This window comes from Falsiruegeria mediterranea M17, from assembly GCF_900302455.1.
GTDB classification, from domain to species: Bacteria; Pseudomonadota; Alphaproteobacteria; order Rhodobacterales; family Rhodobacteraceae; genus Falsiruegeria; species Falsiruegeria mediterranea.
Map to the genome: position 1 here is coordinate 110,422 of NZ_ONZG01000008.1, position 114,556 is coordinate 224,977.

A 114,556-nucleotide genomic window follows, 5' to 3' on the forward strand; every position below is an offset into this window, starting at 1 on the left:
TGCTGGAACTGGATGACGAAGCCATGCGTCAGCGTCGCCGCGACGTGCAGCTGATCTTTCAGGATCCCTATTCCTCGCTCAATCCGAGGGCGCGAGTGGTGGACATCGTGCGCGAACCGATGGACCTGATGGAGATCGGCACGCCCGAAGAACGTCATGCCAAGGTCGAAGAGCTGTTTGCCCTGGTGGGGTTGCGGCCCGACCAGCTGAACCTCTTTCCGCATCAGTTCTCGGGCGGGCAGCGGCAACGTATCTCGATTGCACGGGCGCTGACCACCAATCCCAAACTGCTGGTCTGTGACGAGCCGGTGAGTGCGCTGGACGTCGCCATTCAGGCGCAGATCCTGAACCTGTTGGCCGAGCTGAAAGAGAAGCTTGGGCTAAGCTACCTGTTCATCAGCCACGACCTGGGCGTGGTGCGCCATGTCTGCGATGAGGTGGCGGTGATGTATCTGGGCAAGATTGTGGAAAGCGGGCCGACCTCGGCTCTGTTCGAGGCGCCCCAGCATCCCTACACGCAGGCGCTTTTGTCGGCCGCACCGTCGCTGGCGCGGCGCAAATCCAAGGGCTACGTGCGCCCGCTCAAGGTTTCGGGCGATCCACCCAGTCCGATCAACCCGCCGCCGGGCTGCGCCTTTGCTGAACGCTGCCCCCGTGCACAGGACGTTTGCCGGAAAACCCCGCCAGACCTTGTGCCAGGCGCCGGAACGGCAGTTGCATGCCACTATCCCGGGCCTGCTGACACGATATAGGCAAACGATACATAAACGGTCCCTTAGGGGGCCGTTTTGCGTACGAATCCCCCTTGTCTAACTTCCGACCTATTTGAGTTTGATTCGAGTGATTTCGTGGCGAATTGTTCGCCGTTTTGCAAAAATCAGCCTATGATCCGGGGAATTGGTTCCACTATTAAGGTTAACTTGGGCAAAAAGATGGCACAGTTGGGCGCTTGTCCTGTGGGTTGTGCCTGTCACCTGACTGTTTTCGTTAAGGAAACAAAAAACGGGCAATCGCGCCTGTGCGTTCGGTTCAACGCTGTTTGGCCCCCTCAGGTGGTCTGTTTGGCAAAATTGGGTTGGCTCATCGGAAACAATCATCAACCCAGGGTAGAAATTCAGCCAGCGTTACGTATGGTTAACGATGGTTCTGCCCAGGAAACCTGCTGTTTCTAAAATTTTTTTCACTTTGACCGCTTTCTGGCGTCCGGTATTCATGAGTTAGCCCAACTGGGGGGCGATGTCTGTAGGTCACGGGGGCGACCGCACTAATATTGCATCTGACCGGATGCGAGGGGATGTGTGTTCGCGCAGCGGCTGCCACGCTGTATGTGACGGTAACGCACCGTGATTGCCTGTAAGGGCGGTCGCGTGCCTGTCTGTTCAAAGACAGGGGTCTCTCTCTCTATTTGGTCATGGTGCTGTTGGTGCAGTCGCCTGTGAACGCTTCGGTCATCGGCCTTTGGTTCACTTGGAGGTTTCCGCAGGTAAGCGGTTTGGTGTCGTGAGCACCGCAAAGGAGAATGTGATGGCAACGAATTTTGACAATCCGTATCTGGCCAACGTAATCGGTCTGTGGGACTTTCGCCCGACTGCTGAAACCAACGACACCGGCTTGGGGGACGGTATCGCACAGGACGGCACACCGGTCGGGGATCCGGACTTCACAGCCGGTTGGATGTTCACCAACGACTCCGACACTCAGCGGTTTGATGTAGATGATGGCGACGATGCTCCGTTCGATTTGAACAAGGGTACAATCATCACCGAATTCCGCAGCTTTGACACCACCGATGCCGGATCGGAAACCGTGGTCAGCCGCGGCGTCGAAGATTCAAACGAAGAGAGCGACGGAGGCGAAGGCACACAGACCGACAGCGGTTTCTTTGAAGTGCGCGTCACGGAAGACGGGGCTGTCGAGGTCTATCATCGCTCCGGGGGCACTGAATCCCTGTTGAGCTCCTCGGACGGTTTTGTTGGCGGCGGCGATGTCATCAAAGTGTCCTACTCCTGGTCGGAAGACGGCGTGGCGGTTCAGGTCGAAAACCTTACTCAAGGCACATCCGAGACGATCACCGGCGACACCCCGGGTCTGACGCTCGATGTGACCACTGGTGAGGAACAGTCCTTTACCATCGGTGCGCGCGAGACTGTCGAGGACAGCTTTGATCAGCATTTCTACGGCGGCATCGACTATGTGGCGGTTCTGGATGAACCGGTCATTGGCGGTGTTGACGGCAACGGCATTGTCGAAGGCACCAATGGTGACGACATCATCGACGCCGACTATAACGGTGACCCGGATGGCGATGTTGTGGACGGCGGCGATGCGCCGGCCCCCTTTGACAACCCGAACGAAGACGTCATCAACGGCGGTCCGGGCAATGATAGTATCGACGCGGGCGAAGGCGATGACACCGTCTATGCCGGTGCAGGCGATGATACGGTCAACGGTGAAGAAGGCGACGACCTGCTGATCGGTGATGGCGATGCGCCCGGTCTGACAGGACCGGCGACACGCGAAACATTCGAATGGCACCTGGCACCCGACCCGGATGACGGCGGCCAGGTCGATGACGGCGACGATTTGAGCGGTGGTTTCACCCAGAACACCGGCTCTGTCGATGTCACGTTCTCGGTCACACAGTCATCCACCGGCGTCGACACCGAGTTCCAGACCCAGGAACAGTTTGTCGGCAATATCGACACCAACGGTCCTGATGCCTCTGATACCAGCGCGATGGAATCCGAGCTGAATGGTCAAGCCAACACGGCGAGCTACGAGCTCGATTTCTCGGAAGACGTTCAAAACGTCTCGTTCCGGATCAACGACATCGACGGTGACGGCCAGGTGCAGGTCATGGCCTATGGCCCTGACGGCAGCCAGATCCCGGTCGTTGTTTCGGGTGGCCTGGGTGTGGCTATCACGGACGAGGACAGCGTCGCGGGCGGTGACACGGCAACCGGCGACGGTGGCTATGCCAACCCCGACAATTCGAACTACTCGGTTCTGGTGACCATTCCGGGTCCGGTTTCGCGATTGACAGTCAGCCACAGCCAGGACGGCCCGAATCCCTCTGAGATCGACGTGACGGATGTCTATTTTGACGTTCCGCTCGATGATGGCTCGGGTGGCGGCGGCGGTCCTGTGGACGACGGCGACGACAGCCTGACCGGCGGCGAAGGTGACGACACTCTGATCGGACAAGGCGGCGACGACACTCTGACTGGTGGTGACGGCAACGACAGCGTTGACGGCGGTGACGGCGATGACGAGATCGACACAGGTGGCGGCGATGCCGCTAACCTGCCAGATCGCGGTTTCCCATCCTATCAGGGTCTTCCTGAAGTTCCGGCAGATCCTGACGTCTTCAACGACCGTGACACCGTCGATGGCGGTGACGGCAACGATGACATCTCGACCGGTGACGACAACGACCTCATCATGGGTGGTGCCGGATCTGATACGATCGACGGTGGCCTTGACGACGACACCATCTCGGGTGGTGCGGACGATGACCTGATCATTGGTAGCGAAGGCTCGGATGAAATCACCGGCGACGGTGGCAACGACACAATCTATGGCGGTCTGGATCCGGTCTTCCCTGATTTGCTGAACATCACGGACGACGGCTCTGACGGACGTGACCCGGATCCCGAAGTCACCAACGGCATGGACACGCTGTCGGGTGGCGAAGGCAATGACTTGATCATGGGTCAGGACGACGACGACGTCCTGATGGGAGACGAAGGCGACGATACGCTGGATGGCGGCATCGACGAAGACAGCATCATGGGTGGCGTCGGCAACGACGAGATCATTGGTGGTCACGGCGATGACACGCTGAGCGGCGGCGATGACCGCGACACTTTCCTGGGTGGCGAAGGTTTTGACCAGATCGACGGTGGTTCGGGTGGCGATGACTTTGACACACTCGACCTGCGCGGTCTGGGACCGGTCGGCATTGTCTACAGCTCCGAAGACCGTGAGGACGGTGTGGCCGTCGTTGGCGCGACAGGTGACGTGCTGGTCTTTGAAGAGATCGAAAACATCCTGATTGATGAGCCTCTGAACCCCGATGGGATCGTCGAAGGCACGTTTGGCGACGATGCCATCGACGTCAACTACGATGGCGATCCCAATGGTGATTTTGTCGACAACGACGACGCACTGCTGCCCGGTCAGGTCGGTGATCAGGACATCATTGTCGGCAAGACCGGTGATGACACCATCGATGCAGGTGCAGACAGCGACTATGTCTTTGCAGGTGACGGTGCCGACGCAGTCAGCGGCGACGGTGGCAACGACACCATCCTTGGTCAGGACGGCGACGACCTGCTCGAAGGCGACGCCGGCGATGACGTGGTCCAAGGCGGACGTGGCAACGACACGCTGGATGCGGGCCGTGGTAACGACACGATGCGTGGCGGCGAAGGCGACGACAACCTGACCGGCAATCCGGGCGACGATCTGCTTTATGGCGACGAAGGTGACGACACCGTCATCGGCAACGATGGCACGGACACCCTGTATGGTGGTTCGGGCAATGACACGATCTCGACCGGTCCGGGCAACGACGAGGCCTTTGGTGGCGATGACCGCGACACCATCATTGTGGTGGGACAGGACAACCAGTTCGTCGACGGCAACGAAGGTGGCGACGACTTTGATACGCTGCGTGTCTTTGGCCGCGCCGAGGTCGAATATGACCCGGACAATGGGGAAAATGGGGTTGTCTACTATCTGGACGCTTCAAATGCCCGCACCGGTGTGACCACGACCTTTGTCAACATCGAGAATGTTGAGATCGTTGACCCGCAGCTTGACGGTGTTGTCGAAGGCGGCAGCGGCGACGATTTGATCGACGCGAGTTATCTGGGCGACCCCGAGGGCGACCGGATCGACAATTTCGACAGCTTCGAGAACTTCCTGGACGAACCCATTGCCAGCCTGACCCCTTCGGACTTCTTCGAAGATCTGGGGGGCACGCCGCGCGGCGACCAGCGTGACGCGGTCGATGCGGGCGCAGGCAACGACACCGTCTACTCGGGTGCTGGCGATGACATCGTCAAAGGCCGTGAAGGTGACGACCTGATTTTTGCAGGCATCGGTTTCGATGATGTCGAAGGCGGCGAAGGCAACGATACGATTGATGGCGGTGCCGGCAGCGACAAGCTCTATGGCAGCGAAGGTGACGACTCGCTAATCGGTGGTTTGGGTGGTGACACCCTGGTCGGTGGCGATGGCAGCGACACGCTGGATGGGGGCCTGGGTAACAACTTTGTCGAAGCGGGTGCCGGGGATGACCTTGTAATCGGCGCAGACGGCGATGACATTCTGAATGGCGGCGACGGTGCCGATACCATCCTTGCTGGTGGCGGGGACGACGTTGTTGTTGCTTATGATCCGGCCTTTACCGGTCTTGCTTCGATCGGCCGTTCACCGGACTCGATTGATGGTGGCGCGGGCAATGACCAGCTCGCTGGTGGTTCCGGTAACGACACCATTTTGGGCGGCACGGGTGACGATACGCTCTTTGGCGGCATCGGCTCGGACCAGCTCGAAGGTCAGGAAGGCAACGACGTCGTTTATGGCGACAGCGACATCAGCATGGTCAAACCATCAGATTTCGCTGCAGCTTTGGCCATCGAACCGGGCAATGACACCATTCTTGGCGGTGCAGGTGAAGACACCCTGTATGGCGAAGAAGGCAATGATGTCATCCTAGGTGGCGAAGATGCCGACGTTGTCTTTGGTGGCGACGATCGCGACGTCATCGGCGCGGGCATCGGCGACACGATCGAAGGTGGCGAAGGCGGCGACGACTTTGACGTCCTGCTGGCACGCGGCCTGGCCGTTGTCGACTATGACGAAACTGACCCAACCGGCGAATCCGGTACCGTCACCTACTACAACGAGGATCTGACGGTCGCAGGTACTGCCGAGTTCTCGGAAATCGAAAACGTCTATGTCATCGGTGCGCCGACAACGACATCGGCAACATCCGGCGATGGTCCGGTGGTGACAGGTGTCGACGGTGTTGTCGAAGGCACAGCAGGCGATGATATCATCGACCTGGCCTATACCGGCGATCCCGAAGGCGACCGTGTGGATGGTGACGATGCTGTTCCGCCCCTGGTGGGTGAGGAGGATGTGATCCTCGCTGGCGGCGGCAACGACAGCGTTCGCGGCGAAGAAGACACCGACGTCATCTTTGGCGGAACTGGCGACGATACCGTCTTTGGCAACGGCGGCGGCGATGCCATCGACGGTGGCGAAGGCAACGACGTGCTGGATGGCGGCGAAGGTCGTGACATCGTTGTCGGCGGCGACGGAGACGACACTCTGTCCGGCAGCAACGACGTTGCAGGCGACGGTGGCGACATTCTGTCGGGTCAGTTTGGTAACGACAGCTTTGTCAACGTTGGTCAGGGCGAAGTCATCATCGGTGGCGAAGACGCTGACGGTCTGGACAACGACATCCTGGATCTGACGGGGGCGGCTGAGGCCGTGAACCCAGGCGGGTCGCTGACGGTCGAGTTCGACCCGACGGATGGCGAGGCCGGTACAGTTCGGTTCTTCGACGCAGCTGGCGATGAGACGGGCACGACCGAGTTCCGCGAGATCGAACAGGTTATCGTACCCTGCTTCACACCGGGCACCTTGATCGCCACGCCGAAAGGCGAGCGTCGAGTCGAAGATCTGAAGATCGGTGATCGTGTCATCACGCGCGACAACGGCATCCAGGAAATCAAGTGGCTGGGCACCAAAACCATGACCGGTCAGGAATTGGTCCGTGCCGAGCACCTGAACCCGATCCTGATCCGCGAAGGCGCATTGGGGGGGGATCTGCCCGAGCGGGACATGATGGTCAGCCCGAACCACCGCGTTCTGGTCGCCAATGACAAGACGGCGCTCTACTTCGAGGACCGCGAGGTTCTGGTGGCGGCCAAGTATCTGACCGGCCTGGAAGGGGTTGAAGTGGTCGAGGTTTCTTCGGTGACCTACATCCACTTCATGTTCGACCAGCACGAAGTTGTTCTGTCGGACGGCACTTGGACCGAAAGCTTCCAGCCTGGCGACCACACTTTGGCCGGTTTGGGCAATGCGCAGCGCAACGAAATCTTTGAGCTCTTCCCCGAGCTGAAAGAGCGCGAAGGTCTCGAAGGCTATGCGGCGGCACGTCGCTCGCTGAAGAAGCATGAGGCGCATCTGCTGACGCACTGACGCCGAAAATGGGGGCGCGTCCCGGCCGATCCGGGACGGCAGCCGCTCGCGTAGGTAGGGGGACGCGAGTGAGAGGACAGGGCGCTTTGCGCCCTGTCTTTGTCTGTTCAGGTTTGTTTTATTGCGCGCCAGTCGGCCCAAGCCTCGGGCGTGTCCAGATCCAGTCGGGCGCGGTCTCCTTCGAGCGGGATTAGTCTGACCGTGTCGTTGTGGCGTCTGACGATGACTTGCGCGCCTTCATCGCCACTTAGGCCGCGCAGTTCTTCGAACAAACTGCGATCAAAGGCGACCGGATGGCCAGGTTTTCCATCTTGTGTGGCGCCGCGATGAATCTTGAAGTCTTTTTTGTTTTCAACGGAATGCACGATTTTCTTGATGTCATCCGCCGTCAGTTCCGGCAGATCGGCAAGCAACACGATCACCGCAGGAGCGTCCTGTGGCAGGTTTTGCAGGGCCGTGCGCAGGCTGGTGTTCATCCCTTCTGCGGCGTCTGGCACTGGGACCATTTGAACATCCAAACCGTCCAACGCGGTATATCGTTCGTGCGGCTCGGGTGGCAGCGCCACAATCACTGGTCCGGCACCAAGCGCAATCTGGGCGGCACGCCGCAACAGGGGCATGCCGTCTACCTGTTGCAACAGCTTGTCGGTGCCGCGCATCCGGCGGGACTGGCCCGCGGCCAAAAGGATGATGGGTATGGTGCTCATCCCGCCACAATGGCGCGGGATGAGCGGCTTGTCATCCGCGCATCCGCGCGCCGTCCGCGTCAAAAAGCGGTTCGGTGATCACGCGCGCCTTGCGCATATGGCCCAAGATTTCGATCTCGACCTCCAGCCCGTCGGCCACCCGTTTCGAGGGGAGGAAGCCTTGCGCGATCGACTTTTGCGCGTGGTGCGAATAGCCGCCGGACGTGCAGAAGCCGACAACCGCACCGTCCAGCCAGATTGGTTCGTATGCGTTGACGTCCGCGTCGTCGGCATCGACCTCAAACGCCACCAGTTTGCGCTCGGTGCCACCCGCGCGATCCGCCTCAGCGGCAGCACGACCGATGAAGTCCACGTTTTTCTTGAAGCTGATGAAGCGGTCCAGCCCGGTCTCGGCGGCGGTGTAGTCGGGCGAGAACTCGGACATCCACGAGCCAAAGAACTTGTCCAGCCGCAAGGACATCATCGCGCGCATGCCAAAGGGCGTCATGCCATGGGGCTGACCGGCCTCCCATAGGGTCCACCACAGTTGCCGCTGGGACAGAAGATCACAGTAGATCTCATACCCCAGATCGCCGGTGTAGCTGACGCGCTGCACGATGCAATCGGTCATCCCGATGGTGAACTTGCGCACATCCATGAACCTCATAGAGGCAACGTCATCTCGGGTGCAGGTCTGCAGAACCTCCAACGCCTTGGGGCCTGCGACCTGAAAGCCGTTTCGTTTATCGCTTATATTTTCAATGGTTACCGCGTGTTCCTTATGTTGTAGGAACCACCGCATGTGGAACGCTTGGCTACCGTAGGATGCAGTGAGCTGAAATTCTTCCTCGCTCAGGCACGAGACGGTGAAATCTCCGATCAACTTGCCCTTGGGCGACAGCATCGGTGTAAGGGACAGACGGCCAGGCAGCGGAATGCGACCGGCCATGATCTTGTCGAGCCAGCCGCGCGCATTCTTGCCTTTGATCAGGTATTTGCCAAAGTTGTGCACCTCGTTGATACCGACGCCTTGGCGCACGGCACGCACCTCGCGCCCGGTTGCCTCAAACGCGTCCGAGCGGCGGAAGGACGGAGTTTCGTAGCCAGGTTCGTCCCCTTGAGCAAAGTAGTTCGGCACCTCAAGCCCGAATTGCTGGCCCCAGACCGCGCCCAGATCGGTGAAGATGTCATACATCGGCGTGGTGCGGTTCGGTCTTGCGGCAGGCAGTTCCTCGTTGGGGTAGGCGACAGAGAAACGTTTTTGATAATTCTCGATTACCTTGGGGCGGGTGTAGCCAGGGCTGATCCAATCGCCAAAGCGGGCCACGTCCATGGCAAAGACATCGCGTTCCGGTTCGCCCTCGATCATCCACTGCGCCAGCGTCAGGCCAACACCGCCACCCTGGCTGAAGCCCGCCATGACACCGCAGGCGGACCAATAGTTCTGCACACCGGGCACCGGGCCGACCAACGGGTTGCCATCCGGGGCAAAGGTGAACGGGCCGTGAATGACCGATTTCACACCGGCCTGGGCCAACACGGGGAAGCGTTGATAAGCAAACTCGATGCTGTCGGTGATCTTGTCAAAGTCATCGGGCAACAACTCGTGGCCAAAGTTCCAAGGCGTGCCGTCTACAGCCCAGGGTTTGCAGGGTTGTTCATAAAAGCCAATGCAAAGCCCGCGCCCCTCTTGTCGAAGATAGCTTTCGCCGGCGGGGTCCATCACATGGGGATGCTCGCCACCAGCGTCGATGATCGCCTCAATCTCGGGGATGTTGTCGGTCACCAGATACTGGTGTTCCATCGGGTGCAGCGGGAAATAGATGCCCGCCATCGCGCCCACTTCACGCGCCCACAGGCCGCCGGCGTTGACGATGTGTTCGGCGTGGATGGTGCCCTTGTCGGTAACCACGTCCCAGGTGCCGTCAGCGCGCTGGTTGGTTTCCTTGACCATGCAATGCGTTTCGATCGTGGCGCCACCCATGCGCGCGGCCTTGGCATAGGCATGCGTTGTGCCGGAGGGGTCCAGGTGACCGTCTAGCGGGTCATACAATGCGCCGATGATGCCATCCGTATTGGTGACGGGGGCGATCTTCTTGATCTCGTCAGGACCGACAATCTCGGTCTCCAGACCCATGAACCGGTGCTTTGCGCGTTCAGCCAGCAGCATGTCGAACCGGTCCTGATTGTCCGCCAACGTCACGCCACCGACGTGATGCAACCCGCAGGACATGCCCGTGATCTCTTCCAGCTCTTTGTAAAGGCGAATGGTATAGCCTTGCAGCGCCGCCATGTTGGTATCGCCGTTCAGAGTGTGAAAGCCACCCGCCGCGTGCCAGGTGGAGCCCGAGGTCAGCTCTGAGCGCTCCAGCAGCATCACATCGGACCAGCCCAGCTTGGTCAGGTGATAAAGCACGGAACAGCCGACAACGCCGCCCCCGATGACGGCCACACGGGTGGTGGTTTTCATGAAAATCCTCCTTGATCTCGCGACCAGCCTTTCCTGAAATGGAGGGAGTCTCAAATCCAAATCCGACAAGATGTGTCGCTAAAGGTCTTTGTAAGGTCGTGGGCTGATCCAGTTTGAAAACAAACAGGCCCCGGGGGCAAATCGTGGTGCGCCCGGGGCCGTCTTCCCATCCAGTAGGAGGTGGGTGGGAATTCTTCGGTCAGAGTCCCATTGAAGAGGGGGACAAGAACACACTAAGTACCAAGTCTGACCGCCCCAGAGGGCTGATTGTCTAATGCTACGAAAACAAACTGCTCTGAGGTGATCCAATTCCACCTTGAGAGCCGAGATGAAGAAAGACGAGAATCGCGAATACCGAGTTTTGCTCACGAATGGGAAGGTTGTGTATTTCACGTTCCGTGAACTGCGAGCCTTTGTTCTAAGCCCAAACGTCCTTTGTTTGTGCGCCATCTTACTCGTGGTCATGACATCAGGGCATCCCTACTTGTTTCCGACACTGCCTGACGTCACCTCGCGTCTGTTTTATTGGATATTGGGTATCTTCTTGTATCTGCTGTTGATTTTGCCCTGGGGCGAACGGGTGCTGAAGATGTGGCAGAGCCGTTTTGCAGCGCCCATGCCCTTGGTGATCGCGTCCGCGCCGCTCATCGGCATGCTCAGTGTGCTGATGGACCTTATGCCAGATGTCTTTGGGTCGGTTGTACCTGCGCGCGGCGAGTCGTTGAATGTGTTGGGAATGGTCAGAAACATCGTCGTCGCACATGTGTGCGAGATGATTGCATTCCTCTGGCTGTTGCCTTTGTCCCGAAATGCAGAGCCAGTTGCTGATGTGCCCAACGTCGCAGATGACGCAGCCCAGTTTATTCGCATCGCGGGGCGGAGCCTGCCACTGGACAGCGTGCGTTGCGTGCGAAACGAAGAGCATTACCTGGTGGTCAAGACGACCATGGGAACTTTGCGCTTGCGGGCGCGGATGAACGATCTGCTGATGCAGGTGTCGGACGATGACGGCATTCAGGCACATCGCTCGTTCTGGGTTTCGACCGAAGAGGCGCTGGAGCTGCGTGGCACAACAATCATGACACGCTCGGGCTGCGTCATTCCGGTGTCACGTTACCGGATGAAAGCCGTGCGCGCCTGGTGCGAGCGGCACGGCAAACCACATTAAAGCGGGCGGATCTTCAGCCCTGTGAGCCGGTTGCCTTCGCGCGCTGTCACCTCGAACCGGAAGCCGTGGAACGAAAACACCTGGCCCACGGTTGGTATCATCTGCGCCTCGTGGATCACCAGACCAGCCACGGTGTTGGCTTCGTCATCGGGCAGGCTCCAGTCCGTCGCTCGGTTCAGATCACGGATCGTCATGGCGCCTTCGACCAGATACTGGCCGTCCGAGGTGGTTTCAATCTGCTCTTCTTCGGCAATGTCGAATTCGTCGGCAATCTCGCCCACGATCTCTTCCAGAATATCTTCGAGCGTGATCAGACCCTGAAGTGAGCCGTATTCGTCCACCACCAGGGCAAAGTGGCCGCGCATGCGCAGGAACTCTCGCATCTGATCATCAAGCGTGGTGGTTTCCGGCACGAAATAGGGCGGGTTGGCAACAGCTGCGATGTCGAAATCCCTGAGCCGGCTGGCGGCCCCTTCGGCACCGCCCACTTGTGCGTACATGGACCGGAACAGGTCTTTGGCATGCACAAGGCCGATGATGTTTTCGGGCTCATTGCGGTAAACGGGCAGGCGGGTGTGCGGGCTTTCCAGACATTGCTGCAAGATGTCTTCGGGCGCGGCATCTGCATCGATCATTTCGATCTTGGAACGGTGCAACATGATCTCTTCGACCGTGCGGTCGCTCAGGTCCAGTGCGCCAAGGATGCGATCGCGATCCTCTTTTTCAACCACCCCTTCAGAATGGCCCAATTGCAAAGCCCCCGCGATCTCTTCTCGTACGGCCAGCATATGACTGTCCGGATCGACCTTGACCCCAAAAAGTGCAAGCACACCACGCACCAGCACGCGCACAATGCCCACGATGGGCGAAAACAGGGTGACAAGAACGCTGATAACCGGCGCCACGGCGGCAGCGGCTTTTTCGGCATTGATGATGGCATAGGTCTTGGGCAGCACCTCGGCAAAGACCAGAACCAGCAGGGTCATGACCAACGTCGCCAGGGCCACACCGCTTTCCCCGAAGAGACGGGTAAAGAGTGCCGTGGCGAGCGAGGCGGCGAGGATGTTGACCAAGTTGTTGCCCAGCAGGACCGAGCCGATAAGGCGTTCGTTATCCTCGGTAATGTCCAGGGCCTTTTGCGCCCCGCGCGAGCCCTTGTCGGCCTGCGCACGCAGCTTCCCACGGGATGAGGCTGTTAGAGCCGTTTCCGAGCCAGAGAAAAAGCCTGACAAGACAAGCAGTAAGAGGATCGAGCCTGCGCTGATCCAGAATGCGCTGTCGATCACGATAGGGGTCGGGTCCATTGGTCCTTTGGGTATCCTTGATGCTCATCCCGTTATGGGGATGGTAGGATGCGCAATCAAGGGGTTAGTCCAGCTTCTTCTTGTCGCTGTCGGTCGCCAGCGGATGGTGTTCCAGCACCAGTTCGGCCAGCCTCTCGTCCAATACATGAGTGTAGATTTCGGTTGTGGCCACGTCTGCGTGGCCCAGCAGCGTCTGGATCGAGCGCAGATCGGCGCCATTGGCGAGCAGATGCGTAGCAAAGGCGTGGCGCAGGGTGTGGGGAGTGACCTTGTCGGGTGAAACACCACCGTGAACTGCAAATTCCTTGATCAGCAAATAGAACCGGTGCCGGGTCAAATGCCCCAGCTTGCCGCGTGACGGAAACAGGAACCGTGACCGTTTGGCGCCCTTGGCGACGGCCTTGTCCTCTGCCTCGTCCCGCGCCGCAAGCCACAGGGTCAGTGCGTTTCGGGCCGGGGGCGACAGCGGCACCATCCGCTCCTTGCCGCCCTTGCCCAGAATGAGCAGCATCCGAGGATCGCCGCGCGCCGATGAGACGGGCAGGGACACCAATTCGGTCACGCGCATGCCGGTGGCATAGAGCAACTCCATCAGGCAGACGTTGCGCAAACGGTCGTGCAAGGTGCGACCCGAGTTACGCGCGGCGTCCAACAGGCGGTCAACCTCGACCACTTCGAGCGTTTTGGGCAATCGTTTCTCGCGTCCCGGTCCCTTGATCTGGATCGCAGGATTGTCGGCGCGCCAGCCTTCTTCAAAGGCAAAGCGATAGATCTGCTTGATCGCCGACAGGCGCCGCGCGCGAGTCGATTTGGCCAGGCCTTGCGCGTCGCAGTCGATCAGATAGGCCTCGACCAGGTCCCGGTCGGCTGATGAAAAGTCGTGTTTACGGTGCGCGATCCAGCCTGCAAAATCCTTGAGATCGCGGCCATAGGCCAGTTGTGTGTTGGTTGCAGCGCCCAGTTCGGCGGCCTGCGCTTCAAGAAAACTGGAAATCCATTGATCGGATGTGGCGGGGGCGGGCATGGCTCAACCCCGTCCCAATAGCATTAGCTGCAACGCCGCGCGGCGCGCCGTGTCTTCGAGGCCCACAGAGCGGAACGTTGCCAGGGCCGCAGTCAGATCCGCCGGATTGCCACGCGCGCCGCGTGTGAACAGGTCCATCGCCATCAGGATCGCCTCGCCCAATTTGCCGTCGTCGACGGTGTGCTTCACGTCCATCGGCAGCTCGGGGTCGTTGGCGAACCCGTCTGATATCGCCTGCGCCTGGGTGTTGGGCGCAAAGGCGCGTCCCGGATCGCCCTGAGCCAAGGCGGCCAGGAAGGTGTGCATCTGCGAGTTGCTGGGCGGCTTGCGCGCAGCATCCTCATAGGTTCCGGCCAGCAGGCGGACGCGCCACGCTAGGCTGGCAGCGTCAGGATCGCTTAGCTTTTGGATGGCCAATTGGTCGGCAAACAGCTCGGCAAAGGCAACCTCGAGCTGGACGTCCTTCATTGCTTTCCAGACCGTGCTGAGCGCCTTGCCGACGGCGGCCTCGTTGCCGGTGCTCAGTGCGGTTTCAAAACGCTGCACCGCGCGGACCCGGTCCCAGACCCCGCCTGAGGCGGCGGCTTGCCTGTCGGTGTAAAGCCCCAGCAGGTGGTTGGGCGTCAGGGCCCCGATGCGTGTCAGACGCTCGGCGGCTTCAAGCTGTGCTTTCCAGCCTGCCACATCGCGCAGATCAGCGGTGGCAAAGGCCCGCGGCAAAGAGGCTGTCGGCAGACGCTCGCCAATTGTTTCGAACAGGCGGAACGTCAATGGATCGGGCCGCTGCGGTTGCGGCAGGGGCGGTGCGCCCTCAAAAATATCAGGGCTCAGGAACCGGTCGAGCAGCGCCAGTTGCTCGGGCGGTAGCAGTTCCAAAGCGTGGGCGGTTTCCAGCGTCAGGGCTGCCGATTGCCAATCGCCCAGACGGGCCTTGCAAAAGATCTGATCGCCGTAATCGCCGGACAGGTAGGGTGCCGCAATCAATGCCCCGCAGGCCCGATCTTCATCCCCGGTCAACAAGGTGGCATCGAACCAGCGCTGAAACCTATCCTTGGTGTCGGTGGGACCGGCCAGTTGCACCAGCGCCTGCGTCGGGTCGACAGCGCCCAGTTGCATCAATCGGTCCAGACGGGCCAGCAACATGGCCTCGCCAGCCTCGGCCTCTTGCGGCGTTCGGGTCTCGGACAGCAATAGTGTGAACAATAGTGTTTGCATCGCCGGGCTGCCGCGCACATTGATGCGGTCGATCATCTCGGCCAGCCGCTCTGGGTCGCTGCCCGTCCACAGGTCAACCGGCAGGCCGGTGACGTTCGAGGCGACAAGCCCCAAAGGTGGCGTCAGAGCCTCGAGTGGTGTGGATACGATCTCGGGGCCCAGGCCGGTCTTGGACACGGGCGGCTCAAGCAACACAGTGCCAGGCAGATTCACGGCGGGCGTCTGGTTCAGCCAGTCGATCGCAGAAAGCGGTTGTTGGGCCAAACCGACGGCCGGAACGCAAAAAAGAAAAAGAAAAACGCTAGTCCGCATTCAGTATCACCGGTTGCGTAACCTCGGATTGAGGCGCAGAAAAGTCGACGCCAAAGAACGGGCCGACATACGCATATCCCACCAATCCGATCACACACAGACACAGGACATACACCAGAAATTTGATCAAGCGACCCATCACGCCTCACAGCCTCAATTTGCTCTTTTGACCAAGTTATAACTGGCCTTTTTCCCAAGATCACGTCATTCACTGAAGAATGAGTGAAATTGAGCATAACACGGCCCATACCCGCGTAGGCAGCGACCTGAAAGTCAGGAAAACCATAGTCATGGTAGGCATGATGGGGGCGGGAAAGACCGCCGTGGGGCGTGCTTTGGCCGCGCGGTTGGGGGTTCCGTTCCTCGACAGCGATGCCGAGATCGAATCAGCGGCCAACATGTCCATCCCCGAGATTTTCGAACGCGATGGCGAGCCGTTCTTTCGCGCCAAGGAAAGCCAGGTGATCGGGCGGCTGTTGGACGAGGAGCGCTGTGTTCTGTCGACCGGGGGCGGGGCGTTTCTGTCGCCGGACAACCGCGCGATGATTTCGGAACGTGGCGCGTCGGTCTGGCTCAAGGCGGATCTGGACGTGCTTTGGAATCGCGTACGGCACAAGGACACGCGCCCGCTTCTGCGCACACCTGACCCTCGTGCGACGTTGCGCGCCTTGTACGAGGCCCGCGTGCCGCTTTATGCGCAGGCTGACCTGACCGCCGTCTCGGATGGCGAGGCGTCGATCGAGGAAATGGTGGATCGGGTGATCACGGTTCTGAAAACCCGTCCCGATGTTGTCGAGCAAGGATAAGGGCAAATGCAGCAAGTGGTTCATGTCGATCTGGGTGAACGGTCCTATGATGTGCAGATCGGGCCGGGCCTGATTGATCAAGCGGGCGATTGGATCGCGCCGCTTTTGGCGCGCCCGCGTGTTGCTGTTCTGACGGACGAAACGGTGGCCGAACTGCACCTGGATGCCTTGCGCGCAGGTCTGGCCAAGGCCGGGATCGACATGGTGTCTCTGGCCTTACCTGCGGGCGAAAGCACCAAAGGGTGGCCACAGTTCACCCGCGCGGTTGAATGGCTGTTGGAACAGAAGGTCGAGCGCAATGACATCGTTGTGGCGTTTGGCGGTGGTGTCATTGGCGATTTGGCGGGCTTTGCCGCCGCTGTTCTGCGGCGCGGGGTGCGGTTCGTGCAGATCCCGACTTCGCTGCTGGCGCAGGTCGACAGTTCGGTGGGCGGCAAGACCGGCATCAATTCCCCTGTGGGCAAGAACTTGATCGGCGCGTTTCACCAGCCGTCGCTGGTTTTGGCCGATACGGCAGTGCTTGGCACCCTGACAGCGCGCGATTTCCTGGCCGGATATGGCGAGGTCGTGAAATACGGGCTGCTTGGCGATGCCAACTTCTTTGACTGGTTGGAACAGAAAGGCCCGGTCTTGGCTGGGGGCTATATGGCGGCACGGGTCGAGGCGGTCACGCGCTCGGTCCAGATGAAGGCCGACATCGTCTCGCGTGACGAAACAGAGCAGGGCGACCGCGCATTGCTGAACCTCGGGCACACGTTCTGTCACGCGCTTGAGGCGGCGACAGGCTATTCTGATCGGCTGCTGCACGGCGAAGGCGTTGCCATCGGCTGTGCCCTGGCGTTTGAGCTGTCGTCTCGCCTTGGGCTTTGCTCGCAAGAGGATCCGAGCCGTGTGCGTGCGCATCTGAAGGCGATGGGAATGAAGACCGATCTGGCTGACATCCCCGGAGAGTTGCCTGGCGCGCAGGCGCTGGTTGATCTGATGGGGCAGGACAAGAAAGTTGTCGACGGACAACTGCGCTTTATCCTGGCGCGCGGCATAGGTGAGGCGTTTGTGACAGGTGATGTGCCCCCCTCGACCGTGGTCGAGGTGCTTGAGGATGCGCTGGCAACCGTTTGATTTATAAAAGGGTCAACGACCTTTGATGATCATCAGTTCACCGACGTTTTCGCGGGTGATGTAACCGATCAGCTGCCCCTCAGCCGTGCAAACGGCCACGGCTGCGGCGCCTTTGTGCAGCGAATCCAGTACGGCCTCCAGCCCGGTGGTCAAGGGCACGCGCGGGATGTTGGTGTCGATGATCTCGCGTACGGACGTGCTGCGCGGGGTATCTTCGGCAAGTACTTGAAACAGCCTCTCGCGGGTGACAAACCCCAACAGATAGCCCTGGGTATCGACAACCGGAAACTCGTGCTGCGTTGTTCGGATCACTGCTTCTGCGGTGGTGGTCAGCGTGTCGTCCGGGCTCAGCCGTTCAAAGCTGGTGATCATGGCGTCCCGTGCGAGCAAGCGGCGCGAGACGGACCGCATGGTAACATCCTGATTTTCGGCATTAGCCGCGACAAAGACAAAGACCGCGATCAGTACCAGCACCGGATTGCCGGTCATCAGCCCGCCAAACCCAAGCAGTACGGCCACCACCTGACCCGCGATCGAGGCGATGCGCGTGGCGCGCACCCGGTCCATTGTCAGGCACAAGGCAGCGCGAAACACCCGGCCGCCGTCCATCGGAAAGGCGGGGATCATGTTGAAGATTGCCAGAAACAGGTTCACGAGCGCCAGCCGCGTCATGAAATCCGCAACCGGCGTGTCGATGGTGTCCAGCGTGTCGAAATTCGGCCAGGCACCCAGCAGAACCAGAACGCCCCAGATCACCACATTCACCGCCGGGCCTGCGAGGGCGACAGCAATCTCTTGTGCGGGTTTTTCGGGCATCCGTTCGAGCCGGGCCAGCCCGCCGATGGGCAGCAGCGTGATGTCTGGGGTCTTGATCCCATAGCGTCGCGCCATCAGGGCATGGCCGAATTCATGCGCCAGAACACATGCAAAAAGGGCCAGCACAAAAGCGATGTTTTCAATCGCCCCTGGCCAGCCCTGATCTGAATAGGCCCTCAGGCCAACCCATGCGAGCAAAAGGAAGAAGGTGACATGGATCCTGAGGTCCGAACCGAGCAGGCGGCCGACGGAAAAGGACCATGTCATGGTGTTCCTCCTAGAAGTTCATCAGAACGGGATCTCGTCGTCGTCGATGCCACCCGATGCCGGTCCGCGACCGCCGCCGCCATCTTGGGAGCCGCCGCCGCCGTAGGGATCACCGCCGCCCGCGGGGCCGCTGTCATAGCCGCCACCATAGCCGCCGCCCTGGCCACCACCGCCGCCATAGCCGCCGCCACCGCTGCCGCCGCCATCGCGACCGTCCAGCATGGTCAGGGTCGAGCCGAAGCCCTGCAGCACCACCTCGGTCGAATAGCGATCTTGGCCGGATTGGTCCTGCCATTTGCGGGTTTGCAGCTGCCCTTCGACATAAACCTTGGAGCCTTTGCGCAAATACTGCTCGGCGACGCGCACCAGACCTTCGTTGAAGATCGCGACCGAGTGCCACTCGGTCCGTTCACGGCGTTCGCCGGTGTTGCGGTCTTTCCAGGTTTCCGAGGTCGCGATGCGCAGGTTGCACACCTTGCCGCCGTTCTGGAACGACCGCACCTCGGGGTCGCGGCCCAGGTTGCCGATGAGAATGACTTTGTTGACTGAGCCAGCCATGGTTTTCCCCGTGTTGTTTTTGTCTGGGTGAATCGAATCTGTATCCGATTGGTCAACTGACCCTATACGCCCTGCATCGTGGTTAAAACATCAGATCACCCGGCAAAAGCCGTGCAGAATCCCGCCAACGGATCACGACCCTAAAGGCAGTACTTTCAATCGCGTTAAAACAAAGTATATTCCCGGTCGAGGTTGAACGATCAGGACAACACAAAGATGCGCAGGCTTGGCCTTGGGATAGTGATTGCTTCGATGGGACTGACTTCGGTTCCGGTCCATGCGGATATGTTCTCGAACAAGAACCGGCGCGATATATTTCGCAACCAAGCCAAGCTTTTGGATACCCGCGGCGCCTCGCAATACGAAAACTCCACCCGGCTGAAACCGCCAAGCGCTTATGGCACCTTCGACAAGCGCTATACCGGCAAGTATCGCGGTGAATACATGGACATGGCACGCAAGGCGGCGCGCCGTCACAATGTCCCCGAAGAGCTGTTCCTGCGTCTGGTGCAGCAGGAAAGCAACTGGAACCCCCACGCCAAATCGCACAAAGGCGCCTTGGGTCTGGCCCAGCTGATGCCCGCCACGGCGCGCTCGCTTGGGGTGAACCCCAAGGATCCTTATGAGAACTTGGACGGTGGGGCGCGGTATCTGTCGCGCCAGTATCGCAAGTTCAAATCCTGGCGTCTGGCCTTGGCTGCCTATAACGCAGGCCCCGAGGCGGTCCAACGCTATGGTGGTGTGCCACCCTATAAAGAAACCAAGAACTACGTGAAAAAGATCTGGGGCAGCTGAGGCGGCACGGGTATTTCCTGACAAAAACACATGGGAATTGCGCTGGATCAAATTCCGGCGTAGTGGCTTTGGGCTAACTGACTTGGCCTGACCCTTCGGAGCCCTTTGCATGTTCTTGACCCGTTTCCGTTTTGCCACTGTTCTTACTGTGGCTGTCCTGCCATTGCAGGTGTCTGCCGCACCCCTCGATAGTGTCGAGACCTTGGGCGAGGCGCTGTTCTTCGACACCAACCTGTCGGCCAACCGCACCCTGTCTTGCGCCAGTTGTCACAACGCCGAAGCCGGGTTCGCCGATCCGCGCGAAACGGAAGCGGGCGGGGCGGTGTCGCTAGGCGATGACGGTGTGTCCTTAGGTGACCGCAACGCCCCGACGGCGAGTTACGCGGCGCTGACGCCTGCGTTCCATCTGAACGATGAGGGCGAATGGGTCGGGGGCATGTTCTGGGACGGGCGTGAACCCGATCTGGCCGGGCAGGCGGGTGGCCCGCCGCTCAACCCGATTGAGATGGGGATGGCGGACAAGCCAGCCGTTGTAGCGCGTCTGGCCGAGGACGCGGGGTATGTCACCGCTTTCCAAACGCTGTTTGATGTGGATGTCACTACCCAACCCGATCAGGCCTACATCGCCATGACCCAAGCCATTGCCGCCTTTGAAGCAACCGAACAATTTGCGCCCTTCGATAGCAAATACGACAGGTACCTGCGCGGCGAGGTGGAACTGACGCGGGATGAAGAGCTGGGCCGTGTTCTGTACTTCTCCGAGCAATTCACCAACTGCAACCAATGTCACCAGTTGAAGACCAGCCCGCTTGACCCGACCGAGACGTTCACCGATTACACCTATCACAACATCGGCGTGCCCCCGAACCTGAAAGCGCGGGCTGTAAACGGCGTTGCGGCGGACACGCAGGACCTGGGGCTGCTCGCAAACCCATTGGTGGATGATCCCGCTCAAGGCGGCAAATTCAAGGTGCCCACGTTGCGCAACGTGGCAGTCACCAGCCCTTACATGCACAATGGGGTGTTCAACGACCTGCGCACGGTGGTCCTGTTCTACAACAAGTACAACACCAAGGCCAAAGCGCGTCAGATCAACCCCGAGACCGGCGAAGCCTGGCGCTGGCCCGAAGTGCCACAGAACCTGGCGGTCAAGGAACTGACCCATGGACCCGCGTTGGACGACCAGCGGATTGACGCGCTGGTGGCGTTTTTGAAAACGCTGACGGATGAGAGATACGAACTGCTGCTGGAAGACGAATAGGCCATGCCGCAGAGCGGCGTAAGCCGCGCTTGATTGCTGCGTTTGCGCGGTCCTAGGCTGTTGGGGAAAGAAAACCCAACGCCCGCAGGTCCGCCAATGTCCCATGATGTGCCCCATATCCCGCCCGAGACACTTAAGAACTGGCAGCGTCTGGTCGACCTGGTGGCCCGTCTGGCGGATGTCCCCGCCAGCCTGATCATGAAGACGGACGACCCCGAACACTCGGTCCTGGTCACCAGCGAACACCCCGACAATCCCTATCCGGTGGGGATGGAGTTTCGGCTCAATCCCAAGCTCTATTGCCAGGGGGTGTTCGAAAACGATGGCGAGCTGGTGGTCGAGGATGCCACGTGTGATCCCCGCTGGCAGGACAACGAGGATCTGGAGCACGGCATGTCGTTCTACATCGGCTTGCCCTTGAAATGGCCTGATGGGGCGATTTTCGGCACCATCTGTGTGCTGGACCGCGACCGCAACCGCCGGGCGTTGCTTTTTCGCGAGGGACTGGCCCAGTTCGCACGGTTGGTCGAGCAGGATTTGGCTTTGCTGCAAGAGGTTTACCTGCGCCGCGCGCTGGAGGTGAAGCTGACCGAGACGATGGAACATCTGGAGCAACGCGTCGACGATCGCACCCGTGCCTTGCAAGAGGCAAACACAGCCTTGCGCGTTCTGCTGAGCAGTGTTGAGGACGAGCGCCGCGCGCGGGACGAGGAAATCCTGTCCCAGGTACGGTCGATGGTCTGGCCTTATTTCGAACGGCTGCGCGACCGGATCGGGCAGGCAGAGCCGCAGCGGTCATATCTGGATCTGGCAGAACAAAACCTGGCGCAGATCACCTCGGCCATGACCGATCAACTGTCCGAGGCATTTGCAATAATGACTCCGACCGAGATCGAAGTGGCGCAGATGGTGATGGCAGGAAAGACAACCAAAGACATCGCCAAGACGCTGTCGCGTGAGACGTCGACCATTGATTTTCACCGCAACAACATCCGCCGGAAACTGGGGTTGGAGGGGCGAGGGTCGAACCTGCGCAGCCATCTCCTCGCGATTTCGTGATCACCGAATAAGGGGATCGCCCCCACATTCCCCCGTGATTTTTCTAATCTGATCCTGTGTCTTCAGAGGGACTAGCCTGTTCTCAGCATCCCGCTTTGGGATGGTTGAGAACAGGGAGACAAGACTATGGATCGCAAGGATCTGAAACCCACCATCCTGAACGGCCAGAAAGATGAGATGGCCCCGGGCCTGTCTCGGCGCTCGTTCTTCATGGCCGCAGGGGCGGCGGGCGTGGGCGCCTCAGCCGGGCTGATTGGGGCCAAACCGGCGCAGGCGCAATCGCTGGCCTGGCAACAACCCGGCAACAACAACCACGTGGTTGATCTGCAGGGCTCGACCGGTCAGGCCTCAACCGGAGTTGTGGGCATCGATTACTACGGGCACTGCGCGATCAAGATCACCTCACCCAATGGGGCGACAGTGCTGTTCGATCCCTGGCGTGACGATCCGTCGGGGGCTTGGGGGCTGTGGTTCAAGAACGAGTTTCCGCAGATCCCGGTCGACATCACCATGTCCACGCACGCGCATTTCGACCACGATGCCATCGAACGCCCGGTATCGACCATGGTGCTGGACCGGATGGCGGGACAGTTCGAGTTTGCCGACCTGAAGATCACCGGATTTGCCGACAAACACGCCTGCGTTGCGCCGGGCTGGTACAACTGGACCAATGCCTTGGCCGAGTTCGGGGTCGAGGCCTGTCCACCCAACAACGTGGGCCACATGGATATGGTGGTCTATCTGGTTGAGACGGGTGGCATCCGCACGCTGATCTGGGGCGACAATCGCCACAACCCACCGCAGGAATTCTGGGACGCCATCGGCCAGGTCGATGTGCTGACTTTGCCAGTGGACGGATCACAGCACATCCTGAGCTACGGTCAGGGCGACGATATCGTGTCCAAGCTGAAACCCAAGGTGATCATTCCAACCCATTACCTGAGCGAGACCACATCCTACACGCTCACAACCCTGCAAGACGCGGATGAATGGGTGAAGGCACAAAAGAGCTACAAGATGCTCGACAGCGCCTCACTGAAGCTGGAGGCGGGAGAGGTCGCAGGCATGAACGCGGAATTCATGTACTTTGGCAATCACGCGCTGACGGTCTAACCACGAGAAAAACGCGCCCTTTATGCAAGGGCGTGCTTTCCTAAGCTTCCAACGGACCTGTCTACTATGCCAGTCAGTGGAAGGGGCGCTCCCGCCCGTCGTCGACTTTTCTGACGAAAAACCTCCTCCCGTTGGGCCGGGCCTCGCTTCGCTCGGCAGTCGGCGCTTGCGGCGAACCAGGTGCCGCAAGCGGGACCGCGCCGAGCGGCGAGCGAGGCGCTCGGCCCAAGGCCGCCAGCGATGCCGACGAAGTCGGGATCGTGCGGGCGCGGGAGCCCCCGTTCTATGTCGAGATTTCTTTTGGCCAACGGTGCGACAAAAAACGGCCCGTCTGGAACAGACGGGCCGCATGTTATTGGGATGTCACGAGGGCGTCACTCGGCCGCGATCTTGATCACCGGTTGCATCTTCTCGAGCGTTTCGTCGCTAAGGTGGCATTTGACCTGATGCCCTTCGGCCAGTGTCCGTACCGGTGGCACCTCTTTCTCGCACAGGCCACTGCCCACTTCGGACTTCCAGCGGCAGCGCGTCTGGAACGGGCAACCCGGCGGCGGGTTCATGGCCGATGGGATATCGCCTTCGAGAACGATGTGTTCCTTTTCGACGGATGTATCGGCGATCGGAACCGCGGAAAGCAGCGCCTCGGTATAGGGGTGATAGGGCGGGCTGAACACCTGATCGGTGGTGCCCAGCTCGACCACATGGCCCAGGTACATCACCATGACCCTGTCCGACAGGTAGCGGACGATCGACAGGTCATGAGAGATAAACAGCAGCGTCGTTTTCTGCTCGCGCTGGATCTCCATCAACAGGTCGGTCACCGCGGCCTGCACGGACACATCCAGCGCCGAGACGGGTTCATCCGCCACAACGATGCGCGCGTCACCTGCAAAGGCACGGGCGATACCAACGCGCTGTTTCTGACCACCTGACAGCTGCCGCGGCATCCGCTCTGCAAAGGCGCGCGGCAGTTTCACGAGATCCAGCAGTTCCAGCATCCGCTTCCTGCGCTCGGCCTCGGAATTGCCGATGCCAAAGATTTCCAGCGCACGAATGATCTGCCGCCCCACAGTCATCGACGGGTTCAGCGTGTCAAACGGGTTCTGGAACACCATCTGAACCTCACCCACCGTCTTGGCGTCACGTTCTTCGATGGGCAGGTCTTCAATGTTGCGATTGTCCAGCAGGATTTGGCCATCGGTGGCCGTCTCTAGCCCCATCAGAACCTTGGCAAAGGTCGACTTGCCGCAACCGGATTCGCCCACGATGGCCAACGTCTCGGATTCGCGCGCCTCGAAGGACAAGGTCTCGTTGGCCTTGACCACCTTCTTCTCGCCGCCCCCAAAGAGCGCGTTGGCCGCGACCTCATAGTATTTCTTGAGGTTGTCCATCTTCAGGACGACCTTGCCGATCTCGCCCTTTTCTTTCTGATCGGCCAGCTCAAGCGGCGCGTTCCAATCGATCTCCTTGAACTTCAGACAGCGCGTGTGGTGTCGGTCGTTGCCGGGCACCGGCTCCATCAGGATGTCCGTTGCGTCACAGCGACCTTCTTCGAAGTAATCGCAGCGTGGGCCAAAGTTACAGCCGGGCGGGCGCTCGTGGGGCAGGGGGAAGTTGCCCGGAATAGCGATCAGCGGGCGCGCGTTCTTGTCAGCCCCGGGCAGCGGGATCGAGCGGAACAGGGCCTGTGTATAAGGATGCTGCATCTCGTCAAAGACATCCTTGATCGAGCCGCGCTCGACCGCTTCGCCCGAATACATCACGCACAGCCGGTCACAGGTCTCCAGAACCAGACCAAGGTTGTGCGAAATGAACAGCATCGAGGTGCCGTATTTCTTGCCCAGATCCTTGACCAGCTCGACCACGGCGGCTTCAACCGTCACGTCGAGCGCGGTTGTGGGTTCGTCCAGGATCAACAACGCTGGTTTAGACATCAGCGCCATGGCGATGACGATCCGCTGCTGTTGGCCACCCGACAGCTGGTGTGGAAAGGAATTCAGCATCCGCTCGGGATCAGGAAGACGCACATCCGTGACCACTTCCAAGGCGCGGGCATAGGCTTCTTCCTTGCTTACGCCCTCGTGGATCATCGGCACTTCCATCAGCTGTCTGCCGATCTTCATCGCCGGGTTCAGCGAGGCCATCGGCTCCTGATAGATCATTGCGATCTCGTTGCCGCGAATGTCGCGCAGCTCTTCAGCGCTCATCTCGGCCAGATCACGACCCTTGAACTTGATCGAGCCACCAACGACACGACCATTCTTGCCAAGGTCCTGCATGACACCCAGGGCCACGGTGGATTTGCCGCAACCGGATTCGCCCACAAGACCAACGGCCTCGCCGGGTTGCACCGCGACCGAGAAATCCATCACGGCGGGGATCTCCCGCAGGCGGGTAAAGAATGAAATGGACAGCTTGTCGATCTCAAGGATCGGGCCGTCATAGTCCGCCATTTTGTTCATTTTGCTTCTCCCAGACAAAGGTGGACCAACCCATCTTCGTCTTTTCGAAAATATTCCGGGGGTCCGGGGGCAGTGCCCCCGGCCTCGATCACATCAGTCCTTCAGACTTTCTTCGCGCAGACCATCGGCCAGCAGGTTCAGACCCAGCACCAGGCTGAGCAGCGCCAATGCAGGCGGCAGAGCGGGGTGCAGATAGATCGACAAGAGCTTGCGGCCCTCGTTGATGGTCGATCCCCAGTCCGGGCTTTCCGGCGGCAGGCCGAGGCCAAAGAAGCCCAAGGTCCCCAGAAGGATGGTGGTATAGCCGATACGCAGGCAGAAATCGACGATCAACGGGCCACGTGCGTTGGGCAGGATCTCCCACAACATGATGTACCACGGACCTTCGCCCCGGGTTTGGGCTGCCGCTACGTAGTCGCGGGTTTTGATGTCCAGCGCCAGGCCGCGCACGATGCGGAACACCGTGGGCGAGTTCACGAAGACCACCGACACGAACACCACCAGGATGCCACCCGGAATGTCGAACGGGTCGAGCACCGAAGGCAGGCCCGGTATCGCCACGTCGCCATTGTTGACCACGTAACCGCTGGTCGAGATCAGCGCCAGGTACAGCCAGATCGCAACACCCAGCACACCGATCAGCAACGGTGTGCGGAAGTTGGGGCGGGTGTAGTAGCGCGAGTTCAGCAGGACGCCGATGAACACGATCGGGAAGATGAACAAGACGGCGGCCATATAGTTCGGCACACCGGTTGCCACGATCTCGGGCGTGACCAGCAGGTAGAACAGCAAGATCACCGGGAAGGCCAGGATCAGGTTCGCCAGGAACGACAAGAAGGTGTCCAGACGCCCACCGTAATACCCCGCAGGTAGGCCCAAGGTGATCCCAACCATGAAGGCAAAGAGCGTCGCCAGCGGTGCAATCTGCACCACGATCCAGGCCCCACTGACCATGCGGCTGAACACATCGCGCGCCAGGTTGTCACCACCCAGCAGATACCAGGCATATTCGCCTTCTTCAGCGCCGCGAACCGGGGTGCCGGGTACTTTGTTCTTCATGCCCGAGACCTGGCTGAGCGGGTCATGGGTCACGATCAGATCCATCGCGCCAAAGATGCCGACAAAGACCCAGAACATGACAAGACCAAAGCCGATCATGCCGATGGGGCTGTCAAACAGTTTGCCATAAAGACCCAGTCGACGCTTGAACGCGACGGACAAGGAGAAGAGCAGGATCAGTGCGACCCATACGGACGAGAACTGATACAGTACGCGCCCGATGATTTCCCAAGTTGTAAGGGGTTCCATAATTCTTATCCTCCCTTACGAAATGCGGATGCGCGGGTTGAGGTAGACATAGCCGATGTCCGAGATGAGCTGTGTGAACAGCACCACAAAGACCGACACGACCGAAATCGCCAGCAACAGCTGGATGTCGTTGTTGCCCGCGGCCTGAACCAGAGCCCAGCCGAAGCCCTTGTAGTTGAACAGGGTCTCGACGATCACCACGCCGTTCAGCAGCCATGGGAACTGCAGCATGATGACGGTAAAGGGCGCGATCAGCGCGTTGCGCAGGGCGTGTTTCATCACGATGTTGGGGAAGGAAACACCCTTGAGCCGCGCGGTCCGGATGTATTGCGCCGTCATGACCTCGGTCATCGACGCGCGCGTCATCCGGGCGATGTAGCCCATGCCATAAAGCGAGATGGTCAGCACCGGCAGGAAGAAGTTTTCAAACGTTGGATTGTCCATCGCCGAAGTCGCCGTGCCCTTGAACCATTTCAGGCCCACGGTGGACGAGGTGAAGATTGCAATGAAGATAACGCCTGACACATATTCCGGCGTTGCCGTTGTGATGATCGAGAAGGTCGACAGCGACCTGTCCAGGAATGAGCCTTCTTTCATCCCGGCCAAGACGCCAACAATCAGCGCCGAAGGGATCATCAGCACCAGAACCCAGAACATCAGGTAGCCAGTGTTGCCCAAACGTTTCGAAACAATGGCGCCCACATCGTCCTTGAAGACAGTGGATTGGCCCCATTCGCCTTGTAACACACCACAGAAGGTTGGGATGTTTTCGGGATCGACCCCGGGGCGGATACAGCTACCGACCACTTGGCCGTCACTCAACGTGTTGGTAAATCCAGGTGCAACACCCAGCCACTGGCCATATTTTACCAGCAAGGGCTGCGAATAGCCGCGATTTTCCAGCCAGTTGGCGACTTGCTCGTCGCTCATGCGCTGGTTGCCCTGGGTTTTGGCGAGTTTTTCTAGGTTTGGGTAGAGGTTGGTCAAAAAGAAGACCACGAAAGTAAGGCAAAGCGCTGTTAACAGCATAACGCCAAACCGTCGGAGAATGAACAGTCCCATGATGGCCCCTGTCGGTCAGGTCTATCCGCAGCACATTTTTGGACCATTGTCTGGCCTCTGACACCGGCGCTTAGCGCTCGGCTGTCTGCGGCTGGATAGGGGGGCCGAAACCGGCCCCCCAATTGGGGGATTTTTCAGGCGGTCAGCTTAGGCTGCCCATCCATATTTATAGAGGTGCATCTCGAACGAGACGTGCATTTCGGTGTTCACCAGACCCTCTTTCATGTGACGATAGAGCGAACGCCAGTACGGCTGAACGGTCACGCCCTCTTCCTGGATCAGCGCCTCGCCGCGCGCGGCAACTTCGCGGCGCTTGTCCGCGTCGGCAATGGCCAGAGCTTCGGTCAGGATGCCGTCGAACTCTTCGTTGGCCCAGCCAAACTCGTTCCAGGCTTCGCCAGACTTATAGGCCAGCGCCCAGATCTGCACGCCAAGCGGACGGTGGTTCCAGTTGGTCGAGCTGTAGGGGTATTTGGCCCAGTCGTTCCAGAAGGTGTTGCCCGGCAGAACGGTCCGCTTGACCTTGATGCCTGCATCCCGCAGCTGTGCGGCGACGGCGTCGGTGGTGTTGCGGCGCCAGTCGTCGTCGATCGACAGCAGCTCGTGCTCGAAATCGGCCATTCCGGCCTCTTCCATCAGCTTGCGTGCGCCTTCGGGGTCGACCTTTTGCGGCGGCAGTTCTGCGTATTCGGGGTGAATCGGACCGACGTGGTGGTTTTCGGCGGGTTCGCCACGTCCACCAAAGCCCAGCTCCAGACAGATCGCGTTGTCGACGGCCATCTGCAGCGCCTGGCGAACGCGCTTGTCCGCATAAGGCTTCATACCGTCCACTTCGGCCAGCTGGTTCGGGCGGATCACGATCGAGTTCATGGTGACAACTTCGGACTTCACATAGCCAAGGCCGTCCATCACGTCGACAAATTCACCGACCGATTCGTACAGCATGTCCACTTCGTCGGATTCCAGCGCCGCCAGCCATGCCGACGGGTCGGTGCCGTAGTCGATGAATTCGATCCGGTCGAGCGGGGGCGTGCCAAAGACATCGTTGCCCCACCAGGTGTGGCCTTCGTTGCGCACGAGAATCGACTTCACGCCAACTTCGAGCGATTCCATCGTGTAGGGGCCGGTGCCCACATTGTTCAGCAGATCGTTTTCGCTGAAGCTTTTGTGAACGATGGCAGCGGGATAGTCGGCCATGCCTGGGATCAACGAGATGTCGGATGCGGGCAGGTTCAGCTTGACGGTGTGGCTGTCGACAACTTCGATGCCGCCTTCGATGGCCTGACCAGTCTCGGTGTCGACCAGGGTGGCGAAACGGCCCGCCATCGAGTTGGTTTCCGAACTCTTGTCACACCAGCGGGCCACGTTGAAGGCCACGTCTTCGGCGGTAAAGTCGTCGCCGTTGTTCCACTTGACGCCTTTGCGGATGTTCAGAGTGTAGACGGTGGCGTCTTCGTTGACTTCCCAGCTTTCCAGCAGCATGCCGTTGAACGTACCGTCCGAGTTGTACTGGACGAGATATTCCAGCGAACCACGGCTGAAGTTGGCGATCTGCGACCAGTCATAGGTGCGCGGATCCTTGAGCGCGCGCACTTCCATCTGGATGCGCATGGTGCCGCCCTGCTTGGCCTCTGCCGCTGCAACCGGTGTTGACAGGCCGATCATGCCATAGGCAGCGGCGGCGGTCACACCGAGGCCGGTTGCACGGGTGAGAAACTCACGACGGTTCAGTTTGCCGTCGCGGAACTCCTGCGCGTGCATTTCGGCGGCCCAATGTACGGGTGCACCTGTGAGTGTTTTATGTGTCATCTAATTCTCCCTGTGACGCATTTTTGTTATTGGAAGTTCACGCGACGCGGACCGGCAGACGGCGCTGTTCTGCGTCGCGGATGTATCTGTTGTGGAAGTGACAATTCCCCATGCGCATCATTCCGCACCAGATTTTGGAATACGTCAATGTTCTCTTTCGTCATTCCAGAATAAAAAAACGACATTTCGCCGGTAAAAAAACGACTTGTATCGCGTTGCGATTCTTCAACCGGACGCCGGGTCAATTTGGATCGTACGTCGCAGTGCAGTGGGGGACTGTCCCGTGTGCTGTTGGACAAAGCGGGTGAAATAGGCCGCACTGCCAAATCCCAGATGACGCGCAATGTCCTGTATAGGAACCTCTGTCGCTCCCAATAGCTGATGTGCCGCGTGCAGAATGCGCCCCGTCAGCAGAGATGCGGCGGTTTCACCTGTTTCCAACTTGCAGACGCGGGTCAGATGGGTGGGGGTCACACCCAAGGCAGCCGCGTGATCGGCCATGGTGCCGCCGTTACCGAAGGTCTTTGTGAGCTGTGCGAAATACGCCCGCGTCAACCGCCGCGATGCAGGCTCGCGGCGGGGTGGTGGCGTGGTTTCGATGTTGCGGCGCAGCCAGATGCCAACCAGATCGCAAAACGCCTGCAACGCACTTTGCGACAAAGGCCTTTGCGATGTTTGCTCGCGTGAAATCGCCTCGAACAGGCCGGTCAGCTCTGCTTGAGCCGCACCGTCGCGGACCCGTAGAAGCAGTGGTGTTTCCGGCAGTGTGAGCGAGGTGCCGGGCGGGATCAGCAGGACGTGGCCAAGCGCCTGACGTCCAGTTGTGACAGCCATCAGATTGCGCGATGGAACAAACAGAGCATTGTGCGCGCCCAGGCCAACCTTGGCCCCATCCAAGACCGCGGTGCCCTGGCCACGGGTGATCCAGACAAGCGTGTTTTCGGACCGGTCGTGCGGCAGCTCAAGCTGCCAACGCCCGGCTTGGGTCATCTGCGCCAAAGACCGCAAACGGATCAAAGGCGACTCGATCGGATCAAATGTTTTCACTCGGGATGTTCTAAAATTCTGCCCCACTCATTAACCATGAACTACATCACGGAAAATGTGGGGAATCAATGATTTCCGGCCATTGATTGACAGGATCACAACCGCGTGATCTTGGGGCCGGACCCTAAGGCGAAATGCGAATCCAATCCCTCATCCGTGCCCGAAACCAGGTGCGCTGACGTTTGGCGAACTGCCGCGTGGCGATGGTTGCACGCTCGCGGGCTTCGTCCAGCGTCATGTCTCCTGTCAGATAGGCCATCAATTCTGGGACGCCGATCGCCTTGCAGGATGGCAGCGTCGGATCATATCGGTCGCGCATCGCCTCGACCTCGTCCAGTGCGCCCATGTCCAGCATCAGATCAAAGCGTCGGGCAATGCGTTCATTCAGCCACGCCTTGTCGACGTCAAACACGACCGGAACGGTCTGTTCCAGCGGCAACAGGGGTGGTGGCGTTTCGTCCTGCCACGCAGCGAGCGAGCGCCCGGTCGCAGTCAGCACCTCCCATGCGCGCTGAACCCGCGCCCTGTTAAGCGTGTCGATGCGCGTGGTCGTTTCCGGGTCAAGTTCGGCCAAGAGCGCCTCGCGGGTCATTTGGTCTGCACGTTGGCGCACCTCAGGCGGGGTCGCCGGGATCTGAGCCATGCCCTGGATCAGTGTGTTGAAGTAAAGACCGGTGCCGCCCACGATGATCGGCCGCTCGGGACCGGTAAGATAGGGTGTGACCTCGCGCAGCCAATGTCCGGCTGAATAGCGTGCATCGTAAGGGATGTGGCGATACAGGCGGTGGGGCGCCTGCGCTTCTTCCTCGGCCGAGGGACAGGCGGTGATAATGCGCCAGCAATCATAGATTTGACTGGCATCGGCGTTGATGATGACGCCGCCGTGTCGCACGGCGATCTCCAACGCCAGTGCCGACTTGCCGGACGCGGTTGGACCCGCAATCAGGATGGGCCGATTGTCCGGGATCGGGGGCAGTTGACCTAGCAGCGACATGTGTTTTTCCGATGACCCATGAATTTCCTGCTCCGTCCTGTGTCATGCCGCATTGAACCTGACGGCCTTTTCCTTCATTTTGCGCGGGAAATTAACCCCGTGTGAGCCCGGAGCGCAACATGACCTCATCCTCCTCTTCCGAGATCGAGCAGACCGAAACAACTTATAATCGCGTTATGCTGAAAATATCGGGGGAGGCATTGATGGGAGACCAGGGCTTTGGCCTGCACCCGCCCACCGTTCAACGCATCGCCGAAGAGGTCAAGACTGTTCACGAGCTGGGGGTCGAGATCTGCATGGTCATCGGTGGCGGCAACATTTTCCGTGGCCTCAGCGGCTCGGCTCAGGGGATGGAACGAACGACCGCTGACTACATGGGCATGCTTGCCACGGTGATGAACGCGCTGGCGATGCAGTCCGCGCTTGAAGGCTTGGGCGTCTTTACCCGTGTCATAAGCGCGATCCGAATGGATGAGGTGGCCGAGCCCTACATCCGCCGCCGCGCAGTGCGGCACCTTGAAAAGAAGCGGGTCTGTATCTTTGCCGCCGGTACCGGCAACCCGTATTTCACCACAGACACGGCAGCGACCCTGCGTGCCAATGAAATGGCCTGCGAGGCAATCTTCATGGGCAAGAACGGTGTCGACGGTGTTTATGACAAGGACCCGGCGACCAATGACGACGCAGTGCGCTATGATGCAGTGAGCTATGATGACGTTCTGGCCAAGCGCCTCAAGGTCATGGATGCCTCGGCGATTGCCCTGGCGCGGGACAACAATCTGCCCCTTATCGTCTTTGGGCTGGACGAACCGGGTGGGTTCCGTGGCATTCTGGCGGGCAAGGGCACCTATACAAAGGTATCCGGCTAGGGCTATAGGCTTTGGCAACCGATAATCCTGTTAAGGGGAGTGGGCAGCATGTCTGACGAATTTATGCTTGATACAGACGACCTTGAGCGCCGCATGGAAGGCGCGATGGCCAATCTGAGAACCGAATTTGCATCACTGCGGACGGGCCGCGCGTCCGGCTCGATGCTGGAACCGGTGATGGTTGACGCCTATGGCTCGATGACGCCGATCAACCAGGTGGGCACCGTGAACGTGCCCGAGCCGCGCATGGTGACCATCAACGTCTGGGACAAGTCGCTGGTGGGCAAGGTGGAAAAGGCCATCCGCGAAAGCGGGTTGGGCATCAACCCGCAGCTCAATGGCACCATTATCATGCTGCCCATCCCCGAGCTGAACGAAGAGCGCCGTCGCGAGCTGACCAAGGTGGCCGGGCATTACGCCGAGCACGCGCGCGTCTCGATCCGCAACGTGCGCCGCGACGGCATGGATCAGATCAAGAAGGCCAAATCCGACGGTGACGTGTCCGAGGACGACCAGAAGTTCTGGGAGGCCGAGGTTCAAGAGCTGACCGACAAGATGATCAAGGTCGTCGACGAGGCACTGGAAAACAAACAATCCGAAATCATGCAGGTCTGAGCGGACAGTCGATGCCGAAAGACCCACATTCCGACCTTCCCGCAGGTCCGCGTCACGTTGCCATCATCATGGACGGCAACGGACGTTGGGCGCAGGCGCGGGGGCGTCCGCGTCTGTTCGGCCACCACGCCGGTGCCAAACGCGTTCGCGAAGTGGTCGAGGCATGCCCCGACTACGGCGTGAAATATTTGACCATTTTTGCCTTTTCGACAGAAAATTGGAAACGAACACAGGTCGAAGTTGCAGGTCTCATGAGCCTGTTTCGCCGCTACATTTCGAAAGAGGCGCGGGCGTTGGACGAAGAGGGCGTGCGCGTCCGTTTCATTGGTGATCGAGTGCGTTTGGACCCGAAGCTGATCAAATTGATGGACAACCTGGAAGAGTTGACCAAGACCAACGAAAAGGTTCACCTGACAATCGCGTTGAATTATGGCGGCCGGGACGAGGTTGCCCGCGCCACCAAGCGGCTGGCGCAGGATGTGGCTGACGGCAAATTGCGACCCGAAGACGTGGACGAAGAAACGCTGCCCAAATACCTGGACACACAGGTGCTGCCTGACCCTGATCTGGTTATTCGTACCAGCGGCGAAGCCCGCATTTCCAACTTTCTTCTCTGGCAATCGGCATATTCCGAGTACGAATTCATCGATACATTGTGGCCGGATTTCACCGCCGAGGAATTGGGCCGCCTGTGCCAGGGATTTGGCAATCGCGACCGCAGGTTCGGAGCCGTGAAGATATGAAAGACGGAAGGTGGGCCGACCTTACGGCACGTGTTGGATCGGCCATCGTGCTGGTCGCCATTGGCGCAATCGAGGTCTGGCTGGGCGGTTTGTGGTTCGAAGCCTTCATCGCCGTGGCCTGCGGAATCATGATCTGGGAACTGACCCGGATGGTTGATCCTGACAAACCGCAGGTGGCCATTCAACTGGCGATTCTGACAGCGGCGGCCGTGGTGCTCAGCTTCCACATTCCGCCACTCTTTGTGTTGCCGGTGTTGTTGGCGCCCGCTCTGGTCGGTGTCGGGCAAGTCGGGGCGCGCAAGGGGCTTTTCGCCCTTTTTGCCATCTGGATCACCTGTGCCGGCCTTGGCTTCATCTCTATCCGCGAGAACATGGGCTTTGAATGGATGCTCTGGCTGATCGTGGTGGTCGTGGCTACAGACGTGGCCGGGTATTTTGTTGGCAAAGCAATCGGTGGCCCCAAGTTCTGGCCTGCGATTAGCCCGAAAAAGACCTGGTCAGGCACTGCAGGCGGCTGGATTGCCGCTGCTTTGGTCGGCGTGGCCTTTGCGCTTTATGGCGGCTACGGCATCCGCCTTGTGATCATCTCGGTCTTGGCATCGATGTTTTCGCAAGCTGGCGATATTGCCGAAAGCGCGCTGAAGCGCCGGGTGGGGATCAAGGACAGCTCGAACCTGATCCCTGGGCATGGTGGTTTCCTGGATCGCTTTGACGGCATGATGGGGGCCGCCTTGTTTGTCCTGCTGGCCGGTCTAGTTTACGCACCCGGAGATTTGTGATGCGGAAAGTCTCGATTTTCGGGGCGACCGGATCTGTCGGACAAAACACCGTCGATCTGATCGCCCGCGATCCAGACAGCTATGACGTCGTGGCGCTTACGGGTGGGGCCAACATCGCGCTGCTGGCGCAGGACGCCAAGCGTATGAACGCCGACATTGCGATCACTGCCTATGATTCTCGACTTGAAGAGCTGCGCGCCGCTTTGGCCGGAACCGGGATCGAGGCTGCCGCGGGGCAGGCGGCCCTGGTCGAGGCAGGTGCCCGGCCTGTCAATTGGGTCATGTCGGCGATTGTGGGTGCGGCGGGGCTGGCCCCGGGGCTGGAAGCGTTGAAACAAGGTGCAACTCTGGCACTTGCCAACAAGGAAACATTGGTCTGTGCGGGCAAACTGGTGCTGGACACCGCCCGTCAGCACAACGCGCGGCTGCTCCCGGTGGACAGCGAGCATTCGGCAATCTTTCAGGCGCTCGTGGGCGAGGATATGGCGGCTGTCGAACGGATCATCATCACCGCCAGCGGCGGTGCGTTCCGCGACTGGCCGTTGGATGCGCTGGAACATGCAAGCCTGGCCGAGGCCTCGAGCCACCCCAACTGGGATATGGGGCAGCGGATCACCATCGACAGTGCGTCCATGTTCAACAAGGCGCTCGAAGTCATTGAAACGCGAGAGTTCTTTGGCGTCGACCCGTCACAGATCGAGGTCATCATTCACCCCGAATCCATGGTGCATTCGCTGGTGGGTTTCCGGGATGGTGCTCTGATGGCCCACCTGGGCGCGCCCGACATGCGCCATGCAATCGGCTATGCACTGCATTGGCCCGACCGGCGCGATCTGCCGGTTGCGCGGTTGGATCTGGCGCAGCTGGGGCAGCTCAATTTCAAGGCGCCAGAGGATGCCCGGTACCCGGCGCTGCGTCTGGCGTATGACGTGATGGACCGTGGAGGGCTGTCGGGTGCGGTTTTCAACGCGGCCAAGGAACGTGCGCTGGACGCTTTCATCGCGGAGCGTATCGGATTTCTGGACATGGCGCGGGTGGTTGAGCAGGTATTGGACCGATTTGAGGCCAATCCGGGTCTTATTGATGCCCAAATGACCCTTGATAACGTGACCCAAACAGACCATCTGGCTCGTCAATGGGCCGACGAGGCAATGGCACAGCGAGCAGGTAGGTAACGTGGATATTCTTGGTTTGATTCCCCAATTCGGCGGCGCAGTTTATACCGTTGCGGCCTTCGTGCTGGCGCTGTCGGTCATCGTTTTTGTGCACGAATACGGGCATTATATCGTAGGCCGCTGGTCGGGAATTCACCCCGAGGTCTTCTCGCTTGGCTTTGGGCCGGTGATCTGGAGCCGCGTGGACAAGCGTGGCACCCGCTGGCAGGTGGCACTGCTGCCGCTTGGCGGCTACGTCAAGTTCATGGGCGACGCCAACGCCGCGTCCGGCAAGGATGCCGACGCGATGGAGGCAATCGAAGACCCCGAAACCCTGCGCCGTACCATGCACGGCGCACCCCTGTGGGCCCGCTCGGCCACTGTGGCTGCGGGACCGGTATTCAACTTCATCATGTCGATCCTAGTCTTTGCCGCGATTTTCATGTTCCGGGGTGAGGCGACGGATCCGCTGACCGTTGGTGAGCTCAAGTCGCTGCCCAATACGGTGCAGGAACTGCGCATTGGGGATGAGATCACGTCGATCAATGGGGTGAACACACCCAGTTTTGACGCGCCCGACGAATGGGATGCTTTTGTTGACGCACTCGAGCCACAGCCGCAGTTGAGCTATGGGATCGTGCGCGATGGTCAGGCAATGACCGTGACCGGGCCTTGGTTGTTTCCCCCCTACATTCAGCAGGTGGCGCCGCGCAGTGCGGCCTATGACATCGAGCTGAAGTCCGGCGATGTAATCACCGCGGTGGAAGGCGAGCCGATTTACGCCTTCTCACAGCTGAAGGATCATGTGGAAACCTCTGACGGCCGTGTGCTGCTGCTGGATGTATGGCGTGATGGTGCGATGTTGGAGTTCGCCCTGGCCCCGCGTCGCACGGACGAACCACAGGCCGCAGGCGGATTCAAAACCCATTGGCGCATCGGCATCGTGGGCGGCATGGCTCTGGAGCCCGCCACCCAGGCCGCCGGTCCCATCGACGCCCTGACAGGTGGAGTCTCACAGACCCTGCGGATCATCGAAGGGTCGCTTTCGGGCGTCTGGCACATGATCACGGGCGCGATCAGCACTTGCAACATTTCGGGACCCATCGGAATTGCCGAAACTTCGGGCGCATTGGCCAGCCAAGGCGCACAAAGCTTTATCTGGTTCATTGCCGTGCTGTCGACTGCGGTGGGGTTGATCAACCTCTTCCCGGTGCCGGTGCTGGATGGTGGCCATCTGGTGTTCTATGCCTACGAAGCCGTATCGGGAAAACCCCCAAGCGATCGGGCGTTGCGTATCCTGATGACCATCGGAATCACGCTGGTGCTGTCCTTGATGGTGTTTTCGGTGGGCAACGACCTGTTTTGCTGATGCAGGCGCAGGCACAGTTCTGCCCCGCAGCTGCCCAAGTCTCGACACATTTGCGGGGTAACCTCATGGTTAAGATGAACACCAGAGGATCGGGACCATGCAAACCCTGCAGCATTCGTATCGCGGATTGAGCCTATTGTTCGAATTGAACTGGGACAGGTTGCTCTATCTCGGCACAATCGGATTCGCCCTCATGCTCGGGGCGTATCTCGGAAGCCTTTGATTCTCAAAATTTTGGTATGACAACGACACGCGGTCCTCTGGGCCGCGTGTCTTTTTGTGCTTTTGACATCGTGCTTCAATCCGGCTAGTGAACTTGCCAAGTCTGCTAAAAAATTCGGGTTGATAATAAGATGAATAACGGGAGAGACGTAGGAACATCCTGCGGTTGTCAGATTACAGGCTCCTACATGTTGTATCGAGCACTGTTTGCATTTTTCTTTGTTTTTGCAGCGGCCTTCACGGTTTTTCCGTCTCAGGCATTGGCCCAGAATTACACCTTCAATTCGGTTCAGGTTGAGGGCAATCAACGCATCGAAACCTCGACGATTGTCACACGTGCGGGAATCGCTCGGGGGCAAACGGTCTCGGCTGGTCAATTGAACGACGCCTACAAGCGCATTCTTGACAGTGGCGTTTTTGAGACAGTCGAGATCATCCCGCGCGGCAGCACACTTGTGATCAAGGTTGTCGAATATCCGACGATCAACAAAATCAACTTTGAAGGCAATCGCCGGATCAAGGATGAAAACCTGGCTGACGCCGTCACCTCGGAATCGCGGCGCGTGTTCACGCCCGAGCAGGCCGAGCGGGATGCGCAGCTGATTGCCGAGATCTACTCGTCCCAAGGCCGCGTTGCCGCGACAGTCGTGCCGCGCATCATCCGGCGCGATGGCAACCGCGTCGATCTGGTGTTCGAAATCAGTGAAGGTGACACCATCGAGATCGAGCGGGTCAGCTTTGTTGGCAACCGTGCATACTCCGACCGCCGTCTGCGCCGGGTTCTGGAAACCAAGCAGGCAGGCTTCTTGCGCGCGTTCATTCGCTCGGACACGTTCATCGCGGACCGGATCGAATTTGACAAACAGGTGCTGCGCGATTTCTACCTGTCTCGCGGGTATGTTGATTTCCGCGTCAACAGTGCAAACGTCGAATTCACCCGTGAGCGCGACGCCTTCTTCCTGGTCATGGACCTGCAGGAAGGACAGCAGTTCTCGTTTGGCAACATTACGACAGTCAGCGAGATCCCTGGCGTTGATGCCGCCGAGTATCAAGGTGCGCTGAAGGTCAAACCCGGTGTGATCTATTCGCCTTCGTTGGTGGAAAACTCCATTGCCCGCCAAGAGCGTCTGGGTTTGCGAAACGGCGTTGATTTCCTGCGGGTGGAACCGCGCATCACGCGCAACAATCGCGATTTGACGCTGGATGTGGAATTCGCCCTGGTCAAAGGCCCTCGCATTTTTGTTGAACGTATCGACATCGAAGGCAACACGACGACATTGGACCGCGTGATCCGTCAGCAGTTCCGCTCGGTCGAGGGCGATCCGTTCAACCCGCGTGAAATCCGCGAAAGCGCGGAACGCATCCGCGCTTTGGGGTTCTTTGCGGAATCAAACGTAGAGACCCGCGAGGGAACGTCGCCAGATCGCGTGTTTGTCGACGTTGATGTCGAAGAACAACCCACCGGCTCGCTGAGCTTGGGTGGTAGCTACTCGGTCAACGACGGTTTTGGTGTCGCCATTGGACTGAGCGAAAGCAATTTTCTGGGACGTGGCCAGACATTGGGGATTACGCTTTCAACAGCGCAGGACGCGGAACAGTATGTCCTTGGATTCTCCGAGCCACATCTACTGGGTCGCGATCTGAGGTTTGACCTAGATCTTGGGATCTCCGAGAGAAACTCAAGCTTCGCCAACTACGATACATCTCGCAAGTTCTTCAATCCTGGGCTGACGTTCAGAACCGGCGAGTTGTCGACCCTTCAGTTGCGTTACCGCTGGGAGGCCAGCGAGATGCTTGCCAGAACAAATGCGGCGACGGGTGCTGTAATCACCTCGGAAATTGCACAGGGTGAACGTTCGTCCAGTCTTCTGGGGGTTTCCTATGTCTATGACAGCCGGTTGGGGGGGCTTAATCCCAATGCCGGCGTTCGTTTCGAAGTTGGCCTGGACGCTGCAGGTTTGGGTGGCGACAACGAGTACTTCAAGACCACGGCCAAAACCATCGCTCAAACGCGGGTTTGGCACGAAGAGGTTACGCTGCGCGCGACCCTCGAAGCTGGCGCGTTCAGCTGGCGCGGGGCAGGCTCAAGCCGGACCATTGATCGCTTTATCTTTGGACCGGATGTGTTCCGTGGTTTCGAACCAGCGGGCATCGGTCCGCGCGACTTGTCGGGTGGGCAGGATGATGCCTTGGGCGGCAACTACTACGCTGTAGCGCGGTTTGAGGCGGAGTTCCCGCTGGGTCTGCCCGAGGAATTGGGCATTCGGGGCGGTTTGTTCTATGACGTTGGCAACCTTTGGGATCTGTCGAATGTGAACACCGCGGGTGGCACGATTGTTGGCGCAGGTGGTTCGTTCCGTCACGTTGTCGGCTTCTCCGTGCTCTGGACCACCGCTTTTGGTCCGTTGCGGTTCAACTTTACCAAAGCGTTGAAGAAGGAAACTTTCGACAAGGAACAGAGCTTTGATCTGACCATTCAGGCCCGGTTCTGAACTCAGGATGCTATCGAAATCCAACTTTTCAAAAACACGGGGCCAACTGTTGGCCCTGTGTTTTCTTTTTTCTGCTTCATTGATGATTCCGGCAGCGCAAGCTCAGCAATTGGGCGTCACGCAAAGTCAGATTCTGACCATCTCGATCGAGCGCCTGTTTGCGGAATCTGAGTTTGGTCAGCGCATCGCAAACGAGATCGACGCGGAAAGCGCCGTCCTCGCTGCAGAAAACCGTCGGATCGAGGGGGAACTGGAGCAGGAAGAACGCGATCTGACCGAGCGGCGCAAGTCGCTTGATGCCAATGCGTTTCGGGTTTTGGCCGATGCCTTTGATCAAAAGGTTCAGTCGCACCGCACAACACAGAAGAGCAAGTACGAAGCGCTCAATCAAAAGGGTGATATTGCGCGCGCAGAGTTTCTGCAGGTCATCGTGCCCATTCTCGAAGACTTGAGACGCGAGGCAGGAGCCGCCGTGCTGATCGAAAAGTCGACTGTCATATTGGCAGATCCAACGTTTGACATCACGGCCATCGCGATCTCGCGCGTCAACGTGGCATTGGGCGACGGGGCGCGGATCACAACCGACCCGCAGCAATAGCAAAGCTTGCTCTGGCTGGCCGGGGTTGTTAGTCAAACATCAACAAAAAAGCCAAGACAGGACACCTGCGTCATGACCACAGAAACTCAGAGCGCCGACATCCAACTGATCCAGCGCATTCTTCCGCACCGCTATCCGTTTCTGCTGGTTGACCGGGTCGAGGACATCGACGGCATTACCTCGGCGCGCGGCATCAAGAATGTGACAATGAACGAGCCGCATTTTCAAGGTCACTTCCCGGGAACCCCGATCATGCCGGGGGTCACCATCGTCGAGGCTATGGCGCAGACCGCTGGCGTGATGTTGGGTGTGGGCATGGATATGATCGACACTGAGTTGCTGATCTATTTCATGAACATCGACAAGTGCAAATTCCGCCGCAAGGTGGTGCCCGGTGACGTGCTGGAAATGCATGTGACAAAGGTTCGCGGCAAGCCCGGTGGCAAGATCTTCAAGTTTCATGGCAAAGCGGTTGTGGGGGACGAGGTTGCGGCCGAGGCCGAGTTTACCGCAATGGTCGACCGGCAAGAGGGCTGAGGCATGGCCCAAATTCACCCAACCGCGCTGATCGAAGAGGGCGCTCAGCTGGGGGCCGACTGCGTCATTGGTCCGTTCTGTGTAATTGGTCCCAACGTGCGTCTTGGCGACCGGGTCGAGCTTAAATCGCATGTCGTGGTCACCGGAGACACCGAGATCGGCGACGAAACGGTGATTTTTTCTTTTGCAGTTATCGGTGAGATCCCGCAGGACCTGAAATTCAAGGGTGAGAAATGCGCGCTGGTGATCGGCAAGCGCAATCGCATCCGCGAACATGTCACGATGAATGCCGGCACCGAAGGCGGTGGCGGGCTGACACGCATCGGCGATGACGGCTTGTTCATGGCGGGCTGCCATATTGCCCATGACGCCCAGATTGGAAACCGGGTCATCGTGGTGAATTCAGCCGCTGTCGCGGGACATTGCGTGCTCGAGGATGACGTGATCATCGGCGGCCTGTCGGGCATCCACCAATGGGTTCGCATCGGCAAAGGCGCCATCATCGGTGCTGTGACCATGGTCACCAACGACGTGATTCCTTATGGCCTGGTTCAAGCCCCGCGCGGCGAGCTGCACGGGTTGAACCTGGTGGGACTGAAACGGCGGGGCGTGCCGCGGGCTGACATCACCGCGCTCCGCGCTGCGTTCCAGATGATGGCACAGGGCGAGGGCACGTTCCAGAATCGCATTCAGCGCATGGGCGACGAGTTCGACAGCGACTATGTGAAGGAAATCGTCGATTTTGTTGTTGGCGACACGGATCGGTCCTTTCTGACACCTGGAGGGTGAACATGTTGGCATTGATTGCAGGCGGCGGGAACCTCCCGTCGGAACTGGTCGCGCGGCTGTCGGATCGCCCGGTGATCTGCGCGCTCGAAGAGTTCGGGCCGGACACGCTCGACGTGGATCTTCCCTTTCGATTGGAAACCCTTGGTACTTTGCTTGCGGCATTGTCCGAGCGTGGCGTGACCCAAATTTGCATGGCTGGCTCAGTTGGTCGCCCAGCCGTTGATCCGGCGCGGATCGACGCGGCCACGATGCCTTTGGTGCCGATCTTGCAACAGGCTTTGGTGTCCGGAGATGACGGGGCCCTGCGCGCCGTGATCGGCATTTTCGAACAAGCGGGGTTGGACGTTCTGGCCGCGCATGAGCTTGCGCCGGACCTGTTGCCCCAGGTGGGTGTTCTGACCGAGGCGAGCCCATCCGAAAGCGATGAAAAAGACGCTGATCGCGGCGTTGGCATCGTGCGCGCCATGGCTGCCGCCGACATCGGCCAGGCCTGTGTCGTGCTCAGGGGACAGGCATTGGCGATCGAGGGTGTCTATGGCACCAACTGGATGCTGCAATCTCTCACACAGCGCCCTGATGCGGGCGGAGGTGTGATGATCAAGCTGCCCAAACCGGGCCAGGATCGTCGTGTTGACCTGCCCACCATCGGGCCGGACACGGTTACTGCTGCGGTGGCAGCGGGACTGTCTGGCCTCGTGATCGAAAAGGGCGGTGTCATGGTTCTGGACCGCGACGCCGTAGTGGCGGAGTGCAACCGTCTGGGCCTGTTCCTGTGGGTGCGGGAGCGCGCGTCCTGATGCGCGTCTTTGTCCTTGCCGGTGAACCCTCGGGTGACCGGCTGGGCGGTGCTCTGATGGCGGGGTTGCGGGAATTGCAACCAGAAGTGCAGTTCGACGGCATCGGCGGCCCTCTGATGGAGGCGCAAGGCCTGAGCAGCCAGTTCCCGATGCAGGAGCTTAGCGTCATGGGCCTGACCGAGGTTCTGCCCAAGTATTTTCACCTCAAACGTCGCATTGCCGAGACGGCCCAGGCCATTCTGGATCTGCGCCCGGATGTGGTGATCACCATCGACAGCCCCGATTTCAGCCTGCGGGTCGCGAAACTGGTGAAAGAGGCCAGTGATATCCGCACCGTGCATTACGTGGCCCCCAGTGTCTGGGCCTGGCGCCCCAAGCGCGCCGACAAGATGGCAAAGGTCATTGACCATGTGCTGGCGCTGTTGCCGTTCGAGCCGCCCTATATGGAACGCGCCGGGATGGAGTGCGATTTTGTCGGTCACCCGGTCGTGGGAGAGCCCAAGGCAACGGAGGTCGAGATTGTACAGCTGCGCGCGGAACACGATATGGGCGATGCGCCGGTGCTGCTGGCCTTGCCGGGTTCGCGCCGCAGCGAGGTTGAGCGGCTCTCGGACGTCTTTGGCGCGGCTTTGCAGGATTTCCTGATCAAACACCCCGATATGCGTGTCGTCATTCCAACCGCGCCGCATGTTGCGGATCTGGTGCGCGAAAAGACTGCATCTTGGCCGGGAAATCCGGTGGTTCTGGCGCATGAAGACGCGGAGACAGCGGCTTCCCACAAACGCGCGGCTTTTGCCACGGCGGAATTGGCACTGGCGGCTTCGGGCACCGTGTCGTTGGAACTGGCCGCAAGCGAGACGCCCATGGTGATCGCCTACAAGTTCAGCTGGCTCACCTACAAGATCATGGAAAGCATGGCGCTGATCGACACTGCCACACTGGTCAATCTGGTCAGCGAGACGCGCGTGATCCCCGAATGCCTGGGCCCCGCCTGCCTGCCGGGCAACATCGCGCAGGCGCTGTCGGATGTGCGCGCCAACCCAGAAGCTCAGGCAGACGCCATGCGCGTCACCATGGAGCGACTGGGGCAGGGCGGAGAGGCGCCGGGCCTGCGCGCAGCGCGTGCGGTGCTGAGCCGACTGACCGCGGGCTAGGGCGATGGACTTGATCGCCTTTGGCCTGTCGGCTGCTGTGGCCCAGGTCCTGACCAACATCGATAATCTGGCCGCGCTTCTGGCCTTGTCGCTGGTCGTAGGCAAATGGCGCGCCATCGCGGGCTATGTTGCCGCCCAAGCGGTGATCCTGACCCTCGCCCTGGCGGTTGCCGTCGGGGCCGAGCAGCTAGCGCCGAGCAATGTGGGCTTGCTTGGGTTTATCCCGATCGGGTTGGGGGTCCGCGGGGTTTGGCAGCAGTTTCGCAATGCGGACGAAGAGCAAGCCGAGGCCTTTTCACGCAGCAGTTCGTTGCTGATGACAAGCCTGTTGTTCCTCAGCTTGTCGATGGACAGCTTTGCGGTCATGGCACCACTCTTGGCCGACTCCGGGCCTCTCTACAGGTTTGCCGCCCTTGTGGGGGCTGTGGTGGCGGTACTGGCGCTTGGAGCTGTCGGTCTGGCTTTTGCCCTGACCGCGTGCGCCACGGGGCCTTGGACCCGCCGGTTCGAACGCCTTGCGCCTTTTGTGATGATTGCCGCCGGGATTTACGTTCTGCTCGACAGCGGCACCGACCTGCTGTGATCAAATTCCCGGCGGTCAAGCGCGCGAAAGCGTGATTTCAACCTCAGGCTTCGGTCGCCTAAACCCATCGGCGCAAATCTCGAACAACGTGAGCCCCTGATGAGCCGCATTCCTCCCACCCCTATAGATGCCATGAGTTCCCGGACCCGGGCAGACTGCGCCGCCTTGGCTGCCTATGGTCCGTTTCAGAATTGGGCGGGGATCGCCGCGCAAAGCCCGGTGGTTCTGCACCATGTGACCGAGATGCTGGTGAACATGCGCGCCGAAACCGCGCTGCCACGCCGGGTGATCGAGCTGGCCATGGTCACGGTTTCACAGCTTAACGCCTGTGACTATTGTTTGTCTCATCACGTGCCGTCGCTGAAAGTGACCGGTCTCAGCCCCGAAGGCGTCGAAAGACTGCTTGAGGCGGAAAACACAGAGCTGGAAGCACGTGACAAGTCGGTGGTGCGCTATGCACGCGCCGTGACCGAGCGGTCAGGCCGTATGCGCGATGCCGAGGTGTCGGATCTGCGCCAGTGGTTCGACGAAGGTCAAATCGTCGAGCTGACCTGGCGCATCGCCTTGGGCGGTGCGTTCAACCGGTTCAACGATGCGCTTCAGATCGAAGCGGAAGAGCCGCTTGCAACGGACGTCGCTTAGTACCCGCGCCAGATCCAGCCACCGCCAAAGATGCGGCTGCCGCCAGTTTCATAGAACACGCAAGCCTGCCCCGGTGAGACGCCTTCTTCGGGGCTCAGCAGCTCGACCTCGGCGGTGGTGTCACTGAGCGGTCGGATGATCGCCTCGCGCGGGGGGCGGGTTGAGCGCACCTTGACCGAGACGTGCCATTCCTTTTGCGAGGTAAACGGCTCATCCCCCAGCCAGTTGATCTCGCGCACGGGGATGGTTCGGGTCGACAGCAGCTCTTTGGGGCCGACAACGACCTGTTTGTTGTCGACGTCCAGTTTCACCACATAAAGCGGCTCGCTGAGGCCGCCGATGCCCAGACCCCGGCGCTGGCCGATGGTGTAATGGATGACGCCGTTGTGCTCGCCCAGGACCCGCCCGTCGGCATGGACGATTTGGCCGGGTTCGGCCGCGCCGGGGCGCAGTTTTTCGATCACGCTGGCGTAGTTGCCGTTCGGCACAAAGCAGATGTCCTGGCTGTCGGGCTTGTCGGCCACCGACAGGCCATATTCGGCCGCCATTTCGCGGGTGGCATCCTTGGAGGGCAGGTGGCCCAGTGGGAAGCGCAGGTAATCAAGCTGTTCCGGCGTGGTTGAGAACAGGAAATACGACTGATCGCGGTTGGCATCCTCGGCCGAATGCAGCTCGGGCCCGTTTTCACCCATCATGCGCTGGATGTAATGACCGGTCGCCATGCAATCAGCCTCAAGATCCTTGGCGGTTTCCAAGAGGTCCTTGAACTTGACCCGCTCGTTGCAGCGAATGCACGGCACCGGCGTGGCGCCCGCCAGATAGCTGTCGGCGAACTCGTCGATCACGGCGTCTTTGAAGATGTTTTCGTAATCCAGCACATAATGCGGAAAGCCGCGCTCTTCGGCCACGCGGCGCGCATCATGGATGTCGATGCCCGCGCAGCAGGCGCCTTTCTTGGCCAGCGCAGCGCCATGGTCGTAAAGCTGAAGCGTCACGCCCACCACGTCATAGCCCTGATCGGACAGGTAAGCGGCCACGACCGAGCTGTCGACACCCCCTGACATGGCAACAACGACCCGCGTTTCCGACGGGGGTTTCGCAAATCCAAGCGAGTTCAGCGGTGTGTCTGTGTCCAGCGCCATTGGGCGGCTCCTGTGCGATCGGGAAAGACCAGCGGAATATAAGAAAATCCTACACACTCTCAAGGGGCGGTTTCACACCCCATTAAGTAGGCTGGGTCAAGGTTGGTGTACCAGTAGAAGGGACAGGTGATGTTTTTGCGAAAAGTGGAAGGGCCCAGATCAGTGACTTTACCGGATGGCTCCATCATGACACGGGCCGATCTTCCGCCTCCGGACACTCAACGATGGGTTGCTTCCCGCAAGATTGCGGTGGTGCGGGGCGTGCTCTACGGGCTGATCACATTGCCCGACGCGATGAAGCTTTATGGACTCAGTGAAGAGGAATTTAACGGGTGGGTGTCAGCAGTTGCCGACCATGGCACCGATGCGTTGAAGGTGACTGCGCTAAAAAAATATAGACAACTTTAGGTTGATCTTTCATAACTGCATTAACGGTAACGGGAGGTTAACCTTTATTCGTCACGGTTGATCACAATCACGGGACCTGACTTAGGCGGAGACATTCAATGCGCGTACTTCTTGTTGAAGACGATCCAACGACATCCAAGAGCATCGAGTTGATGCTGACGCATGCCAACTTGAACGTATATGCAACGGACCTGGGCGAAGAGGGGATCGATCTGGCCAAGTTGTATGACTATGACCTGATCCTTTTGGACCTGAATCTGCCGGATATGAACGGACATGAGGTGCTGCGCCAGCTGCGTATGGCGCGAATCGAAACGCCGATTCTGATCCTGTCGGGCGCCGATGACACCGAAAGCAAGATCAAGGGGTTCGGCTTTGGGGCGGATGATTACCTGACCAAACCCTTCCATCGCGAAGAACTGGTGGCCCGCATTCACGCGATCATCCGCCGCTCTAAGGGGCATTCGCAATCGATCATCAAGACCGGCAAGATCTCGGTTAACCTGGATGCCAAGACGGTCGAGGTGGGCGGGCAAACCGTGCATCTGACCGGCAAGGAATACCAGATGCTCGAGCTGCTGAGCCTGCGTAAGGGGACAACGCTCACCAAAGAGATGTTCCTTAACCATCTCTACGGGGGCATGGATGAACCGGAGCTCAAGATCATCGACGTGTTTATCTGCAAGCTGCGCAAAAAGCTCAGCAATGCAACCGACGGCGAAAACTATATCGAGACAGTCTGGGGCCGCGGTTATGTGCTGCGGGACCCGCAACCCAATGAAATGAGTGATCCGCGCCTCGCCGTTGGTGCGTGATCGGCACAGGCAAGTCCAGGCTGCTGGTCCAGGCAGCCACCACCACTCACGATGAAGACATCTGGACCTGATCGTGGCCTCGCCCTATCACTTGGAGCTACTATCAAGTTTGGGGCGAGGCCGTGACAGACACCACCGACATCAAAGCCATGACCGAGGAACAAGCCAGCGCTGAACTGGCCCGGCTGGCGGATCTTTTGGGGCAGGCAAATGCCGCCTATCACAGCGCTGACGATCCGGTGATGTCAGATGCAGATTATGATGCGCTGAAACGGCGCAATACTGCGATCGAAGCACGGTTTCCGCAACTCAAGCGCGACGACAGCCCAACCGATCAGGTGGGAGCTGGGCCTGCTGAGGCGTTCTCCAAGATCACCCATGTGGTGCGGATGCTGTCGCTGGGCAACGCTTTTGATGACGAAGACGTCGATGGATTCGATACATCGATTCGTAAATACTTGGGACTTGGGGGCAAAGATCCGCTGGCCTATACGGCTGAACCCAAGATCGACGGTCTGTCCCTGTCCCTGCGGTATGAGCAGGGTGTATTGGTGCAGGCCGCCACCCGGGGGGATGGCGAGACGGGCGAAAACGTCACTGCCAATGCCCGCACCATCACGGATATTCCGCAACAATTGCAGGGCGCGCCGGATGTGCTTGAAGTGCGGGGTGAGGTCTATATGTCCCATCCGGATTTCGAGGCGCTGAATGCGCGTCAGACCGAGCGGGGCGGAAAAACCTTTGCCAATCCGCGCAACGCCGCCGCGGGTTCCTTGCGGCAATTGGATGCGGAAATCACCAAATCCCGCCCTTTGCGGTTCTTCGCGTATGCCTGGGGGGATCTGTCCGCACCGCTTGCGCAAACGCAGATGGGGGCCATTGAAAAGTTGGCCGATTTGGGGTTCCAGACCAATCCGCTCACCAAACTCTGCGCGACACCTGCCGCGTTGATCGCGCATTACCACGACATCGAAGAGCAGCGCGCGACGCTCGGCTATGATATCGACGGCGTCGTCTACAAGGTCAACGATCTGGACCTGCAAGCGCGGCTTGGTTTTCGGTCGACCACGCCCCGTTGGGCGATTGCCCATAAATTCCCCGCGGAACTCGCCTGGACCCGGCTTGAGGCGATCGACATTCAGGTGGGCCGCACCGGCGCGATCAGCCCGGTGGCGCGTCTGGCCCCGGTCACCGTGGGCGGCGTTGTCGTCTCGAACGCGACGCTGCACAACGAAGATTACATCCAGGGCCGCGATGCCTCGGGCAATGAGATACGGGGCGGCAAGGACATTCGGGTCGGCGATTGGGTGCAGGTCTACCGCGCCGGTGACGTGATCCCCAAAGTGGCCGATGTGGACTTGTCTAAACGGTCCCACAACGCGCAGCCTTACGTCTTTCCTACGACATGCCCCGAATGCGGCAGCCCTGCCATCCGTGAAGAAGGCGATGCCGTACGCCGATGCACCGGTGGGATTATTTGTCCTGCGCAGGCTGTTGAAAAGCTGAAACATTTCGTCTCTCGCAAGGCGTTCGACATCGAAGGTCTGGGCGCCAAACAGATTGAGATGTTTCATGGCGATGAGGTGCTGCCGATCCGCACGCCCGAAGATATCTTTACACTGCAAGCTCGCGATGCAGCCACTCTGGCGCGGCTCAAGAACCGCGATGGCTGGGGCGATACATCAGCTAGCAACCTGTTCGCGGCCATTGACGAAAAGCGTACTATTCCTTTGATTCGGCTGATCTTTGCCCTTGGTATCCGCCACGTGGGTGAGGTCGGGGCGCGTGACCTTGCGCTGCATTACGGTGATTGGGACGCCATGGCGCAGGCCGTCGACACGGCCCGTCCGGCAGCCTTGGCGCATCGCGCAGCGGATGAAGCAGAAGAGGCTGAGCGGATCGCAGCCAATTCCGAAGGTCGCCGGGCCCGTGTGAAAGAGGCCCGCGACAAGGTCCTGACCCTGGCTGACATCCCGGCCGAGGCCACCGCCGCCTGGGCCGATTTGACCGGCATCGACGGCATCGGTGCCACTTTGGGCTTGTCGTTGTCGGACGCCTTTGCCAACGCTGATGAGCGCGCCGCGTTCGACGCTTTGCGCGCCCATCTGACCATTGTGCCGCCAGAGGCACCCACGCAAGACAGTCCCGTCGCGGGCAAAACCGTCGTCTTCACCGGCACGCTTGAAAAAATGACCCGGGCCGAGGCCAAGGCCCGCGCAGAGTCGCTGGGTGCCAAGGTCTCCGGCTCGGTCAGCAAGAAGACCGACCTGCTGGTAGCGGGGCCTGGCGCAGGGTCCAAAGCCAAGAAGGCCGCAGATTTGGGGATCGAGACGCTGGACGAAGACGGCTGGTTAGAGCTGATCGAGGGGCTATGAGCGGTCGTCCTGAGCCCCTGTTCCCGCTGTTTGCGGGGCTTGAAACGCTGGATGGCGTTGGTCCGAAAACGGCCAACCTGCTGGGCGCGCTTGAGATCGAGACGCCCCGTGATGTGCTCTATTCGCTGCCTTACGCGGTAGTTGACCGCCGTCGCCGTGACACGATCAAGGGTGCTGATCTGCCCAGCACGCTGACGGTCACGGTGACCGTCCACAGCCACCGCCCGTCCCGCAATCGCGGTGGGGCCTATCGCATCCATGTGCATGACGCGCAGATGGATTTCCAGCTGGTGTTTTTTCATGCGCGTTCGGATTACCTCAATCGTCTTCTGCCGCAGGGGGCAGAGCGGGTGGTGTCGGGCAAGCTGGAACTGTTTGATGGTATGGCCCAGATGGTTCACCCCGATCATATCCTGCCGGTGGCCGAGGCAGGCGACATCCCCGAGTTCGAGCCGGTCTATCACCTGACCCAAGGTGTTACACAAAAGACGGCGTACAAGGCGGCGCAAAGTGCCTTGGCCCGCGCACCAGAACTGGCAGAATGGATTGACCCCGCGCATCTGGAGCGCGAGGGCTGGCCCGATTGGGCCACTGCGATGGATGCGGCGCATCACCCGCAAGGCCTGGATGATGTCAGCCCGTTTTCGCTTGCACGCATGCGGCTGGCGTATGACGAGTTGATGGCGCATCAGATGACGCTGGCCCTTGCGCGACAACGCGAGCGCAAGACCCGCGGCGTGATCAGCGTCGCCACGGGCGAGTTGCAATCAGGGGTTCTGAGCAAGCTGCCCTATCGTCCGACTGGAGCCCAGGCCCGTGCGATCGAAGAGATTGCCGCAGATATGGCCTCAAACCAGCGGATGAACCGACTGCTGCAGGGTGACGTGGGCGCAGGCAAAACGTTGGTGGCCTTCATGGCGCTGCTGGTCGCGGTCGAGGCCGGCGGGCAGGGTGTGATGATGGCGCCTACTGAAATCCTGGCGCGTCAGCATCTGGAGGCATTGCAGCCTCTGGCCGAGGACGCGGGCGTGGTGCTGGAACTGCTCACGGGGCGCGACAAGGGCGCAGAACGGCGAGCCAAGCTGGCGGCGTTGGAACGGGGTGACATTCAGATCCTGGTCGGCACCCATGCGGTGTTTCAGGCCGATGTGGCCTTTGATGACCTGCGGCTGGCCATCATCGATGAACAGCACCGGTTCGGTGTGCGCCAGCGAATGGAGCTGGCCAAAAAGGGCGTCGGCGCGGATGTGCTGGTGATGACCGCCACGCCGATTCCACGCAGCCTGTCGCTGGCGCAATACGGCGATATGGATGTCTCGATCCTGGATGAGAAGCCACCGGGGCGAAAGCCGATCAAGACCGCTGTGATCAGTACGGACCGGATGGATGCGGTCGTCGACAGGCTACGGCAGGCCATTGACGAGGGGCGGCAATGCTATTGGGTTTGCCCGTTGGTGGACGAGTCCGAACTGGTCGACCTGACTGCGGCCGAAGACCGGTTCAAACGCCTGCGCGCGATTTTGGGTGAGGGCGTCGTGGGGCTGGTGCATGGCCAGATGCCGCCTGCGGACAAAGACGCCGCCATGGCGGCGTTTCAGGCGGGCGAAACCAAGGTTCTGGTCGCCACCACGGTGATCGAGGTGGGGGTGAACGTGCCCAATGCCACCATCATGGTGATCGAACGGGCCGAGATATTCGGCCTGGCACAGCTGCACCAGCTACGCGGCAGGGTGGGGCGCGGTGACGCGGAATCGACCTGTCTGTTGATGTACCAAGCACCGCTCAGCGAAACGGGGCGCAAACGGCTTGAGGTGCTGCGCGAGACCGAGGACGGGTTCCGTATCGCCGAAACCGACCTGCAGATGAGGGGCGCGGGCGATCTGATCGGGACGGCTCAATCGGGGCTGCCCAGGTTCCAGATCGCAGACCTTGAACGCCAAGCCTCACTGATGGCGGTGGCGCAGTCAGATGCACGGGCCCTGCTGGCTGCTGATCCCGACCTTTCGACGGAACGGGGACAGGCGGCGCGTGTTCTTCTGTGGCTGATGAAGCAGGATCAGGCAATCCGATTGATCTCGGTCGGGTAAGTCACTGTTATCCGGTGTCTTTGTGGAACGTTGCGCCCTCATGTTCTCCTTGTGAAAACAAGAAAGTTCACAAATGTTCTCAAAAAGTTCTTTACACGCGCACCGGAAAATGAGAACAAAAGGTCAACAAAGACTTAACGCTGACATTGACCATTAACCCGGAGACGCCAGATGCTGAGCCAGATCAAAACCGCCCTGACCCGATCCCAGAACACGTTGCTGCAAGATGCGGCGGGGGCTGCGTCTCTGGTGGTGATGCTTGTGGTGGCGTTGCATCTTCCCAACCTCTGATACCCGAATTTCTGCCTGCGATCTCATGCCCGGACCCATTCGCATCCTGTCCCATTGATGAAAGGGTGACCTGCCTATCCTTACCCTGAACGGGCCCTGCCTCGGCCCCTGAATGGCCCCCGGACCCCACATGAGACCCGCAATACCTGCCGCCGCTCTTTCCCGCCCGAAAGAGCGGCGGATTTTTCTTTAGAGTTGGCCGGTTTTAACGATTTCCAAGATCGCTGACAGCACAGCGTTGGCGGCGACCGAGGCCAAGATCATTCCCATCACACGGCTGACAATTGCGGATCCTGCGTGACCGATCAGACGAATGATCGGATCAGCAAACAGCATGAACAAAAAGGCAGCGGCAATGACCACCAGCATGACACCTGCTGTCAAAGCCTGATCCGCAATTCCCACCTGATTGTTGTCCGTGAGCATAACGATTGCCAGCATGGCGCCGGGTGACGCAAGCGATGGCACAGCCAGCGGAAAGATGGCCGGATTGGGTTTCTCAGTGTCTGCGGCGTTGTATTGTTCGGACTGTTTTTGATCTGTTTCCGGTTTGCTTTCGCCGAAAATCATTGTCAGGGCAAACAGAAACAAAACGATGCCGCCCGCGACCTGAAAGGAGTTCAGACCGATATCCAGCGCGTCAATGAGCAATTGACCGAACACCAGAAAGAACAGCAGGACACCGGCACTGACCAGCGCGGCCTGAAAAGCCGTCTTGCGCCGCGCTGCTGCGTCCAGTCCGGCGGTGACGGCAATGAAAACCGGAACAGTCCCAATCGGATCAATGACAACCCAAAGGGTCACAAAACTATCAATCACTTCCTGCAACTCAACTCTCCCCTGAAAACAGGGGGGAGCCTAGCGGCATGAGTGCACGTTGGCCAGCGTCAGGCGCAGTTGGCCTGTTCTGCCTGATCCATCGCTTCGAGTGTTGCTTCTAGCGCAAGAAGGATCGAGGCATGGCGGTTCTTGTAGTCGCGCGCGGGGATCAACACTTCGAGCCCGTCAAAGGGCGCATCGGGAACAGGACCGTCGGTCTTGAGCATGGCTTTGAGCTGATCGCGTGCGGTTTCTACTTGCGCTCGCGTGGCGCCGATGATGGCACTGCCGACGACCGAAGCCGAGGCCTGGCCAAGCGCGCAGGCCTTTACGTCCTGCCCGTATTCGGCGATCTTGCCGTCCTTCATGGTCACGTCCACGGTCACGGTTGAACCACACAGCGGCGAACGTCGTTTGACGGTAGCGCCGGGGTTCTCCAGCCGGTCTAGATGCGGAATATCAGCTGCCAGCGCTAGAATTTTCGCCGAATAAAGCTTGATCAGATCGGTTTCGCCGGACATGGCTTTCCCTCGTTGTTCGTTCCCCATACATAGTGGGCCAACGCTCCGATGCAAAAGGTTTTTGCCATGACTTTCGATCCTTCGACACTGACCTATAATGACGCCGGCCTGATCCCGGCAATTGCACAGGACGCGACCTCGGGTGAGGTGCTGATGATGGCCTGGATGAACGCCGAAGCCGTGGCAAAGACGCTTGAGACGGGGCGGGTCACCTATTGGTCGCGCTCACGGCAGTCGTTCTGGATCAAGGGCGAAAGCTCGGGCCACGTTCAGGAACTGGTGGATTTTCGGGTTGATTGCGACCGAGATTGCCTGCTGGTGACCGTGAACCAGACGGGGGCTGCGTGCCACACCAATCGCCGGACGTGTTTCTATACTGCGGTGCGTCAGGGCGACGAGGTCGAGTTGATGAAGCCGATGGAGTAATGGCGCAGATGCGTCATGGCCTCCGGCGGTCGTGTTTTTGATAAGAAGAAGCAAGGGGTTGCGGTAAACCCACAAGAACGCGCAGGTCCGAAGGTGTGGCACCCTCTTTGCGGTATCTGGCGATCGCCTTGGAATCGTCGCGTTTGGCCAGGCGTTTGCCCGCGTCGTCGCGGATCAGCCGGTGGTGGTGGTAGATGGGGGTGGGCAGGTCTAGCAGGTGTTGCAGCAACACTTGCAGAAATGATGTCTGATACAGGTCTTCACCGCGCACCACATGGGTGATCTCTTGTACTGCGTCGTCGATGACGGCGGCCAGCACGTAGGATGGGGTTTCGATTTCTTTGCGGCCCAAAACCGGATCGCCGATTTCGTTGATCAGTTGCGCAGGGTTCACCATATGGGTGCCCGCGTGTTTCAGCCCGGTTTCGATCAGGCGCATCTCAGGCACCTGCTGCAAAGCCTTGGCCATGTCCAGGCGCAGCGCATCGCCGGGTTGGCGGCTGTCCATACCCCGCCCACGACAGGTGCCGGGATAGACGCCAGGGGCCAGTGGCGCGCCTTCTTGCGGGGCCGACAGGGCGGTGCGGATGTCGCTGCGGCGGCACGAACAAGGGTAGATCAACCCGCGATCCGCCATCTGCATCAGGGACGCGTTGTAACGCTCTAAATGCTCGGATTGGCGCAGGACGGGTGTTTCCCAGCTCAGTCCAAGCCAGTACAGGTCATCGTAGATCTGCGCCTCCCAATGGTCGCGGGCGCGGGCCGTATCCGTGTCTTCGATCCTGAGCAGGAACTGGCCGTGCTCGGCCTGTGCCATATCATAGGCCAGCAAAGCCGAATAGGAATGCCCAAGGTGCAGCGGTCCCGTCGGGGACGGGGCAAAGCGAGTTCTGAACATTACGCTTTTTCAACAACGTAGACGTTGGATTTCATGTCCATGCCCGGGAGGTGATCGCCGTAGTCTTTGCTCAACAGGTGTGCGGCCCCCATGTCCAGCCATTCCATAAGGCGCCCCTCGAATTGAGGATCGCTTAGCGCGTGATCGTTGAATGAAAAGGCCAGCAAGCCGCGCCGCGGCAGCGCATTCATCAGCAGGTCAAAGGTTTCGGGCGGCGCCGCCCCGATGCCGATGACACCCGTCGCGGTGATGGCGGAATATGCCCCTTGGGTCACCGGGGCGGGGTCCGCGATGTCGAACCCCGTCAGGGTGCGATAGGCGGCTTTGGTGCGCGCACCGTCCAGCATTTCGGACGATGGGTCCATCCCGTCCACGGTCGTGAACCCCGCTCGTCGCAGCGCCAGACCGGACAGCCCGGTGCCACATCCAAAATCCAAAACGGGCGTGTCCAGATCCGCGATATGTGCCTTCAACGCCTCGGCCACACGACCAGGCGTGGCATAGCCGTTCTCGGCGATCTCGGCATCGTATGAGGCGGCCCATTTGTCGTAGTGATCACGGGTCGCTTCGGGGGTGTCTAGGCTATAGGCGTCGGCCAGGAATTTCTCACTCATGGCCTGTATGTTAAGCGCGGGTTTCAGGCCGCGTCCAGAGTGGAATGCCCCAGCCAGTCGCTCCAGGCGGCCTTGGCGCGATCGGTATAGGCCTTGTAGCGGTCCTTGCGCCCGCGGCGTCCGCCTTTCAGGCCATCGACAGGACGGAACAAGCCAAAGTTGACGTTCATCGGCTGAAACGTCTTGGCTTCGGCCCCGCCGGTAATGTGGTGGATCAGGGCGCCCATGGCGCTGTCCTGCGGTACCTGTGGCAGTGTGATCCCCAGAATCTCGGCGGCGGCCATCCGCCCCGCGAGAAGGCCCATGGCCGCGCTTTCGACATAACCTTCAACGCCAGTGATCTGACCGGCAAACCGCAGATTGGGCCGTGATTTCAACCGCATCTGATCGTCGAGCAGGGTGGGTGAATTCAAGAACGTGTTGCGGTGAATGCCGCCCAGGCGTGCAAAGCTGGCGTTTTCCAGGCCGGGGATCATGCGCAGCACTTCGGTCTGGGCGCCGTATTTCATCTTGGTTTGGAAGCCCACGATGTTGAACAGCGTGCCAAGCGCGTTGTCGCGGCGCAGCTGCACCACCGCATGGGCCTTGACGTCTGGCTGATGCGGATTGGTCAGACCAACGGGTTTCATCGGCCCATGGCGCAAGGTTTCACGACCGCGCTCGGCCATCACCTCGATCGGCAGGCAGCCGTCGAAATAGCCAGCGGTTTCGCCTTCGTGGAACTCGGTCTTGTCAGCAGCCAGCAGCGCGTCGATGAACGCCTCGTATTGGTCCTTGTCCATCGGGCAGTTCAGATAAGCGGTGCGTTCTTCTTCGGTCTCGCCCTTGTCATATCGTGACTGCATCCATGCTTTGGACATGTCGATGCTCTCGGCATAGATGATCGGCGCAATGGCGTCGAAAAAGGCCAGCGCTTCGGCACCAGTTTCCGCCTGAATCGCCGCGCCCAGATCAGGCGAGGTCAGCGGGCCGGTGGCAAAGATCCAATGGCCGTCGTCTGGCAGCGTAGTGATCTCATCATAGGACACGGTCACACGGGGATGCGCCTTGAGTTTGGCCGTGACGGTCTCGGCAAAAGGCTCGCGGTCGACGGCAAGTGCGCCACCCGCGGGGAGCTTGTGCTTGTCGGCGGTTGTCATGATCAGGCCATTGGCGGCGCGCATTTCCCAATGCAGCAGGCCAACGGCGTTTTGTTCGTCATCGTCCGAACGGAAGGAGTTCGAACACACCATCTCGCCCAAGTTGCCGGTCTGGTGGGCAAAGGTTTCGACCTTGGGGCGCATTTCGTGCAGCACCACGTCTACGCCCATTTCCGCCGCCTGCCAGGCGGCCTCGGACCCGGCCATGCCGCCGCCCACGATATGCAAAACTTGTGTCATGGGGTGCCATTTAGGGCAGGGCGCGCGTGCACGCAACGCCCGACAACACCGGTCAAGGGGTAAACCGACCCTGAGTGCCCTGTTGTCCAATTGTGACGGGGGTTGTTTTTGGGGTCGCCGCTGCGGGAATGTCGGTGTCAGAGAGAGGCTGACAAGGAGGGACCTTCCGCCCACGGCGACCCAAAAATCGCTTAAGTGCCCAGCCTTTACCGGGCCCTTGCCCAATGTTTGCCACAGTGTTGCCCAGATTGAAAGTTCAAATTTGGAAACAATTTTACCAGTTTCGGGAAACGATCAAATTACTGGGTCCAATCGGGGTCCCGTTTTTCGATGAAGGCGGCGATTCCCTCTTCGGTGTCTCGGTAAAGCATGTTTTCGACCATGACATCGCCGGTATAGGCATAGGCCTGATCCAGCGGCATCTGCATCTGCTGATAAAACGCTTGTTTGCCGACTTTGACGGCAGCACCAAGTTTGCCTGCAAGTGTTTCGGCCAAGGCGGCGGTTTGTGTTACCAGATCTTCGGCTGGAACGGCCCGATTGATCAGGCCCAACTCTTCAGCGCGTGCCGCGTCGATGAACTGCCCGGTGGTCAGCATTTCGAACGCCTGCTTGCGCGGAATGTTACGCGACAGGGCCACCATCGGGGTCGAGCAGAAAAGGCCGATGTTCACCCCGTTGACCCCGAACTTTGTGCCTTCGGCGGCGATGGCCAGATCGCAGGTGGCAACCAGTTGACAGCCCGCAGCGGTGGCAATGCCATGCACCTGGGCAATCACAGGCTGCGGCAGTTGCTGCACGGTCATCATCATCCGGGCGCAGCGATCAAACAGATCCTTAAAATAGGCCTTGCCGCCATCTTCGGCCTGACGCCCGGCTGTCATCTGTTTCAGATCGTGACCGGCGCAGAATGCCTTGCCCGAACCTGACAGAATCACGGCGCGGACGGATTGGTCATTTTTCAGTTGGTCGAACTCATCCTGCAACGCCGCCAGCATTTCGTCGCTCAGCGCATTCAGCCGCTCGGGCGCATTCATGTGCAGATGCGCCACTGCACCTTTGTCGTTACGTTCCAGAATTGCCATCTTGCTCTCCACCCAAATCTGCGGGCAACTCTAGGGGCAACACGGGAAGAGGGAAAGCCGCATGTCACTGGCACTGAATATCGAAGAACTGATGGGGTACATGGCCAGTGTGTTTCCACAGGTTTCCGACGATTTCGCCATCGAAGAGCTTAGCGAAGATCGCCTGATCATGCGCCTGAAGGTGGCGCATCGGCACCTGCGTCCGGGCGGCACCGTTTCGGGGCCGTCGATGTTTGCCCTGGCCGACTGCGGCGTTTATGCGATGGTTTTGGCGCGGGTCGGGCGGCAGGGGCTGGCTGTGACCACAAGCTGTTCGATGGATTTCATGCGCAAACCCGAGGGTGGCGTCGACATGCTGGCCGAAGTGCGGTTGCTGAAGCTGGGTAAGCTGCTGGCCGTGGGTGACGTGTTGATGCGGTCCGAAGGGTCGGACAAGATCGTGGCGCGGGCGACGATGACCTATTCCATTCCGCCTGCGGGCTCGGTCGCTGCCAAGGCCGGATAACAAAAAAGGCCGGAGCAAGCTCCGGCCAGTGAAGAGGTCCCAAATGAAAGATGGGACGGGGATCTCAGTCAAATTTGCCAGAACCGGCGTTTGACCTCGCGTGTGCGCTGTTTTGGGGTCAATCCCACATCAGCCAGTAGATGATCATCCAGATAGCTCAGATTGACGCGGGTTCGGCGCCGTTGCTCCCATGTCGTGACGATCGCCGCAAAGCGTACGGCCAAATCCGCGATCAGCGGCAGCCGGGGGCTGGCGTTCAGCAGGGTCAGGGCGGGGCTATGCATCAGACGTGTCATGACAGGGTCCTTTCCAAATTGTATTGACACAATAGTACGCTACTTGGTACATTGACTTGATACATTCTGCATTGTGTCAATTAAAAGGAAGAATTGTAATGGGTACAATTTGGCCGAGCGCTTTACCTGACGCAAAAGGTCCGAAATACAAGATGGTGGCGGCGACGATCCGAAAAGCCATCGAAAACAAGGATCTGGAGGTTGGCGCGAAGCTGCCGCCCGTGCGTGAGCTGGCCTATACATTGTCCATTACACCGGGCACCGTGGCGCGGGCCTATACCATCCTGACCGACGAAGGGCTGCTCGAAGCGGGGGTTGGACGGGGTACATTTGTTGCGGATCCGCAGACTCAGAACGATGGTTTCGCCCCGATCGAGGTGGACGTGATCGCGCACAACAGCAATGCCAATAACGGCTATGCGGTCAATATGTTCTCACCCCATCTGCCCAGTGTCGGGCAGGCACAGCTGATCCGACGGCTTTTGGCTCAAATCGCCCAGGATCCGCCCTCGGGTCTGATGCATTACCCAAGTCGGGCAGGGGCGTTGCCCGCGCGACAGGCCGCTCTCAAATGGTTGTCGCAGGCGCCTTTAGGGCGCGTGAGCGAAGAAGAAATCGTGCTGACCAACGGTGGCCAGAACGCGATCTCGATGATCTTGCAGGCCATTTTGCGCGGCCGTCGCCCCGTGGTTCTGGTCGAGGAACTGTCATACCCCGGTTTCCGCCGCGCAGCCGAACTGCTGCGGGCCGAGGTTGTGCCGGTACCCATGGACGATCACGGTGTGATCCCCGAAGCCTTGGACGCATTGGCCCGTCAACACGAGGCGCAGGTGTTCTGTACCTCACCCGAGGTGCACAACCCGACCACGTTGTTCACTCCGCTGGACCGGCGCGAAGCCGTGGTCGCCATTGCACGTAAGCGTGGTTTTTTCCTGCTCGAGGATGATTGCTATCGCCACATGCCTGCGCAGGCTCCGGGTTATCGGATGCTGGCACCGGATCGGACGTGGTTCGTGACCTCGATCTCCAAGTCCATCACACCCGCATTGCGCATCGGTATCGCCGTCGCGCCCGAAGGGCAGGTGGCTGATTTGCGCCGCGCCGTTGAACACGGGTTCTTTGGTCTGGCGACGCCACTGCTGGATTTGAGCGCCGTGTTGCTGGGACATCCTCAATTGCCGCAAATGCTGGATGCGTTACAGCAAGTGACAGGTGACTATATCAAGGCCGCGGTGAACATCCTTGGCTCATATTCACTCAACTGGCGCCATCCGGTGCCATTTCTGTGGCTGACCCTGCCACCCGGTTGGCGTGCGGCATCATTCTGTCAGGCGGCCGAGGCGCAGGGCATCCAGATCCGTTCGGCCGAGGAATACGCCTGCCGCACCTCGCGCACGCCCCATGCGGTACGATTGGCGGTGAACGCGGGTGTGACCTTGGCGACGTATGAGGCGGCGCTGATGCGCCTTCGTCATCTGCTGGACAACCCGCCAGAGCGTCTTAGCGTTTGAACAAACCAAAAAGGCTCTTTTTGCCGCCAATTGGTTCCGGGTCTCCAAAAAAGCCCACCAACTGTTTGATGCGGCCATCGGCGTCCAGCGTGGCAAAATCATGCCCCTTGAGAAGGGGGATGCCGCCGACAGCCTTCATCGCCCAGGTGAAATGCACCATCTCGTGATGGTGCACTGCGGCACTGGTCACCACGATCTGTGATCCCTTTGCTTGAGCATGAAAGGCGTCCATGTAGTCCGCCAGCCCGTCGCGCCCGGTAACATCACCATTGGGATCGACATAGCGCCCATCCTCGGCCCAGGCGATGTTCAGATGTTCCAATCGCTTGGCCGGGTCTTTTTCGACCCACAATGCGCCGTAGGCAGCGACAACGTCGTCCAATGGTGCCACCATGTCGTCTGATCCCCATGTTGTTTCGTCGGTACACTGGCATAGTCCAACCGGTTCGATCCACAAGTTTATTGTCATAGGTGATTGAAAATACGTTTCTGGGTCGAGATTTGTGGGGTAAAATAATACCTATTTTTTATGCTATTGAAATTGCTGTATAAAATAAGGTTTCCGGTTCTTGACGTGATCATCGGGTGCACATAGAACCCATCCATCGAATTCGGGGCGGTCATTTGGGCCGCTCTTTCACATCAAACAGGACTATCCTGCCATGAAAACCTTTTCTGCAACACCTGCAGACATCGACAAGAAGTGGATCCTGATCGACGCCGAGGGCGTTGTTCTGGGCCGTCTTGCTTCGATCGTCGCCATGCGCCTGCGTGGCAAGCACAAAGCGTCGTTCACCCCGAACATGGACATGGGCGACAATGTCATCGTGATCAACGCTGACAAGATCCAGATGACCGGCAAGAAGCGCGAAGAGAACTTCTACTGGCACACTGGTCACCCGGGCGGCATCAAGTCGCGCACCAAGCAGCAGATCCTCGAGGGTGCACATCCCGAGCGCGTCGTGACCCAGGCGGTCAAGCGCATGCTGCCGGGCAACCGTCTGGCCCGTACCCAGATGACCAACCTGCGCGTTTATGCCGGTGCCGAGCACCCGCATGAAGCCCAGTCGCCCGAAGTTCTGGATGTTGCATCCATGAACAAGAAAAACACCCGGAGCTAATGACCGATGGCTGATCAGATCAATACTCTCGAAGAGCTGAGCGCCGTTGCAGGCGTTGAAACCGTGGCCGAAGAAATCGTCCTGCGCGAACCCGTGCGTGACGACCTGGGCCGCTCGTACGCCACCGGCAAGCGTAAAGACGCTGTTGCTCGCGTTTGGATCAAGCCGGGTTCCGGCAAGGTCACCGTGAACGGCAAGGACCAGGACATCTATTTTGCACGTCCCGTTCTGCAGCTGATCCTGCGCCAGCCGTTCCAGGTTGCTGGTGTCGAAGGCGAATTCGACGTTGTCGCAACCGTCAAGGGCGGTGGCCTGACCGGTCAGGCCGGTGCGGTCAAGCACGGCATCTCGAAGGCGCTGCAGCTTTATGATCCCGCTCTGCGTGGTGCACTGAAAGCCGCCGGCTTCCTGACCCGCGACAGCCGCGTTGTGGAACGTAAGAAATACGGTAAGCGCAAAGCGCGTCGTTCGTTCCAGTTCTCCAAGCGTTAAGCTCTGGAATTTTCGAACAGATTGGGGCCACGCAAGCGCGTGGCCCTTTTTCGTTTCAGTGCCCGGTTGGGTCTCAATTTGATTTGAGGGCCCGTTCGGCCTAATGTGCATGCATATTGCATGAATATTGGCGGAATTTGTTATGGGCACAACGGTGTACGAGAAGTACGGCGGTTTCAAAACCATCAGCCGCATCGTCATGAGCTTTTACGAGATGGCGCTCGATTCAGATGAGATCGGCGATTATTTCGCCGACGTCGACATGCCGCGCCTGATGGATCATCAGACCAAGTTCATTTCCTCTTTGGTGGGGGGGCCGGTGTCCTTTTCCGATGACCGGCTGCGGGCGGTTCATGCACAACTGAATATCTCGCACTCGGATTTTGACGAGATGGGGCGGCTGTTGTCCGAGGCGCTTAGCGATCACGGCATGAAGCCTGCGGATGTGGATTATGTGTTGCACGAGATCGAAAGCAAACGCGCGATCATTGTCACGGCAGATGCCGGATGACCATTGCCGCCATCAATGAAAAACTGTTGCGGTCCATCGGGGTCGGTGTGGCCATCCTGGATGGTGTCAGTCACGAGATCATCTTTGCAAACAAGCCGTTCTGCGATTGGTTTGGGACACCGGATCAAATGACCAGGATGAGCGAACTGGTCGAGGAACTCTCGCCCGAAGACCTGGGTGAAGACGAAGCCGAGGGTCGTGTGTTTACCGGAGAGGTCGAACTCAAGCGCAAACGCAGGACGTTGGTCATTGCGGTGTCCATCTCGGCCACGCGATCGGGGGATCAGCGTCTTCTGGTGGTGGAATGTCAGAACATCACCCGTATCCGCGAGTTGGAATCGATGATCGACAGCTATTCCACAATGGTCGAGCGGAACACGCGCGAGTTGGAGCGCGAAAAGGAGCGGGTGGAAAAGCTGCTCCTGAACCTGATGCCGCGTTCCGTCTATGAGGAATTCAAGACCTTTGGCGTGGTCACACCGCAGCTGTACACGCAGGTTTCGGTGGTGATGCTGGATTTTGTCGACTTCACCGAGTTTGCCACCAAGACGGACCCGACGGTGACTCTGGCCGAACTCAACGACATCTTCACCGCCTTTGACCGCATCGTCGAGCAATACGGCTGCGAGCGGATCAAGACCATCGGTGACGCCTATCTGGCCGTTAGTGGTATGCCCGATCCCGCCCCCGAGCATGCTTCGGCTGTGGCACATTGCGCGGTCCGGTTTCTGCGCTATCTCGAGCGGCGCAATGAAAGCCATCAGCACACGTGGCGCGCACGGATCGGGCTTGGAACGGGGGCCGCTGTGGGGTCTGTCGTGGGGATACAGAAGTACGTCTATGACGTCTTTGGCCCGGCGGTGAACATGGCCTCACGGTTGCAGATGATGGCAGATCCGATGGGTATCGTGGCACCCGAAGAGATGAAATTCGACCTGATCGACGAGTTCCAGATCAGCGATTTTGGCGAACATCAGATCAAGGGCCTGGGCGAAATGGACCTGATCACGGTCGAGGCAAATCTCAGACCTGCCCATATCCGCTAGGGGGTTTCCGCCACTTTTGTCAGGAATGGTTGTTGCCCTGGTGCGTTCCGTGTAACGCCTTGATACAAGAGGTTTGATAATCGCAGGCAGCGGGAGAGACATTTTGAAGGCAGTCATTCTTGCAGGGGGACTGGGGACACGCATCAGTGAAGAATCCCACCTGCGGCCCAAACCGATGATCGAAATCGGTGGCCGTCCGATCCTGTGGCACATCATGAAACTGTACGGGCACCACGGCATCAATGAGTTCGTGATCTGCTGTGGTTACAAGGGCTACATGATCAAGGAGTATTTTGCGAACTACTTCCTGCATATGTCGGATGTGACCATAGATTTGTCGGACAACTCGATGGAGGTTCATAACCAGACGGCTGAACCGTGGAAAATCACGCTCATCGATACCGGAGAGTTGACCCAGACCGGGGGACGGATCAAGCGAGTGGCGCCCTATCTGGACGGAACCTTTTGCCTGACATATGGCGACGGCGTGTCGAATGTGGATGTGTCCGCTCTGGTTGATTTCCACCGCGCTCAGGGGACCGAAGCTACCGTGACCGCAATTCAGCCAGCGGGGCGGTTCGGCGCGCTTGGGATCGATGGCGACCGTGTGACCTCGTTCCAGGAAAAACCGCAAGGCGACAACCGCTGGATCAACGGCGGCTTTATGGTTTGCGAACCTTCTATCTTGAATCGACTGGATGGGGACGAGATGGTTTTCGAAAAAGAACCTCTTGAAGGGTTGGCTAAAGATCGGCAGTTAAGCCTTTGGAAGCATTCTGGATTTTGGATGGCAATGGATACGTTGCGCGATAAGAACCAGCTCGAAGAACTCTGGGCGTCCGGCAAAGCGCCCTGGAAGATCTGGGAGCCGTTGCGCTCATGAGTTTCTGGGCCGGAAAACGGGTTTTAGTCACGGGGCACACCGGGTTCAAAGGCTCGTGGCTGTCGCTGTGGCTGCATGATCTGGGAGCGCAGGTTTTCGGACTGGCGCTCGAGCCTGACACCACGCCCGCGCTGTTTGAGCAACTGAGTTTGGCCGACAAACTCGATCACCGGATCGGGGACATCCGCGACGCGAAATTGGTGCGCGACCGAGTGGCCGAGGCGCGCCCGGACGTGGTGTTTCACCTGGCGGCTCAACCGCTGGTACTCGCGTCTTATGACGATCCGGTGGCCAATTGGGATAGCAACGTGATGGGCACGGTGCATGTGCTGGACGCTTTGCGTCAGTTGGATGACCCTTGCGCGGCTGTGATGATCACCACCGACAAGGTGTATGAAAACCGCGAATGGCTGCACCCCTACCGCGAAGGTGACCGGTTGGGCGGCCATGATCCGTATTCCGCATCGAAATCGGCATGTGAAATCGCAATTGCCAGCTACCGCAAGTCGTTCTTTATGGATCATCCTGTTCAAGTGGTTTCTGCGCGCGCCGGAAATGTTATTGGCGGCGGTGATTGGGCCGCGGACCGCATTCTGCCGGATATTGTCCGCGCGCTGTCAGCAGGCCAGCCGATCCCGGTGCGCAACCCATATGCACGGCGCCCCTGGCAGCATGTGCTGGAGCCGCTCGCAGGGTATATGCGGCTGGCCGAACGCATGTCCGCCGCCGAACAAGTGGCCGATGCTTACAATTTTGGGCCCGAAACACATGATGTCAAAGCGGTGGGTGATCTTGTGCAAGGAGCCTTGGCGCTCTGGCCCGGGGAATGGCTGGATCAATCCGATCCAAATGCGCGCCATGAGGCCTCGTTGCTTAGCCTGGGCATCGAACAGGCGCGGGTCGATCTTGCGTATGCCCCGCGATGGGATTTTGCCTGTGGCTTGGCCAAATCGGTGGAATGGTATCATGCTGTGCACGAGGGAGCTGATCCTCTGTCCGTGACGCGCGCCCAGATTGCAGAGTTTGGTGCACCATGAAGTTCGAACCTCTTCCCCTGAAAGGGGCCTATGAAATTCATTTGGAGCGCCGCGAGGACGACCGCGGGTTCTTTGCCCGGATGTATTGTGATGACGAATTCGCGGCCCAGGGTCTGAACACCACTTGGGTGCAGATGAATGTCTCACTCAGCCGCGAGGCCGGAACCCTTCGGGGCATGCACTTTCAGCGCGAACCGGCCGCCGAGATCAAGCTGGTGCGTTGCCTGCGCGGGGAGGCCTTTGACGTGATCGTGGATTTGCGCGCCGGATCGGACACCTATGGCCAACACTGCCATGTGTTGCTGGATCAGGACGCGCTAAACGCAATCTATGTGCCCAAAGGGTTTGCACATGGGTTTCAGACTCTGAGTGACGACACCGAATTGCAATACTGCCATTCGACAGCCTATGCGCCAGGGCACGAAGGCGGGGTGAACCCGCTGGATCCCGATTTGGGCATCGCTTGGCGCCGTCCGGTGACGGTCTTGTCGGACCGTGACCAAAACCTACCACCACTGGCGGAGTGCACAGCGCTATGACCCAAACCTGCCGACATTGTAACACCCCGCTGACGCTGGAATTTCTGGACCTGGGCCATGCGCCGCCGTCCAACGCCTATGTCTCGTCCGAAGGGTTGTCGCAGCCTGAGCTGACCTTTCCCCTGCGGATCAAGGCCTGTCCCAAGTGCCGTTTGGTTCAGACCGAGGATTTTGCCGAGGCCGATCAGCTTTTCACCCACGATTACGCCTATTTCTCGTCCACGTCGCGCAGCTGGTTGGATCATGCCGCGCTCTATGTGGACATGATCACCAAGCGGTTGGGATTGAATGCGGATAGTCACGTGATCGAGGTTGCCTCGAACGATGGTTATCTACTCAAGAACTTTGTCGCGGCTGGCATTCCGTGTCTGGGGGTCGAGCCCACGGAAAGCACCGCCAAGGCCGCCGAAGAGTTGGGCGTGCCGGTGTTGCAGGCCTTTTTTGGGGAAGATATGGCGCGGGATCTGCCCAAGGCCGATTTGGTTCTGGGCAACAATGTCTATGCCCATGTCCCTGATATCAATGACTTTACCCGTGGTCTGCGCGAGGTTCTGAAACCACAGGGCGTGATCACCCTGGAATTTCCGCACCTCATGCGTCTGGTCGAATTCAATCAGTTCGACACAGTGTATCACGAGCATTTCTCGTACCTGTCGCTGCTGGCGGTCGAACGCATAATGACCGCTGCGGGCTGCCGGGTCTTTGACGTCGAAGAGTTGCCGACCCATGGGGGCAGCTTGCGCATCTATGCCTGCCGGGCCGAGGCGGATCATCAAGATACCCCGGCCGTCGCCGCGCTGCGGGCCGAGGAAGAAGCGCGAGGCATGGACACCGATGCCTATTACTCCGCGTTTCAGGCCAAGGCCGAACAGGTCAAGAACGACTTTTTGCGGTTCCTGTTGCAGGCCAGGGCCGAGGGCAAATCCGTGGCCGCTTATGGTGCTGCGGCCAAGGGCAACACGTTGATGAACTTTGGCGGGGTAAAGCCCGATCTGGTGCCGTTTGTCTGTGACGCTGCGCCGTCGAAACAGGGCATGTTGATGCCGGGCAGTCATGTCCCGATCCTGGCCCCCGATGCGCTAAGGGCGAACCGTCCCGATTACCTGGTGATCTTTCCATGGAACATCGGGCCCGAGATCATGGCGCAAAACCAGGCGCTGGCTGATGCGGGCACCAAGTTTGTAACCGCCGTACCCGAGCTTAGGGTACTGGGATGAGCTGCGTTCTGCTGACCGGCGCCACCGGCTTTGTCGGGCAGGCGGTGATGCGGGGGCTGGGGGCGCGTGGCATCGCACCGATCTGTGTGATCCGCCCGGGACGGATGGTGAAGGGTGCTTCGCAAGTTGTTGAAATAGAAGACATCTTTTCTCAATCCGCCGACTGGTGGGCAGAAGTCTGTCAAGATGTCGACATGGTGCTGCACGTGGCGTGGTATGCCGAGCCTGGCAAGTATCTGACCTCGGACAAGAACCTGGATTGCCTTGCGGGGACCTTGGCCCTGGCCAAAGGTGCGGCACGGGCCGGTGTGCGGCGCTTTGTGGGCGTGGGCACCTGTTTCGAATATGACCTGACAGGCGGAGAGCTGAGTACCGACACGGCGCTTGACCCGCTCACACCTTATGCGGCTGCCAAGGCCGCTGTCTTTGTCGCCTTGAACAAGCTGGCGCCGCAGATGGGGATGGACTTCCTTTGGGCGCGGCTTTTCTACCTGTATGGACAGGGCGAAGACCCGCGCCGGTTGGTGCCCTATCTGCATCAGCAGATGCAGGCGAGCGAACGGGCCGATCTGACCAGCGGGACCCAGCTGCGCGATTTCATGGATGTGGATGCCGCCGCCGCGCTCTTGCTCGACGATGCATTCAGCGACCGGACCGGTGCCAGCAATATCGCCAGCGGACAAGGGATCACCGTGCGCGCTCTGGCGGAACAGATCGCGGATCAGTATGGTCGGCGTGATCTCTTGAACTTCGGCGCACGGCCCGACAACCTGACCGATCCACCGGTCGTGATTGGCGTGCGTCAGCCAAAGGACCCCGTATGACCCAGCGTGTATTATATGAAGCAGCGGATTTTCCGATCTTTCAGAACCGCATGTACGACACGGCCCAGGATGCGCTGGCCTGTCCGCGTGGGCAAATACGAATTGTCGAGGATCTGAACACAGGGCTGGTCTACAACGCTGCCTTTGACCCGGATTTGATGGAATACGACGCGGCCTATCAGAACGAGCAGGCCAATTCGGCCCCGTTCAAATCACATCTTGATTGGGCCGCTGATCTGATCCGATCGGAAATGGGTGATCGACTGATCGAGGTGGGGTGCGGCAAGGGCACGTTCCTCGAGATGCTCGCAGATCGCGGGGCTGAAATTACTGGTTTTGACCCGACCTATGAAGGTGACGACCCACGTATCGAAAAGGTTTATTTCGGGCCCGAGGTCGGCATGAACGGCGACGGACTGGTGTTGCGCCATGTGCTCGAACACATACAGGACCCGGTCGATTTTCTGATGCAGTTGGCCGAGGCCAATGGTGGGCAGGGGCTGATCTATATCGAGGTGCCGTGCCTCGACTGGATTGGTGAAAACAAGGCCTGGTTCGACTTCTTTTATGAGCACGTCAACTATTTCCGGCTCAGCGACTTTCACAAGATCTTTGGCCGGGTCGTGGCCGCCGGGAATTGCTTTGGCGGTCAGTACCTGTATGTGATCGGCGATCTTGCCAGCCTGCGTTACCCATCTTACGACCCGGATGCTCCGGTGCGCTTTCCGGCTGATTTCACCGACAGCCTTGAGGCCGGAAATACCACCGACCGCGATGTCGTCTGGGGCGGCGCGTCCAAGGGGCTGATTTATTCCATGTTGCGGGCGCGGGCAGGGCGCCCCGTGGCAGGTATCATCGACATCAACCCGGCCAAACAGGGCAAACATCTGGCTGGCACCGGCTTGCGGGTCAGTGCCCCGGACGAGTTGCTGCCGCAGCTCTCTGGTGATGCCCGTATCCTGGTCATGAACCCGAACTACACCGAGGAAATCAAATCCATGTCCAACAACGCTTATACATATGTTGAGGTGGGCGCATGAGCGACTTCAAATCTGACATTCCCGAACGCATCGCCGTGATGCGCCAGAACGAGGCCTTGACCAAACCGGGTCTCGATTTCTTGCGAGCGTCGGCGGTTGCCGAATACTCCTATAACTATCATTGGATGGATCGTCCGATCATTCAGTACCCGCAAGACATCGTGGCGATGCAGGAGCTGATCTGGGAGATCAAACCGGACCTGATTGTCGAGATGGGGATCGCGCATGGCGGGTCGCTGATTTTCTCAGCCTCGATGCTTGCGCTGATGGACATGGAAGAAGCGATCCAAGAGGGGAAAACCCTGGATCCGGCCAAATCGAAACGAAAGGTTTTGGGGGTCGATGTCGATATTCGCGCCCATAACCGGGCGGCGATCGATGCGCACTCGATGCGATCCCGCATCGAGATGATCGAGGGGTCGTCGATCGACCCTGAAATCATTGCCCGCGTTCAGGAATTTGCCAAGGATTACAGCCGTATTCTGGTCTGTCTGGATAGCAATCACACCCATGATCACGTCCGTGCCGAGCTGGAAGCCTATGCACCACTGACGTCCGTGGGCAGCTATTGCGTGGTCTTTGACACGTTGATCGAGGATATGGCCGAAGATACCTATCCCGACCGTCCTTGGGGCAAAGGTGACAATCCCAAAACCGCCGTCTGGGACTACCTCAAATCCCACCCTGAATTCGAGATCGACAAAGACATCCCCGACAAGTTGCAGATTACCGTCGCGCACGATGGGTTCCTCAAGCGGGTATCATAGCTGTCGTTTGAAGTTCTTGGAACGGCGCTTGGCTTTGGCCCAGGCGCCGTTTTTCGTTTCACCGCCATCAAGAATTGTGCCGTAGTCATCGCTTAGAACTGCATCCATCACGCGGGTTGCGGAATGCACGGTGTTCACACCGTCCATCTCGGCGGACAAGCGAAAGGACTGGAACTGTGATTGCACGCGTGCCCATCGTTCCGCCAACGTGCGTTTCGAACGAACCGGCATGGCGCGTGCAGTCAACAACTGTGCCTGGGTGCCGGTTTGGTCGGCATAGTCCGCAAGGATCTTGTCGATCCGTTCGGCCTCGGCAGGTTTCGAACGTGCTGCGTTCAGAGCGTAATTGTACCAACGTGCGTAATCAGGGGCAGGCGTGTCGTACCCGCCGCGCGTTCGCAAGGTCTCCAATGTTGAAAAGAACACCAACTGGATTGTAAGCGCGTGGTCGATGATGTCGTCGTAGGGGTCGGCCTTGTTTTCCGCCGCAAAGCTTTTGCCGATCTTGTCACCTTCGCTGCCTTCCTTGGGGTTGGAATGCGCGGTGCCGGTCGAGGCCGGGCTGTATCCGTTAATCGTAAACGGGTGGCGCAAGTGCAAAAAGTGTCCCCCATTGTAGATACTGCGATATTGAAAATTCACATCCGGGATTGTGCTGTCGAACAAGACCCCGTCTGACGGTTTGTGTGCCTCAAAATAAGCTCGAGAGACACAGCCGTGGTAGGTGTTTGGTGTTGGATTCAACTGTGCAAGTTCGCAGCGCAGCAGATTGTTCAGATAATCCTTTGGATCATAGGGTTGGGGGGCGCCAAAACAGTCGTCTCGATAAAAACGGATGCCGCCTGTCTTGTCTCCGAACCCTTCGATCGGCCAGCCATAGGTGGCCTTGAACCAACTCACTCCATCTGGACGGTGTTCTTCAAGCAGTCGGCGCAGGTAGGGAAACTGCCGAGGCAGGATCGCGTCGTCGTCACCAAAAACGATGACATAGTCGCCGGTACTGGCCAGAACGGATCGGTTGAAATTTTCACGCATGGAAACGCGCGCGTTTGACGGCAGATAGATCAAACGCGGGTCATCAAAGCCCGCAACAACCTGATCGGTGCCGTCGACAGAGGCGTTGTCTGCGACGATCAACTCGATGTTGGGGTCATCTATGTCCAGCACGGTCTGGATCGACGCTCCCAGATAGCGTGCCCGTTCTCGGGACGGAATAATGATGCTGATCTTCATGTCATTGCCTGCCGTGGCTTGTTTGCGCGGCTTTTACCCGGTTTCTGGTCAAAGGAAAATCAGTTGGCTAGGATATACCAATCGTCAAACATCGACAGCTCGGTCAACACACGCCTGTATCCCTTGGCGCTAAGCAAGGCGTGGATGTCGTCCTGCTGTGGCAGATGGGCATGTTCGACCGTCAGCACCCCAAACGACCAGCGGTCGAAATCCAGCGCCTGCAGGATGTCGAACTCGCTGCCTTCGGTATCGACCGACATATAGTCGATGTGTTCGGGCGCGCCATGTTCACTCAGCAGATCGTTGAGCGAAATCGTGTCCACCTCATAGCTCGACCCGCGCAGCTTGTCTTTGGCCGAGGCAAATTCACTAATTGCCGAGTTCACTTCACGTCGCGCTTGGGTGAATTGAACAGTCGAACCGGTTTCCTTCCAGACACAGCGGGTGTCGATGGTGGCAGTGCGGTTTTGGCGGAGCTCTTCATGCCAGCCCCGGCTGGGTTCGGCCAGGATGCCGGTCCAGCCAAATTCCCGCTCCATAAGGCAGGTGTTGCTTAGGGAAACTCCATTAGTTGCCCCAAATTCAACGAAGTATCCGTCCATCTTAAAGTCAAGTTGCGCCAGTGCGAACAAGTCTTGGCGGATCTGGGAATGGCCATGATCCAGCAGGTCGATGCAACGGCTTCGGTGTTTTGGGGCGATGGCCTTGATGAATTGCAGATCATGCCACCCGCTTTCCCTTTCCTTCAATTGACGAAGACGATCGCGTCGTATCAGAGTGGTATTGGTAATCAGTCGGCTCACGATCTGGCTTCCTCTCCCATGAGTCAGTTCACAAACACGTTAGAAGGTCAAAGGAGTGGCCACAAGCGCAGGTCTCAATCATGAGGGATCAAACCAAGCCCGCGCAAATAGATGCCAATGCCGGTTTCCAACAGGTCCTCGGGGGGAAAGGGCGAAGCCGTCCCAGTGTTGCGGGCATAGAGCTCAACCACGCCGTGGCTCATCGCCCAGATATGGGCACTGAACATCGATGCGGGCGGGCGTTTCTCGGCCGGGATGTGCTCCGACAGTTCCCCGGCCGCGCGTTCCAGAACCGCTTTGGCCCGGTTGGCAGCGGCGGCCAGTTCGGGCGTGCGGTTTACCGAAATGCCACTTTCGAACATGGAAATGTAATGCCCTGGATGGCGCCGGGCAAAGGCCAGGTATGCGCGACCCGTCGCCTCGAAGGCGGCCAGGGCAGAGGGTTGCCCTTTATCGTAAGCGTATTGCATCAGCTCCGCGAACATATCGAACCCCTGACGCGCAGCTTCGGCGATCAGGTCCTCTCGGCCTTCGAAATGACGATAGACGGCAGCCGGGGTCACGCCCGCGGTCTTGGCGGCCTCGGACAGGGTGAAGCCGGTGGGCCCTTTTTCTTCGATCAGCTTCAACGCCGCCTCGATCAGGGCCTGGCGCAGATTGCCGTGATGATAACCGCGTTTAGGCATCCCAGATGTCCGGCCCGCCGCAGATGGTCTTATCGGGTTCACCTACGGCGTCCAAGTCCTTGCCGTCATAATCCAGCTGGCTCAGCACCGTCTGGATCGCCGCAATGCGCGCGCGCTTTTTGTCGTCCGAGCGCACGATGGTCCAGGGGTTGCTGTCGGAATGCGATCGCAGCAGGGTTTCCTGGATTGCGCTGGTGTAGTCGTCCCATTTGTGCAGGCCTTGCACGTCAATCGAGCTGAGCTTCCATTGTTTGAGTGGATCGCCCTCGCGATCCCGGAACCGGCGCAATTGCTCGGCGCGGCCCACGTTGAGCCAGAATTTGAACATCCTTATCCCGTCGTTCGCCAGCCCATGTTCGATAGGCAATACCTGACGGAAAAAACGCTCGCGCTCTTCGTCGGTGCAAAAGCCAAACACCTTTTCCACCACGCCGCGATTGTACCAGCTGCGATCATAGAACACGATTTCCCCGGCCGAGGGCAGGTGTTCGACATAGCGCTGAAAATACCACTGGCTGCGTTCCGCATCCGACGGTTTGGCCAGGGCCACGACACGCGCGCCGCGCGGGTTCAGGTTTTCGCGAAACCGTTTGATCGTGCCGCCTTTGCCAGCCGCATCGCGCCCTTCGAACAAGATGGCGATGCGCTCGCCGGTCTGTTTGGTCCAGGCCTGTAGCTTGACCAGTTCGATCTGCAGCGCATCCATCCGCTTCTGATAGTCCTTGCGGTCCATCCGGTCGTCGTAGGGATAACTTGTGGTCAGGATGTCACCTTTGCCCGCGTCCAGCACAAGCTTGCGGATATCCTGCGGAGCGTCATCGTTGAGGTAGCTGGTGATCTCACCGTGGGTTGGGCGGGCCATCGGGGGTGCCTCCGGGATTATTGCTTTTGTTTCCGCCCACTATGTAATGTTAATCGACTTAACGCAAACCCGCACGCGCGGCGGCGCGGTCGATCGCGGCGACGACGTCGGGTACGGCGACATGTTGCGGCATATGGCCCAGGCCCGGCAGCAGGGTTAATACCGCTCCGGGTATCTGCGTAACCAGGTTTTCTGAATGCAGCGAGGGACTTACGATGTCATCCGCATCCCCGTGCAGGATTTCGGTTGGCACCGAGATGTCAGGATATCGGGGGTAGAGCGCCGTCACTTCATCCAACAAGTTCGCCCTTTGCCGCGCATTGGCGCGGGTGGCGCTGCGGCGCAGGCTCAGGCGTGGATTGAAGTGATCCAGATACCCTTCGGGCACGGCTTGGGGGGCAAAGACCTCGGTCATTGTCGCCTCGACCCGGGTATCGGGGACAAAGGCGGTGATCAGCGGCACCGCCAAAAGGTTGCCAAAGGTCGAGGTGACGAGTTGATAATAGGGGTCCAAGGGCGTCGTCCAAGGGGTGGACGGGGTCGAAACCGGAACCAACGCCGAAAGCCGGTCAGGGAATTGCACCGCCCAGGCCAAAGCAACCGCGCCGCCATAACTTTGGCCCATCACGATTGGCTGCTTGGCGCCCAACTGCGCTGCCGCAGCACTTAGGAAACGGGCCTGATCGTTGATCGTTTCACGCCCCCTGGGCAGCGGGTCAGAGAACCCGTGCCCCGGCCGGTCGAACAGGATCACGCGGTAGCGCTCGGTCAAGGCGGGCGCCAGGGCAAAGCTCATGTCGCGGGTGGATCCGCTAGACCCGTGGATCATCACCAGATCAGGGCCGTTGCCGGTCACCAAGGCGTGTATCTTGATCCCGTCGACGTCGATGAACTGCCCCGGCGGCGGATGGCTGGCCTCGGCCCTGGCTTCGTTCCGGGCCGCCTTCCATTGGGTGATCGCGACGCCCGCGACCACCAGGATCAGAAGGGATATCAGTGCCTTAAGAACCAATTTGATCCATGTCGAACGGTGTCGACTGGTAAATCTCGTTGATCCAGTTGCCATAGAGCAGATGCGCGTGGCTGCGCCAACGGTTCTGCGGGGCGCGGCTGGGATCGTCATCGGGGTAATAGTTGATCGGCACGTTGATCGACGTGCCATTGGCCACGTCGCGGTCGTATTCCTGCTTCAGCGTGTCACTGTCATATTCGAAATGGTTGAAAATATAGAGCGCCCGGTGATCCGGGTCTTCGACCAGACAAGGGCCGACCTCGTCACTGCCCAACAGCGTCTTCAGGCCCGGAGCCGCGTCGATTTCTGCCTGTTTCATTTCAGTCCAGCGGCTGACCGGGATGACGCAATCATCGGAAAACCCGCGTAGGAAAGGAGAGGCCTGATCAAGGTTCTGATGCCGGAAACAGCCAAACGCCTTGGCATCCAGCATGTGTTTCTTGACGCCGTGGAAATGGTTGATCATCGCCATCCCACCCCAACAGACGCCAAAGGTGGACTGAACGTTGGTCTGCGTCCAATCCATCACCTCACGCAGCTCGTCCCAATAGGTGACGGCGTCGAACTCCAGATGTTCGATTGGCGCGCCGGTGATGATCAGCCCGTCGAACTTCTGATCCTTGATCTCCTGGAAGGGATGATAGAATTCGACCATATGCTCCGCAGCCGTGTTGCGGGTGCGGTGCTCCGACATGCGGATCAAGCTCAGGTCGATCTGCAAGGGCGTGGCGCCGATCAGACGCGCGAACTGGTTTTCGGTCTGGATCTTCTTGGGCATCAGGTTGAGCAGGCCGATGCGCAGCGGGCGAATGTCCTGACGCGCCGCCTGATCCGGCGACATGACCATGACACCCTCTTTGGTGAGGACATCATAGGCGGGCAGGTCGGAAGGGATCTTGATGGGCATCGTTTCAGCTTTTTTCGTTGCGGATGAATGGGGGAACCTAGGGGGTCTGGTCTTTGGCCTCAAGTGCTTGCGCAATCACATCCTCGAAATCGGATGCATCGCGCACTGCGCTGATCTGGTCGGCGGTTACCGTGACGCCCCAGTTGCGGGCCATGGCCTCGTACCTGGGTTGGCGATGCGCCAGCGCCTGAGCGTAGGTCCAGCGGATGAAGGCATCGGGATCAACCTCGTCGGGGCCACAGTCCTGCTCGACCAGGTATTGATCCCAGACGCGGGTCAAAAAGGCGGGCTGATACGACATGGGCTTGGGCGCCTTGTCGAACCGGCGGATCAATTCCTCGGTGTGGGCCTCGTCGCCCTTGATCCAGATCATCAGTGTGTGTCTCGACAGTTCGGACAGCAGCGGGTCGTCGGGGTTATCGGCATCCACCCATTCACAGATCGACCCGCCGGTGTCGCAGATGAAATGCGGATAGCCATAGAGACGCTCGGCCCTGTCGCTGAAGTATTCGGTGTCCAACAGGGCATGGGTTTCGGCCAGGCGGAACTGCTCTTGGCGTCGGTGATATTCACTGATCTCCAACCCGCCCTTCGCGGGGTCACCGGGTTTTCCCAGATAGGTCGCCACAGGCGTCAGGTTCTCGAAAGAGATGTTTGACCCGATATAGATCGAATCGGACAGAAGCAGGTCGCGCAAAAATGGCACCTTCATCGCCTCGGCCTTGGCGTTGTCGGTGATGTATTCACCCATGTAGCGGGTGCCGATGCGGTAATCGATCGAGTAGTGGAACCAGTCGCCCGTATCGCGCAGGATGTTCGAGACATAGGTCTTGCCCAGCCCCGACATGCCAAAAAACAGCACCTTTTTGCGCGCCGCCGCGCGCCAGTCCTGAGCCGAGCCGTAAATCATGTCCCGCCGTCCATCGTCCTAAGTCGTTGCGCCCTTGCTAGAGTGCAGGGCAGGCGGGGTCAATTGCGTGGGCGTCCAATCGTGCCATTCAGGATCAACAGACCCACCGCCAGCAGGGCAAACCCCACATAGGCCTGTGGCATCAGCGTCTCGCCCCGCACATATGCGCCCAGAACGATGGCCACGGGCGGGATTACGAGTGTAACCAGCATCAGGTTGCCGCTGCCCGCCATCGCCAACACACGGTAATAGAGCAGATAGGCCCCGGCTGTGGCGATGATCGCGTAGTATCCGATGGCGGCCCAAGTGTCGGCTTGCAGCGACATGGAAACCGGGCCGTCTATCAGCAACGCGGCTGGCAGCAAGACGATGGTTGATCCGGTTAACATACCTGCTGCGGCCACCTGTGGGGGCAGATCGCCCAATTTGGCGCGGGCCCATGCGCTGGCCAATGCGTAAGAAAAAGTGCCTGCGATAATAGCGATTTGCGCGATGCTTTGAATGTTGAAGGTGGTAAAGTTCTGCAAGCCGATGGCCACGGCGACCCCCAGAAAACCCAACCCCACACCGATGATCTTGCGCGCGGTCAACCGCTCGTCGGCAAAGATCGCAGCCGCCACCAGAACGCCAAAAATCGCCGTGGCCGCATTCAGGATCGAGGTCAGCCCGGTTTCGATGTAAAGCTGCCCCCAGGCCATCAGGCCAAAGGGTATGACGTTGTTCAAAAGCCCCATCACCAGAAACGCACCCCAGATGCGCGGCGCGCGCGGGATGGGCAGCCGCATGGCAAAAATCACACCCCACAGCACCAGCATTGCCCACCCTGTGCGATGCAGCACCGAGGTGATCACAGGCACCTCGTCCAGAGCAACGCGGATGGCTAAAAAGGAGCCGCCCCAGATCAGGGCCAGCAGGAACAACTCGGCCCAGGCGCGGGCGGACATGGATTTTTGCTCGGTCATATCCGGCACATTGACCTTTCGCAAGCTCCGGTGCGACCCGAAACTTGCGCTTTTGGATGGCGACGTTGAGATTAACGCATAAGTCATTTGCAACCCGACACACCACGCGCTGTTGCCAGTGAAGCGCGCGCCGTTGTTGGTGATTGCGTCGCCCAGATCGGTGTAGCACACGCCGCCCGTGATTTTGGCCTTCTCCAGCGAATAGGTGCCGCCCAGGCCCACGCTCCAGAACCCGTCCGTCGTACCCAGATCCGATTGGGTCGACCCGGTCGAGGATTCATATCCAAGGGTCAAGGCACCGGAAAATGCCTCGCTGAATTTGCGCCCAATGCCAAGGGTATAGGTGAAGGTGTCGTCGTCGTAATCCACCAGGTTGTTGGCCGAGGGAAAGTTTGGCGGGTGGTAGACCAATTGCGGCCAGTCCGCTCAACGCACACTACCAAACAGCAACGTGTCGGGGGCGATACCGGTTTGAAAGTCCAGGTTGACCGACTGCGGCGTTTCGATGGTCGAAGATGCCGGCACTGTCACCAGGGTACCTGCCGGAACAGGGGGCGGCCGGTTCAGGCTTTCACTTTCTGAGAGGGTGTGTTCGATAGCCGAGTTATAGGTCAGCGATATACGGGCCGCGATGTCCGGCCGCTCCCATGCGACGCCCAGAACATAGCCGAAATCCACCGGTGCATCCGTGGTCACGTCTCACAGCTGTGAGAAGCCGTTACCGGGGGCGACGGGTCTCGCCATAGATGTTCAGATAGTTGCCGCCAAAGATCACCACGGCCCCCACCAGCACCCACATGTCCAGTGGCTCGCCATACATCAGCATCCCGATGATGGCGATGACCGGCAGGCGGACAAAATCGAACGGGACAACCACCGTGGCAGGGGCAATCGCCAGCGCATTGGTGATGCAGAAGTGCGCCAACAACCCGGCAAGGCCAATGACCACCAGCCAGGGGGCGGTCTGGGCGTCGGGCAGCGCGATGTCACCATCAAAGCCTGAAGCGACAAGGCCCAATCCAAGCTGGATCACCGTGAGCCAGAACAGGATGCAGCCAATGGCCTCGGTCTTGGTCAGGTGTTTGGTGGTCATGATGGTGAAGGCAAAGAAGATGGCCGAGCTTGCGGCGGCGATCAGGCCGGGGCTGATGGTCTCGGGGCTGGGGCGCGCCACGATCAGGATGCCCGCAAAGCCCAGGATGGCAGCCCAAACCCGGATCTGCGTCAGCCGTTCCCCCAGAACCAGCGGCGACAGCACGATCACCCACAGCGGCGTTGTGAACTCCAACGCAAAGACCTGCGCCAGCGGGATCACGGTGACCGCATAAAACCACAGGTTCTGACCAGTGAAATGCGCCGCGTTGCGAAACAGCTGCAACCCCATCGACCTGGTGGTGACCTGTGCCCAGTTGCGCGTGACGGTCAGCACCAGAATGACGATCACCACACCCACCAGGCTGCGGTACATCATCGTCTCAAACGTATCGAGCGCGATGGACACCTCGCGCCCGGCAACAGCCATGGCCGAGAACGATCCGATGGCGCCGGTCATCCAAAGTGCTGCTTTGGCGATCTGAGTGGGGGGCTGCTCCATGCGCACACGAACGCCGAATGCGTCCGCCCCGTCAACCCGGATTGTTCACTTATCAACCACTTGTTTCAGTCCCCGGCTTGGATACAGTCAGGGTAGTTGACGATTAATTTGTTGGAGAACCCATGTACAAAGCTCTTTTTGGCGCTGCCATGGCGGCATTCCTTTCCACGCCCGCAGCAGCCGAGTTTAAGTTTTCATTCGATTGGTCGGGGCTCAAGCTCTGCACCACGGGCAGTCCCAACACGGTGGCCAATCCGCGGTTCAAGGTTTCTGGCCTGCCTGCGGGAACCACGGCGGTGTAATTCAAGCTCAAGGATCTGGATGTGCCTGGCTACAACCACGGCGGCGGCTGGGTCAAGATCAGCCAGGACGGCACGGTCCCGGCCAACAGCTTCAAATACAAAAGCCCGTGCCCGCCAAATGGCAAGCACACCTATGAATGGACCGCCACGGCGCGCACCAAGAAGGGCGGCAAAAAACTTGCCGTGGCCAAGGCGCGCCGCAAGTATCCGGAATAACCGGTCACCTTTCTACTCCACATTTGGGGCACCGGTGACCGGTTTGCCGAGAGGAGGGAAGAGAATGAGGTCGATCGAACAACGCTGGAAACAGGTGGTTTTCCCGGCGCAGGGGATGGCCCTGTCCTTGCTGATTGCGTCGGGATCGGGTGTCGTCGCACAGGATGTGTCCAACCGTGACCTGGCCGACATCACACCCAATATCGGCCTGCCAAGGTCATCGGACGGGGTGACGGCTGAGTTGCTGTCCGCATTCCACGGTCTCGACTCACTTCCCTTGATCGCCAACGTGATTTGTCGCGGTGGATGGGGCAAAGGCGGTATGCCCGTCATCTTTGCCACCGAGGTCGATCTGGACACCCTTCAGGCCGGTGATTTTCAAGTCACGCGGCAATCTGGCGAAACCAGACCCTTGCACTGCGTCTCTGTCCTGCCTGCGGTTGATCCGGGTGAGTTGCGGACTGTGCTGTTGATCGGTGATCTGGGCCCCTCTGATAGCGATCCGCCTGTCACGGTCGAGGTGATCGGACATCTGCATTCGATAGACGGAACCTTGGACTACCAAGGGGCGCAGGTCGCAGTGACGCCGCTTGCGGACGGCCCATCGTTGGTGCTGGCCCAATCGGTCAAGGATTGGACACTGGTGGGCGAACTTGGACCCCGCCGTGTGCGTGGCAGCCTGTGCCCCAAGGACACCGTGTTGGCGGTTCGTGTGACGTGGGCCGGGGGCGTGACCCTGGCCAATGGGGATGAGCCGGGCGAGGCCGAGCGTCAACTTTATCGTGTGACCGTAGAAGACGACGCAGGAGCGCAGCGCGACATCACGCCAGCCGCCCTTGCCGATCTGGGAGACGGCGATAACAATCACATGCTGTGCCTGGATACGACCAATCGCGTGCTGTCAGTCAGTTTTCCGGCTGGAATTCTTGTGGATCCAAACAAGGATTTGAACCCGGCAACAACAGTAGAAGTGGACGCCCCCAATTGAAAAAGCCGGACCACCCTGGTGATCCGGCTTTGATATCAATGCAGATTGATCCGCATTATTCCCATTCGATCGTGCCCGGAGGTTTCGAGGTGATGTCATAGGTGCAGCGGTTGATGCCCTTGACTTCGTTGATGATCCGGGTGGCGGTCTCGCCCAGGAATTCGTGGCTGAATGGATAATAATCCGCTGTCATGCCGTCGACCGAGGTGACCGCGCGCAGGGCGCAGGCAAAATCATAGGTCCGGCCATCCCCCATCACACCGACGGTGCGCACGGGCAGGATCGCAACAAAAGCCTGCCAGATATCGTCATACAGGCCATGTTTGCGGATCTGGTCGATGTAGACAGCATCCGCCTCGCGCAGGATCTCTAGCTTTTCGCGGGTGATCTCGCCGGGGCAACGGATCGCCAGACCCGGTCCGGGGAAGGGATGGCGGCCGATGAACGATTGCGGCAGACCCAGCTCGCGGCCTAGCGCGCGGACCTCATCCTTGAACAGCTCGCGCAGCGGCTCGACCAGTTTCAGGCCCATTTTCTCTGGCAGACCGCCCACATTGTGGTGCGATTTGATGGTGACCGAAGGGCCACCGCTGAAGGACACCGATTCGATGACGTCCGGGTAGAGCGTCCCTTGCGCCAGGAATTCGGCGCCGTCGATGGTGTCGGCGTGTTTCTGGAACACGTCTATGAACAGTTTGCCGATGATCTTACGCTTGGTTTCCGGGTCGGATTGCCCATCCAGCTCGCCTAGGAATAGGTCCGACTCATCCGCATGAATCAGCTGAATGTTGTAATTGTCTCGGAACATGCCGACGACTTCTTCGGCCTCGTTCTTGCGCAGCAAACCGTGATCGACAAACACGCAAGTCAGCTGATCGCCAATCGCTTCGTGAATCAAGATTGCCGCGACCGAACTGTCGACTCCGCCCGACAGACCACAGATGACCTTTTTGTCGCCCACCTGATCGCGGATCGCCTGGATCATCTGCTCGCGATAAGCACCCATGGTCCAATCGCCCGAGAAACCGGCCAGTTTCACAAAGTTCTCATAGAGCTTTGCGCCGTTGGGCGTGTGGTGCACCTCGGGGTGGAACTGAACCGCATAGAAATGGCGGCTGGTGTCCGCGGTGATCGCAAAGGGCGCATTGGGCGAGGTGCCGTAAACCTCAAATCCCGGAGCGATTTCAGAGACATGATCGCCGTGGCTCATCCAGACCTGCTCGTCGCCGTCTGCAAACCAGCCGTCCAGAATGTCCAACTTGCTGCTCGGCGTGACATAGGCGCGGCCAAACTCGGCGGTGCCGTGGCCGCTTTCGACCTTGCCGCCCAGTTGGGTCATCATCGTCTGCTGACCATAGCAAATGCCCAGGATCGGTACGCCATAGTCGAAAATCTCTTGCGGCGCGCGCGGGGACCCCTCGCGGGTCACGCTGTCGGGGCCACCCGAAAAGATCACGGCCTTCGGCGCCATCTCGCGCACAAAGTCCATCGTCACTTTCTGATAGGGGTGGATTTCGCAATAGACGTTCAGCTCGCGCAGGCGGCGCGCAATAAGCTGCGTGACCTGGCTGCCAAAGTCGATGATCAAAAGGCGGTCGTGGGATGTCTGGCTCATGCGATGGCTCTTAGGTTGCAGCGGTGTTTTGTGCAAGGGTATTCAGGGGGCCTTGGGGTGAAATGAACACTGCAGAAGGGTTTCGAAATGATCATGTTGCGCCCAGCAAAGCCAGAAGATGTCGTTGCAATAGAATCCTGCCTGTCCGCGGCCTATGCCACGGCGCGCGCCGAGTTGTCGGACCTGCCGGATGTGACCGGCGGCATAGCCAGCGATGTCGCGGACAACCTGGTGTTTGCAGCTGAACAAGGCACCGCGCTGGTTGGGGTCATTGTATTGGTGGAGCGCGGAGATGTGTTGTTGATCGCAAACCTTGGCGTCGATCCAAGCCATGGGGGGCAGGGGATTGGTGGACGGTTGTTGGACTTGGCAGAAGATGAGGCGCGCAAATTGGACTGCCGTGAGTTGCAACTGCGCACGCACGCCGGGTTGACGGCCACCCGTTCGATGTACCTGCACCTGGGTTGGACCGAGATCGAGCAGTCCGGCAACGTGGTTTCGATGCGCAAACCGCTTTGATTGGTTCGGCCTGTCGCTTTGCTGTTCAAAACATGTCGCTTTTACCTCTTAAGCGACGCTCCAGACAATCGGACGACACTTCATGTACGGTAACAAGTGTACCAACGTGAACACTATCTATCCCGGGGATATTCCTATGGCAGAGGCAAACACACGGCGCAGATCTCGTGGTGGCGGTGGGGCCGCCCGTCGCGCCGAGCGTACAGCGGTCAAAATCGAAACCGCCAAATACATCGAGCGCAACATCCCGAACTTCGAGGTTCTCTCCGAGGAAGCGCTGGATATCATCGAGGCCAACGCCGAAACCATCCTGGAAGAGGTCGGCGTCAACTTTGTCGACAATCCGCCCGCGCTGGAACGCTGGCGCGCAGCTGGTGCCGACATCGACGGCGAACGTGTGCGCATCCCACGTGGTCTGGCCCGCGAGTTGATCAAAACCGCACCCAGCCAATTCACCCAGCACGCCCGCAACCCGGAAAAATCCGTGGTCATCGGCGGTAAGAACATGGTTCTGGCCCCAGTCTATGGTCCGCCCTTTGTGCGCGATGCCCAAGGTGGCCGTCGTTATGCGACCATGGATGATTTCCAGAAGTTCGTGAAGCTGGGCTACATGTCGAAATGGCTGCACCATTCGGGCGGTACCGTATGTGAACCCACGGATATTCCGGTGAACAAACGTCACCTGGATATGCTGCTGGCCCACATGACCCTGTCGGACAAGCCGTTCATGGGTTCGGTGACCGAACCCAGCCGGGCGCAGGATTCGGTTGAAATGTGCGAGATTCTGTTCGGTAAAGAGTTCGTTCAGGAAAACACCGTGATGACCTCGCTCATCAACATCAACTCGCCAATGACCTTCGACGACGTGATGATGGGCGCGATGGAGGTGTACGCCAAAAACAATCAAGCCTGTATCGTTTCGCCCTTTATCGTGGGCGGCGCCATGGCGCCAGTCTCAGTCGCTGGAACGCTGACACAGGTGATGGCGGAATGTCTGGCGGGTATCGCGTACAACCAACTGTGCCGCCCCGGTGCGCCGGTGATCATGGGCGCGATGGTGACCTCGATCGACATGAACTCAGGCGCGCCGACCTTTGGCACACCTGAGGCGTCGCACATCACCTATGGCGCAGGCCAACTGGCCCGTCGTCTGGGGCTGCCATACCGCTCGGCCGGATCGTTCTGCGGCTCGAAACTGCCGGACGCGCAGGCGGCGTATGAAACCTCGAACTCGCTTAACATGGGGCTGCTGTCCGGTGTGAACTTCATGCTGCATTCCTGCGGCTGGCTCGAAGGTGGTCTGGTGTCTGACTTCGAGAAGTTTGTGATGGACGCCGATCAATTGGGTGTGCTGCACGGCTTGGCCAAAGGTGTCGAGATCGACGAGAACGCGCAGGCGATGGACGCCATCCGCGAAGTTGGTCCCGGTGGTCACTATTTGGGGTGCGCACACACGCAAGCCAACTTTAAGGACGCGTTCTGGAAAACCGAGGTGCTCGATTACAAACCGTTCGAGACCTGGGAAGAAGAGGGCGCGCGCGACACCCGTACCCTGGCCACGCAACGCGTTGAACATTTGTTGGCCAACTACCAGCAGCCGCACCTTGACCCGGAAATCGCGGGCAAACTGGCGGCTTACGTGGCCGAGAAAAAGGCTTCGATGCCCGACGCCTTCATCTAACGGTGTAATGCGGGGCTTTGCCCCCGCTCTCAAGCAACAGGCGTTGCGCGGTTGGCCTGGACCAGCTGCGCCTCGCCCATCATGGCGATCAGCACGTCCAGATGCCGAGATAGGGAATATCCGGCATCATCCTCGCGACGTTGCTCATCCAGTGCGCGCTCTACCTCCATCAACCGCATCAGTGCTGCCGCCGGGCGCGGAAGGGATCCATAGCCCAAGATCCGCTGCAGGTGACGGTTGCGATTGTATTCCTGTGCCCCATGGCGAGCGGCCCGGATCAACAGTCGTGGGCGGCGGATGGTAGAAATCATCGTCATCAGATCTTGCATAATCATCCTCATGCGTTCGGATTGTTTCTGCCACAGTGTTGCCACAACTTTAGGAGGTGTTGCATCGCTGTGCGTTCCACCGTGCGTTGGGTTTATCAGTGTTTATCATTTGGAAACAATATTGGTAGACGAGGCGGATTTTAACGAACAAGTAACCAATGCACCCTTAGGTTGTGTGGGTAACTCGTAGGATAACCGTTGGATAACAGGGTCAGCGATTTTGCCATTGAGGATGCAGTGAGATGAACGATACCTCTGCTTTACCGGTACCGCGTTGGGTTCCCGAGGGTGCTCGGCGATATCTGGCGCATACCGAGGCGGGGCGGTCGATACGAGATCTGGCGCGTGGGGCAGGGTGCCACGCCTCGACCGTACTGCGTCAGATCCGCAAGGTCGAACTGCGGCGGGATGACCCGCTGGTTGATGCGGCATTGCAGACGCTGGCCCAGACGCATTTCCCTCCGATTGATGCTCGCAAAGGCACGGCTCGGAGGGGCAGCTCGAGGGACATTGCCAAAATGGCAGCTGAAAACACGCAAAAATCGGATCTGCTGGACACAGCAACACTAGACGCCGAGGCCATCCGCGTGCTTCGCCGTTTGTGCGAAAGCGGCGCGGTATTGGCCGTGGCCGAGGATATGGACAAGGCTGTGGTTGTGCGCGATGACGGCCAAACCGGTAGCACCCGGACAGCCGTAGTGGATTGCACCATCGCGCAGGCTCTGGCGCTCAAGGATTGGATTTCCTGCGACAACCCAGGTCGGATCAGCCGCTACAGGATCACAGCAACGGGGCGGGCAGCCTTGGGCCAGCTATTGGCCGAGGCCGAGAACCGCGCGCGGTCACAAAAAGACAATGGCTTTGCCGAGGCGCAGATGCCCTTTTCCGGGGCCAGAACGGATGACGAGGCCGCGAACGAGCCGCTCGGACGCCCCCGCCGCATGCGTTACAACATGACGGAAAGCCCGCTGGTGGCATTGGCGCGGCGAAAGGATCGTGATGGGCAGCCTTTCCTCGTCGAGGGGCTGGTTCGCGCCGGAGAACGCCTGCGTGAGGACTTTGAACTGGCTCAGATGGGCCCCAATGTTGCGCAAAATTGGGATCGCTTCCTCACCGGTGGCGGACGAAACGGGTTCGCGCCAGAAAGTGATGCGGGGCATGGATCCATGGATGCGCGCAACCGGGTGTCACGTGCGTTGTCCGACCTGGGGCCGGGGCTTAGCGATGTGGTGCTGCGGTGCTGCTGCTATCTGGAAGGATTGGAAACGGCCGAGAAACAATTGGGCTGGTCCGCTCGGTCCGGTAAAATCGTCTTGCGCATTGCCCTGCAAAGGTTGAAGCGGCATTATGATGAGCTGTCCAGCAGCGACCAGATGATCGGTTGAACGGCCGGGGGCACTCCCGCCCGTCGTCGATGTTTCTGAAGAAACACCTCCTCTCGTTGGGCCGGGCGCCGGGCAAAGCCCGGCGCGGCCTCGCCTGACGCACAGGAGATTGACCATGTTCAAGCGTCCGGCATCGCGCAAATGAATAACCATGACCTTGCATTTGGGCGTCAGATCCATAAGTTCCCATTATGAACTTCACACTCCGTCAATTGCAGTATTTCAAGGCTCTGGTTCAACAGCGCAACTTTGGGCGGGCCGCTCAGATCTGCCATGTTTCGCAACCTGCGTTGTCGGTCCAGATCAAACAGCTTGAGGAGTTGATGGGCGGTGCGCTGGTCGAACGTCATGCCCGCGACGTGGTTCCGACCCCTTTGGGACGTGATGTGCTGTCCCTTGTCGAAGATGTGCTTGGTGCCGCCTCTCGACTGGACCGGTTGGCCCGCGATCAGAGCGACGGGCGGAGGTCGCTTTCGCTGGGGATCATTCCAACCATGGCGCCCTATCTGTTGCCCGGTGTTCTGGCCGCCTTGCGCGCGGGGGATCTGTCGCTGCAAGTGCAGATCCGCGAGGCCCGGACCGAGCGCCTGATCGCCTCACTCAAAGCGGGAGAGATCGACGCCGCCGTTCTGGCCTTGCCCACAGCCACCAAGGGGCTCAGCGAATTGCCGCTGTTTGAGGATCGCTTTCTGTTGGCGGGGTCCGAAGGGCGTTTGCGCAGCTTGCCGCAAGGGGCGGATGCGGTGCGGCCAACCGACCTTAAATCCTCGCACCTCATGCTGCTCGAGGACGGGCATTGCCTGACCGACCAGGCGCTTGAGGTCTGTGGCCATGACCGCAACAGCGCCCAAATCAACATGGGCGCTTCCTCCTTGCCGACCCTGTCCCGGCTGGTGGCCGAGGGGTTTGGCCTGACGCTCATGCCTGAGCTTGCAGCGCAATCTGAACTGGCGGCGGTTCCGGGGTTGAACCTGATCCGTTTTCCCGAACCCGAGCCTGCCCGCACTGTGGGTCTGGTGCGCCGAGACACTACCAGCGGGGACGGCTGGTTTGACGATCTGGCCACCTTGATCCGGCAGGTCGGCGAGAGCATTGTTAAGGACAGCCGCACATTTGGCCAATGAAACCGGAACCCGCAGGCACGGTGACCGTGGCTTTGTCAATCAGGTCGTGCCCGCGGTAGCCACCAATAGGCCTAGGGTGTCAGACGCTGCATCTGTTGCCTATGGCCGCGATGGCGAGCCCGCAACTTTTGTGAAGCCTGGCGAGCATGTCGGTTTGGCGGGGCAGTGTTGTTGTTTTCTGTGCTGCGCATCCATGGTGGATCAAGGCCGACTGGGACGTCCACTCCGAACAACGTGTTAGGCAGATATGGATTTTTAATATACGTTAACCCGCAACCTGACCTAGGCGCGTTCGTTTCCGGCCAGGTGTAGCTTGATTTTATTGCGTTGCCTTCGGTCCCATAGCGGAATTTTCTGACCAACGACACATTGCAAACCAACATATTTTGGAGGCGTTCTTGTCCGATCTATCTGAAAAAGAATTCGAAGCCTTTCTGGACGTGATGCTGCAGAAAGTCGACCTGTTCAGCCCGATCAGCTTTGCTGACAAGGGCGATGAAGACAACGAAAGCAACGAGAACGACGAAGGCGATGATGGCAACGAAATCTCGGCCTCGACCTTCGACGACGATCACAACGAAGGCAACGAGGGTGACGAGGGGAATGAGGACGACGAAATTGCCTAAGTCCAGTTGTTTTCACCTGGCGGGATTGCAGGCCTCGTAGAAAAACGCACAGAAGCATTCGATCTCTGCGGGCAATCAATCCTGTCCTTGGCTTGTACGTCAGTCTTGCCTGCGCATCGGCGTCTCAAGTGTGCAGCCTGAGCCCGCGATGGGTGGCAACTGGGGGATGGGCGCAATGCGGGCCGATCTAAACTCGGCTGACGAATACTTGCGTCGGGCTGGTTGCTGCCATCTGCGCCGATGTCAGATACCGGTGCCTCAGAAACCATTAGTCTCAAACGAAAACGACCAGCAGGCTGGCTGCTGGTCGTGCGGTCGTCAGAATTTGCACACAGTGGCTTGTCCTGAACGATCCTTTTTTTCAGGAAAACCAGCTTCGGCTTATGCCGGTTCTGCTGTTTTGGCTTTGACCAGATGGTTGAGCACAGTCTCGGGCGAAGAGACGCCGTAGGGGTCTTCGGGGCAGTTGTCCATCAGGCCGGGCTCTTCGAACCATGCCTCGACCACGCCGTTGTTGACGATGGCCGCATAGCGCCACGAACGCATGCCAAAACCCAGGTTGTCCTTGTCGACCAGCATGCCCATCTTGCGGGTGAACTCGCCCGAACCATCAGGGATCACCTTGACGTTCTTCAGGCCCTGACCTTCGGCCCATTTGTTCATCACAAAGCTGTCGTTGACGGACATGCAATAGATCTCGTCGATACCCTGTGCCGCGAAATCAGCGTGGCCGTTTTCGAAACCCGGCAGCTGGTAGGTCGAGCAGGTGGGGGTGAAGGCACCCGGCAGCGAGAACAGGACGACGCGCTTGCCTGCAAAGTAGTCAGCGGTGGTCTTGTCTTCCCAGCGGAAGGGGTTGTCGCCGCCTACGGCCTCGTCGCGGACACGGGTGTGAAAGGTCACGTCGGGCAGTTTTGCACCAGCTTTCATCGTTCAAGCTCCTGTGATTTGGTGTGTTTCTCAGGTGAATTAAAACGATTCTAAACCGGCTTCAATGGGCGAATTTGCTGCATGTGCAACTTGTATGTTTTACGTTGCGAAACATATATTTGTGTCGCAAATTTAAGGTTAAGGTGCCGCATTTGCACCAACCCATGCATAGCGGCCATGCGAAGCTGGTACTTTTTGTGACGCGGCGTTATGATACAAGGGAATGAATGCTGACCCAAGCCTCACCCCCAGCCAAGGGACCCTGACGTGCGCGACCTGAAAATACCCGAGCAACGCCACCCGGAAAAAGCCCATCGCCCGGACAATGCCCAGCCCAAGAAACCCAGCTGGATCCGCGTCAAGGCACCCGGCGGCAAGGGCTATGCCGACACCCACAAGATCATGCGCGAGAACAATCTGGTCACCGTGTGTGAAGAGGCAGGCTGCCCGAACGTCGGCGAATGCTGGTCCCAGGGCCACGCCACCATGATGATCATGGGCGAGGTCTGTACCCGCGCCTGCACCTTCTGCAACATCGCCACCGGCAAACCGCCCGAGGATCTGGATGCGTTCGAGCCGGGCAGAGTTGCCCATGCGGTCGAAAAGCTGGGCCTGAACCACGTGGTCATCACCTCTGTGGACCGTGACGACATCAAGGACGGCGGCGCCGAGCATTTTGCCCAAACCATCCGCGCCGTGCGCCACCGTTCGCCCAAGACCACGATCGAGATCCTGACACCCGATTTCATCAAATGTGACCCATCGGTGCTTGAGGTCGTGGTCGAAGCGCGCCCTGACGTGTTCAACCACAACCTGGAAACCGTGCCGGGCCTTTACCCTGAGGTCCGTCCGGGCGCCCGCTATTTCCACTCCCTGCGCCTGCTGCAGCGGGTCAAGGAACTTGATCCGTCAATGTTCACCAAATCCGGCATCATGGTCGGCCTGGGCGAAGACGAACAATCTGTCCGCCAGGTCATGGACGACATGCGCGCCGCCGACATCGATTTCCTGACCATCGGCCAATACCTGCAACCCACGCCCAAACACCACGGCGTCGACCGCTTTGTCACGCCCGAAGAGTTCGCAAGCTACGAAAAAGCCGCCTATGGCAAGGGCTTCCTGATGGTCTCGGCCACACCGCTGACGCGCTCGTCCTACCACGCGGGTGACGACTTTGCCCGCCTGCGCGACGCACGCCAGGCCAAACTCGGCCAGCAATGACGCCCGAGCAGCTGGCGCGTCTGACCGCGCTGCGCCACGATCTGCACCGCACCCCCGAGATTTCGGGGGAAGAGGCGCAAACCGCTGCCAAAGTAACGCAGATCATGCGCGATCTGGGGGCTGATCACGTGCTCACGGACATCGGGGGCCACGGTGTCGCCGCCATCTTTGACAGTGGGCAGACCGGGCCCACAGTCGCCGTCCGCTGCGAGCTTGACGCGTTGCCCATTCCTGAAGAAACCGGCGCGCCCTATGCGTCCGAAACACCAGGCAAAGGCCATCTTTGCGGGCACGACGGCCATATGACCATAGTGGTTGCCGTCGCCGAGGCGCTCGCTGCCAAACGGCCCGCCAAAGGCCGCGCCGTTCTGATCTTTCAACCCGCCGAGGAAACCGGCAAGGGCGCACCCGTCTTTCGCGCCGATCCGCAGTTCACCCAATTCGCCCCCGACACGATCTTCTCTTTGCACAATCTTCCGGGGCTGGCCCTGGGCCATGTCGAGCTTTGCACATCTGCCGCCAACTGCGCCTCGCGCGGCATGCGCGTGGTGCTGAGCGGCAAAACCTCGCACGCCGCGGCACCGCAAGATGGCCTGTCTCCAGCAGCAGCCATGGCGGATCTCATGCCAAAACTGGCCGCTCTGGGACAGGGCGGCGCGCTGGACGCAGACTTTGCCCTGACCACACTGACCCATGCCACATTGGGCGAACCCACTTTTGGTGTCGCCCCGGGCCACGGCGAGCTCTGGGTCACGCTGCGCACCGTCACCGACGCAAAAATGGCTGCATTGGTGGATGAGGCTGAAACCCTCGTCCAAACCGCCGCCAATGACGCAGGGCTAACGGTCACCATCAGCTACGATGACATATTCGAGGCCTGCACAAACGCAGCTGAAGCCACACACCACCTGCACCAAGCCTGCCTGTCGCTGGCGGTCCCCGTGCAGCTCACCGACACGCCGCAAAAATTCTCTGAAGATTTCGGTCAATTCGGCAAATCGGCTGATGCCGCCATGTTCTGGCTTGGCTCAGGCGAAGACCACCCCCAACTTCACAATCCTGACTACTTCTTCCCTGATGCATTGATCCCGGTGGGCGCAGGCATCTTCCTGCACGCCTTACGCGCCACACTGAGCTGATCCGCTTACTTCAGCAGGTCGCCCACAATACCCACGGCATCAACCACAGTCTTGGTGTCGTCCGAGATCGACAGGATTTCATCCCCGACCTTGACGTAACGCTGGCCCTTGGGCAGCGGTTTGAGTTTCCATTTGCTCAGGTCATCAATGTAATCCAGTTTCAGATCGCCGGGCAGTTTGGCCCCACGGGTATAGCGTTTGATCTGACCGGGAGGCACCTTGACCCCCTTGTTGCCCTTGTCAACTTTGACCTTGGCGCCGCCCTTGTTGCCGCCTTTGTTCGCTTTGTCCTTGGCCTCGGCCATATCGGCCCCAAGCACCAGGGATGACACCGCCAACGCGCTGAGCAGAGCGCCTGGAAAAAGTCTGGTAAGTTTCATAATCGACCTCCTGAATGTGTTCAAACTAGCGCCTAATACCTGTTCCGTCCACGCTGTTGTCTTTCCAATCATTTTTCCGCTTTTAGGTGTCCGAAGGTGTCTGTCTTGCCCATCTGAGATCGGCCCATTTGGCGAGATTGGATCTGTGCAAGCCGACCGGAACCCGAAAAACACTATCCTGGGCAGGGCGGCTCAAGCCCGACGGATTTGACGTAAGCGCATCAAGCGCTAGGCTTACCGCACCATCCAATTGACCTGAAATTCAGTGAAAGGACGCGCTTATGCTTTACCCAATTGCCACCCTCGCATCCGACAAGCTCCAGGCTGTGAAAGACCTTGAGGCGGAAATCGGCAGCCCGATCGTCGCGTTGGCCGCTGTCGAAACGGCGAGCGCCGACCTGTCGCAAGACAAACTGGACAAACTTAAGTCGCTTGAAGATGAACTCGACGTCGTTCTGGTGGCTGTTCGGCCCAGTTGACGTCGGCCGTGCTGGGCTTGGGAAAGGCGATAGATGTTTCAGACCAAAATAAATGAACTTGCCCAATGCAGCGAGCATCAAGCACCCTCAACTTAGAACTGCTTCAGTTCACTCGGAATGTTGAAATTGCTCAACCTGTAAGGTGACCGGAAACCCAAGAAACTTGGCATCGATTAGGAATTACTCGATCAAGATCAAAATTAGGTAGGCCTCAATCGAATTCAAAAGAGTGAGGGTGCCCGATTGGAGATGGTTTTCAGTGTAGTCATTTTGATCGTTGTGTTGTTCCTAATAGTCCGTTCTGGGAACGGTGATGTTGATGATGTAATTGATCGCAATGACACATCGCCACGCAAGACCAAGCCCAAGAAACCGCCAAGCTCGACAAATCGCCCCCCGCGCAAAGTTCGCCGGTTCGATGGTCGTAGTGCGAAACATCTGCGCGAACCACGGATCCTAACCGGAGCCGCATGGATTACCGATGGCGACACGGTTACAATCAAGAAAACCCAAATACGTTTGTTTGGAATTGACGCTCCAGAACTGAACCATCCTTATGGCGTCAAAGCCAAATGGGCGCTGCACCAACTTTGCAAGGGGCAAGAAATTCGGGCCGAGATCGTTGATGTAGACGAATATGAGCGAACCGTTGCTAAGTGCTATCTACCTGACGGCCGCGACTTGTCAGCCGAAATGGTAAAGCAGGGTTTGGCGATCGATTGGCCCAAGTACTCTGGTAAGAAATATTCTCATCTCGAATTAGCAGGTATCCGCAAAAAGCTTTTCTTTGCTGATGCTCGGCAGAAAGGTCGGATGCACGTCTGGACGCAGTTCGAAGCGCGAAAAGAGAAGCGCCCTTAGCGTTTGTGATTAAACGGGGGGGTGAAACCGTAGTTGCACGGTGACGTATTCTAAATTGGGAAAAACGAACTTTGCTGCGTTGGTTTTGACATTAGGGTTTCAGCGAGTTCACTGTCGCCCACTCCGGCCAGAACCCAAAAAACTCAATCCCGAACAACAGCAGACACACGCCCAACACCGCCAAAAACCGCAGCACTTGTTTTTCTGAAGGCGGGTTGCGGGCGATGCGGGACATGCGCAGGAAATGGCGGATGTTCATTCTCAGTCCCTTGGGTTAAATCTTGCTGCATTGCCGCGCATCGGGCGGTGCACGCTTGGTGCACGGGTAGTGCACGCATGGTGCATCGCCGATTTTGGCCGTTATTCTGCATCTGCAACAAAGCGCACCTTGCCGATGTAGGGCAGGTTGCGGTTGCGCTGTGCATAGTCGATGCCATAGCCCACCACGAACTCATCAGGGATCTCGAATCCGATCCAATCCGAGCGGAAATCCACCTCGCGCCGCGAGGGTTTGTCCAGCAAAGCGATGGATTTCAACCGCTTGGGGCTGCGGCTTTCCAGCAGATGGGTGACGTGGTTCAGTGTGTGGCCTGTGTCGACGATGTCCTCGACCACCAGTACATCGCGCCCTTCAATTGCGCCGCGCAAGTCTTTGAGAATGCGGACTTCTCGGCTGCTCTCCATCGCGTCACCATACGAAGACGCCTCCAGGAAATCCACCTCGATCGGCAGGTCCAGCTCACGCACAAGATCGGCGATGAACACAAACGAGCCACGCAACAGTCCTACGACAACCAGCTTGTCGGTGCCCTGAAATTCGGTCTGAATCTCACGACACAACTCCTCGATCCGGGCCGCAATGGCCTTGGCCGAGATCATTGTATCAATCACATATGCGCTGTCGCTCATCACTGCCCCCTTGATCTTTCGCGCGCAACATACGACATGAGCCGCCATTGTCACCCAATAATGCAGGCCCCAATGCCCACCCACTCGGAAACCCGCCATCTGCCGTACACCGCGCAACAGATGTATGATCTGGTGGCGGATGTGGGTCAGTACCCCAAGTTCCTGCCGTGGTGTTCCGCTGCCCGCATCCGGAGCACGCATGAGGTGGATCAGGCCGTGGTGATGGACGCCGACCTGGTGATTTCATTCAAGGTGTTCCGCGAGCGGTTTGGCAGCCGGGTCACACTGTTTCCCGGCGAGCACAAGATTGATACCGAATACCTGGATGGCCCCTTTAGCCATATGAAATCGACCTGGGCATTCGCTGATCACCCTGATGGCGGTTGCGAGGTGTCGTTCTTTGTGGATTTCGAGTTCAAGAACGCGATCCTGCAAGGGGTGATCGGGGTGGTCTTCAACGAGGCGATGCAACGGATCGTGCGCGCCTTCGAGCGTCGCGCTGCCGAGCTGTACACTTAGTCTTTACCCCCATCTGCGGCGCGCTAAACTGCGCCCATGACTCAGCTGACCACGCATTTGGCGGATTTTGCCGCTGGCCCCGTGACCACCACCGCCTCGGCGCGGTTGGTGACCTCTCTTTCCGCGCTCGATTGGTTCGCCGTGGGGCGTGCGGGCCGGGCCGAACCCGTGTCCGAGATCGTCCGGGACATGGTGTTTGTCGAACAGGGGGCGGGCCAGGCGCATGTCTTTGGCGGCGGCGCAGCGCCAGCACGCTCTGCCGTTCTGGCCAATGGCACTATCAGTCACGCGCTCGACTATGATGACACCCATTTCGCTCACATCGGCCATCCATCTGTCGCCGTCTTCCCCGCGGCTCTCGCGATGGCCGAGATGCGGGACTTGCCGCTGGTCGAGGTGCTCGAAGCGGCTCTTGTGGGTGTGGAGGTTTCGGTCCGTGTGGGCCTGTGGCTGGGGCGCAGCCACTATCAGACCGGGTTTCATCAGACTGCGACGGCCGGGGCCTTTGGGGCCGCCGTGGCCGCTGGTCGACTGGTGGGGCTGCAGGCAGACGGCATGGCGCAGGTCCTGGGCCTGACCGCCACACGCGCGGCGGGGCTCAAGGCGCAGTTCGGAACCATGGGCAAGCCGTACAACGCAGGCCTTGCAGCCGCAGCAGGGGTCGAGACCGTGCAACTGGTTCAACGTGGATTTATGGCCAATCCGGACGCGCTCGAAGGGGACTTTGGCTTTGGCGCCACCCATCACGGAGAGGGTAACCTGAACGAGGCGCTGGAGGGGCTCGGTGCCGAATGGCTGTTCGAGTCCGTGAGCCACAAGTTTCACGCCTGCTGTCACGGCCTCCACGCCGCGCTTGAGGCCGCGCGCACGCTGGATATCGCCGAGCCCGAGGTTGCCGAGATGACGGTGCGCACCCATCCACGCTGGATGAGCGTGTGCAATCAGCCGGAACCGACAACGGGCCTTGGCGCCAAGTTTTCGTATCGCACGGTGTTGGCCATGCATGCGCTTGGCCACGACACCGCGCGGCTCGACAGCTATTCCGAAGCGGTCTGCGCCAACCCACGCCTGATCGCGCTGCGAGACCGGATCAAGGTTGAGGCAGATGAAACCCTGACCGAAACGCAAGCCCATCTGTCGATCCTGCGTCGCGATGGCAGCAGGGATGAGGCGACGCATGATTTGCAAGCGCCGCTGCCGCTGGCCACGCGAGAGGAACGGGTGCGCACCAAGGCTGCTAAACTGATCGGTGGTGCGCTGACAGATGAGGTCTGGTCACTCCTGCGCACCGGTGGGCGAGCAGCGGATCTTGCGGAACGGCTTTGAACCGAGTGTGATCTTATCAAGGCGGTAAGGCGGAGGGGCTCCCGCGCCCGCGCCAACCTGACTTCGTCAGCTCAGCGAACGGCCTTGGGCCGGGCGCCTCGCCTTCGGCTCGGCGCGGTTGCGTCCAGACGCACCCGATGCGTCAAATTCTAAAGCTCGTCGTTGGGCGCCAACCGCCGCGCATAGCGCGGCGCACGATTTCTTTATGGCCAACGGGAGGAAGGCATCTTTGATGCCTGATCGACGGGCGGGAGCCCTCCTGAGGTGGAAGCCAGCCACAAAAAACTAAAAAAGCGGGCCTCCCAAGAGACCCGCTTTTCGCTGCCCTTGCGGGCATAAGTCAGCCAAGGTGGGCTCAGCTGCTTATGTCATAGGCCCGTTCGCCGTGTACGCTCAGGTCAAGACCATTTGTTTCGGTCTCGGCGTCTACGCGAAGCGGGGTGACAAGTGCAACCAGTTTCACCAGGATCACGGTCACAACTGCCGTGAAGACACCCACAATCACAAGGCCTCCCAGCTGTGCCGCCCAGCTTCCCAGGCCAAAAACGGCGATCATGACGGTGCCAAAGATGCCGCCCACGCCATGCACGGCAAAGACGTCCAGCGTGTCGTCGATCTTCAACAGGTTCCGCACGACGTTCACGGCTTCTTGGCAGAGAATGCCAGCAACTGCACCGATGACCAGCGCTTGTACCGGATCAACGAAACCGGACGCAGGTGTGATCGAAGCCAGCCCTGCAATGGTGCCGGTGACCAGACCCACCATGGATGCTTTGCCGTATTTGATCTTTTCCCACAGCGCCCATGTCAGCGAGGCGGTCGCGGCCGAGATATGGGTCACGGTCAGCGCCATGGCCGCACCGCCGTCCGCGGCCAGCTGCGAGCCGCCATTGAAGCCGAACCAGCCAACCCACAGCATCGCGGCACCGATCATTACAAAGCCAGGGCTGTGCGGCGGGGTGGTGCGGTGACGGCGTGGCCCCAGGAACACCGCAATGATCAGTGCGGCCAAACCAGCGGTTTCGTGGACCACGATACCGCCCGCAAAGTCCTTGACGCCCGTCTCACCAAAGATACCGCCATCGGCCAGGAACCCGCCGCCCCAGATCCAGTGAACCACCGGCGCATAACACAGCAGCATCCAGAGGCCCGAGAAGGTCAGGACAAAGCCAAAGCCCACACGCTCGACATAGGCGCCCACGATCAGGGCGGGTGTGATGATGGCGAATGTCATCTGGAAGGCAAAGAACAGGATCTCGGGCAGGGTGCCCGACAGGGTGTCCGGCGTGATGCCCAGCAAGAACATCTTGTCCAGCCCGCCCCAGTAGCCCGAGGTGCCGCCGCCAAAGGCGATGGAGTATCCTGCGACCAGCCACAGGATGCTCATCAAACAGGCAATTGCAAAGCAGTGCATGAACACGCTGAGTACATTTCGGGCACGCACCAGACCGCCGTAAAACAGCGCAAGGCCCGGCAGTGTCATGAAAAGGACCAGGGCGGTTGCCACGATGATCCATGCTGTATCGGCTCCATTCATGGGGCCTCTCCTTTTCGGTAAGCGAGTGGTTCTGAAGCGTTGAACCCAATGCCGCTTGGGGAAAAAAGAGGCACCTGCCGCAAAACCCGCCTGTTTTTGACGCTTTTTGCGATGTGGTGAAAAATTGGGCGGTGTTTTTGTCAGCCGCCCTGATTTTCAGCGGTGCGCGAAAGTCCTGTCTGCAAGAGCTTTAGTGCATGATCCCGTGCCGCCAACCGGACCTGATCGCGGCCAAGGGCGCCAAATTCGATGGTTTCGGTGAAGGTGGACAGGCTCGTTCCTGCCAGTCCGAAACACACACGCCCTTCGGGCTTGAACTCGGACCCGCCGGGGCCTGCGATGCCGGTGATCGAGACGGTCAATTGAACTGGGGCATGGTCCAATGCGCCCTCTGCCATCTCAAGCGCCACCTCTTCGGACACGGCGCCGACCGCATCTAAGGTTGAAGCCTTCACACCCAACATCTCTTGCTTGGCGCGGTTGGTATAGGTGACAAAGCTGCGTTCAACCACGGCGGAACTGCCGGGAATGTCGGTGAGCGCGGCGGCCACCATGCCGCCTGTGCAGCTTTCTGCAGTGGCGATCATGACGCCCAGACGTTTCGCCTCATCCAAAAGGTCAGTTACGTTCATAGCCCCAGCACCCCATGTGAAAAGCCTGCGAGCAGCGACACGCCGATGGCGGCAAAGACACCCGCGATCAGGTCATCCAGCATCACACCAAGCGCATCGCCGCGCCGGTCGGCCCAACCAATGGGGCCGGGTTTGGTGATGTCGAACAGTCGGAACAGCAGGAACCCGGCAACCCAACCGGGCCAAAGCGCCGTGATCTCGATCCCATGCGACCATGCCGGATAGGAAATCGCCATAAGCGCGATGAACTGGCCCGCCACCTCATCAATCACGATCTCGGACGGGTCGTGATCGTCTTGTCCGGCAGTCATCACGCCAGTGGCCCAAATGCCCGCGACGATGGCCACAACGGTGGCAATTGCCAGCAGGGGAAAGCCACCCAATTGGTGCAACACATAGGTCAAGGGCAGGGCAGCAAACGACCCCCAAGTGCCCGGTGCGGGGCGCAGGTAACCGACGCCACCGACCGTGGCAATCGCCTTTGCCAGCCCCATCATGCCGACACCAGACAAGCAGTGGCCAGCGAGGCAATGCCTTCGCTGCGACCGGTAAAGCCCAGACGTTCGGAGGTGGTGGCCTTGACCGAAACCTGCCCCTCGCTCAGCCCCATGATCTGCGCCATTTCACTTCGCATGGCGGCCGAATGTGGCCCGATCTTTGGATACTCGCAGACCAACGTGCAGTCGACGTTGGAAATGCGATACCCCATCGAGGCCGCCAACTCGACCGCGTGACGCAAGAAGATCTCGCTCGCAGCGCCCTTCCACTGTGGATCGGACGGGGGGAAGTGCTGGCCGATGTCGCCCTGCGCCAAGGCGCCATAGATCGCGTCGGTAACGGCGTGCATGCCCACATCCGCATCCGAATGCCCCTGCAGTCCGCGGTCATGCGGCACCTTCACACCACACAGCACCACGTGATCGCCGTCACCGAAGCGGTGCACGTCGTAACCATTGCCCAGCCTGATATCCATATCTGTCCTCAAGATCCGTTCCGCCCGGGCAAAATCCTCGGGCCGGGTTATTTTCAAGTTGTCTGCGTCACCCGGCACAATCTTCACCGGCAGGCCCACATCCCGCGTCACCTGCACATCATCCGCTGCGCCGCCGGGGTGCGCGGCATGTGCCGCAACGATGGCGTCATAGTGGAACCCTTGCGGCGTTTGCGCTGCATAGAGGCCGGCGCGATCTCGTGTGCCTGTGACCTGACCCTCACCTCCGACCCAAAGCGCGTCTGTCACCGCAAGGCCCGGCGCGGCGGCAGGGCAGGCCTCCAGGGCGGTCAGCACGTCCGAGATGATCCGCGTGCTGACGCATGGCCGTGCCACGTCGTGGATCAGAACTTTGGTCACGCCCCGATTTTCCAGTGCAGCTAATCCGTTTCGCACCGATTCTGCACGATCTGTCCCGCCTGAGGCGAGAATGTAGCGGCCGCTTTCAAACTCTGCCCACGCGTCTTTGTCGTCGGCAGACAGAACCAGGACGATATGGTCCAATCCGGCAGCTTCGAACTGCGACAACGTCCAATCCGCCACGCGCCGCCCGGCAAGCGGCCGCCACTGCTTCGGCACACCTCCACCTGCACGCTGGCCGCGCCCTGCGGCGACGATAATGGCGGCTATGGTCATGGTATGTCTGCTCCTGATCTGCTGCGCCTTGTTTATGAGGTGCTGCGCGCTTCGGCAATCACCCGCGTCAACTTGCTTAAAAAATAGGCAGGTGCCATTTTGATACGCCTTGAAACAGTCCGTTTCATTGTGCCATTGGGGGCGCTTCGTTACCAAAGTGGCACTTGCACAAGGATTAGGCATTTTGACCTTACGTCTTGCCAACAAAGAGCTGACCCCGCCTGTGGTCCTCGCCCCGATGGCCGGAATCACAGACCGCCCGTTCCGCGATCTGGTTTCCAGTTTCGGCGCAGGCCTGGTGGTGAGCGAGATGGTCGCCAGTCAGGAAATGGTTCAAGCCAAGCCGGGCGTACGTGAACGCGCCGAGCTAAGCGCGGACGTGGAAAACACCGCCGTGCAACTTGCGGGCCGCGAGGCAACCTGGATGGCCGAGGCAGCACGGCAAGTGGCTGATCAAGGCGCGCGGATCATCGACATCAACATGGGGTGCCCCGCCAAAAAGGTGACCAACGGGTATTCCGGCTCGGCGCTGCTCAAGACCCCCGATCATGCGCTGACGCTGATCGAGGCGGTGGTCGAAGCGGTGGATGTTCCCGTCACGCTCAAGACGCGGCTTGGTTGGGACGACAAACTGCTCAATGCGGCGGATGTGGCACGTCGTGCACAGGATGCTGGTGTACAGATGGTCACAATCCACGGGCGCACCCGCTGCCAGTTCTACAAGGGCCACGCCGATTGGGCAGCGATCCGGTCGGTGACCGAGGCGGTGGATGTGCCGGTTGTGGCCAATGGCGACATCACCAGCACCGAGGCCGCCCAACGGGCGTTGGAGTTGTCCGGTGCGGCGGGCGTCATGATCGGGCGGGGCGCACAGGGCAAACCCTGGCTGCTGGCGCAGGTCTCGCACGACCTCTATGGAACGCCTGCACCTGTTATTCCGCAAGGCGCTGACCTGATCGACATGGTGCAGCGCCATTACCACGCAATGCTGTCTTTCTACGGCGCCGAACTGGGTCTGCGCGTCGCGCGCAAACATCTGGGCTGGTACATGGATGAGGCGGGCACGGCAGCGCCGCTGCGCCGTGCAGTGCTGACATCCCGCGATACGGATGAGGTGACGCGGCTGCTGACGGATGCGCTCACCCCAACGCAAGAGGTGGCGGCATGACCTCGGACCAATCCATCTGGGCCTCGCTGCCGGTTCCGGCTTTCCTGATCGACCCAGAGGACAGGATCGCGGACGTGAACTCTGCCGGCGAAGGGTTTCTGAACGCGTCAAAAAAAGCGGTCGAGGGCACGCCGGTTTGGGATCAGATCGCCATTGATGCCCCGATTGAAGAAGCATTCGAGCGCGCCCGCACCAACGGCACACCGCTTTTTGTCAACGACATCGATGTCGGCTCGGGCAGTCGCGCGCCACTGCAATGCGCCCTGCAGATTGCACCGTTGCTCGGCCACCCCGGCACGATGATCATGATCATTTCGCCGCGGGAATTGGCGGGGCGGATGACGCAGAACCATTCGGTGAAATCGGCGGCGCAGTCGGCTATTGGCATGGCTGAAATGCTGGCGCATGAGATCAAGAACCCGCTGGCCGGGATCACCGGGGCGGCGCAGCTTCTGAGCATGAATCTTGGCGCCGAAGACCTTGAACTTACAGACCTAATCGTGGCCGAAAGCCGCCGGATCGTGAAGCTGTTGGAGCAGGTCGAACAGTTCGGCAACCTCAGCACGCCGGATTTCAAGCCGGTCAATATTCACGACGTTCTGGACCGCGCCCGTCGCTCGGCGCAGTTGGGGTTTGGGGCCCATATGACCATTATCGAGGACTACGACCCCTCGCTTCCCATGGCCTTGGGTGACCCTGACCAGCTGTTGCAGGTGATATTGAATCTGCTGCGCAACGCGTCAGAGGCCGCAGACCCACAAGGCGGCACCATCCGCCTGCGGAGTTACTTTGAACACAGCTTTCGCCTGCGCCGCTCGGACGGCACAGGCCAATCGCTGCCCTTGCAGATCGAGATCATCGATGATGGCCCCGGTCTGCCGGACAAGATCAAGGCCGACATCTTTGATCCCTTTGTGTCTGGGCGCGAGAACGGCACCGGGTTGGGGTTGGCCTTGGTGAGCAAGATCATTTCGGATCACAACGGGTGGGTCTCGGTCACGTCTGTGCCCGGGCGCACGGTGTTCCGCCTGTCGCTGCCGCGGGTTCCGCGCGGACATATGGATAAGGAGTAAACTGGCATGGATGGCACGGTTCTGGTTGCCGACGACGACCGCACAATTCGCACGGTTCTGACCCAGGCGCTGACGCGGGCAGGGTGCAAGGTGCATGCCACCAGCTCGCTGACGACGCTGATGCGTTGGGTGAGCGAGGGGAAGGGCGACGTGGTGATCTCTGACGTGGTCATGCCGGACGGAAACGGGTTGGAAATGCTGCCCAAGATCAACGAAGACCGCCCCGGTCTGCCGGTGATCGTGATCTCGGCCCAAAACACCATCATGACGGCCATTCAGGCGGCCGAGGCCGAGGCGTATGATTATCTGCCCAAGCCCTTTGACCTGCCGGATCTGATGAAGCGGACCGCCCGAGCGCTTGATCAAAAGCGAAAGGCGCCGCAGCCATCAGTGAATGATTCTGGCGAGCGCCCGGACGAGCTACCGTTGGTGGGGCGTACGCCGGTGATGCAGGCGCTCTATCGTTTGGTGGCCAAGGTGATGAACACCGACCTGCCGGTGATGATCTCGGGCGAAAGCGGGACCGGAAAGTCACTGATCGCAAAGGCAATCCACGACTTCTCCGACCGACGCACCTTGCCCTTTGTGACTGTGACAGGGGCGGACTTGCAGGAGCTGGAAGGGCCTGCGCGTGTCTTGGCAAGGGTCAAGGGCGGTACACTGCTGATCGACGAAATCACCGACATTGACGATGAGATTCAAGCACGGATCGTACGGATGATGGACGCGCCGGGCGATCACGTGCCGCGCTTCATGGCGACCAGCCAGGGCGACCTGTCCAAGGCGATGGAGCAGGGGCGTGTGCGTCAGGACTTGTACTATCGCTTGTGCGGCGCGCCGATCCATGTGCCTGCTTTGCGTGAACGCGTGGATGACATCCCGCTGCTGACCGAGCACTTTTTGGCCCGCGCCGAGCGTGATGGTGCCCCGAAACGCTGGTTGAGTGATGACGCCAAGGAACTGTTCCGCGTCTACAGCTGGCCTGGCAATGTGCGACAGTTGGAACATGCTGTGCGTCGCCTGGGCCTGACCAGTCGCGCGGACGAGATTTCGCGCACCGAAGTCGAATTGGTTTTGGGCAGCCAGCCCGAGGTCGAGCCGGTGCTTGGTGGCGGCGATCACGAGAAACTCTCGGCCTCGGTCGAGCGGCACTTGCGACGCTATTTCGATCTGCATGGGAACATGCTACCTCCGCCCGGTCTGTATCAGCGGATCCTGCGCGAAATCGAAGCGCCCCTGATCGAGATTGCCCTGGATGCAACCGGCGGAAATCAGGCCAAATGCGCCGATCTGCTGGGCATCAACCGGAATACGCTGCGGAAAAAGATCACGGATCTGGATATTCAGGTGACACGGCGCCGCAAACTGATGTAATATCGCCACACAAACCGTGGCATCTGGGTTTCGACCTAGGATAGATCACGAAATATGGCGGTTCGTTGCGCAAGCAACACATCAGTATGAGGGCAGCAGGTGGCATCTCGGTCACAGAACGGGCCAATCCTAACGATTAGCCGTTGGCGAAGAACCCGAAAAGCCCGCAATATCGGGACCTTGGGCCTTGTGGTTCTGGGCCCTGTCTTGACGCTTGCAACCTATCTGGCGATCGGCCCGTTCGATCAGGGCGCGTCGTCACTGTCACTGCGACTCATCCTGCTTGCGGACTTTGTCTATATTCTGGTTCTCGCCGCTTTGGTTTTGGGGCAGGTTGCCCGTCTGATCGCTGCGCGGCGCGCCAAATCGGCGGGTTCCCGCTTGCATTTGCGTCTCATCGGGGTCTTCTCTCTTTTGGCGCTGATCCCGGCCGTAACGGTGGCCATTTTTGCAGGGCTTACATTGAACGTCGGCCTCGAAGGGTGGTTTTCAGACCGCGTGCGAGCGGTGGTCGGATCGTCGCTTACCGCTGCCGAAGCCTATGAGAGTGAACAGCGCCTTGATTTGTCCGAGGACGCCATGGCCTTGGCCCAATTCCTTGATCAAAGCCGTGGGGTCAATTTCTTCATCAACGATGGGGAATTCCGGCAACTGTTGGCGCGGGGCCAGTCGCAAATTCAACGCGGCTTGCGCGAGGCCTATGTGATTGATGGAACAGGAGAGATTCTGTTCCGGGGTGATCGATCCTATCTGTTTGATTTCGAGCGCCCAAGCAATGAACAGATCTCTGAGGCGCAAGAGCGCGGCCTGTTGATCATTCAGGACTGGGACAACAATGAGTTTCGCGCGCTGGTGCCGCTCAATGCGTATCTCAACCGCTATCTCTATGTCAGCCGCGAAGTTGACGGACATTTGCTGAACCTGCTGGATGAGACCAAGGAAACGGCAAAATTCTATCAACAACTTGAAAGCGAACGGGGTCGTGTGCTGTTTCAGTTCGGTCTGCTCTATCTGGGATTCGCGGTGATCCTGCTGCTGGCCGCTGTTTGGCTGGGCCTGTGGTTTGCCGAGCGTCTGTCGCGCCCGGTCGGGCGCTTGACCACTGCGGCGCAGCGCGTGGGTGGTGGTGATCTGGCCGTGCAGGTGGTCGAGGATGGCGGTGATGATGAGATTGCCATGCTGGGGCGTTACTTCAACCAGATGACCCGACAGCTCAAGGGGCAGCGCGATGCCCTGTTGGAGAATACCCGTCAGATTGAACAGCGGCGGCGGCTCTTTGATTCTGTTCTGTCTTCGGTCACGTCCGGCGTTGTTGGGCTGGATCCTGATGGGCGTGTGACCTTTGTGAACCGGTCGGCAGAACGACTGCTGGACTGGTCTGGTGGTGAACAGAGCCTGGCGCTCGGCATTGCTGTGCCCGAATTCCTGCCGCTTTTCGAAACCATGCAATCAACCGGCTCTGAAACAGCGCAGGGCGAGATCAAGGTGAGCCGCCAGGGGCAACAGGAAAACCTGCTGGTGCGCATGTCGACCCGGAGGGGCGAAGACGGCGGGCTTGAAGGGTATGTGGTGGCCTTTGATGATGTGACCGATCTGGTCAGCGCGCAGCGCATGGCCGCGTGGGGCGATGTCGCGCGCCGGATCGCGCACGAGATCAAGAACCCGCTGACACCCATTCAGTTGAGCGCCGAACGGATCAAACGCAAGTTCACGGGCGCTTTGCCAGAAGAGGACGCCGAAAAGCTTGAAGCGATGACAGACGTGATCGTACGTCAAACGAATGATTTGCGGCGTATCGTCGACGAGTTTTCAAAATTCGCCCGCATGCCGGAACCTGATCGGCGCAATGAGGATCTGACGCAATTGGTGCGGGACGCGGTGTTGTTGCAGCAAACGGGTCAGCCCGATCTGCGCATCGTTGCGGACCTGCCGGATGATCCAATCACCACGGATGTCGATGGCACGATGTTGTCTCAAGCGCTGACCAACCTGATCAAGAATGCAGGCGAAGCGATTGAAACACTGAAAGAAAAGGGTGCTCCGGACAACCTGGAGCCACAGATCCACGTGAGCCTGACCGACAGCGGCGCCGGGGTCATCATCACAATCGCGGACAACGGTGTCGGCCTGCCCGAAGACCGGGCACGGCTGTTTGAACCCTATGTGACAACCCGGGACGAGGGCACAGGTCTGGGCCTGCCCATCGTCAAGAAAATCATCGAGGAACACGGCGGCACCCTCACGCTTGAGGACGCGCCGGTATTTGACGGACAGGACCATTTTGGCGCGATGGCCGTAATTCGTCTGCTGCGGGACGATCCGCACAAACCCAAAGCGCCGATTGAACAGGCGGCAAAAACACTAGTGAAAGCAGGACAATATGAGTGATATTCTGATCGTTGACGACGAACGCGATATTCGCGAACTGGTGTCCGACATTTTGGAGGACGAGGGGTTCTCGACACGGCTTGCGGGCAATTCTGATGATTGCATGGCCGAGATCAATGCAGAACCTCCGGGGCTGCTCATTCTGGACATTTGGCTGAAAGACAGCCGTATGGACGGCATCGACATCCTCAAGGCGGTGAAACGCGACAATCCGGACGTACCGGTGGTGATCATTTCGGGTCACGGCAACATCGAAATCGCTGTGGCCGCGATCAAGCAAGGTGCCTATGACTTCATCGAAAAACCATTCAACATCGATCAGCTGATGGTGGTGATCCGCCGCGCGATGGAGGCCTCGCGCCTACGCCGCGAAAACAGCGCGCTAAAGCGGCGCGAGGTGACAAACTCGGACATGATCGGCAGCTCGGCGGCCTACCGCACGATGATCGGGCAGCTGGACAAAGTAACGAAGTCGAATGGGCGCGTGATGCTGAAAGGGCCGGCCGGGTCAGGCAAGGAAATTGCCGCGCGCTATATTCATGCTCACTCCAATCGCGCAAATGCACCGTTTGTGACGGTGAACTGCGCCGGGATCGAACCCGAGCGAGTCGAAGAAGTGCTTTTTGGCCGTGAATCCACCGAACGCGGTGTCGAATCCGGCCTGTTGGAACAGGCGCACGGTGGGGTCGTCTATTTCGACGAAGTGGCGGACATGCCTTTGGGCACGCAGTCCAAAATCCTGAGAGTGTTGGTCGATCAGCAGTTTCAGCGAGTGGGTGGCAGTGACAAGGTGCGCGTCGATCTGCGCGTGATCTCTTCGACCAACAAGGATCTGGATTCCGAAATTCGGGCTGACCGGTTTCGCGAAGAGCTTTATCACCGCCTGAACGTGGTTCCGATCGCGGTGCCCTCGCTTGAAGAACGGCGCGAGGATATTCCGGTGCTGGCAGATCACTTCATCGAGGTATGCAATTCGACCCAGGGTCTGCCGCAACGAGAACTCAGCGACGAGGCTGTCGCCTTGATGCAGACAATGCAATGGCCGGGCAACGTACGCCAACTCAAGAACCTGGTTGAGCGGGTGTTGATCCTGGGCGACAGTAATGGACCGATTGAGGCGCGCGAACTGCCCAATGAGGAAGAAAAGCAAAGCGACGATGGCCGCGTGGTGCTGTCGGGTGCCTTGGCGACTCTGCCGCTGCGCGAAGCGCGCGAGGCGTTTGAACGTGAATATCTTCTGACCCAGATCAATCGGTTCGGTGGCAATATCAGCCGCACGGCCAGCTTTGTTGGGATGGAACGCAGCGCGCTGCACCGCAAGCTGAAATCGCTGGGTGTTGTGACCTCGACCAAAGCCGGTGCGCGCGTCGCCCATGTCGATGACGAAGCAACCGAGGCCGCAGAGTAATCTGCGGTCTTATCCCTGTTTGCTGGCGATGGTGGGTGTGATGATCTGGAAGGATCCGTCTTCGAATTGGACGAAGCATGATGCCGATGACAGCGGCGGCAATTTGGTTGTGCGCTGCTGTGGCACTTGGGATTTCACGTTCTGTTTGCACGGTTCCAGCGTGACCGGTTGATAGCCACGGCGCGCCATGCATTGTGCTTCGACCTGGTTCCGCAGGCCCTCGTTCGCATCGACGGTGTAGATGCGGCCGGGCTCCCAATAGCCCGGTGTCTGATAGCATTGCCCGGCCGAGTTGCAGATGGTCCGTCCCGGAAAGAAGATAGGTGGGCTTTGCCGAACCTGGTTGGCCACTGGCGCGTCCTTGAGCGCCGCCACCTGACAGTCGGTCGTGTCAGATTGCATTCGCGATACAGACGCCCCCTCTCGGTAATAGATCGACAGGGAACTGCAGGCCGCGAGGGGTACTGACAAAACAATCATTCGAAACAATGTCTTCATGCCTGCATTCTGCCCCAAGTTGCGCAACGTGACAATTGAATTGACCCTCAACCAGCCATCTGTCATTCAAAAACACCAGACATCCAGAGGTCAGGGACATGAAGGTCATAATTTGCGGTGCCGGTCAGGTTGGCTGGCAGATCGCGCGTCACCTGTCAGGCGAGCTGAATGACGTCACGGTCGTGGACAACAACCCCGACCTGGTCCGGCGCGCCACGGACACGCTTGATGTTCAGGGCATCGCAGGGTTCGCGAGCTACCCGGACGTTCTGGACCGGGCAGGGGCGCGGGATGCGGACATGATCATCGCGGCCACCCATTCGGACGAGGTGAACATGGTCACCTGTCAGGTGGCGCATTCCGTCTTTGGCATCCAGCGCAAGATCGCTCGACTGCGGTCGCAAAGCTATCTGACCGCGATCTATTCTGATCTCTACCGCCGCGATCACCTGCCCATCGACGTTGTAATCAGCCCCGAGCGCGAAGTCGCGGCCGCTGCTATGCGTCGGCTGTCTGCCCCGGCGGCGTTTGACACTGAAACTTTCATGAACGGGCAGGCGCAGTTGTTGGGGATCATGATCCACGAGGATTGCCCCATCATCAACACGCCCTTGCGGCAGTTGACCGACCTGTTTTCGACTTTGCGGTCGATCGTCGTCGGAGTGCGTCGCGAGGGGACGCTGTTTGCACCGGAACCCGGTGATCAGCTGTTTGTTGGCGATCAGTGTTATGTCTTTTCGCACGTCGAAGACGTGAGCCGAACGATGGATGTATTTGGCAAGACCCAGAAAAAGCAGGATCGCGTGGTGATCGTGGGCGGCGGCAATGTCGGGTTGGAGGTTGCCAAGACGCTGGAGGAACAGAAAGAACGCATTCGATCAAAGGTCATCGAACGGGATCGCGCTTCGGCCGAACGTGCGGCTGAAGAGTTGGAGCGGACGATTGTTCTGAATGGTGACGGATTGGATGCAGCTTTGTTGAAAGAGGCGGGCATCGAGCGGGCGGATGCAATGCTGGCCGTGACTGACGATGACAAAACCAACATGCTGGCCGCGGTGCGGGCCAAGGCCGAAGGTTGCCCGCTGGCGATTGCGCTGATCAACGATCCAACTCTGGTGCCACTGATGCAACCCATGGGCATCGACGCCTACATCAACCCGCGTGCCACCACCGTAAGCTCGATCCTGCGTCACATTCGTCATGGTCGGGTGCGGCAGGTCTATTCCATTGGCGACGCCGAGGCCGAGGTGATCGAGGCCGAGGTTTTGTCAACCTCCCCCATGGCGGGCGCGCGCCTGCGCGACATCGACTTTCCCGAAGGTGTGCTCGTCGGAGCCGTGCGCAAGGGCGACGAGGTTCTGCGCCCCACTGGCGGTCTGCGGATTGAAGAGGGTGATGTGGTCGCGATCTTTTCGATGGCCGATGATGTTCCAGAGGTCGAGCGGCTCATGCAGGTCTCGATCGACTTTTTCTGATGCAACGGGTTCAGAAAACACAGGTTGGATTGCTGCGGCGCTTGCCGCTGTTTCTGCTGATCTGGGGGTTTGTGTCGCTGTCGATGTGGATCCCGGCAGGCTATGGGCTCTATCTGGATGACCACCCCGTATCGCGGTCGTTTTTCTATTCCGGCATTCTGGGTCTGTTCGGGGTGTCGATGATCGCCATCGCCGTCAGTGGTCATACGCCGAAACGCGGCGCCTTGGGGCAACTGCTTGTTTTGTTGGCGACCTTTGCAATCTTGCCGGTGTTTCTGGCCATTCCGTTTCACGACGCGCTGCAGACCACCAGCTTTCTGAACGCCTATTTCGACATGGTCAGCGCCATCACCACCACCGGAGCAGACCTGTTCAATGATCCCGGTCGCTTGGCCGCCCCATTGCACCTTTGGCGCGCGCAAGTGGGCTGGATCGGAGGGCTGATGATGTGGATCGCGGCATCGGCCATTCTGGCGCCGCTGTCACTCGGCGGGTTCGAGGTCACCGCGCGGGGCCAGCCGGGGCGCACGGTACGAGGGTTCAATCAGGCCGAGCTTAGCGATCCGCGTGGACGTTTGATCCGCATCACCCGGACGCTGGCACCGATCTATGCCGGTTTGACACTGGTGATGACCATCCTGCTGATGATCGCGGGCGAGCAGGGGCTGACCGCTATCTGCCACGCAATGTCGGTGATGGCGACCTCGGGTATCTCTCCGGTCGGTGGCATTGGCGGGTCGACCGCTGGCCTGACCGGCGAGGCGATTCTGTTTCTGTTCATGTTCTTTGCCCTTTCGCGCCTGACGTTTTCCACCGACACCGCAAATCAGGGATACGCGCGCCTCGACAAGGACCCCGAGTTTCGCATCGGCCTGATGATCGTCATCGGCCTGCCGGTCCTGCTGTTTCTGCGTCACTGGCTGGCGGCCTATGACGTGGACATGGTGGGCGATCCGCTTCTGGCGCTGCGCTCGTTATGGGGCGGCATGTTCACGGTTCTGTCGTTCCTGACCACCACAGGCTTTGAAAGCACCGATTGGGAAGAGGCCCGAACCTGGTCCGGTTTGGGTACGCCCGGATTGATTTTGATGGGGCTGGCGCTGATTGGCGGTGGCGTGGCCACCACGGCGGGCGGTGTGAAATTGCTGCGGGTCTTTGCCCTTTATCTTAACGGGCTGCGCGAAATGGAGCGTCTGGTGCACCCGTCATCCGTAAGTGGCGAAGGAGGCGGCAACCGGCGTATCCAAAAGGACGGTGCTTTTATAGCCTGGATATTCTTCATGCTCTTTGCCCTGTCGCTGGCCACGGTCGCGGTGGTTCTGGCGGCCCTCGGGTCCAGCTTTGAAGAGGCGCTGGTGCTGAGCATCGCGGCGCTGTCGACCACTGGTCCGCTGATCAATTTTGCGGCCGAGGCCCCCATCCGGATCAACGAACTGGGCGACGCATCCAAAATTGTTCTGTGTTTCGCCATGGTTCTGGGACGTTTGGAAACCCTTGCGATCATTGCTTTGCTGACGCCGTCGCTTTGGCGAAATTAAGCATTTTTGGTTAACGTTAGGTCAGTCAGGTGTTTTTTATGGCTGGAATCTCATTTCACCTCACTCCATACTCCCTGCAGAGGGACGTGCTGGTCCGCAGTACGTAGCAAGAACAAAGGCGAGAATTTAAGAAAATGGCTTCGGACAGACAGAATCTTCAGGATGCGTTCCTGAACCATGTGCGGAAAACCAAAGTTCCGGTTACTATTTTTCTGATCAACGGCGTGAAATTGCAGGGTGTCATCACCTGGTTCGACAATTTCTGTGTGCTGCTGCGCCGCGACGGACAGTCGCAGTTGGTGTACAAGCACGCGATCTCGACCATCATGCCGGCCCAGCCGATCAGCCTGTATGAGGGCGAAGACGCCTCTTGATGGAACATGAAAGGGAGCTGACCCGCGCGTGGGTTCTGCATCCCGAGATAAAATCAGACGAAAACCGCCGCGTTCCCGAACCGGCGCTGCAAGAAGCCGTTTCTCTTGCCGCGGCTTTGCCCGATCTGGATGTGATCGGCTCTAACATCGTGCGCCTGCCAAAGCCCCAGCCGGGATATCTGTTTGGCTCGGGCAAGATCGAAGAGCTTGGGGCGCCGTTCAAGGCCAATGAGGTCGAGCTGGTCCTGATCGACGGGCCGGTCACCCCGGTGCAGCAGCGCAATCTGGAAAAGGCGTGGAAGGTCAAGATCCTCGATCGGACCGGCCTGATCCTCGAAATCTTCAGCGACCGTGCCCGCACCCGCGAGGGGGTGTTGCAGGTCGAGATGGCCGCGCTCAGCTATCAGCGTACGCGCCTCGTGCGGGCCTGGACCCACCTGGAACGCCAGCGGGGTGGATTGGGCTTTGTCGGCGGACCCGGCGAAACCCAGATCGAGGCCGACCGCCGTGCCATTGACGATCAACTTGTGCGGTTGCGCCGTCAGCTGGACAAGGTCGTCAAGACCCGCACATTGCACCGCGCCGCGCGCGCCAAGGTGCCGTATCCGATCGTTGCACTTGTGGGCTATACCAACGCAGGCAAGTCGACGCTGTTCAACCGGCTGACGGGTGCGGATGTGATGGCCAAGGACATGCTCTTTGCCACGCTGGATCCGACCATGCGCCGCGTTGTGCTGCCAGATGGGCCCGAGGTGATCCTGTCCGACACCGTGGGTTTCATCTCAAGCTTGCCGACCGAGTTGGTTGCTGCCTTCCGCGCCACTTTGGAAGAGGTGCTGGGGGCCAATCTGGTCGTCCATGTGCGCGACATCAGCCACGATGATACCGAGGCCCAGGCTCAGGATGTCGAGACTATTCTGGGTTCGCTTGGTCTGGATGATGAACGTCCCCGGATCGAGGTTTGGAACAAGCTGGATCAGCTGGAACCAGACGACCGCGAAGCCGTGATTGCGCGCGCCGAGCGCGAAGATGACATCTATGCCATCTCGGCGCTGACCGGGCAGGGGCTGGATGACTTGCTCGAAGCCGTCGCGGTCAAACTGCAAGGCGCGCGGCATTTGTCCGAGTTGGAGCTTGGCTTTGCCCAAGGGCGCCAACGTGCGTGGCTGTTTCAGCAGGATATCGTGCAGGACGAAGAGCAGACCGAAACTGGTTTCAAGGTCACGGTCCTGTGGACCGACAAGCAAGAGGCGCAGTATAACGCTATGGGGGCCTAGGCACGCCGGTTAAAGAATGGACCGCCCGTTTTGCAGGGCGGTCTGCGCGTCCCGATACAGTTCATCGACAATCTCAGCCGCACTCATGACCTGCCGCACCTGTGAAACCCCTTGGCCGGACCACAGCGACATGGCATCCACGTCCCCCGTGGTGCCGGAAAACGGCGTGTAACTTTGATAGCGCTCGACTGGGTCGCCGTTTGGTCGATGGCCGATGACTTGCCCCTCGTTCGGTCGTTGACCGGGTTTGGGTGCTCCGGCCTGGTGCCAGCCTTGGGAAGTCGAGTTTTTCAGCGCGCGATGTGGGGCGTCGGGCCAAGAGATGTCGTACAGCTCGTGATACCACTCGGTCTGATCTTCGCGGGCGTCCAGGATGCGTTGGCGATAGGTTTCATGGATCGTGGCCTCTGTGCTGGCCAAAAAGCGCGTGCCGACCCAAACACCAGAGGCGCCAAGCATCATGGCTGCCGCCATGGCGCGCCCATCCGCGATGCCGCCCGCCGCCACGACCGGAATGTTGACGGCATCCACCACTGCTGGGATCAAGGCCAAGCTGGAAACACGACCCCAGACATGACCGCCGGCCTCCCACCCTTGGGCGACGATAACGTCGGCGCCAGCCGCTTCGGCGGCTTTGGCTTCTTGAGAGGTGCCAACGCTGTATAAAACCTTGAGACCTCCATCCTTGGCCATATCGATGGCATCCGTGTCCATGCCCCAGAACAAGGATACGGCGTGCACCTTGTGATCAATGCAGGCTTGCAGCTGGTCCTTGTAGGGGTTTGCCACGTTGATGTTGACCGCGAAATTTTGCTGCGTGGCTGCTTGGGCCTGAGCCAGATCGGCAACAAACCCATCCATGGGCTTGTGCCAAAGGGGCAGAACACCATAGCCACCCGCGTTGCACACAGCAGCCACCAGATCAGGCCCGGCAGCGCCGGCCATAGGCGCGGAAAGAATCGGAATTCTGGTGTCGAGTACGCTGGACAGCGGGGCGGTCATGCGCCGTCGATCTGCCTTTGGTAATCGTCGGCGTCGAACCAGCCCTTCGAAGACACGACCTGCAGCTCGTCGTTCAGGTCCCATTCTTCCCAACCGCCAACAACGACAAGGTTCTTGGTCTCGGCGTGGTGCCCCTCGAGCGTCCAGATGAAAACGGCATGTGACCCGGCCTTGCGCATCAGATCGCAGCGCACCTCCAAGTCCGGGAACTCGGCATAGAACCCAGCGGCCATTTCGGCCACGGCTGCACGGCCCTTGATTGGATCACCACGGTTGATCACGATTTCGCCGTCGACGGCAAAGAACGAGGCCACAGCCTCGGGTTCGCCGGAACTCCAGGCCAGCGCATAATCCCGCGCCAGCTTTTGTAAGATGTCTTGCGCAGTCGCCATCGTGTCTCTCTCCCGTTTCAGGAACCCTACGCGAAATGACAGCGTTGCGTCTATGGCGCAGGTTGCAGAACCGTGACCCCAACGGCGGCGGCCCGCGCAAGTTCGGCGTCCAGCGACATCGGAATGTACTCTCCGCGCCGCCACAGCTGTGCCATGTCGTCATAGTGGCGCGACAGGAAATGGCCGGATTGACCGGTCGAGGTTATGAAGACCGAACTGTCGGGGTCGGCAAAGTCGTAGACGCCGCGATAACCTGCACCGTGCACGTTGTAGAACGGGTTCGGGTCCTCGCCGGACGTCCGCCCCCGTTGCAGCGTGTTGTCACCGCCGCTGGTGGATTGGCGGATGTTCACAAAAAAGCGCAAGACGGGCACCTTGCCCAAGGTCGGGTGATCATGGGTGGCCTGATGCGCATCGCCCCAACGCAGCGATTCCAGGGCCGAGCCATAACGCTCCTCGATCCAGACCAGCGCGTCATCCAGCGCCAGCTGCGCCATTTCGGTGCAGGTCTCGACCGGAGCACTCTGCCGGACGTCACACCAGACCGAGGCACCGTTCACATTCCTATAGACACGCTCGATAAAGAGCGGCTCGACATGTTTGAATTCCTTGGCAAGTGGCCCCAACTCGTCCGTGATCAGGCGTTTTTGCAATGCCCGCAACCAGGCGGCATAGATCAGAGGTTCGGGCAGATGCTCGTTCATCTCGCCGTTCCATTCAGCCAGAAGGGCCAGTGCGATCTGCCGCTGACGTGCAGGGGTACCATCGGGCGCAGCCTGTCCGGTGAACCACAGATCCGCGCCGATAAGCGGCAACAACGTGCGCGCCGTGGGGCTGACGGGGTCCAGTTGGGCTTCGATGAAGCTGTCGCGGGTGTGGACCTGGCGCGACTGCATCAGCCGTTGCCAGCGGTTCACCCGCTGGGTGTCGCCCCAGATGTACGAGACATGGTTCGGAAATGGACGTTCCAGCAGCTTGTTGTTGGTGTTGCCCAACAGGCCACCACGGGGGCTGACGAACTGCGGGTTGGCGGCATAAGGCGCGCGCCCCAGCCAGCGGTTTTCGGCTCGCCATCCCTGCGACGGCAAACGCCCCTTGCTCTGGTGGCGCGGGTCACGGCGCGGGACAGCGCCGATCATCTTGAGGCCAACCGCGTCGCTGTCTGCCACGGTCAGGTTGAGCGATGGCGCAACAAAGGTTTCGGCCGCGCGGATCGCCTCGCGTACGGTGTTCGATCGCATCAAGTCCATTGATGCCGTCAGAGAGCTGTCGCGTGGGCTGAGTGCGGTCCAGCCGAGCGAGACCACATGGCCCGGCGGTGTCACGGTGGCCAGATCATACATGCTGCCCGGAAGGACCGGGCCATTTTCCGTCCAACGCAGGGTCAGCGTGATCGGCGCGGCA

General features: G+C 59.5%; 111 protein-coding genes (2 of these 111 running past the window's edge). 64 read left to right on the forward strand and 47 right to left on the reverse strand.

Annotated elements, in window-relative coordinates:
• Positions 1-752 carry the 3' portion of an ABC transporter ATP-binding protein gene (locus TRM7615_RS16005; protein ID WP_108789333.1) on the forward strand. 235 nt of this gene lie to the left of the window's left edge, so the window shows 752 of its 987 coding nt (coding positions 236-987); its start codon lies off the left edge, out of view; the stop codon is at positions 750-752.
• A gap of 772 nt (positions 753-1,524) precedes the next feature.
• Positions 1,525-7,224 (forward strand): Hint domain-containing protein, encoded by a 5,700-nt coding sequence (locus tag TRM7615_RS25955; RefSeq protein WP_235824115.1) that lies wholly within the window; start codon positions 1,525-1,527, stop codon positions 7,222-7,224.
• Between the two features lie 107 nt (positions 7,225-7,331).
• Here TRM7615_RS25955 and TRM7615_RS16055 read toward each other — a convergent pair whose 3' ends face one another.
• Both TRM7615_RS16055 and TRM7615_RS16060 read right to left on the reverse strand, forming a co-directional pair.
• On the reverse strand, positions 7,332-7,931 hold the full coding sequence (locus TRM7615_RS16055; RefSeq protein WP_108789335.1) for a nucleotidyltransferase family protein: 600 nt from the start codon (positions 7,929-7,931) through the stop codon (positions 7,332-7,334).
• A 31-nt stretch (positions 7,932-7,962) separates the two neighbouring features.
• On the reverse strand, positions 7,963-10,380 hold the full coding sequence (locus TRM7615_RS16060) for a GcvT family protein (RefSeq protein WP_108789337.1): 2,418 nt from the start codon (positions 10,378-10,380) through the stop codon (positions 7,963-7,965).
• Between the two features lie 484 nt (positions 10,381-10,864).
• Here TRM7615_RS16060 and TRM7615_RS16065 point away from each other — a divergent pair, with 484 nt between their 5' ends.
• Entirely contained in the window at positions 10,865-11,548 is a 684-nt protein-coding gene (locus TRM7615_RS16065) for a LytTR family DNA-binding domain-containing protein (RefSeq protein WP_165821452.1), read from the forward strand.
• Here TRM7615_RS16065 and TRM7615_RS16070 read toward each other — a convergent pair.
• From TRM7615_RS16070 to TRM7615_RS25590, 4 genes are all read right to left on the reverse strand, one after another.
• A complete protein-coding gene (locus tag TRM7615_RS16070) occupies positions 11,545-12,852 on the reverse strand; it encodes an HlyC/CorC family transporter (protein ID WP_108789341.1) in 1,308 nt (435 codons plus the stop codon). The two genes, TRM7615_RS16065 and TRM7615_RS16070, sit on opposite strands and share 4 nt — an antisense overlap.
• A gap of 64 nt (positions 12,853-12,916) precedes the next feature.
• The gene (locus TRM7615_RS16075) at positions 12,917-13,876 is read right to left on the reverse strand and encodes a tyrosine recombinase (protein WP_108789343.1); all 960 of its coding nucleotides are present in this window, start codon (positions 13,874-13,876) and stop codon (positions 12,917-12,919) included.
• A gap of 3 nt (positions 13,877-13,879) precedes the next feature.
• Complete coding sequence (locus TRM7615_RS16080; RefSeq protein ID WP_108789345.1) at positions 13,880-15,403, reverse strand: hypothetical protein; 1,524 nt, start codon at positions 15,401-15,403, stop codon at positions 13,880-13,882.
• Positions 15,393-15,542 (reverse strand): hypothetical protein, encoded by a 150-nt coding sequence (locus tag TRM7615_RS25590; RefSeq protein ID WP_165821453.1) that lies wholly within the window; start codon positions 15,540-15,542, stop codon positions 15,393-15,395. Before TRM7615_RS25590 ends, TRM7615_RS16080 begins: the two co-directional genes overlap by 11 nt.
• Positions 15,543-15,621: 79 nt before the next feature.
• Between TRM7615_RS25590 and TRM7615_RS16085 the strand changes: the two genes are divergently transcribed.
• Together TRM7615_RS16085 and aroB are read left to right on the forward strand one after the other, a co-directional pair.
• On the forward strand, positions 15,622-16,209 hold the full coding sequence (locus TRM7615_RS16085; protein WP_108789347.1) for a shikimate kinase: 588 nt from the start codon (positions 15,622-15,624) through the stop codon (positions 16,207-16,209).
• Between the two features lie 6 nt (positions 16,210-16,215).
• Entirely contained in the window at positions 16,216-17,328 is a 1,113-nt protein-coding gene (gene aroB, locus TRM7615_RS16090; protein WP_108789349.1) for a 3-dehydroquinate synthase, read from the forward strand.
• Between the two features lie 12 nt (positions 17,329-17,340).
• Here aroB and TRM7615_RS16095 read toward each other — a convergent pair whose 3' ends face one another.
• A complete protein-coding gene (locus TRM7615_RS16095; protein WP_108789351.1) occupies positions 17,341-18,411 on the reverse strand; it encodes a site-2 protease family protein in 1,071 nt (356 codons plus the stop codon).
• Positions 18,412-18,432: 21 nt separating this feature from the next.
• Complete coding sequence (gene ssb / locus TRM7615_RS16100) at positions 18,433-18,969, reverse strand: single-stranded DNA-binding protein (RefSeq protein ID WP_108789353.1); 537 nt, start codon at positions 18,967-18,969, stop codon at positions 18,433-18,435.
• Between the two features lie 216 nt (positions 18,970-19,185).
• Between ssb and TRM7615_RS16105 the strand changes: the two genes are divergently transcribed.
• From TRM7615_RS16105 to TRM7615_RS16120, 4 genes are all read left to right on the forward strand, one after another.
• Positions 19,186-19,764 (forward strand): lytic transglycosylase domain-containing protein, encoded by a 579-nt coding sequence (locus TRM7615_RS16105; protein WP_108789355.1) that lies wholly within the window; start codon positions 19,186-19,188, stop codon positions 19,762-19,764.
• A 109-nt stretch (positions 19,765-19,873) separates the two neighbouring features.
• Positions 19,874-21,025 carry a cytochrome-c peroxidase gene (locus TRM7615_RS16110; protein ID WP_108789357.1) on the forward strand — a complete coding sequence of 384 codons (1,152 nt, stop codon included), beginning with the start codon at positions 19,874-19,876 and terminating at the stop codon, positions 21,023-21,025.
• A 96-nt stretch (positions 21,026-21,121) separates the two neighbouring features.
• On the forward strand, positions 21,122-22,084 hold the full coding sequence (locus TRM7615_RS16115) for a LuxR C-terminal-related transcriptional regulator (protein WP_108789359.1): 963 nt from the start codon (positions 21,122-21,124) through the stop codon (positions 22,082-22,084).
• A 126-nt stretch (positions 22,085-22,210) separates the two neighbouring features.
• The gene (locus TRM7615_RS16120; protein WP_108789361.1) at positions 22,211-23,197 is read left to right on the forward strand and encodes an MBL fold metallo-hydrolase; all 987 of its coding nucleotides are present in this window, start codon (positions 22,211-22,213) and stop codon (positions 23,195-23,197) included.
• Between the two features lie 374 nt (positions 23,198-23,571).
• Here the strand turns inward: TRM7615_RS16120 and TRM7615_RS16125 are convergent, their stop codons facing one another.
• The 6 genes from TRM7615_RS16125 to miaA form a co-directional block, all read right to left on the reverse strand.
• Entirely contained in the window at positions 23,572-25,659 is a 2,088-nt protein-coding gene (locus tag TRM7615_RS16125; RefSeq protein WP_108789363.1) for a dipeptide ABC transporter ATP-binding protein, read from the reverse strand.
• A gap of 93 nt (positions 25,660-25,752) precedes the next feature.
• Entirely contained in the window at positions 25,753-26,967 is a 1,215-nt protein-coding gene (locus TRM7615_RS16130; RefSeq protein ID WP_108789365.1) for an ABC transporter permease, read from the reverse strand.
• A 15-nt stretch (positions 26,968-26,982) separates the two neighbouring features.
• Positions 26,983-28,029 (reverse strand): ABC transporter permease, encoded by a 1,047-nt coding sequence (locus TRM7615_RS16135; protein ID WP_108789367.1) that lies wholly within the window; start codon positions 28,027-28,029, stop codon positions 26,983-26,985.
• Positions 28,030-28,176: 147 nt separating this feature from the next.
• Positions 28,177-29,838, reverse strand: a complete 1,662-nt coding sequence (locus TRM7615_RS16140; protein ID WP_108789369.1) for an ABC transporter substrate-binding protein — start codon at positions 29,836-29,838, stop codon at positions 28,177-28,179.
• Positions 29,839-30,063: 225 nt separating this feature from the next.
• Positions 30,064-30,885: a helix-turn-helix transcriptional regulator gene (locus TRM7615_RS16145; protein WP_235824116.1), complete on the reverse strand. Its 822-nt coding sequence runs from the start codon at positions 30,883-30,885 to the stop codon at positions 30,064-30,066.
• Between the two features lie 124 nt (positions 30,886-31,009).
• Positions 31,010-31,879, reverse strand: coding sequence for a tRNA (adenosine(37)-N6)-dimethylallyltransferase MiaA (gene miaA / locus TRM7615_RS16150; protein WP_108789371.1), 870 nt, complete (start codon positions 31,877-31,879; stop codon positions 31,010-31,012).
• 119 nt (positions 31,880-31,998) lie between these two features.
• On the opposite strand from miaA, the gene pyrH reads away from it, so the two are divergent.
• From pyrH to TRM7615_RS16220, 14 genes are all read left to right on the forward strand, one after another.
• Entirely contained in the window at positions 31,999-32,748 is a 750-nt protein-coding gene (gene pyrH / locus TRM7615_RS16155) for a UMP kinase (protein WP_108789373.1), read from the forward strand.
• Between the two features lie 48 nt (positions 32,749-32,796).
• A complete protein-coding gene (frr, locus tag TRM7615_RS16160) occupies positions 32,797-33,363 on the forward strand; it encodes a ribosome recycling factor (RefSeq protein ID WP_108789375.1) in 567 nt (188 codons plus the stop codon).
• Positions 33,364-33,374: 11 nt separating this feature from the next.
• Positions 33,375-34,106: an undecaprenyl pyrophosphate synthase gene (gene uppS, locus TRM7615_RS16165; RefSeq protein ID WP_108789377.1), complete on the forward strand. Its 732-nt coding sequence runs from the start codon at positions 33,375-33,377 to the stop codon at positions 34,104-34,106.
• Entirely contained in the window at positions 34,103-34,885 is a 783-nt protein-coding gene (locus TRM7615_RS16170) for a phosphatidate cytidylyltransferase (protein ID WP_108789379.1), read from the forward strand. The genes uppS and TRM7615_RS16170 overlap by 4 nt, the downstream gene beginning before the upstream one ends.
• On the forward strand, positions 34,885-36,060 hold the full coding sequence (dxr, locus tag TRM7615_RS16175; RefSeq protein ID WP_108789381.1) for a 1-deoxy-D-xylulose-5-phosphate reductoisomerase: 1,176 nt from the start codon (positions 34,885-34,887) through the stop codon (positions 36,058-36,060). Before TRM7615_RS16170 ends, dxr begins: the two co-directional genes overlap by 1 nt.
• Position 36,061: 1 nt before the next feature.
• Positions 36,062-37,408, forward strand: a complete 1,347-nt coding sequence (rseP, locus tag TRM7615_RS16180; protein WP_108789383.1) for an RIP metalloprotease RseP — start codon at positions 36,062-36,064, stop codon at positions 37,406-37,408.
• Positions 37,409-37,818: 410 nt separating this feature from the next.
• Entirely contained in the window at positions 37,819-40,122 is a 2,304-nt protein-coding gene (bamA, locus tag TRM7615_RS16185; protein ID WP_370739825.1) for an outer membrane protein assembly factor BamA, read from the forward strand.
• Between the two features lie 82 nt (positions 40,123-40,204).
• A complete protein-coding gene (locus TRM7615_RS16190; protein WP_235824117.1) occupies positions 40,205-40,720 on the forward strand; it encodes an OmpH/Skp family outer membrane protein in 516 nt (171 codons plus the stop codon).
• Between the two features lie 72 nt (positions 40,721-40,792).
• Positions 40,793-41,257, forward strand: coding sequence for a 3-hydroxyacyl-ACP dehydratase FabZ (fabZ, locus tag TRM7615_RS16195; RefSeq protein WP_108789389.1), 465 nt, complete (start codon positions 40,793-40,795; stop codon positions 41,255-41,257).
• 3 nt (positions 41,258-41,260) lie between these two features.
• Complete coding sequence (gene lpxA, locus TRM7615_RS16200) at positions 41,261-42,046, forward strand: acyl-ACP--UDP-N-acetylglucosamine O-acyltransferase (protein ID WP_108789391.1); 786 nt, start codon at positions 41,261-41,263, stop codon at positions 42,044-42,046.
• 2 nt (positions 42,047-42,048) lie between these two features.
• Positions 42,049-42,843: an LpxI family protein gene (locus tag TRM7615_RS16205; protein ID WP_108789393.1), complete on the forward strand. Its 795-nt coding sequence runs from the start codon at positions 42,049-42,051 to the stop codon at positions 42,841-42,843.
• Positions 42,843-43,997, forward strand: coding sequence for a lipid-A-disaccharide synthase (gene lpxB, locus TRM7615_RS16210; RefSeq protein WP_108789395.1), 1,155 nt, complete (start codon positions 42,843-42,845; stop codon positions 43,995-43,997). The genes TRM7615_RS16205 and lpxB overlap by 1 nt, the downstream gene beginning before the upstream one ends.
• A 4-nt stretch (positions 43,998-44,001) precedes the next feature.
• Entirely contained in the window at positions 44,002-44,580 is a 579-nt protein-coding gene (locus tag TRM7615_RS16215; RefSeq protein WP_108789397.1) for a cadmium resistance transporter, read from the forward strand.
• Positions 44,581-44,679: 99 nt separating this feature from the next.
• Positions 44,680-45,222 (forward strand): carboxymuconolactone decarboxylase family protein, encoded by a 543-nt coding sequence (locus TRM7615_RS16220; RefSeq protein ID WP_108789399.1) that lies wholly within the window; start codon positions 44,680-44,682, stop codon positions 45,220-45,222.
• Here the strand turns inward: TRM7615_RS16220 and mnmA are convergent.
• Complete coding sequence (gene mnmA / locus TRM7615_RS16225; RefSeq protein ID WP_108789401.1) at positions 45,219-46,364, reverse strand: tRNA 2-thiouridine(34) synthase MnmA; 1,146 nt, start codon at positions 46,362-46,364, stop codon at positions 45,219-45,221. The two genes, TRM7615_RS16220 and mnmA, sit on opposite strands and share 4 nt — an antisense overlap.
• Before the next feature lie 129 nt (positions 46,365-46,493).
• On the opposite strand from mnmA, the gene sciP reads away from it, so the two are divergent.
• The 4 genes from sciP (at position 46,494) to recG (ending at position 52,049) form a co-directional block, all read left to right on the forward strand.
• A complete protein-coding gene (gene sciP / locus TRM7615_RS16230; protein WP_108789403.1) occupies positions 46,494-46,772 on the forward strand; it encodes a CtrA inhibitor SciP in 279 nt (92 codons plus the stop codon).
• A 98-nt stretch (positions 46,773-46,870) separates the two neighbouring features.
• Positions 46,871-47,587 (forward strand): response regulator transcription factor CtrA, encoded by a 717-nt coding sequence (ctrA, locus tag TRM7615_RS16235; RefSeq protein ID WP_085795397.1) that lies wholly within the window; start codon positions 46,871-46,873, stop codon positions 47,585-47,587.
• Positions 47,588-47,736: 149 nt separating this feature from the next.
• Entirely contained in the window at positions 47,737-49,962 is a 2,226-nt protein-coding gene (ligA, locus tag TRM7615_RS16240; protein WP_108789616.1) for an NAD-dependent DNA ligase LigA, read from the forward strand.
• Positions 49,959-52,049: an ATP-dependent DNA helicase RecG gene (recG, locus tag TRM7615_RS16245; protein WP_108789405.1), complete on the forward strand. Its 2,091-nt coding sequence runs from the start codon at positions 49,959-49,961 to the stop codon at positions 52,047-52,049. Before ligA ends, recG begins: the two co-directional genes overlap by 4 nt.
• Before the next feature lie 480 nt (positions 52,050-52,529).
• Here recG and TRM7615_RS16250 read toward each other — a convergent pair whose 3' ends face one another.
• Positions 52,530-53,168, reverse strand: a complete 639-nt coding sequence (locus TRM7615_RS16250; protein ID WP_108789407.1) for a MarC family protein — start codon at positions 53,166-53,168, stop codon at positions 52,530-52,532.
• A gap of 59 nt (positions 53,169-53,227) precedes the next feature.
• On the reverse strand, positions 53,228-53,680 hold the full coding sequence (locus TRM7615_RS16255; RefSeq protein ID WP_108789618.1) for an iron-sulfur cluster assembly scaffold protein: 453 nt from the start codon (positions 53,678-53,680) through the stop codon (positions 53,228-53,230).
• A 48-nt stretch (positions 53,681-53,728) separates the two neighbouring features.
• Here TRM7615_RS16255 and hisI point away from each other — a divergent pair, with 48 nt between their 5' ends.
• Positions 53,729-54,106, forward strand: coding sequence for a phosphoribosyl-AMP cyclohydrolase (gene hisI / locus TRM7615_RS16260; protein ID WP_181892830.1), 378 nt, complete (start codon positions 53,729-53,731; stop codon positions 54,104-54,106).
• Between the two features lie 13 nt (positions 54,107-54,119).
• On the opposite strand, the gene gluQRS is transcribed toward hisI, so the two are convergent.
• The 4 genes from gluQRS to TRM7615_RS16280 form a co-directional block, all read right to left on the reverse strand.
• Positions 54,120-55,004 carry a tRNA glutamyl-Q(34) synthetase GluQRS gene (gluQRS, locus tag TRM7615_RS16265; protein WP_108789409.1) on the reverse strand — a complete coding sequence of 295 codons (885 nt, stop codon included), beginning with the start codon at positions 55,002-55,004 and terminating at the stop codon, positions 54,120-54,122.
• On the reverse strand, positions 55,004-55,618 hold the full coding sequence (locus TRM7615_RS16270) for a class I SAM-dependent DNA methyltransferase (protein ID WP_108789411.1): 615 nt from the start codon (positions 55,616-55,618) through the stop codon (positions 55,004-55,006). Before TRM7615_RS16270 ends, gluQRS begins: the two co-directional genes overlap by 1 nt.
• A gap of 23 nt (positions 55,619-55,641) precedes the next feature.
• Positions 55,642-56,997 (reverse strand): methylenetetrahydrofolate--tRNA-(uracil(54)-C(5))-methyltransferase (FADH(2)-oxidizing) TrmFO, encoded by a 1,356-nt coding sequence (gene trmFO / locus TRM7615_RS16275; protein ID WP_108789413.1) that lies wholly within the window; start codon positions 56,995-56,997, stop codon positions 55,642-55,644.
• A 299-nt stretch (positions 56,998-57,296) separates the two neighbouring features.
• Positions 57,297-58,082: an enoyl-CoA hydratase gene (locus TRM7615_RS16280; protein ID WP_108789415.1), complete on the reverse strand. Its 786-nt coding sequence runs from the start codon at positions 58,080-58,082 to the stop codon at positions 57,297-57,299.
• 61 nt (positions 58,083-58,143) lie between these two features.
• On the opposite strand from TRM7615_RS16280, the gene TRM7615_RS16285 reads away from it, so the two are divergent.
• Positions 58,144-58,587 carry a PaaI family thioesterase gene (locus TRM7615_RS16285; protein ID WP_108789417.1) on the forward strand — a complete coding sequence of 148 codons (444 nt, stop codon included), beginning with the start codon at positions 58,144-58,146 and terminating at the stop codon, positions 58,585-58,587.
• 68 nt (positions 58,588-58,655) lie between these two features.
• Here the strand turns inward: TRM7615_RS16285 and TRM7615_RS16290 are convergent, their stop codons facing one another.
• The gene (locus TRM7615_RS16290) at positions 58,656-58,883 is read right to left on the reverse strand and encodes a DUF1127 domain-containing protein (protein WP_108789419.1); all 228 of its coding nucleotides are present in this window, start codon (positions 58,881-58,883) and stop codon (positions 58,656-58,658) included.
• 98 nt (positions 58,884-58,981) lie between these two features.
• Between TRM7615_RS16290 and TRM7615_RS16295 the strand changes: the two genes are divergently transcribed.
• Positions 58,982-60,394 carry an aminotransferase-like domain-containing protein gene (locus TRM7615_RS16295; protein ID WP_108789421.1) on the forward strand — a complete coding sequence of 471 codons (1,413 nt, stop codon included), beginning with the start codon at positions 58,982-58,984 and terminating at the stop codon, positions 60,392-60,394.
• Here the strand turns inward: TRM7615_RS16295 and TRM7615_RS16300 are convergent.
• Complete coding sequence (locus TRM7615_RS16300; protein ID WP_165821454.1) at positions 60,384-60,788, reverse strand: nuclear transport factor 2 family protein; 405 nt, start codon at positions 60,786-60,788, stop codon at positions 60,384-60,386. The two genes, TRM7615_RS16295 and TRM7615_RS16300, sit on opposite strands and share 11 nt — an antisense overlap.
• Positions 60,789-61,056: 268 nt before the next feature.
• Here TRM7615_RS16300 and rplM point away from each other — a divergent pair, with 268 nt between their 5' ends.
• From rplM to TRM7615_RS16355, 11 genes are all read left to right on the forward strand, one after another.
• Complete coding sequence (gene rplM / locus TRM7615_RS16305; protein ID WP_108789425.1) at positions 61,057-61,515, forward strand: 50S ribosomal protein L13; 459 nt, start codon at positions 61,057-61,059, stop codon at positions 61,513-61,515.
• 6 nt (positions 61,516-61,521) lie between these two features.
• The gene (rpsI, locus tag TRM7615_RS16310) at positions 61,522-62,007 is read left to right on the forward strand and encodes a 30S ribosomal protein S9 (RefSeq protein ID WP_108789427.1); all 486 of its coding nucleotides are present in this window, start codon (positions 61,522-61,524) and stop codon (positions 62,005-62,007) included.
• 142 nt (positions 62,008-62,149) lie between these two features.
• Complete coding sequence (locus tag TRM7615_RS16315) at positions 62,150-62,518, forward strand: group I truncated hemoglobin (protein ID WP_108789429.1); 369 nt, start codon at positions 62,150-62,152, stop codon at positions 62,516-62,518.
• Positions 62,515-63,564, forward strand: coding sequence for an adenylate/guanylate cyclase domain-containing protein (locus TRM7615_RS16320; RefSeq protein ID WP_108789431.1), 1,050 nt, complete (start codon positions 62,515-62,517; stop codon positions 63,562-63,564). The genes TRM7615_RS16315 and TRM7615_RS16320 overlap by 4 nt, the downstream gene beginning before the upstream one ends.
• A 103-nt stretch (positions 63,565-63,667) precedes the next feature.
• Positions 63,668-64,447, forward strand: a complete 780-nt coding sequence (gene rfbF / locus TRM7615_RS16325) for a glucose-1-phosphate cytidylyltransferase (RefSeq protein ID WP_108789433.1) — start codon at positions 63,668-63,670, stop codon at positions 64,445-64,447.
• Positions 64,444-65,484, forward strand: a complete 1,041-nt coding sequence (gene rfbG / locus TRM7615_RS16330; protein WP_108789435.1) for a CDP-glucose 4,6-dehydratase — start codon at positions 64,444-64,446, stop codon at positions 65,482-65,484. Before rfbF ends, rfbG begins: the two co-directional genes overlap by 4 nt.
• Positions 65,481-66,023, forward strand: a complete 543-nt coding sequence (gene rfbC / locus TRM7615_RS16335) for a dTDP-4-dehydrorhamnose 3,5-epimerase (RefSeq protein ID WP_108789437.1) — start codon at positions 65,481-65,483, stop codon at positions 66,021-66,023. Before rfbG ends, rfbC begins: the two co-directional genes overlap by 4 nt.
• Complete coding sequence (locus TRM7615_RS16340) at positions 66,020-67,240, forward strand: class I SAM-dependent methyltransferase (protein ID WP_108789439.1); 1,221 nt, start codon at positions 66,020-66,022, stop codon at positions 67,238-67,240. The genes rfbC and TRM7615_RS16340 overlap by 4 nt, the downstream gene beginning before the upstream one ends.
• Positions 67,237-68,064 carry an NAD-dependent epimerase/dehydratase family protein gene (locus TRM7615_RS16345; RefSeq protein WP_108789441.1) on the forward strand — a complete coding sequence of 276 codons (828 nt, stop codon included), beginning with the start codon at positions 67,237-67,239 and terminating at the stop codon, positions 68,062-68,064. Before TRM7615_RS16340 ends, TRM7615_RS16345 begins: the two co-directional genes overlap by 4 nt.
• The gene (locus TRM7615_RS16350; protein ID WP_165821455.1) at positions 68,061-69,104 is read left to right on the forward strand and encodes a class I SAM-dependent methyltransferase; all 1,044 of its coding nucleotides are present in this window, start codon (positions 68,061-68,063) and stop codon (positions 69,102-69,104) included. Before TRM7615_RS16345 ends, TRM7615_RS16350 begins: the two co-directional genes overlap by 4 nt.
• On the forward strand, positions 69,101-69,871 hold the full coding sequence (locus tag TRM7615_RS16355) for a cephalosporin hydroxylase family protein (protein WP_108789443.1): 771 nt from the start codon (positions 69,101-69,103) through the stop codon (positions 69,869-69,871). Before TRM7615_RS16350 ends, TRM7615_RS16355 begins: the two co-directional genes overlap by 4 nt.
• On the opposite strand, the gene TRM7615_RS16360 is transcribed toward TRM7615_RS16355, so the two are convergent.
• The 10 genes from TRM7615_RS16360 to TRM7615_RS16405 form a co-directional block, all read right to left on the reverse strand.
• Positions 69,866-71,104, reverse strand: coding sequence for a glycosyltransferase family 2 protein (locus tag TRM7615_RS16360; RefSeq protein WP_108789445.1), 1,239 nt, complete (start codon positions 71,102-71,104; stop codon positions 69,866-69,868). The genes TRM7615_RS16355 and TRM7615_RS16360 overlap by 6 nt on opposite strands.
• 59 nt (positions 71,105-71,163) lie before the next feature.
• The gene (locus TRM7615_RS16365; RefSeq protein WP_108789447.1) at positions 71,164-71,907 is read right to left on the reverse strand and encodes an FkbM family methyltransferase; all 744 of its coding nucleotides are present in this window, start codon (positions 71,905-71,907) and stop codon (positions 71,164-71,166) included.
• A 74-nt stretch (positions 71,908-71,981) separates the two neighbouring features.
• The gene (locus tag TRM7615_RS16370) at positions 71,982-72,593 is read right to left on the reverse strand and encodes a TetR/AcrR family transcriptional regulator (RefSeq protein WP_108789449.1); all 612 of its coding nucleotides are present in this window, start codon (positions 72,591-72,593) and stop codon (positions 71,982-71,984) included.
• Entirely contained in the window at positions 72,586-73,455 is an 870-nt protein-coding gene (gene ppk2 / locus TRM7615_RS16375; protein WP_108789451.1) for a polyphosphate kinase 2, read from the reverse strand. Before ppk2 ends, TRM7615_RS16370 begins: the two co-directional genes overlap by 8 nt.
• Positions 73,456-73,513: 58 nt before the next feature.
• Positions 73,514-74,521: an alpha/beta fold hydrolase gene (locus TRM7615_RS16380; RefSeq protein WP_108789453.1), complete on the reverse strand. Its 1,008-nt coding sequence runs from the start codon at positions 74,519-74,521 to the stop codon at positions 73,514-73,516.
• The gene (gene metA, locus TRM7615_RS16385) at positions 74,457-75,374 is read right to left on the reverse strand and encodes a homoserine O-acetyltransferase MetA (protein ID WP_108789455.1); all 918 of its coding nucleotides are present in this window, start codon (positions 75,372-75,374) and stop codon (positions 74,457-74,459) included. The genes TRM7615_RS16380 and metA overlap by 65 nt, the downstream gene beginning before the upstream one ends.
• 37 nt (positions 75,375-75,411) lie before the next feature.
• Complete coding sequence (locus TRM7615_RS16390; protein ID WP_108789457.1) at positions 75,412-76,284, reverse strand: ATPase; 873 nt, start codon at positions 76,282-76,284, stop codon at positions 75,412-75,414.
• Positions 76,285-76,343: 59 nt separating this feature from the next.
• A complete protein-coding gene (locus TRM7615_RS16395; protein ID WP_108789624.1) occupies positions 76,344-77,246 on the reverse strand; it encodes a DMT family transporter in 903 nt (300 codons plus the stop codon).
• Between the two features lie 426 nt (positions 77,247-77,672).
• Complete coding sequence (locus TRM7615_RS25775; protein ID WP_181892829.1) at positions 77,673-77,942, reverse strand: hypothetical protein; 270 nt, start codon at positions 77,940-77,942, stop codon at positions 77,673-77,675.
• Between the two features lie 22 nt (positions 77,943-77,964).
• The gene (locus TRM7615_RS16405) at positions 77,965-78,840 is read right to left on the reverse strand and encodes a DMT family transporter (RefSeq protein WP_108789459.1); all 876 of its coding nucleotides are present in this window, start codon (positions 78,838-78,840) and stop codon (positions 77,965-77,967) included.
• A 122-nt stretch (positions 78,841-78,962) separates the two neighbouring features.
• Between TRM7615_RS16405 and TRM7615_RS16410 the strand changes: the two genes are divergently transcribed.
• The 3 genes from TRM7615_RS16410 to TRM7615_RS16420 all read left to right on the forward strand — a co-directional run bounded on the left by TRM7615_RS16410 (position 78,963) and on the right by TRM7615_RS16420 (position 80,346).
• The gene (locus tag TRM7615_RS16410) at positions 78,963-79,142 is read left to right on the forward strand and encodes a hypothetical protein (protein ID WP_108789461.1); all 180 of its coding nucleotides are present in this window, start codon (positions 78,963-78,965) and stop codon (positions 79,140-79,142) included.
• A gap of 21 nt (positions 79,143-79,163) precedes the next feature.
• Positions 79,164-79,358: a hypothetical protein gene (locus tag TRM7615_RS16415; RefSeq protein WP_108789463.1), complete on the forward strand. Its 195-nt coding sequence runs from the start codon at positions 79,164-79,166 to the stop codon at positions 79,356-79,358.
• Positions 79,359-79,422: 64 nt separating this feature from the next.
• The gene (locus tag TRM7615_RS16420) at positions 79,423-80,346 is read left to right on the forward strand and encodes a hypothetical protein (RefSeq protein WP_108789465.1); all 924 of its coding nucleotides are present in this window, start codon (positions 79,423-79,425) and stop codon (positions 80,344-80,346) included.
• A gap of 55 nt (positions 80,347-80,401) precedes the next feature.
• On the opposite strand, the gene guaA is transcribed toward TRM7615_RS16420, so the two are convergent.
• Entirely contained in the window at positions 80,402-81,961 is a 1,560-nt protein-coding gene (gene guaA / locus TRM7615_RS16425) for a glutamine-hydrolyzing GMP synthase (protein ID WP_108789467.1), read from the reverse strand.
• 93 nt (positions 81,962-82,054) lie between these two features.
• Between guaA and TRM7615_RS16430 the strand changes: the two genes are divergently transcribed.
• Positions 82,055-82,480, forward strand: coding sequence for a GNAT family N-acetyltransferase (locus TRM7615_RS16430; RefSeq protein WP_165821456.1), 426 nt, complete (start codon positions 82,055-82,057; stop codon positions 82,478-82,480).
• A gap of 136 nt (positions 82,481-82,616) precedes the next feature.
• On the forward strand, positions 82,617-84,161 hold the full coding sequence (locus TRM7615_RS16435; RefSeq protein WP_108789471.1) for a trimethylamine methyltransferase family protein: 1,545 nt from the start codon (positions 82,617-82,619) through the stop codon (positions 84,159-84,161).
• Between the two features lie 29 nt (positions 84,162-84,190).
• Here TRM7615_RS16435 and TRM7615_RS16440 read toward each other — a convergent pair whose 3' ends face one another.
• A complete protein-coding gene (locus tag TRM7615_RS16440; RefSeq protein WP_108789473.1) occupies positions 84,191-84,490 on the reverse strand; it encodes a DUF6477 family protein in 300 nt (99 codons plus the stop codon).
• A gap of 242 nt (positions 84,491-84,732) precedes the next feature.
• Here TRM7615_RS16440 and TRM7615_RS16445 point away from each other — a divergent pair, with 242 nt between their 5' ends.
• From TRM7615_RS16445 to TRM7615_RS16455, 3 genes are all read left to right on the forward strand, one after another.
• Entirely contained in the window at positions 84,733-85,875 is a 1,143-nt protein-coding gene (locus TRM7615_RS16445; RefSeq protein ID WP_108789475.1) for a DUF6456 domain-containing protein, read from the forward strand.
• A gap of 191 nt (positions 85,876-86,066) precedes the next feature.
• Positions 86,067-86,999, forward strand: coding sequence for a hydrogen peroxide-inducible genes activator (locus TRM7615_RS16450; protein WP_108789477.1), 933 nt, complete (start codon positions 86,067-86,069; stop codon positions 86,997-86,999).
• Between the two features lie 398 nt (positions 87,000-87,397).
• Positions 87,398-87,625, forward strand: coding sequence for a hypothetical protein (locus tag TRM7615_RS16455; protein WP_125133701.1), 228 nt, complete (start codon positions 87,398-87,400; stop codon positions 87,623-87,625).
• A gap of 381 nt (positions 87,626-88,006) precedes the next feature.
• Here the strand turns inward: TRM7615_RS16455 and TRM7615_RS16460 are convergent, their stop codons facing one another.
• The gene (locus tag TRM7615_RS16460) at positions 88,007-88,555 is read right to left on the reverse strand and encodes a peroxiredoxin (RefSeq protein WP_108789481.1); all 549 of its coding nucleotides are present in this window, start codon (positions 88,553-88,555) and stop codon (positions 88,007-88,009) included.
• Positions 88,556-88,822: 267 nt separating this feature from the next.
• Between TRM7615_RS16460 and lipA the strand changes: the two genes are divergently transcribed.
• Together lipA and TRM7615_RS16470 are read left to right on the forward strand one after the other, a co-directional pair.
• Positions 88,823-89,776, forward strand: coding sequence for a lipoyl synthase (gene lipA / locus TRM7615_RS16465; protein ID WP_108789483.1), 954 nt, complete (start codon positions 88,823-88,825; stop codon positions 89,774-89,776).
• Positions 89,773-90,915: an amidohydrolase gene (locus tag TRM7615_RS16470; RefSeq protein WP_108789485.1), complete on the forward strand. Its 1,143-nt coding sequence runs from the start codon at positions 89,773-89,775 to the stop codon at positions 90,913-90,915. Before lipA ends, TRM7615_RS16470 begins: the two co-directional genes overlap by 4 nt.
• Before the next feature lie 5 nt (positions 90,916-90,920).
• Here the strand turns inward: TRM7615_RS16470 and TRM7615_RS16475 are convergent, their stop codons facing one another.
• Positions 90,921-91,295, reverse strand: coding sequence for a hypothetical protein (locus TRM7615_RS16475; RefSeq protein WP_108789487.1), 375 nt, complete (start codon positions 91,293-91,295; stop codon positions 90,921-90,923).
• 281 nt (positions 91,296-91,576) lie between these two features.
• Between TRM7615_RS16475 and TRM7615_RS16480 the strand changes: the two genes are divergently transcribed.
• The gene (locus TRM7615_RS16480; RefSeq protein WP_108789489.1) at positions 91,577-91,774 is read left to right on the forward strand and encodes a hypothetical protein; all 198 of its coding nucleotides are present in this window, start codon (positions 91,577-91,579) and stop codon (positions 91,772-91,774) included.
• A 249-nt stretch (positions 91,775-92,023) separates the two neighbouring features.
• Positions 92,024-92,635 carry a thermonuclease family protein gene (locus TRM7615_RS16485; protein ID WP_108789491.1) on the forward strand — a complete coding sequence of 204 codons (612 nt, stop codon included), beginning with the start codon at positions 92,024-92,026 and terminating at the stop codon, positions 92,633-92,635.
• A 91-nt stretch (positions 92,636-92,726) separates the two neighbouring features.
• On the opposite strand, the gene TRM7615_RS25595 is transcribed toward TRM7615_RS16485, so the two are convergent.
• Together TRM7615_RS25595 and hpt are read right to left on the reverse strand one after the other, a co-directional pair.
• Complete coding sequence (locus tag TRM7615_RS25595; protein ID WP_165821457.1) at positions 92,727-92,894, reverse strand: hypothetical protein; 168 nt, start codon at positions 92,892-92,894, stop codon at positions 92,727-92,729.
• 101 nt (positions 92,895-92,995) lie between these two features.
• Positions 92,996-93,544 (reverse strand): hypoxanthine phosphoribosyltransferase, encoded by a 549-nt coding sequence (hpt, locus tag TRM7615_RS16490; RefSeq protein WP_108789493.1) that lies wholly within the window; start codon positions 93,542-93,544, stop codon positions 92,996-92,998.
• Between the two features lie 72 nt (positions 93,545-93,616).
• Here hpt and TRM7615_RS16495 point away from each other — a divergent pair, with 72 nt between their 5' ends.
• Positions 93,617-94,063, forward strand: coding sequence for a type II toxin-antitoxin system RatA family toxin (locus TRM7615_RS16495; protein WP_108789495.1), 447 nt, complete (start codon positions 93,617-93,619; stop codon positions 94,061-94,063).
• Positions 94,064-94,099: 36 nt separating this feature from the next.
• Positions 94,100-95,389, forward strand: a complete 1,290-nt coding sequence (locus TRM7615_RS16500; RefSeq protein ID WP_108789497.1) for an MmgE/PrpD family protein — start codon at positions 94,100-94,102, stop codon at positions 95,387-95,389.
• A 355-nt stretch (positions 95,390-95,744) separates the two neighbouring features.
• Here TRM7615_RS16500 and TRM7615_RS16505 read toward each other — a convergent pair whose 3' ends face one another.
• The 4 genes from TRM7615_RS16505 to TRM7615_RS16520 form a co-directional block, all read right to left on the reverse strand.
• A complete protein-coding gene (locus tag TRM7615_RS16505) occupies positions 95,745-96,926 on the reverse strand; it encodes an ammonium transporter (protein WP_108789499.1) in 1,182 nt (393 codons plus the stop codon).
• A gap of 140 nt (positions 96,927-97,066) precedes the next feature.
• On the reverse strand, positions 97,067-97,558 hold the full coding sequence (locus tag TRM7615_RS16510) for a CinA family protein (protein WP_108789501.1): 492 nt from the start codon (positions 97,556-97,558) through the stop codon (positions 97,067-97,069).
• A complete protein-coding gene (locus TRM7615_RS16515; RefSeq protein ID WP_108789626.1) occupies positions 97,555-98,052 on the reverse strand; it encodes a phosphatidylglycerophosphatase A family protein in 498 nt (165 codons plus the stop codon). Before TRM7615_RS16515 ends, TRM7615_RS16510 begins: the two co-directional genes overlap by 4 nt.
• A complete protein-coding gene (locus TRM7615_RS16520) occupies positions 98,052-99,185 on the reverse strand; it encodes a bifunctional 2-C-methyl-D-erythritol 4-phosphate cytidylyltransferase/2-C-methyl-D-erythritol 2,4-cyclodiphosphate synthase (RefSeq protein WP_108789504.1) in 1,134 nt (377 codons plus the stop codon). Before TRM7615_RS16520 ends, TRM7615_RS16515 begins: the two co-directional genes overlap by 1 nt.
• Positions 99,186-99,369: 184 nt before the next feature.
• On the opposite strand from TRM7615_RS16520, the gene dusB reads away from it, so the two are divergent.
• From dusB to ntrX, 5 genes are all read left to right on the forward strand, one after another.
• Positions 99,370-100,353, forward strand: a complete 984-nt coding sequence (dusB, locus tag TRM7615_RS16525) for a tRNA dihydrouridine synthase DusB (protein WP_108789506.1) — start codon at positions 99,370-99,372, stop codon at positions 100,351-100,353.
• Positions 100,350-101,426 carry a two-component system sensor histidine kinase NtrB gene (locus TRM7615_RS16530; RefSeq protein ID WP_108789508.1) on the forward strand — a complete coding sequence of 359 codons (1,077 nt, stop codon included), beginning with the start codon at positions 100,350-100,352 and terminating at the stop codon, positions 101,424-101,426. The genes dusB and TRM7615_RS16530 overlap by 4 nt, the downstream gene beginning before the upstream one ends.
• Positions 101,427-101,432: 6 nt before the next feature.
• Entirely contained in the window at positions 101,433-102,800 is a 1,368-nt protein-coding gene (locus tag TRM7615_RS16535) for a response regulator (protein ID WP_108789510.1), read from the forward strand.
• Positions 102,801-102,899: 99 nt separating this feature from the next.
• A complete protein-coding gene (locus TRM7615_RS16540) occupies positions 102,900-105,188 on the forward strand; it encodes a sensor histidine kinase NtrY-like (protein WP_108789512.1) in 2,289 nt (762 codons plus the stop codon).
• A complete protein-coding gene (gene ntrX / locus TRM7615_RS16545) occupies positions 105,181-106,596 on the forward strand; it encodes a nitrogen assimilation response regulator NtrX (protein ID WP_108789514.1) in 1,416 nt (471 codons plus the stop codon). Before TRM7615_RS16540 ends, ntrX begins: the two co-directional genes overlap by 8 nt.
• Positions 106,597-106,605: 9 nt before the next feature.
• Here ntrX and TRM7615_RS16550 read toward each other — a convergent pair whose 3' ends face one another.
• Positions 106,606-107,094, reverse strand: a complete 489-nt coding sequence (locus TRM7615_RS16550; protein WP_108789516.1) for a hypothetical protein — start codon at positions 107,092-107,094, stop codon at positions 106,606-106,608.
• Between the two features lie 98 nt (positions 107,095-107,192).
• Here TRM7615_RS16550 and trkA point away from each other — a divergent pair, with 98 nt between their 5' ends.
• The 4 genes from trkA to hflX all read left to right on the forward strand — a co-directional run bounded on the left by trkA (position 107,193) and on the right by hflX (position 111,758).
• Positions 107,193-108,569, forward strand: a complete 1,377-nt coding sequence (gene trkA / locus TRM7615_RS16555) for a Trk system potassium transporter TrkA (RefSeq protein ID WP_108789518.1) — start codon at positions 107,193-107,195, stop codon at positions 108,567-108,569.
• Positions 108,569-110,107, forward strand: coding sequence for a TrkH family potassium uptake protein (locus TRM7615_RS16560; protein ID WP_108789520.1), 1,539 nt, complete (start codon positions 108,569-108,571; stop codon positions 110,105-110,107). Before trkA ends, TRM7615_RS16560 begins: the two co-directional genes overlap by 1 nt.
• 134 nt (positions 110,108-110,241) lie before the next feature.
• Positions 110,242-110,481, forward strand: coding sequence for an RNA chaperone Hfq (gene hfq / locus TRM7615_RS16565; RefSeq protein ID WP_008204623.1), 240 nt, complete (start codon positions 110,242-110,244; stop codon positions 110,479-110,481).
• Positions 110,481-111,758 carry a GTPase HflX gene (gene hflX / locus TRM7615_RS16570; protein WP_108789522.1) on the forward strand — a complete coding sequence of 426 codons (1,278 nt, stop codon included), beginning with the start codon at positions 110,481-110,483 and terminating at the stop codon, positions 111,756-111,758. The genes hfq and hflX overlap by 1 nt, the downstream gene beginning before the upstream one ends.
• A 9-nt stretch (positions 111,759-111,767) precedes the next feature.
• On the opposite strand, the gene TRM7615_RS16575 is transcribed toward hflX, so the two are convergent.
• The 3 genes in view from TRM7615_RS16575 to TRM7615_RS16585 are tightly spaced (at most 50 nt apart) and all read right to left on the reverse strand, a layout consistent with a single transcriptional unit that may run on beyond the window.
• Positions 111,768-112,760, reverse strand: coding sequence for an NAD(P)H-dependent flavin oxidoreductase (locus TRM7615_RS16575; protein ID WP_165821458.1), 993 nt, complete (start codon positions 112,758-112,760; stop codon positions 111,768-111,770).
• Positions 112,757-113,152, reverse strand: coding sequence for a nuclear transport factor 2 family protein (locus TRM7615_RS16580; RefSeq protein ID WP_108789526.1), 396 nt, complete (start codon positions 113,150-113,152; stop codon positions 112,757-112,759). The genes TRM7615_RS16575 and TRM7615_RS16580 overlap by 4 nt, the downstream gene beginning before the upstream one ends.
• A gap of 50 nt (positions 113,153-113,202) precedes the next feature.
• Positions 113,203-114,556, reverse strand: the 3' portion of a protein-coding gene (locus TRM7615_RS16585; protein ID WP_108789528.1) for a penicillin acylase family protein. 1,112 nt of this gene lie beyond the right edge of the window; only the last 1,354 of its 2,466 coding nucleotides appear in the window; its start codon lies beyond the right edge, outside the window; the stop codon is at positions 113,203-113,205.

Coding starts and splice junctions, on each gene's coding strand:
- bamA (WP_370739825.1), top strand. CDS start 37,819: ATGTTGTATCGAGCACTGTTTGCATTTTTCTTTGTTTTTGCAGCGGCC.
- TRM7615_RS16485 (WP_108789491.1), top strand. CDS start 92,024: ATGGTTTTCAGTGTAGTCATTTTGATCGTTGTGTTGTTCCTAATAGTC.
- rpsI (WP_108789427.1), top strand. CDS start 61,522: ATGGCTGATCAGATCAATACTCTCGAAGAGCTGAGCGCCGTTGCAGGC.
- TRM7615_RS16280 (WP_108789415.1), bottom strand. CDS start 58,082: ATGGCAATTCTGGAACGTAACGACAAAGGTGCAGTGGCGCATCTGCAC.
- ssb (WP_108789353.1), bottom strand. CDS start 18,969: ATGGCTGGCTCAGTCAACAAAGTCATTCTCATCGGCAACCTGGGCCGC.
- trmFO (WP_108789413.1), bottom strand. CDS start 56,997: ATGACACAAGTTTTGCATATCGTGGGCGGCGGCATGGCCGGGTCCGAG.
- TRM7615_RS16140 (WP_108789369.1), bottom strand. CDS start 29,838: ATGACACATAAAACACTCACAGGTGCACCCGTACATTGGGCCGCCGAA.
- TRM7615_RS16340 (WP_108789439.1), top strand. CDS start 66,020: ATGACCCAAACCTGCCGACATTGTAACACCCCGCTGACGCTGGAATTT.
- TRM7615_RS16495 (WP_108789495.1), top strand. CDS start 93,617: ATGCCCACCCACTCGGAAACCCGCCATCTGCCGTACACCGCGCAACAG.
- TRM7615_RS16085 (WP_108789347.1), top strand. CDS start 15,622: ATGAGTGAAATTGAGCATAACACGGCCCATACCCGCGTAGGCAGCGAC.
- TRM7615_RS16345 (WP_108789441.1), top strand. CDS start 67,237: ATGAGCTGCGTTCTGCTGACCGGCGCCACCGGCTTTGTCGGGCAGGCG.
- TRM7615_RS16560 (WP_108789520.1), top strand. CDS start 108,569: ATGCAACGGGTTCAGAAAACACAGGTTGGATTGCTGCGGCGCTTGCCG.
- TRM7615_RS16205 (WP_108789393.1), top strand. CDS start 42,049: ATGTTGGCATTGATTGCAGGCGGCGGGAACCTCCCGTCGGAACTGGTC.
- ligA (WP_108789616.1), top strand. CDS start 47,737: ATGACCGAGGAACAAGCCAGCGCTGAACTGGCCCGGCTGGCGGATCTT.
- rplM (WP_108789425.1), top strand. CDS start 61,057: ATGAAAACCTTTTCTGCAACACCTGCAGACATCGACAAGAAGTGGATC.
- TRM7615_RS16370 (WP_108789449.1), bottom strand. CDS start 72,593: ATGCCTAAACGCGGTTATCATCACGGCAATCTGCGCCAGGCCCTGATC.
- pyrH (WP_108789373.1), top strand. CDS start 31,999: ATGACCTCATCCTCCTCTTCCGAGATCGAGCAGACCGAAACAACTTAT.
- TRM7615_RS16520 (WP_108789504.1), bottom strand. CDS start 99,185: ATGACCATAGCCGCCATTATCGTCGCCGCAGGGCGCGGCCAGCGTGCA.
- TRM7615_RS16135 (WP_108789367.1), bottom strand. CDS start 28,029: ATGGGACTGTTCATTCTCCGACGGTTTGGCGTTATGCTGTTAACAGCG.
- TRM7615_RS16480 (WP_108789489.1), top strand. CDS start 91,577: ATGCTTTACCCAATTGCCACCCTCGCATCCGACAAGCTCCAGGCTGTG.
- TRM7615_RS16055 (WP_108789335.1), bottom strand. CDS start 7,931: ATGAGCACCATACCCATCATCCTTTTGGCCGCGGGCCAGTCCCGCCGG.
- frr (WP_108789375.1), top strand. CDS start 32,797: ATGTCTGACGAATTTATGCTTGATACAGACGACCTTGAGCGCCGCATG.
- TRM7615_RS16505 (WP_108789499.1), bottom strand. CDS start 96,926: ATGAATGGAGCCGATACAGCATGGATCATCGTGGCAACCGCCCTGGTC.
- guaA (WP_108789467.1), bottom strand. CDS start 81,961: ATGAGCCAGACATCCCACGACCGCCTTTTGATCATCGACTTTGGCAGC.
- TRM7615_RS16350 (WP_165821455.1), top strand. CDS start 68,061: ATGACCCAGCGTGTATTATATGAAGCAGCGGATTTTCCGATCTTTCAG.
- TRM7615_RS16105 (WP_108789355.1), top strand. CDS start 19,186: ATGCGCAGGCTTGGCCTTGGGATAGTGATTGCTTCGATGGGACTGACT.
- TRM7615_RS16410 (WP_108789461.1), top strand. CDS start 78,963: ATGTACAAAGCTCTTTTTGGCGCTGCCATGGCGGCATTCCTTTCCACG.
- ctrA (WP_085795397.1), top strand. CDS start 46,871: ATGCGCGTACTTCTTGTTGAAGACGATCCAACGACATCCAAGAGCATC.
- TRM7615_RS16395 (WP_108789624.1), bottom strand. CDS start 77,246: ATGACCGAGCAAAAATCCATGTCCGCCCGCGCCTGGGCCGAGTTGTTC.
- TRM7615_RS16420 (WP_108789465.1), top strand. CDS start 79,423: ATGAGGTCGATCGAACAACGCTGGAAACAGGTGGTTTTCCCGGCGCAG.
- TRM7615_RS16355 (WP_108789443.1), top strand. CDS start 69,101: ATGAGCGACTTCAAATCTGACATTCCCGAACGCATCGCCGTGATGCGC.
- TRM7615_RS16445 (WP_108789475.1), top strand. CDS start 84,733: ATGAACGATACCTCTGCTTTACCGGTACCGCGTTGGGTTCCCGAGGGT.
- TRM7615_RS25955 (WP_235824115.1), top strand. CDS start 1,525: ATGGCAACGAATTTTGACAATCCGTATCTGGCCAACGTAATCGGTCTG.
- TRM7615_RS16430 (WP_165821456.1), top strand. CDS start 82,055: ATGTTGCGCCCAGCAAAGCCAGAAGATGTCGTTGCAATAGAATCCTGC.
- trkA (WP_108789518.1), top strand. CDS start 107,193: ATGAAGGTCATAATTTGCGGTGCCGGTCAGGTTGGCTGGCAGATCGCG.
- TRM7615_RS16285 (WP_108789417.1), top strand. CDS start 58,144: ATGTCACTGGCACTGAATATCGAAGAACTGATGGGGTACATGGCCAGT.
- TRM7615_RS16190 (WP_235824117.1), top strand. CDS start 40,205: ATGATTCCGGCAGCGCAAGCTCAGCAATTGGGCGTCACGCAAAGTCAG.
- lpxA (WP_108789391.1), top strand. CDS start 41,261: ATGGCCCAAATTCACCCAACCGCGCTGATCGAAGAGGGCGCTCAGCTG.
- aroB (WP_108789349.1), top strand. CDS start 16,216: ATGCAGCAAGTGGTTCATGTCGATCTGGGTGAACGGTCCTATGATGTG.
- gluQRS (WP_108789409.1), bottom strand. CDS start 55,004: ATGTTCAGAACTCGCTTTGCCCCGTCCCCGACGGGACCGCTGCACCTT.
- TRM7615_RS16125 (WP_108789363.1), bottom strand. CDS start 25,659: ATGAACAAAATGGCGGACTATGACGGCCCGATCCTTGAGATCGACAAG.
- hisI (WP_181892830.1), top strand. CDS start 53,729: ATGCAAAAGGTTTTTGCCATGACTTTCGATCCTTCGACACTGACCTAT.
- TRM7615_RS16530 (WP_108789508.1), top strand. CDS start 100,350: ATGACCTCGGACCAATCCATCTGGGCCTCGCTGCCGGTTCCGGCTTTC.
- TRM7615_RS16070 (WP_108789341.1), bottom strand. CDS start 12,852: ATGGACCCGACCCCTATCGTGATCGACAGCGCATTCTGGATCAGCGCA.
- TRM7615_RS16255 (WP_108789618.1), bottom strand. CDS start 53,680: ATGTCCGGCGAAACCGATCTGATCAAGCTTTATTCGGCGAAAATTCTA.
- TRM7615_RS16535 (WP_108789510.1), top strand. CDS start 101,433: ATGGATGGCACGGTTCTGGTTGCCGACGACGACCGCACAATTCGCACG.
- TRM7615_RS25590 (WP_165821453.1), bottom strand. CDS start 15,542: ATGGGTCGCTTGATCAAATTTCTGGTGTATGTCCTGTGTCTGTGTGTG.
- TRM7615_RS16380 (WP_108789453.1), bottom strand. CDS start 74,521: ATGGCAACTGGATCAACGAGATTTACCAGTCGACACCGTTCGACATGG.
- ntrX (WP_108789514.1), top strand. CDS start 105,181: ATGAGTGATATTCTGATCGTTGACGACGAACGCGATATTCGCGAACTG.
- TRM7615_RS16450 (WP_108789477.1), top strand. CDS start 86,067: ATGAACTTCACACTCCGTCAATTGCAGTATTTCAAGGCTCTGGTTCAA.
- recG (WP_108789405.1), top strand. CDS start 49,959: ATGAGCGGTCGTCCTGAGCCCCTGTTCCCGCTGTTTGCGGGGCTTGAA.
- TRM7615_RS16500 (WP_108789497.1), top strand. CDS start 94,100: ATGACTCAGCTGACCACGCATTTGGCGGATTTTGCCGCTGGCCCCGTG.
- TRM7615_RS16060 (WP_108789337.1), bottom strand. CDS start 10,380: ATGAAAACCACCACCCGTGTGGCCGTCATCGGGGGCGGCGTTGTCGGC.
- TRM7615_RS16470 (WP_108789485.1), top strand. CDS start 89,773: ATGACGCCCGAGCAGCTGGCGCGTCTGACCGCGCTGCGCCACGATCTG.
- hpt (WP_108789493.1), bottom strand. CDS start 93,544: ATGAGCGACAGCGCATATGTGATTGATACAATGATCTCGGCCAAGGCC.
- TRM7615_RS16405 (WP_108789459.1), bottom strand. CDS start 78,840: ATGGAGCAGCCCCCCACTCAGATCGCCAAAGCAGCACTTTGGATGACC.
- TRM7615_RS16095 (WP_108789351.1), bottom strand. CDS start 18,411: ATGACATGGTCCTTTTCCGTCGGCCGCCTGCTCGGTTCGGACCTCAGG.
- TRM7615_RS16315 (WP_108789429.1), top strand. CDS start 62,150: ATGGGCACAACGGTGTACGAGAAGTACGGCGGTTTCAAAACCATCAGC.
- metA (WP_108789455.1), bottom strand. CDS start 75,374: ATGCCCATCAAGATCCCTTCCGACCTGCCCGCCTATGATGTCCTCACC.
- TRM7615_RS16550 (WP_108789516.1), bottom strand. CDS start 107,094: ATGAAGACATTGTTTCGAATGATTGTTTTGTCAGTACCCCTCGCGGCC.
- TRM7615_RS16320 (WP_108789431.1), top strand. CDS start 62,515: ATGACCATTGCCGCCATCAATGAAAAACTGTTGCGGTCCATCGGGGTC.
- TRM7615_RS16580 (WP_108789526.1), bottom strand. CDS start 113,152: ATGGCGACTGCGCAAGACATCTTACAAAAGCTGGCGCGGGATTATGCG.
- rfbC (WP_108789437.1), top strand. CDS start 65,481: ATGAAGTTCGAACCTCTTCCCCTGAAAGGGGCCTATGAAATTCATTTG.
- TRM7615_RS16220 (WP_108789399.1), top strand. CDS start 44,680: ATGAGCCGCATTCCTCCCACCCCTATAGATGCCATGAGTTCCCGGACC.
- TRM7615_RS16440 (WP_108789473.1), bottom strand. CDS start 84,490: ATGCAAGATCTGATGACGATGATTTCTACCATCCGCCGCCCACGACTG.
- TRM7615_RS16120 (WP_108789361.1), top strand. CDS start 22,211: ATGGATCGCAAGGATCTGAAACCCACCATCCTGAACGGCCAGAAAGAT.
- TRM7615_RS16110 (WP_108789357.1), top strand. CDS start 19,874: ATGTTCTTGACCCGTTTCCGTTTTGCCACTGTTCTTACTGTGGCTGTC.
- TRM7615_RS16075 (WP_108789343.1), bottom strand. CDS start 13,876: ATGCCCGCCCCCGCCACATCCGATCAATGGATTTCCAGTTTTCTTGAA.
- TRM7615_RS16130 (WP_108789365.1), bottom strand. CDS start 26,967: ATGGAACCCCTTACAACTTGGGAAATCATCGGGCGCGTACTGTATCAG.
- hfq (WP_008204623.1), top strand. CDS start 110,242: ATGGCTTCGGACAGACAGAATCTTCAGGATGCGTTCCTGAACCATGTG.
- TRM7615_RS16290 (WP_108789419.1), bottom strand. CDS start 58,883: ATGACACGTCTGATGCATAGCCCCGCCCTGACCCTGCTGAACGCCAGC.
- TRM7615_RS16575 (WP_165821458.1), bottom strand. CDS start 112,760: ATGACCGCCCCGCTGTCCAGCGTACTCGACACCAGAATTCCGATTCTT.
- dxr (WP_108789381.1), top strand. CDS start 34,885: ATGCGGAAAGTCTCGATTTTCGGGGCGACCGGATCTGTCGGACAAAAC.
- TRM7615_RS25595 (WP_165821457.1), bottom strand. CDS start 92,894: ATGAACATCCGCCATTTCCTGCGCATGTCCCGCATCGCCCGCAACCCG.
- TRM7615_RS16270 (WP_108789411.1), bottom strand. CDS start 55,618: ATGAGTGAGAAATTCCTGGCCGACGCCTATAGCCTAGACACCCCCGAA.
- lpxB (WP_108789395.1), top strand. CDS start 42,843: ATGCGCGTCTTTGTCCTTGCCGGTGAACCCTCGGGTGACCGGCTGGGC.
- TRM7615_RS16080 (WP_108789345.1), bottom strand. CDS start 15,403: ATGCGGACTAGCGTTTTTCTTTTTCTTTTTTGCGTTCCGGCCGTCGGT.
- TRM7615_RS16300 (WP_165821454.1), bottom strand. CDS start 60,788: ATGGTGGCACCATTGGACGACGTTGTCGCTGCCTACGGCGCATTGTGG.
- TRM7615_RS16435 (WP_108789471.1), top strand. CDS start 82,617: ATGGCAGAGGCAAACACACGGCGCAGATCTCGTGGTGGCGGTGGGGCC.
- uppS (WP_108789377.1), top strand. CDS start 33,375: ATGCCGAAAGACCCACATTCCGACCTTCCCGCAGGTCCGCGTCACGTT.
- TRM7615_RS16295 (WP_108789421.1), top strand. CDS start 58,982: ATGGGTACAATTTGGCCGAGCGCTTTACCTGACGCAAAAGGTCCGAAA.
- TRM7615_RS16515 (WP_108789626.1), bottom strand. CDS start 98,052: ATGGGGCTGGCAAAGGCGATTGCCACGGTCGGTGGCGTCGGTTACCTG.
- sciP (WP_108789403.1), top strand. CDS start 46,494: ATGTTTTTGCGAAAAGTGGAAGGGCCCAGATCAGTGACTTTACCGGAT.
- TRM7615_RS16390 (WP_108789457.1), bottom strand. CDS start 76,284: ATGATTTACGGCTCGGCTCAGGACTGGCGCGCGGCGGCGCGCAAAAAG.
- mnmA (WP_108789401.1), bottom strand. CDS start 46,364: ATGGCGCTGGACACAGACACACCGCTGAACTCGCTTGGATTTGCGAAA.
- TRM7615_RS16460 (WP_108789481.1), bottom strand. CDS start 88,555: ATGAAAGCTGGTGCAAAACTGCCCGACGTGACCTTTCACACCCGTGTC.
- TRM7615_RS16475 (WP_108789487.1), bottom strand. CDS start 91,295: ATGAAACTTACCAGACTTTTTCCAGGCGCTCTGCTCAGCGCGTTGGCG.
- TRM7615_RS16170 (WP_108789379.1), top strand. CDS start 34,103: ATGAAAGACGGAAGGTGGGCCGACCTTACGGCACGTGTTGGATCGGCC.
- miaA (WP_108789371.1), bottom strand. CDS start 31,879: ATGTCGCTGCTAGGTCAACTGCCCCCGATCCCGGACAATCGGCCCATC.
- TRM7615_RS16115 (WP_108789359.1), top strand. CDS start 21,122: ATGTCCCATGATGTGCCCCATATCCCGCCCGAGACACTTAAGAACTGG.
- TRM7615_RS16215 (WP_108789397.1), top strand. CDS start 44,002: ATGGACTTGATCGCCTTTGGCCTGTCGGCTGCTGTGGCCCAGGTCCTG.
- rfbG (WP_108789435.1), top strand. CDS start 64,444: ATGAGTTTCTGGGCCGGAAAACGGGTTTTAGTCACGGGGCACACCGGG.
- fabZ (WP_108789389.1), top strand. CDS start 40,793: ATGACCACAGAAACTCAGAGCGCCGACATCCAACTGATCCAGCGCATT.
- hflX (WP_108789522.1), top strand. CDS start 110,481: ATGGAACATGAAAGGGAGCTGACCCGCGCGTGGGTTCTGCATCCCGAG.
- TRM7615_RS16510 (WP_108789501.1), bottom strand. CDS start 97,558: ATGAACGTAACTGACCTTTTGGATGAGGCGAAACGTCTGGGCGTCATG.
- TRM7615_RS16360 (WP_108789445.1), bottom strand. CDS start 71,104: ATGAAGATCAGCATCATTATTCCGTCCCGAGAACGGGCACGCTATCTG.
- ppk2 (WP_108789451.1), bottom strand. CDS start 73,455: ATGGCCCGCCCAACCCACGGTGAGATCACCAGCTACCTCAACGATGAC.